The sequence below is a fragment of the Pelatocladus sp. BLCC-F211 genome (assembly GCF_041928655.1).
Classification (GTDB): Bacteria; Cyanobacteriota; Cyanobacteriia; order Cyanobacteriales; family Nostocaceae; genus Pelatocladus.
Window position 1 is genome coordinate 1 of sequence record NZ_JBHFLM010000067.1, and the last position, 88,990, is coordinate 88,990.

Below are 88,990 nucleotides of genomic sequence, written 5' to 3' on the forward strand. Positions count from 1 at the left end.
AGAGTTGTAGCACCTGGCGTTTGAGGAACGTAGACGCGCCCTGCGCGGCTGATCGCAGAGTAACCCAACATTATCAAGGCTTTGTTGGGTTTCGCTTGCGCTCAACCCAACCTACATTTCTTCTTAACTGAACCGTATTGAATTATATTCGCCTTATTGTTTCAAATTTTCTCACGAATGAGTAATGCGAGAATGCGATCGCACTACAGCATTTCAAAATCATTCGTGAACAACAAGAGGCCCAAAAAGAATATTTTCCCTATCTTCTGCAATCAAAAGCAAAATATTACATAATGACAGAAAACTAACCTCCACAAAAGCTCATCCATGTCTCAGGAGATTGCTGTTGAATTTCGCCATGTTACCTTTAGTCGTAACCATCGCCCACTGGTGGCAAATCTGAATTTTAGTATTTCTCAAGGAGAAGCGCTGATATTACTTGGACGTAGTGGAAGCGGTAAAACTACGACGATGAAATTAATCAACCGCTTGTTCACACCCAGCCAAGGCGAAGTGTTATTTAACAACATTCCCACAACCCAGTGGAATGAAATTAAATTGCGGCGCAAGATTGGTTATGTAATTCAAGAAACTGGTTTATTTCCCCATTTTACTGTTGAGCGGAATGTGGGTTTGGTTCCCTCACTAGAAAATTGGAAGCCCAACCAAATCAAAAGCCGTGTTTATGAAATGTTGCATTTGGTGGGTTTAGAACCAGAAATATTTGCTCAAAGGTATCCCCACGAATTGTCAGGAGGACAAAGACAACGAGTTGGTATCGCCAGAGCATTAGCAGCCGATCCACCTGTATTGTTGATGGATGAGCCTTTTGGCGCTCTTGACCCGATTACGCGCTTGGAATTGCAGCGAGAATTTAAACGCTTACAACAGGAATTAGGCAAAACAGTTGTTTTTGTGACTCATGATATTCAAGAAGCTTTTGTTTTGGCATCGAGAATTGGTTTAATGTATGGGGGAGAATTGATAGTGTTGGGAACACCAGAAGAATTTATGCGATCGCCCCACCCTGAAGCTCTTGCTTTTTTGCAATGTCTCAAACCAGCAGCTTGAACTTCAACAAGTTTTTTAATTAAATAGGCCTAAGCTATAGGAAAAATTTCAGACGCGATCGCACAACTACAGGATAAATTTAAAACGCGATCGCTTTTTGATAGAAGTGAATGGCGATGCTGCCAAGCAGCCGCTACGCGATCGCAGAAACTTATTCCCAACGATGGTCGTTGATTACCTTGATAAGATAAAAAAAGTTGAGCCGTTCTCTTAGCCGTACTATTAAGGTATGACCACAATAACCCTGCAATTATCGCCAGAATTAGAGCAAAAACTACGAGAAAGTATTGCACGTCAAGACACCCAAACCATTCGACAGCTATTAGCTGATGCATTTGCACCAACAGTAGAAGTATTACTAGGACAAAAAACAGATACTGAAATTCATAATGATGAATTTGAGATAATTGCTGACCAATTAGCTGACGATTTTGCAGCTTGTGTTGGGTCAGATGCACTTCCATTATCAGATTATGCAGTGAGTCGTGAGGGTATTTACCAGGAGCATCCTTAAACGTGGTGTACCTTATAGATACTAACGTTCTGTTGCGTTTTATTTTTAGAAGCGATCCACGATACCCAGTCGTAAAAACTGCTATACGAAAACTACGAACTGATAAACACACACTATATATCTCATCGCAAAACTGTATCGAATTTTGGAACGTCGCCACAAGACCTATAGCAAGAAATGGTTTTGGCTTGACTCCCACAGATGCAAAACGAATGCTGCAACGGATTGAACGTCTGTTTTCATTATTGCCTGATACACCTGCTGTTTATCCTGAATGGCGTAGGCTTGTGGTTACGTACAGTGTATCAGGTGTGCAAGTGCATGATGCTCGCCTTGTTGCCAGCATGAAAGCCAACGGTGTAACTCATATCTTGACATTTAATACTAGTGATTTCACCCGCTATGCAGTAGAAGGGATTGTAGTAGTTGACCCGGTAACGGTATAGATTTTATTTGCGAGGGTGCGATCGCCAAATTTGAACCTGTCAAACAAGAGGCATCAGTGAGAGGTTAGAGTGATTGCACTTTTGTCAAGAGGGTGCGGGAAAAGGCGATAAATCCAGCTTTGAGACTGGCTTTCGTATGGCTTTGACAACTCCTAAATCTTGATTCTCTTTTGCAGCAAAGTACTTAATCGGGTCATCAGCGTTACCTTTGTCGTAGGCAACACTAAAATGTTGCCCACTTCTTAGAAATTTATTCTGCCGTTACAATACCTTTTCGCTTGAAATTTTAACTCTCAAAAACTTTTTAATAATGATAATCAAATAGAGGGGAAAGGAGGCGAGCGACGCTCGCCTCCTTTCCCCTCCCCCACGCACGATTATCATTTTCAATAAGGCTATTTTGAGTATTTTAACTGATTGACAAAATGCACTTTATTTTAACCTCTCACGGATGCACGCACCCTACAAAACTTTAATTGTGGACGGTGCGTTGCGCTGCGCGACAACACACCCTACAAAACTATTACCCCATCCCCGATCCCCTATTCCCCGTTCTCATAATCACCACCAGAACCATACTTCCAAGCATCAACCCAACGGCGCCAATAATATTTAGAAGTGTTGGGTAAATATTTCTCCCAGGGTTCTAAAATTTGACTTAGCCAAAACAACGCAGAATATACAGCCAAATTTCCGTAATGTACCAGCCAATCTAACAAAGCTGGTAAACCTACATGGGGAATGATTTTAACTACAATCCCAGGATGGGCTAAATTTGTTTTTAACAAGGTTTGCGTTAAGGCTGGAAACTTGACTACATCTTGTAAAAATGGTTTTAAAACCATATCACCTGATTCTTGCATTTGCTGAAATACAGCTGATAGCAATTCGTTAATTTGTTCCGGAGCAATTTTTTGATTAACACCGACACTCATAGCTTTTTGAAATAGCCAAGTCACACTCAAACTCGGTTGATATGGTTGCAATAGTCCTAATGCATTGGCAGATAATTGATCAGTTTGCAGTGCTTCATCAATACCTTGGGTTAATCGCTGTAAATGACGTACCATCGCCCCAAAACCACCAAAACTCAAAGGTGATTGATTTCCACTGCTGTCTCCGACTGGGAGAATGCGACTCCAGGGTGTATGTAGGGGACTTTGGCGATAGGAAGGAAAGAAGCCAAATAGCGCCCTTTGAAATTTTAACTGCGACAATTCCACATTTTGATATTTTGGCATTAAGCGCAGATAGTCTTCAAACAAAGCTTCTAATCCTAGATGTCGTGGATCTGCATCCATATAGGTAAACATGTAAGTAGTTCTACCATCTCTAGCGGGAAAAGCTTCCCAAAAATATTGGCACTGTTTTTGAATCGGTGTAAACGATAAGATTAAATCCCCAGTGTGATTTTCTGGAAAACCTTGAGCGCAACTTCCAACCACTAAGCACACCGCATCTGGTTTTCGCCCTTGTCGCGCTTGTTGGATAATTGGAGAAAAATGTCCCATGGCGTCAAGTAGCAATCTGGCTTTGTATTGATTGTTAACTATGACTCCATCTGGATGAATCACTACTTCTCCAAAAGGCGTGTTTTCAAATAATTTTCCGCCTACAGCCAGAAATCGCTGTTTTAATGTTTCCAGTAAATACACTGGATCTACACCAATATTTAAGACGTTTTCTACCCAAATCTCTACACCATTGTCAAACCCGACTCTAGCTGGATTGTATTCTGTGGCGATCGCTTGTTGTAATTCTGCGTTTGTTAATAAAGATAATTTTAAAAAAACTTCTAGTTCTTGGCGAGAAATATTCCATTCTTGATCTCTTCCCCGCAATATCCCCCGTTCGAGTAACGCCACTCGAAACCCTTGCACAGCTAAGGCGCAACCAATTAAAATCCCTAAAGTGCCACCACAAATCAACACATCCCAATCGACAGCACCCAATTGTTGCTGATTTTCTTTAACTGCTGTTGGTACTGGGACTTTACCTTCTCTGATTGATGTTAAGATGCGATCGCTACGACGCAACCCTCCCAAAACATCGCCTGGTAATTGCGAAAGAATTTCCTCAGTTAAAGACATAGAATTTTATTCCAGCAAAGTTACTGATCTTGATCCTAGCGACTTCATCACACCAACAATATTCCACCAAATGTAGAGACGTAGCAATTCTACGTCTCTACAAAGGATTGTAGGCTGGGGTTCAATCCAAAATCCTGTTCGAGGATGGCTTGTGTATTTTCCATTTCAAATAAAGTTTAACTATTCGGCTTTTTTGTGAAACAATGATTACGGTGTCTTTTGTTATATTTATTGCCAACAAAAGATAGTTAGGTTTTAAGAGTGCATCTTTAAATAACGCAAGCAGATAGTATAGCTGTTGATAAATAGCTAGTAACCTGGTGGCATGAGTGTATGAAAATAGCTTTCATAGTCAACAAATTTCCAGTCTTATCGGAAACATTTATTTTGAATCAGATTACAGGTCTAATTTACCGAGGTCACGAAGTTCATATTTACGGTTATAGACCTAATGATACTACTAAATATCATCCAGACGTAGAAAAATATGACTTGCTAAAATCCACTTTCTATGCTCCGAATCTTCCTCAAAATAAACTCTGGCGGCTACTTAAAGCACTGTGGTTAATCATTACAAATTTTTATAAAGCTCCATTAGTCATACTGCGATCGCTCAACATATTTAAATATCATGAGCGTGCAGCGTCTTTAAGGATCTTATACTCTATTATCCCTTTATTAAATACCGAATCATATGATATCATTCACTCTCAATTTGGTATCCAAGGCAACGAGGGAATGATTTATCGTGAAATCGGGGCGATTCAAGGCAAGTTAATTACCACTTTTCGGGGCTATGATATCAGCTGGTATGTAAAAGAATATGGAGAAAATGTCTACGATCAATTGTTTATCAAAGGGGATTTTTTCCTGGCAAATTGTGAGTTTTTCCGCCAGCGAGCCATTAAATTAGGATGTGATGAAAAAAAGATTATTGTTCACGGTTCGGGAATAGATTGTAGTCGGTTTAGTTTTCGGACACGCCAGCCTCTAGAAGATGGGAAAATCTCTATTGCCACAACTGGTCGGTTGGTTGAAAAAAAAGGAATAGAGTATGGCATTCGTGCCGTTGCGAAAGTTTTAAAAACCTATCCCAACTTGGAATATAATATTGTCGGCGATGGAGCGTTAAAGGAACATTTGCAGCAAGTAATTATCGAACTGGGTGTTGCAGAACAAGTTAAGCTTTTAGGCTGGAAAAATCAACAAGAAATTATTCAAATTATCGATAATACTCATATTTTTATCGCTCCTAGTGTCACAGCTAAAGATGGAAATCAGGATGCACCTGTTAATACCCTCAAAGAAGCAATGGCTATGGGTTTACCAGTGATTGCAACTCGACACGGAGGTATTCCGGAACTAGTGCAAGATGGGATTTCTGGTTTCTTAGTACCAGAACAAAATGCAGATGCGATCGCAGATAAATTAACTTACTTAATTGAGCATCCAGAATTATGGGAAAAAATGGCTAAAGCTGGTCGTGCTTATGTAGAAAAACATTACGATATAAATCACCTCAATGATGAACTAGTCGAAATATATCAGCAAGTCATCATGGATCATCTGCAACCATCTCCGGTCACTCCTCAATCAATGGAAAAAAGGTGATATGGGCTACTAGTCAAAAAAATTTAGAACAGTTACACTGGCTTGTTTTATTCCACACTTAAAAAAGAGCATAATCATGAATAAATCTTTATTATCAGAACCAGAGGTAACGATTGTTGTTGTTCCCCGTGAACGTTTTAGCTATAGCCGTGAATCCTTGGAAAGTATTTACGACAATACAGATTATCCTTTTAAATTAATTTATGTAGATGGTGGTTCACCTGCTGACATCAAAAATTATCTGCAAGCAAAAGCAGCCCAAAAACAGTTTCAATTAATCCGCACTGCTCACTACCTTTCTCCCAACCACGCGAGAAACATCGGTTTACGCCAAGTCAACAGTAAATATGTTGTGTTTATGGATAACGATGTCGCGGTGACACCTGGCTGGTTGCAAGCATTGGTAGACTGTGCAGAAGCCACCAACGCAACTATAGTTAGTCCCCTCGTCTGTCAATACCTACCCCTACATACAGAAGTGCATTGTGCAGGTGGGGAATCTGGAGTCAAGGTCGAAACTAAAGGCGAGACTACCAGACGGCGGATGATTGAGAAAATTTATAAACAGGGACGAAAAGTAGCTGATGTGCGTCCCCAACTGCAACGCCAACCAACCGGATTGGCAGAGTTTCACTGTATGCTCGTACGTAAAGAAATTTTTGATCAAATTGGTCTTTTGGATGAGGGACTGCTGAACACGAAAGAACACGTAGATTTGTGTGTTTTAGTCAGTGAAGCGGGCGGAACAGTTTACTTGGAACCCGCATCTTTAGTAACCTACGTACCAGGCCCGCCCTTAAAATGGACAGACTTACACTTCTACATGCTGCGGTGGAGTGATGCTTGGGAACTAGCCAGCTTGAAGCGTTTACGTGATAAATGGAATCTGACAGAAGATGAGTATTTCCAAAACAAATACAAACGCTTAGGATGGCGGCGAGATATGACAATTGTCAATCCCCTCGTCCGTAAAATTCCTTTGGGACAATTTGGTTCTCGTGTAGTAGGGAAAATTCTCCGAGAAATGGACAAGGCCTTAAACCATTATCTGACCTCTCGCTATGCAAGAAGATACTTGCAAGGACGAAAAAATCAAGTTCCGCCCCCACCCCCACCTACATCTACAACACTGTCATCACAAAGTTAATCAGGGTGTGACCTGGAAAAACAAGGACACAACCTCCATGAGTAAAGAATCTGTGCCTCCTACTAAATCCCTATTAATGCGGCCGCATCGCCGCCAGTTTATAATTGGACCAGAAGTTTTCCCTGTGTATGAAGACTGGCATTGTCGCCAGTTAGACACCGACCGTTGGATTTCCTATTGTCCCGAACTTCGTGCCACTTGGACAAAGGATGCTGACGGAGTTGCTTGGGTAATTCTGGGAGTGGCTGTGGAAACGCTAGAGTTCCAATCAGAACCACTAACAGAGATTTCTCGGACAGCTAGTGAAGACATACCCAAACTCTATACAAGTTGGGCTGGTCGTTGGGTCTTGATTGGTAAGGGCCAGGTACACATGGATGCTTCTGGGCTTCTCGGTTGCTTTTATGGAAGCACCCGCGACGGTCAACCTTGGGTATCGAGTAGTGCAGCTTTACTTAACGATATACTTTTACCAAAGGCTGATTGCCGACAGTTATGTTATCAACAGGGAGTGTCCTGGTTTACACCACCATTTTCTGGGTTTGGGGAAATAAGTCGTCTTTTACCCAGTCAAGTCATTCACCTCAAAGATGGTAGCATTCATCCCCGACCTTTGCTGCCCCCAATCAATCCAGAACTTGACTATGAAGAGGCTTTGGATCTTTTAAGCCAAAGCATGATTACAGCACTGCGACGACTTTATCAACTAGAGAACAGAGTTTGGCTAGGACTTTCGGCTGGTGTTGATTCACGCTTGGTACTAGCAATGGCATCTTGTGGTAATGTCAAAATCACACCCTTTACTCGCATCGCTGCCAGGATGTCAGTAGCCGATCGCATCCTACCAGCCACATTAGCAGACAAACTCGGATATCAGCACATCTTTTTAAAAGGACGCAACAGCAAAGCCAACCGTAAAGAACTCGTCGCCGAACATACCGCAGGTCATGTTTCAGAAGGCGACGCCTTACCTTTTCTTCAAAGTGTGCGAGATTCTTTAGACGGAATTTCTGTGGGTGGTTGGTGCTTTGAAGTGGGTAAAGCCATGTGGCGAAAATGTTTTCCTGATAATATAGATGACATCGAAATCTGCACTCGACAAATTGCCCGCACTTATGGCGAACCATTAAACTCAAGTGCGATCGCAGGTATTTGTGAATGGTTAGAATGGGTGAAACAAAATCCCCAAGAACACATGGATTGGCGAGACAGATTTTACATTGAACAACGCCTCGCTGGTTGGCAAAGTTCCAAAGAACAGTTGTATGACCTTAGTAATATCCAGAGAATTCCCATTGTTAACGCTGCTCGCACCTATGCGTTAATGCTGAGTATCCCCGAAAACCGTCGCCTCAATGCCAAATATCAACTTGATCTGATTTCTCAAGCAGCTCCTCAACTAGCTATGTATCCTTGTAATCCAGGCAATAAATATTTTGGCAGGCTACGGTCAATCATGATCAAATCTTCATACGACCCTCTGTATGTGCCGCAGATCATTGCCAGAAAACTGCGATCGCGATAATCTTTTTTTATTGTTCAGTAGATAAAAATACAATTTTCCCGGATCACAATCTCATGACTGAGAATACCTCAGTCATAAGGTAGTGGAAAACACTTACCTGTGAAGGGAAATATATATATGCAGTGTAGTAGGGTGAAAACTTTGAAGCACAAAACGCGTTCAAAATCTCAGCTACATGAGGTTATTCATACACCCGAAAGTAGTCTGAAACATCCCCTCCGATTATTCCAACAAATGTGGCGAGACTTACTCGCTTCTCGTGAACTTGCTTGGCGACTCATGATCCGCGATATTAGCGCCCAGTACCGTCAATCATTTTTAGGAATAGTCTGGGCCTTTTTACCCCCAATTGTCATGGCAATCAGCTTTACCCTTGCCAATAATGCCCAAGTCATTAATGTCGGGAAAACAGATATACCCTATCCAGCTTACGTCATGTTTAGCACTGCTCTCTGGCAAACATTTGTGGAAGCATTAAATGGCCCAGTACAAGCAGTGACAGTTGCAAAACCGATGTTAGCCAGAGTTAATTTTCCCCGCGAAGCACTAATTTTGGCAAAGCTAGGCGAAGTATTTTTTAATTTTGCCATTAAAGTAATTTTGATAATTGCCTTATTTATCTTCTTTCGTGTTTCTGTAAGTTGGACAGTGATTTTAACGCCAGTCGCATTAATTCACTTAGTTTTACTCGGAACATTCATCGGTATTTTATTAGCTCCTTTCGGAATCTTATATCAAGATGTGTCTAAAGGACTAACTTTAATCACAGGTTTTTGGCTGTTTTTAACACCAGTAGTCTATGAAATTCCTAGTGATGGAATATTTAGATTTTTAGTAAAGCTTAACCCTGTTACTCCTTTATTAGTTACAACTAGAGAGTTAGCAACCACAGGCATAGTATCAGAACCTTTAGGATTTTGGGTAGTTAGTGGCATTACTATTATCGGTTTACTACTCACTTGGATTACATTTCGTCTAGCTATGCCTTTCGTAGTAGAAAGAGTTAGTTCATAATTATGACAGATTTAATCGAACAAAATTTTTCTACCCAGCCTCAAGATGATACTGAAGTCGTCATTTCAGTAGAAAATGTCTCGAAAAAATTTTGTAGAAACTTAAAAAAATCTTTGTTATATGGTGTTCAAGATATTACCACAGAATTGTTTGGTGCCAATAGAAAAAGTAATTCTTTAAGACCAAAAGAATTTTGGGCGCTCAAGGATCTTAGCTTTCAACTCCGTCGGGGAGAAGCCCTAGCATTAATTGGGTCGAATGGAGCTGGTAAAAGTACAATTCTACGTATTATTAGTGGCTTGATTAAACCTGATACTGGCAGAGTTAAAGTTAGAGGTAGAATTGCACCATTAATTGCTTTGGGAGCAGGCTTTAATCCGATTTTGACAGGGCGAGAAAATATTTATGCTAATATGTCAATCTTGGGTCTATCTACAAAAGAAATTGAAGAAAAATTTCAAGATGTCATAGACTTTGCTGAAATTGCCGATGCCATTGATGCACCTGTACAAACTTATAGTTCTGGGATGGCTGCACGACTAGGATTTGCTTGTGCTGTGCATATCGAACCAGATATTTTACTCATTGATGAAGTCTTAGCTGTTGGTGATATCAAGTTTAGAATGAAATGCCATCGCAAACTGGCTAAACTTCGAGAAAATGGCACTGCTTTTATCTTAGTTTCTCATAATCCTCCAGCAATTTTAAATGTCTGTACTTCGGCAGTTTATATATCAAAAGGTAAATTGATTTCTGCTGGCGATATAGATACTGTTGTTCGTAAATATGAAGAAGATTTATGTCTAGCTGGTACAGAAAAATCTACAGGTTACTTGGTTTTACCAGAAAAACCTGAGAGTGAAAGTACAGGTATAGACATTACTTCTGTATATTTTAAAGATGAGCAAGGAAATTTTGTAGAAACACCTATAAGTGGCGCATCTGCTTCTCTGTGTGTGGAATGCAAAGCACATCGGAGAGTAACTAACGCTAATCTCTGTGTCACAATTACAGATATTGGTGGAGAAAACGGTCGCATTTTATATCTCACAGCAGCCAGCGACAATAATTATTTAAAAGTTCTACCGGGCAAAAATGAATTACAAATGTATATGCCTTTTTGTTGCTTGAATCCTGGTGTATACAATGCCAAAGTTTTTATCAAAGAAGGCGCCTACTCCTTTGATGCAGTCGAATCTTTTAGATTTACAGTCAAAGCAAATACGATTACCAATCAATCTTTGTTTTATCAACCCCGACAATGGAAAGTTGTAAACTAAAAACTCATCAATGTGAATTAACGTAAGAATTTTTAAATAAGTTCGTAGTAAGGACTTTAGTCCTTATTGAATCGATGTTATAGCAAAGTTTTTCAATTCAAAATCTCAAATCCAAAAAAGTTTAATTTGGCTTTAAAATAATTACGCTCAATATTCCAAACCATTTTTCAATGTTTGGAATAATTTTTACTTAGTTAATTTTAAGTATTTTTAGATTAAAAATACTAATAATATCTCCTGACTCCGAAAAATACCTTGATTTATATGGTATTAATAATCTATTTATGGTCATTTTACAACACAGAGTCAAACAAAAATGTCAAAACTTGTCTCAGTCATCATTCCTTGTTTTAACGCAGAAAAATGGTTAAAAGAAGCAATTGATAGCTGCCTACAACAAACCTATCCCAATCTCGAAATTCTAGTGATCAATGATGGTTCAACTGATAATTCTTTAGAAATTCTCAAAACCTATGGCAATAGAATTATTTGGAAAAGCTTACCCCATCAAGGTGGAAACCATGTCAGAAATTATGGCTTTCATTTATCAAAAGGAGAGTATATCCAGTACCTAGATGCAGACGACTATATCTTACCTGAAAAAATTGCCAGACAAGTAAATTTTTTAGAAACAACAGGAGCTGATGTTGTTTATGGTGATTGGAGATATAAACATCATTATGCAGATGGAACAAGTTTTTTAGCGCCTATACAAATAGCCCAATCACAAGCTGACATCCTGGAATCTCTACTAGCAAATTGGTGGACTGCTGTCGCCTCATTACTTTACAAAAGAAGCGCAGTCGAAAATAGCAACGGGTGGGATGAAAACTTATTAGCTGCACAAGATCGAGATTTCTTTTTATCAGTTGTTATGAGTGGTGCAAAAGTAGTATATCAACCAGGTTGCTATGCAGTTTATAGAAGATACGGCAATGTGACAGTTTCTACTTATAGTAAATCTCGTTGGGTAGAATGCCAACATTTAGTACTACAGAAGGCACAAAACAGGCTATTACAGTCAAACAAATTGATCCTAAAATATCGTTATGCTTTAGCCTTATCTTACTTTGAATTGGCACGAGAATCATTGAGATTTGACTATTCAATGTACCTGCGATTTCTGGAAAAAACTTTAATCTTATCTCCCGATTTTAAGCATCCAAGTAAACGCATAACATATAATTTAATTCAAAATATTTTGGGATTCCGACACACAGAAAGAATATTCTTATTACTGTTGTCTATCAAAAAACTGATCAAGTCACTTAATCAATTTTTGATTAACACAAAAGAGAAATTCAGTGTAATATCATAATTAACTAGATCGGCACGAATAAAGTTAACTCGTAAGGATCGTCATTCGTCATTTGTCATCAGTTCATGATGGCTAACTCTCGTTCTCATCTCGCATCTAGGAATACAGATGAATAGTTCAAAAGTTGTCGCAATTATTACAGGTGTTTTTTCCATTATTTTAGCGATCGCCTACCTACTCCTCGTACAAATCATCGACTTTCGCGGCGAAATGAAACCCGCTCCCATCAGTGAAGCAGAACAGCCAGTATCGATAGTTACTCCCTTCTATACAAACAGTTGATTGAAAACCAGCCAGTGCGATCGCTAACTATTTATCATCCAAAGTTTCAATCAACAAATCTACTTGCTGTTGTCGCTGTTGCAAAAAACTTTCGCACTCACCTAAATACTCAACAGCCTTAGCAAATTGCTCAAACACATCAGCCAAATCCAACTCACCCGCCTCAATGCGAGCGATAATACCCTCAATTTCAGCAACCTTCGCCTCATAACTCCAAACTTCTATTTCTACAGACTTAGAATTAGAAGAACTACTGCGCTTAACCATGCAAATCTCCGCGTCCTCTGCGTCTTCCTGCTCCCTGATCCCTGCTAAAATCTCCCTGCTTCTTGTCTCCCTTGTCTCCCTTGTCTCCCTTGTCTCCCTTGTCTCCCTTGTCCCCCTTGTCCCCCTTGTCCACGCCACGTGCTACAACGCGGGGGACCCGCGCAACGCAGTGGCTCCCCTTGTCTCCTACTTCCGTCACCCTGACTTTAACCTCACCCCGTCCCAACTGTATCACCAACTCTTGCCCCTTAGCTAACTCAGTCGCATTGCGAACAATCATCCCATTCTCTTGTCTCACCACTGCATAACCACGTTTTAATACAGCTTTCGGGTCAAGAGTTGTCAGCTTCTGTCGTAACATCTCTAAATGCTGAGTTGCTTGTTGTAGTTTACCAGATGTAATTTGCACTAATTTCTGACGTTGCCAAATCAGCATCCGCATCTGTTGCTGTACTTGCTTATCTAAGCGCAAACGCCGCAAACGTTCCCCCAATCCTTGCAGTTGATTTTCAGCTGTTGTTAACTTCCCCTGCACAACCTGCTGTAAACTTATAACTCGCTGTTGATGCTGATTATATAGGTCTTCCAGGGCAGGAACAACTCGTTCAGCCGCCGCAGTCGGAGTATGCACATTCTCATCTGCAACTAAATCCACCAAAGACTCATCCCTTTGATGTCCAATGCCAGTAATGACAGGAATAGCACAATTAGCAACTGCTCGTACCACTCGCTCATCATTAAAACAAGCCAACTCCTCAACCGCACCCCCTCCCCGTGATAAAATTAATACCTCAGCCCGTCCATCACGTTCGACCCGTTCAATTGCCTTGACAATAGACTCTGGTGCTTGCTCACCCTGGACTGTGGCAGGAGAAAATAAAACATGTAAACCTGGATATCTGTGTCTCAAAGTCTTTTGGATATCACCCCAAGCAGCAGCAGTCGGTGAAGTAACAACAGCAATAGTTTGAGGATGAAGTGGAAGCGATTTTTTCCTTTGTGGATCAAACAATCCTTCTGCTTCTAAGCGGTTTCGCAGTTGTTGATAACGCAACGCCTGCAAACCCACACCAGCCGGTAAAGCTTGCCAAACAGAAAGCTGATATTCTCCCCGTGCTGGGTATATTCGGATACTGCCCAAAATAATTAACTGCTCACCCACAGTCGGTCTTTGCATCAGTTTAGGCAATTGCCCATTCCACACCACACATTTAATTGCTGCTCCATGATCGGGATCTTGCAGAGTAAAAAATAAACCACTACGATGATTGTTAGCACTGGAAACTTCTCCAATTACCCAAACTTGCCGCAATTGCTCATCTTGTTCTAGTAGCAAGCGAATGTAATCAGTCAAACCAGCAACGGAGACAGCTGTATCAGGAATCACAAAGTCAGTAAAATCAGCACTCATTATGCTTGTAGACTAAATAGCTAGACGGGAATCAACAAATGTCTTGTAAATAAACGTAAAAATATGCCTATAGTAGCGCTTGACCAGGCGCATAGCTAATACATACTGCATAATAACCAAGATAGAGTAGTTCGCACTATGTAGCGACTAGCCACAGAAAAATGTCAAAATAGTATATCTGTTCTATAAAACTTCCCAAGCAACACTCCCTAAATCCATATATATAGAGGTAGGAATGGCTGTTAATACTGACAATGCTGGCAAGCAAAAAGCGCTCAACATGGTACTCAACCAGATTGAGCGTACTTTTGGCAAAGGAACAATCATGCGCTTGGGCGACGCCACCCGGATGCGGGTAGAAACCATCTCTAGTGGGGCGCTGACTTTAGATTTGGCCTTAGGCGGCGGTTTACCCAAAGGTCGAGTAATTGAAATATATGGTCCAGAAAGTTCTGGGAAAACGACATTAGCACTACACGCCGTTGCAGAAGTGCAAAGAAATGGTGGGATTGCTGCTTATGTTGATGCTGAACACGCCTTAGATCCTACCTACGCCGCAGCTTTAGGTGTAGATACAGAAAACTTATTGGTTTCCCAACCAGATACAGGAGAATCAGCATTAGAAATAGTCGATCAACTCGTTCGTTCAGCAGCAGTAGATATAGTCGTTATTGACTCGGTAGCAGCCCTAGTTCCCCGTGCAGAAATCGAAGGCGATATGGGTGATGCTCACGTTGGTCTTCAGGCAAGATTGATGAGCCAAGCCCTCCGTAAAATTACTGGTAATATTGGTAAATCTGGCTGCACAGTTATTTTCCTCAACCAGTTACGACAAAAAATTGGTATCAGTTACGGAAATCCAGAAACTACAACTGGTGGTAATGCACTTAAATATTACGCTTCGGTACGCTTAGATATCCGCCGGATTCAAACCTTGAAAAAAGGAACTGAGGAATTTGGTAATCGCGTTAAAGTCAAAGTTGCGAAAAATAAAGTTGCGCCACCTTTTAGAATTGCAGAATTCGACATCATTTTTGGTAGAGGTATTTCTACCTTGGGTTGTCTTGTGGATTTGGCAGAAGAAACTGGTGTAATTAACCGTAAGGGAGCATGGTATAGCTACAATGGCGACAATATTTCCCAAGGTCGAGATAACGCCATTAAGTACTTAGAAGAAAAAACAGAATTTGCTGAACAAATTAAGCAGCTAGTCCGGGAAAAACTAGAAAAAGGAGCTGTTGTTTCCGCTAACTCTGTCAGCAAAACAAATGAGGACGAAGACGAAGATATGGATGATGCTTCTGAAGAGGAATAGTATTTGTTGTTTATTGACTAGTTAGTGCTTAGTGAGTTAGTCGTAGAGATGTGCTGTGTTACGTCTCTACGCTTCATACCTGGTAAAATAAATCAAGTTATTTGCTTTGTCTACTGAATTGGAACATCTCGACCCCAAACGATACGGATTAGCGTTTCACACTACAACCCCTGAATTGGGTTTGGCAATTAGTAACTTTGCTGGAGATGCGCGTTTTGCTATCTGGAATTTGGAACGTGAATTATCCAGTTTGATGCATCAATACTTAATCGAATTTATTAAACCCCAAACTTGGGTAGACTTGGGCTTTGTTGCTGTAGCTAAGGGACCAGGTGGTTTTACTGGAACTCGGATTGGGGTGGTTGCTGCTAGGACTTTGGGACAACAGTTAGAAATTCCTGTATTTGCTATCTCCACATTAGCAGCAGTAGCTTTGTCACAAGCAAACAAGAGTGTAATTGCTGTACAAATGCCGGCACAAAGGGGTCAAATTTTTGCTGCTATCTATCAACCTGCACCTGATGGTTTGGGACTCCAAGTGTTGTTACCAGATACTGTATTCACACCAGAAGCATGGCAGAAAAAGTTAGCAACCTGGAATAGTGATTATCAACTAGTTGAAGCCAAATCAGAGTTAGCTGCAACAGTGACAAGCATTTTGCAGCTAGCATATTTGGAATGGCAAGCAGGAAAGCATCTTCATTGGTCAGAAGCACTTCCATTCTACGGACAGCATCCAGTCGAAGTGTAGATAAATATAATTATTTTGAGCGATCGCGCAGAAATACTCTCAGCGATCGCCAAAGCAGATTTTTGAATCAGCAGGAAAAGATAAAAAGCGTCCCCTATTCTTCATTGAGACAGTGATGTTAGATGTATTGCTAAAGTATCTGAAACTATCCCCTATTTTTGATCAACATCACTTTCACTATTTCTGTGGCGATATCACTGGAAATACCTAAAGCTTGGTATAAATCATTCAAAAAGTCTCGCTCTTCCTGAGAAACGACTCCATCAACTAATACTAAATCCGTGGCTACTGCAAAAGCCGCTTCCCGCAAATCATTTGGTAGAGAATCCTTAGCAGCATTAAATAAAACATCAATACCCTCACCCTTTAAAATTCCCAGAAGTTTGTCAAACATCCTAATAATGACATCATGAGAATAACTTCTGAAAAGTCTCATGCGAGACAGCGTAGATGAGATAGCACGCGCCTCCTCTTCAGAGAGATAACCGTCTGAGGCTGTTGCTGCCAGAGTAATGGCGGCAAATGCTTCTGCTGGAGTGAATGCGTCTTGAACTTGGCTCTGTGCGCCGGACATTTTGTCGAATAAACCCATTGTAATTTGCTCCTTTGCTCTGGTCTTAGTCTCTGTATAATTACCGAGTATTTTTCATATTTTAGGTAATTAATGAAACTCTGTGAGACTCTTGACCTTAGTGTTCCCAGGATTTTTGTCTAGTGAACACAGCACTCAATGGTTTTCGACAATAAGTTACATTTTTTGCTTGCAATTAGCGGAATTGCCTGGGAGAGATTTGGCGATCGCCTGTTTTTTCTATTGTTTCAATTACTGCCAAACCAATACCAGAACCTGCAATCAGCAGACCTACCGATATCAAAAAGGCATTTACAAGCATGTGGAGGGCTTCATCAAACAAAATGTAGGTGGTCATAGCTTTGCTCTCTTTAACTCTGTTGTGCTAGTACTATTTGTTTCTTCACAGCTTGATGGCTGATTTTCGCTTTTTTAATTTACCAGCATTTGCATCTTAACAAAACTTTAGGTCTTTAGCGAGATACCTAGCTATTTTTCTTTTGAAAGATTTGAATAAATTTAGCTAATCTTTTTGTGAAGCTACATGCTTACCAGTAAGTAAATTTACAAAATACACCTTTCACTTTTACGTAATATATTTTTCTAATTACTTAGTGCTTTAAACTACTGTAGCAAAGAGTAATAAATATGAGCTTGGTTGCTAAGATTAAGAATCGCGAAGCCCAGATTTCCGACTTATTTCAGAAGTTGGGGATCTTATCTCTACAGCAAGTAAATAAGTGATATTAACACCTGAAATTGTAAATTTGAGTTTTTTATAAGACATGGTAAAGATGAAAAATTTAATATTTGATGATTATTTCATTTAGAAAGAGCATATATTTTTTTACTTTTTAAATAAATAAAGTCTACAAACATATTTGTTGGTACTGAAATTCTCTACAAAAACTCATGTAGATGCAAAGTACCTTAGTGCAAGTAGCCAACGGGGAATTCCGGCTGTTCCCTCTTAAGGCTATATCAGGCAAATACGTTACAAGCTTCTGGTATAGTCTACTACAGTGACGCCACACTGCCTCGTTGTGAATCTCTTTACTATAGGTAAGGAGAGCGTCAAACTAGATAAGCTAACTTTGTCTGCTGAACTAGACTTAAATTTGTATATCGTTTGTGTAGTACCAGGTTTATGAATTCTCAAATTATTGAAAATACAAGCAAAAAAGCATTTTTATTAGAAGTTGGTACAGAAGAATTACCTGCAAGCTTTTTGAGTAGTGCGATCGCACAGTGGAAATCGCTGATTCCTCAAAGTCTCCGAGAAAATAGTCTCAACAGTGAATCTGTAGAAATTTACGGTACTCCGCGACGTTTAGCAGTATTGATTAAAGGTTTACCATCCCAGCAAGCCGACAGGGAAGAAGAAATTAAAGGCCCACCCGCCCAAACTGCTTTTAAAGACGGAAAACCCACCCCAGCAGCACAAGGTTTTGCCAAAAAGCAAGGTGTGGAACTTGATGCTTTTGAAATTCGCAGCACAGATAAAGGTGATTTTGTGTTTGTACGCAAGCTGATTCCCGGTCGTCAGGTAGCGGAAATCTTAACAGAACTTGTCCCTCAGTGGATTTTGGCTTTAGAAGGTAAACGGTTGATGCGCTGGGGTGATGGGGATTTGCGGTTTTCTCGTCCGATCCGTTGGTTGGTGAGTTTGTTAGATGATGCGATACTGCCCATAGAATTGGTGAATGGTTCTGAGACGATTAAAAGCGATCGCATCTCTCAAGCTCATCGAGTTTTACATCCCCAACCAGTTACAATCCCCCAAGCTATCGATTATGTAGCTGTAATGCGTCTAGCTTCGGTTATTGTGAATGTCGAGGAACGGAAAAATATTATCGTTGAAGAAGTCACAAAATCTGCTAATAAGTTAAATGGTTCTGTAGAAATTTACCCAGAACTATTAGAAGAAGTTACAAATCTAGTCGAATGGCCTTCAGCAGTAATTGGTGAATTTGAAAGCGATTTTTTAAATTTGCCTACAGAAGTAATTACTACTGTAATGGTGCATCACCAGCGTTATTTTCCGATATTTAAAGATAGCAATCAGCAAAAATTACTGCCCTATTTTATCACTATTTCCAATGGCGATACAGCAAAATCAAATATTATTGCTGTTGGGAATGCGAGAGTGATTCGCGCTCGTTTAGCTGATGGTAAATTCTTCTATGATGCTGACTTAAAAAATCCGTTAGATAGTTTTTTACCCCAGTTAGCAAAAGTTACTTTTCAAGAAGACTTAGGTTCACTGCTAGATAAAGTCGGACGAGTTTCTCAAATTGCTGCACAAATCGCTGAACAATTGCAATTAAATCCACAGCAAAGTCATCATGTCCACCGTGCTGCATTATTATGCAAAGCTGATTTAGTCAGCCAAATGGTCTATGAATTTCCAGAGTTGCAGGGAAACATGGGACAAAAATATGCTTTAGCAAGTGGAGAAGGAGAAGCGGTTGCAACAGCAATTTTTGAACATTATTTGCCTCGTGGTGCAGATGATATTCTACCACAAACAATTACAGGTCAAGTTGTAGGTTTAGCAGATAGATTAGATACTTTAGTCGGTATCTTTGGTTTAGGGATGATTCCCACAGGTTCTTCTGATCCTTTTGCCTTACGACGCGCTGCAAATGCAGTTGTAAACATCACATGGGCAACAGATTTAGGGATTAATTTACAACAGTTATTGGAGCAAATCGCTACAGATTTTGTTGCCAAACATAACAAGAATAAACAAGAATTAGTTGCGACTTTGCAAGAATTTTTCTTACAACGCATTCGGACACTGTTGCAAGAAGAAAAACAAATAGATTATGACTTGGTGAATGCTGTGTTGGGCGAAAATGACCCAGAATATACCCAAAGAGCATTACAGGATTTATTAGATGTGCGCGATCGCGCCTTATTTTTGCAAAAAATCCGCAAAGATGGCACCTTAGACAAAATCTACGAAACCGTCAACCGTTCTACCCGTTTAGCAGCGCAAGGTGATTTAGATACCAAGCAGCTTGATCCGACAACTATAATTCAGCCAGAACTATTCCAAAAGTCTTGTGAAACAGCACTTTACCATGCCTTAGTAGAATTAGTTCCCCAAACTCAAGCCGCACAAAATTCGCGTAATTACCAACTGTTGGTAGCAGGATTAGAAAAAATTGCTCCCACCGTGAGTAACTTTTTTGATGGACCGGAAAGTGTTTTGGTAATAGATCCAGACCCCAATATTAAGCGCAATCGATTAAATTTGCTGGGTTTGCTGCGTAACCACGCGCGCGTGTTAGCAGATTTTGGCGCAGTTGTAAAAAATTTGTAGCTAAAGTCTATAAAAATATTGTGTAAATTGTGCCAAGAAACGTTAGGATAAGGTGTGCTTAACCAGGGAATTCTGCTACAGTCTATGCCCAAAGCCCATGTAATTGGATTAGGAAAGTCCGGTATTGCGGCGGCGAGATTGTTGAAGCGGGACGGTTGGGAGGTGGTGTTAAGCGATCGCAACACCTCCTCTAACCTCCGTACGCAACAACAAGAACTCCTTGCCGAACAAATCACTGTTGAACTAGGGTATTCTCTGGATTTAACTCAAGCAGATTTACCCCAGCTAATAGTTGTGAGTCCCGGTGTTCCTTGGGATATCCCCGTACTAGTCCAAGCACGGGATTTGGGTATAGAAACCATCGGCGAGATGGAACTAGCATGGCGGTATTTAACATCTATACCTTGGGTGGCGATTACTGGTACTAACGGTAAGACTACTACTACTTCTTTAATTGCAAGCATTTTCCAAACAGCAGGGTTACATGCTCCGGCTTGCGGTAACATTGGCTATGCTGCTTGTGAAGTTGCTCTCTCTTTTGGAGAAAGACAAGGGAGAGGGGAGACGCAGGGACGCGGTGAGGAAGAAGCTACTGTAATCCAAAATCCAAAATCTATAGACGCTTCTGCGGCTACCTACGGAAGACAGGGAGTGTCGAAGCGCAGGGTAATCCAAAATTCCCTTGATTGGGTGATTGCAGAGATTAGCAGTTACCAAATAGAATCTTCTTCTACCTTGAAACCACGTATCGGTGTCTGGACTACTTTTACTCCCGATCACCTCAGTCGCCATAAAACATTAGAGAATTATTACAATATTAAAGCTAGTCTGTTGCGTCAGAGTGAGATTCAAATTTTTAATGGTGATGACGCATACTTGCGTAAAGTTGGTTTGAGTGATTGGCCTGATGCCTATTGGACAAGTGTGCAAGGTAAAGATTTCTTGATTGGCGAAAAAGGCTTTTACATTCAAGATGGCTTGGTTTTCCAGACGCATCATGATAGTTCGGGACAAGATACAGCGATTGTGAAAGTATCTGCGTTGCGGATGGTAGGAGAACACAATCTGCAAAATCTACTTATGGCTGTGGCTGCGGCGCGATTAGCTGGAATTGATAACGATGCTATATCTCGTGCCATTAGCGAGTTTCCTGGTGTTCCCCATCGCCTAGAACACATTTGTACTTGGGAAGGTATTGATTTTATCAACGATAGCAAGGCTACTAATTACGATGCTGCCGAGGTTGGGTTAGCATCGGTGTCAAGTCCTGTAATCTTAATAGCTGGTGGTGAAGCTAAAGCTGGTGATGATACTGCTTGGATGGCAAAAATTAAAACCAAAGCTGCTGCTGTTTTACTAATTGGTGATGCTGCGAATACTTTTGCTCAACGTTTGCAAGAAGTGGGATACACCAATTACGAAATTGTGGAAACCATGGATAAAGCTGTTAGCAGATCAGCAGAATTAGCTAAACAACATCAAGCATCTGTAGTTTTACTGTCGCCTGCGTGTGCAAGTTTTGATCAGTATCCTAATTTTGAAGTGCGAGGTGAGCATTTTCGGCAGTTGTGTTGGGAGTGGGTGGCAAATTATTAAGTTAATACTACGATTGCATTCTCTACAATCTCTGTAATTCCAACGCAGAGGAACACAGAGTCAGCGCAGAGGGACGCAGAGTTTTGGGGAATTAGTAACGTTTATGAGGCTGTTCTCCTCGTTGTCTAAAGCTGTTGTTAAAATCTGCTTGATAAATGTGTTTGGCGTCGATACACAAGGTATTATTGTTTAACTTCCTTGCCTGGGGTGCGATCGCCTAATTTTTGCCTATTTTCTGTCCTAGCAAACTATGGACTTATTGTGTCTGAATTAACAAAAGCCACTATCAACACCAATTCTCTACAATTTTCTTAAACTGGATTTGCAAGACACTCACCAATGCTCAAAACAAAGACAATGAAAACATCTGGAAAATTCGACTTTGAGGACGATAAGTTTAACGCACCGCCTTCTCAAGTCCTCCCTTGGTGTCAGATGATTAATCCTCGGTATAGCCAAGATCATATTCAGTCTTATGGTTTAGCAATCAAGCTGGATAATGCCCATGCTGTGGGGTTTCAGCCGGATGAAAATTGGCAACAAATGGAACACGAATTTAGCTCCGGTTCTGAAACAGTATATATCACTACTACCCCACGCTTAGTAGTTGTGCGACGCGGGCCATTGTCCGTCAAAGACCGAGAAACTGGTGTCAAACTAGGTACACTAAGAGATAATTATGACGCTTTTTTAGCAGATAAACTTAAATTTAAAACTTTTACACGGTATCTAATTTTTGTAGTCGGAGAAAATAAACAATTTTTGCATGAATTCCCACTACAACTTACTTTGAATGGCGCAGCCGGAGCAAGTTTTAGTAAATCCTATTGTGAATATCAACAAGGCAGAATTACAGGTGGATTTCTCGCGGAATTGGAAAAAACCTATGCTGCTTACCGCAAGTTACCTTTAACACCAAAAGGGCCATTATTTCACGCTCACGGCATTTTTTGCCCAATTATTGACTCAGAAGAAAGAGGTATTGAACCAAATACAGTTTTGGTTGCTTCTACTGTGGATTATAAACATCCCACGGTTTCAACTTTAACCCAATATCTCATAGCTTCTGATTCTCCAGAATCGGAGATAATTATCAAAAATTACGAAGAATATAAGGAGTTTGGCAAAGAACCTATTAAAGCAGAACCACCGAAGATGGTAGCGGCGGGGGTTTCTAATTCCTATATTTATCCTGATGAGGATGATTTTGGTTATCCACCCTATTAAATTGGGAAAATGGTTCAAGGAAAAGGTTAAAGGGATGTAGATGTACATGAAAATATGAATATTTTTACACTGCTACACCCCTACACCCTTTTTTGAAGTTAACGTAAAATAAATATATTTTATGTGATGAGAGTTAGTGATGATCTATTGCTTGATAAAAAACAGGAATTAGGATTTTTTGGCATTTTTGACTTGATTTTTCCCAGTTTTTATCAAAAAAATCTAAAAAATATTTGTGAGTTTTAATTATTCTTTTAACGTAATATTTTTAGGGGCAAGAAATAAAAGTAACAATTGATTAGCTAAGAACAATTTTAGAAAAATTTAGATATCATTAATACTAATAAAATCAAATATAAATTAACTATTACTGAATTTTATAGATGTCAATGATTACACAAGGTTCTTACTCAGATACAATACTGGTAGTCGATGATTCTCCTGATAACGTATTTTTGATCAAAACCATATTGGAAGAAGAAGGCTATACAGTTAGCACAGCAGAAAATGGTATTTCTGCATTGGCGAAAATTGCTGAGGCTACTTTCGACTTAGTATTATTGGATCTGATGATGCCAGGGATGGATGGTTATGAAGTAACTAAGAGGATCAGAGAAAATAAGAGTTTACCGTTTATCCCGATTTTACTGATAACAGCTCACGATTCACCCAATGTCGCCCAAGGTTTAGATTTGGGTGCTGATGACTTTATCCGTAAACCTGTGACAGTGGATGAGTTGTTAGCAAGAGTGCGATCGCTTCTGCGGTTGAAGCATAGTATTGATGAACGAGATGAAATCGCCCGCCAAAGAGAAGATTTCGTCTCTCGTCTCACCCACGACTTACGCACACCTCTGGTTGCAGCAGAACGGATGCTAACACTACTTTCGGAAGGTGCTTTGGGAAGTTTATCAGCACCGATGCAGGAAGTGATCACGATCATGGGACGTAGCAACACCAATTTGCTAGCGATGGTGAATACTTTACTAGAAGTGTACCGTTTTGAGGCGGGTCGTAAAACCCTAGCGTTTCAGCCGATTGAATTGGGACAATTACTCAAAGAAGTTGCAGGTGAACTAACTCCTTTAGCCGAAGCAAAGCAACTAGCACTCTTATTGGATTTTGATGAAGAGTCTAGTAAAAGTAAAGTTATTGGCGATCGCTTAGAATTACATCGCCTCTTCACCAACTTGATCGGTAATGCGATCAAATTCACTGATCAAGGTTCTGTTACCATCACTCTTGTACCGTATACCACCGATGGCGACAATATAACTATCAAAATAGTAGATACAGGTTCTGGTATTCCTGTTGAAGAACAAGCAACTTTATTTGAACGATTTCGCCAAGGAAGTCATAAGCGTTCTGGTAGTGGTTTGGGACTGTATCTTTCTCGACGAATTGTGGAAGCACACAAAGGAAGTATCGAAGTAAGTTCAGAGGTTGGAAAAGGTAGTATATTTACTGTGAAGTTGCCTTTAACAGTGAACAGTTAACAGTGTAGACGCGTCAGCGGCTTGCCGCAGGCTACAGTTATCACTTAATCCCCATAAATATATTTTTTGAGAGATAAAATGATTTCGGAAGCGTCAATTATTGATATTCTTAATCAACAGCGAGATTTTTTTCAAACAGGCGAAACTCAATCTTTATCTTTTCGGATTTCTCAACTCAAACTTTTACAGCAATTAATTAAAGAAAACGAAACAGCAATTTGTCAAGCTTTAAAAGCAGATTTAAATAAACCAGAATTTGAAGCTTGTTTTTCGGAAATATTATTAGTATTCAAAGAATTAGAATTTTGTATCAAAAATCTGAAGAATTGGATTAAACCTCAAAAAACAAGAATTCTCTGGCAATTACTTCCGGCTTCAACAAAAATTTATCCAGAACCATTAGGAGTCGTTCTAATTATTGGTACTTGGAACTATCCTTTCCAGTTAGTTATTGCACCATTAATTGGAGCGATCGCAGCTGGAAATTGTACTATTATCAAACCATCAGAAATTGCTCCGAATACATCTAGTTTGATTGCCAAGTTGATAAGTAAGTATTTTCAACCAGAATACATCAAAGTTATAGAGGGAGGTGTGGAAACAAGTCAAAAATTATTGGCGGAAAAGTTCGATCACATATTTTTCACTGGTGGTACTGCTGTGGCAAAAATTGTTATGGCAGCCGCAGCCAAACACCTGACACCTGTTACCTTAGAATTGGGTGGCAAAAATCCTTGTATTGTTGATACAGATATTCATGTTCAGCATACTGCTAGACGTATTACTTGGGGAAAATTTTTTAATAATGGGCAAACTTGTCTAGCACCAGATTATTTATTAGTAAATAGCAAGATTAAAGAAAAATTATTAGCTGAAATTAAAAAATGTATTCAAGAATTTTATAGTGATAACCCTGCTATTAGTTCTGACTATGGCAGAATTATTAATCAAAAGCAATTTGATCGAATTACAAATCTTTTAAATAGCAGTAAAATTATTTTTGGCGGAGAAACAAACCGAGAACAACTTTATATTGCTCCAACATTAGTAGAGAATATTTCTTTTGCAGAACCCATCATGCAAGAGGAAATTTTTGGCCCTATTTTATCAATCATCGAATACACTGATATATCAGAAGCGATCGCTCTCATCAATTCTCAGCCCAAACCTTTAGCTTTATACCTATTTTCTCACAATAAAAATCTCCAACAAAGAGTTTTACAGACAACCTCATCTGGTGCAGTGTGTCTGAATGAAACAGTCATGCATATCGGTGTCTCATCTTTACCATTTGGTGGTGTAGGTGATAGCGGTATCGGCAGTTATCACGGTAAATTTAGTTTTGATACCTTTTCTCACTATAAAAGCGTATTATCCAATCCCTTCTGGCTAGATTTAAAATGGCGATACGCTCCCTATACAAAGGGCAAATTATCTTTTTTAAAACGAATGCTTGGATATTACTAAATAAATTATGAATTATGAAATTTTTATCATTCATAATTCATAACTCATAACTCATAATTTTTACAAACTACTATAACGCTCCTCTGCCCAAGGTTCGCCCCGGTGATGATAACCGTTGCGTTCCCAGAAACCCATTTCTTCACGTCGGAGAAACTCTAAACCATTGATCCACTTCGCACTTTTCCAAGCATAAAGGTGAGGAACTACCAATCGCATCGGACCCCCGTGTTCTGCGGGTAACGGTTCACCAAATAATTTAAAAGCGAAGAAATTTTCTTCTTTGAGAAAATCTTCAAGAGAAATATTGGTAGTATAACCACCGTAGCAATGTTCCATCACATGGACTGCTTTCGGGTCAACTTCAATTTGCTTCATGAAGTCCGTTACCTTGATTCCAGTCCACTTAACATCGAGTTTAGACCAACGGGTTACACAGTGGAAATCAGCAGTAAATTCATGCTGAGGTAACGACATCAAGTCTGACCAAGTAAAAGTCTTGGGTGTCACCAAACCCCATACCCGAAATTCCCATTCATCTGTGCTGACTTGAGGAGTAGCACCATAAGTTAAGACAGGAAAACCCTTAGTCAAATATTGACCGGGTGGAACGCGATCGCCTTCTTCCTGCGTCGGTTTTTGAAAAAACTTTCTTACCATAGTCACCAGAATAATAGGTCTTCTGAAGACACTTTAGTTTTTATATAAGTACTTGGTAATCGGTCATAGGTAATGGGTAATAGGTAATGTATTTTCTCAATTACCAATTACCAATTACCAATTAGCAGTTTTACGATTCCTCTTCTTCCTCTTCTTCAGCAGATGGATAGACAAAAGTAGAACGTCCAGTCAAAATCGACTTACCAAGGGAGAGAGCTTTTTGTGCTTCTAGACCAGCTTTACGTCTCCAGGTAGCTCGACGCTTGTCACGTTTGGATTTAGATGTTTTCTTCTTTGGAACAGCCATATTAGCGGATAACGCAATTTTTGACAACCTTATTATTCTAAATCATCAAGGGGTTTTTGGTGGTTGGTCAATAGTCATTCGTCAATGGTCAATGGTCAACAAATTAAAAGTTCTTAATTTTGACTTTTGACTTACCCTACCCTGCGGGAACGACTTTGTCGAACGGGAAGCCGCTTGCGCGTCTATGACTTTTGACTTGTTTTGTCCCCGATCCCCTACTTAGCAGTTTGATTAGTAGTTGCAGTGGGGCTTGTGGAATTCTCGCCAAAATATAGAAGTGATCGCGCGGCTTTAAAATATTTTGCCCAACGTCGTGGATCGGGACGATTACGCCACTGGGGACGAGTCACTGCTAATTCTAAAACTGGTGCGATCGCTCCGTTGTTTTGTACGGAGATAAATATGGATACATCTGTTACTAAAATATCTTGATCAAAGCTACGTTGAGCCGCCGCTCTTGCAGCGGCTTCTGCTCTTTGCAGTAGGGTTTCGTAGTTTTCTTCTGGTAAGCGATCAATAGATAAGTCCACTCTGGCGGTGTAAGCTCGCACAATCTGAGGTGCGATCGCGCTCGTTGCTAGCCAAATAGGAGTTGCAGTACCCAGTAAAACTACTGCGTGGGCTATCCGGATTCTCTTGGCAATTAATGGCATAAGTTGAATAAGTCTTTGAAAAAAAATCTTATTTTCAAAGAAAATTCTGCATGATGACTGATGACTGTAACTCCTCATGACCTGTATACTCCTCATTATGAAAATTTTCTGTGATTCCAAAATCAGTAATTTCGCTTATAAGCAAGTAACAAAAATGATGTTTAATTTTCTCTCTAAATGGAGATTCATCCAAATTTGAAATTAGGAATTAGGAATTTGAACTCCCAACTCCCTAGAACTCAAACTCTTATGGAAGAGGGTAGCAAACTCCAAACTCTTAGTTAACAATTCCGAAACCTTTCGGTAACTAAAACGATAAAACAATAGGTTAGCTTTGTTTTTTCAGCAAAGCCAACCGCGATTTTAAGTAAGCAAAAAATAACCGGCAGAAAGTGCGATGGCAAATAACTGGGCGATCGCTATTGGCGTAAATCAATATCAATTCTTTCAACCGTTAGGATGTGCTCAAGCAGATGCCGAGGCATTCAAAGATTTTTTGGTAATAGAAGCAGGTTTTTTACAACAACAGTGTCTACTTATGACAGACACTTCACCGCCTCTAGGTGATAGACTGACTTATCCTACAAAGGAAAATATCCTGCTTTTATTAGAAGATTTAGCAGCGGCATGTTGGCAACCCCAAGACAGACTGTGGTTTTTCTTTAGTGGCTATGGCATCAATCACAATGGCCAAGATTACCTGATGCCTATTGAAGGCAAATCCGCTCAGATTGAAGAAACTGGCATAGAGTTGCGAACATTGATGCAAAGTCTGCAAAATGCTGGCCTTGATACAGTAGTACTGCTTGATATTAACCGTGCTTATGCAACTCAAGCAAATACTCTCATTGGTCAAGAGGCAATTGAACTAGCGCAAGAATTACAAATTCCCACTATTATTTCTTGCCAACCAGAACAATTTTCTCACGAAAGTACCGAACTCGGTCATGGATTTTTTACAGCAGCAGTCTTAGAAGCTTTGCGCTCTGGCAATGGTAACACCTTGGAGGATCTCGAAAGATACTTGAGCCTCCGGACTCCAGAACTCTGTCAACACTACTGGCGTCCAACGCAAAATCCTGTTACCATCATTCCCTCCAGAAAGCAAGGAATATTACCAGGATCACAAACAAATCATCGCATCACAAATACAAGCGCGATCAACTCTCAAGAAATCTTAGCCGCTTCCCTGCCATCATCTTCGCTGCATTCGCATTCTCATCAATTAGCAACAAATGCGATCGCTTGGAATGGAGTCGGACATGGTTCTCAAACCAGCCTTTACAGTAGCGCAGAAGAAAATTCCAACTCACCACCGACAAACTACTCACAAGCAAAACAGACAGCGACAGCCAGCACCTCTATTTGGAAACCACTACTGTGGTGGGGTGTAAGTGCAATCATGGTTGTTGGCTTGCTTGTAGTGGTTTTTCTTCGCAATCAAGCAGGTTTTAGAACTGTAGAGATTTCTCCAACTACAACCAAGACTACCAATGATGACAGTGAAACAGAAATTTTGCCTGTATTACCAGATAGCACCGGGAGTACCAAGATTATCAAGACTTTACCAAGTGTTCCAATCCCTCTACAAAACAATCAAGTACAAAGCAATCAAATCAAAAACAATCAAGTACAAAACAATCAAGTAGCAGTATTGACTTTTCCTACCTCTGAGTTAGCCAAGCGTAAGCAAGCGCTGTCAGACTTAGAAAAAATGTCACTCGAAGCAAATCAAGCCAGCGATCTCAGCTTGGCGATCGCTAAAGCCAAAAAAATCAAACCCGGCGATTCACGTTACGAACAAGCACAAACAAATATTCAAATTTGGAATGGCATGATCTTAGATTTAGCCAAAAATCGTGCTAAACAGAGAAAGTATGCCAAAGCTATAGCTGCTGCTGAATTAATTGGTCAAGATCAGCCAAATTATCTGCTAGCACAAGCAGCAATTAAACAGTGGCGCCAACAAGCCAAGCAATATGTTGCCAATCAAACCCTTTTAGATGCTGCTAACGGTTTAATTCAGCCAGGACAAGCTTCTACTTATAACCGTGCGATCGAAGTTGCTAAAAAAGTTTCACCAGGTGAACCAGGTTCCGATCAAGCCGGAAAATTTATAAATAAGTGGAGCGAAACTATTTTGGAACTGGCTAAACGCCGCGCCTCTAGAGGAGAAACTAAATCAGCAATTGGAACAGCTGTTCTCATTCCAGAAGGAACATCAGCCTATAACAAAGCTCAACAAGCCATCCAAAAATGGCAAAATGGCAAATTGCAGAAGTAAGGGATTGGGGATCGGGGATCGGGGACAAGGGAGACTTATCAGTTATCAGTTATCAGTTATCAAATTAAACTGCTCACTGTTAACTGTTAACTGTTAACTGTTAACTGATTCATGCCCCATGCCCAATCCCCGATCCCCGATCCCTGATCCCCGATCTCTCAACAATACTGGGAAACATCTTCGCCGCATTCATCGGCTAAGTAACACAGCGCTCGGAAACGCAAGCTCACGACTTCTTCGTATAGGGGGTTGAGCTTGCACATGGGTGGTATGTGAAATAAGGTTCGACCAAATAACTTGACATCACGCTCAAATGGACATTGAGCAGGAATGATATGACACAAGCGGTGTGCTAATTGGCGATCGCTAACTTTAACGTGGTCTAGCCACCGACGTAGAGGCTTGAGAAAATCAAAATTAGGCTTGGAAACTTGGTGGTTTAGCTGGATAGGACTGGTATGACTGGCTTCAGTTGGATTTAGCGATACCCAGCTAGCGAAAAAAATCTTTTTTGTGGTATTGTTGAATACCTTCATGATCTATTCCTCTTTTTCCTTGAGGGTCTTCACCACTTCGATGAAGTTATACAATGTAACAATCGTGTTTCCCGGAAAATTCTTGTTTCAACAGAGATACTGTCTAGTATTTGAGTGGCCACTTTGAGCAGAACTTTCTTTTTAACTACGTCAAGTTAATCGCAATTTCCCCAGGATCGGAAGTGTGATTGTATTATTTTCTTAATAACTTGACATAGTTAAAATTTTCATAAAGTCATCTGTCTAAAGACAGATATTACTGTAACATCTACGAACTTTTTTTGCAGAAAATTCATAAAATATTTTTCCAAGGATTTTGGTAAATTTAAATACTCCGCACCAAGGAATCGCTTTATTTGTTAGCAACTTAAAATGCTTTGCACCCGGAGTTAATAGAGGTACAAGTCTTTTGGTCGCTGCTTTTCGCTTCTTTGCCCCTGACTTTAATAATTTCGCCTTCCTAATTCAGAGTCAGGAATTAGGATTACCAGTCAAAGATGTTACCACATATCCATCAATTTGCCACTTATATTTTTTTAGGATTGACCTATCTGGGGTTAGCATTGGGCTACCTACCTGGTTTACGCATGAATCGGGCTGCGATCGCCTTGGTGGGTTCAGCCTTTTTAATTGCTTTGGGTGTACTAAGTTTGGAGGAGGCTTGGCAAGCAATTGATCCCACCACGATTGTGTTCTTATTGAGCATGATGGTAGTAAACGCTAACTTATCCTACGCAGGATTTTTCCCTCAAGCATTGTCACTGCTTTTACATTTCACCCGCAGTCCTTTGGGGATCTTGATCGCCTTAACTTTTGGTAGTGGTATTCTTTCCGCCTTTTTTTTGAATGATACATTGGCGCTAATTTTTACACCACTCACTTTGAGCCTAACTCAAGCTTTGAGATTGCATCCCATACCCTATTTGTTGGCGATCGCAGGCGCAACTAATATTGGTTCTGTCGCCACTTTGAGCGGTAATCCTCAAAACATCTTGATTGGCTCCTTTTCAGGCATCCATTATCTGGATTTTATGCGGGCGATGGCTCCAATTGCTGTAGCAGGGTTAGCAATTCAAGTAATTCTACTGTGTTTACTTTACCCAAATGTACGCTCGATTGTGCCTTGCGAACACTTATCTACAAAGAAAAAGCGCCTCTTTAAACCTTTATTTTACAAAACCTTAATAATAACCACCGGATTGTTAATTGCTTTTGCTGCTGGTTTACCTTTAGCAGAGTCGGCTTTAGTTGCTGCTAGCTTATTACTGATCACCAGGCGAGTCAAACCCCAGCGTGTTCTTAACAAAGTCGATTGGAACTTACTGGTGATGTTCTCTGGACTATTTATTTTGAGTAAAGCGACTCAAAAACTGAATTTACTCCAACCTTTTACTTATGCAATCAACTCTGCTGCTGGTTTGTTGGGTGTAACAGCGATTTTGTCGAACTTAATTTCTAATGTGCCGGCGGTACTGCTGTTGCATCCTCTGATTCCTAAAGATGATACCCAGTCTTGGCTATTGCTCGCAGCAGCGTCAACTTTAGCAGGTAATTTGACTTTATTTGGTTCAGTCGCAAACTTGATTGTCGTAGAAGCAGCGGTGGAGTTGGGTTACAAGCTAACTTTTTGGGAGCATTTACGCTTTGGTGTGCCAGTGACGGTGTTAACTTTGCTTTTGGTTTTTGTGTGGATTCATTAAATATATTCAGTTAGCAAAGAAACTAGAAAAAGCTATTAAATTAGCCAACCACGTTGAAGTCCTTGTTCTATACCACCTGTCCAATCTGTAGTCAAATGCTCTCGGACTGTAGAAAATAGATGCCAAACTACCTCAGCATCAATTGGATTCTTGACATAATTATCAAGGTATCTATATTCTCTGTCAGTATTTTTTTGTTTTCGTAATATGTAAATTTGATCAACTTTGTATTTTCGCAAATTAACTGCATCGGAAAGCTTGAGCCACTCCATGACAACTATGTAAAGTCCGTTTGGATTTCGAGCCTTCAATTCTTCAGCTGCTCTAGATGAGCCTTCTAACATAGTCTTATCAAGATAAGTTTTACATTCTATAGCAACTACAGGTATATCAAAGAAATGTACTTCAGCTTTACCAGCCTTCAAAATTCCACTGATGTTGGATAAGCTATCAGCAGGTAATAGCACTCCACTTTCAATTAAGTTGCTTTGATTTGTGTCTAGTTTATTGACAGTTTCAGAAGCATCTTCTATTAATTCATTAACAGAAAGTTCTCTGTTTTGTTCTACATCTGAGTCTTCAGTTTGTATTTGAGACAACCCAGATTTGCTTGTTTGTAATGAAGCAGAAATTGTTACTCCTATAACAAAATCATGATCTTTCCTTTCGATTTTTGCATGAGGTGTCTCTAACATTTTGGGATAACTGGGAGCTGCAAAAAAAATATCCTTGAACGTATGAGATTTTCCGATCAGCGCTCTCTCACCAAAATCACTAACTATATCCTTAAACAAATAATATAAAAACTCTTCTAAAGCACTGGAATGTAAGTTCGACCTAGAATCAAATTTTTCAGCATAATGCTTTTGGTCGATAAAATCTTTGTAATTCTCGAAAAGAGCTACACGTTGTTTCACGATATCTTTATCAGTCTCAGATGAATTGACACCTGGACCGCATAAATCCATGTTTTGTTTATGCCAATGATTGTATTCGTGACGAATTTGAGCTAAGTATTGCTTACTGTCACCATCCTGATATTTTTTTCTGTGACTTTCCTTAGCACTAATATTTGCTCCGTGAACTAACATAATTTATCTTGTAAGTTTTCACAAAATTATCAGCTATTGCTTTTCCTAACAATGGCGGTACAGCATTACCAATTTGATTATATTGACAAAGATGTTTTTCTTCCGTTCGACCTTCTCTCTGAAGTAATTTATGACTCACAACAGTCGGCTTACCTTTAAATACAAACCAATCTGGAAAAGATTGAATTCTTGCACCTTCTCTTGCAGTAAAATTTCTATTTTTATAGGGATGTACAAAATTTGCATAAAAAGATGCAGGAATAGTATGACATGGTTTGTGAGGATGTAATCTTCTACTATTTTGGTCATAAACTTGTTCAGATATAACCCCATTACCATTTCTTTTATAGGGTTTTAAATGTTTAGGAATATCAGAAAGTGAGTCTCCCCAAGACATTAGTTCAAAACGTTCTATAGTTCGTTTTGAATGTTTCATGGCTACATGATTATAGACTTTTTGAGAATTAATTCTACATTGGTATTGGTAATCATTAGTAGGTTCTTTATCATATTCCATTTCCTCACAACCTTCTCTAGCGTCGATCTCAGGTAAATCTGAAATCGCTTCCCATAATGTAGGACATCGCTTGAGCTTATAGTCAAAAATTTGTAATTGTTCAGTATCTGTAAAATAATGAGTAGGTTCTGGGAAAGGTTTTATAAGCTTGATACGGGAAGCAATCACAAATAGTCTGCGCCTGATTTGTGGTATTCCATATTTAATAGATTCTAGAATATCGATGTATACGTGATATCCTAATTCTTCTAACTCTGCTTTTATAATTTCAATCACTGGTTCTCCTGATAGTGTCTTAGCACTTATCAGACCAGGTACATTCTCCATAATTAATAACTCTGGTTTGAATATTCTTCCTATTCTTAAAAATTCTTGGAATAGAGAGTTTCGAGGGTCTTTTGGATCACCTGCATTTTTTCTACAAATCGAATATCCTTGGCAAGGTGGTCCACCTAAAATAACATTGGGTAAATTATCTTTAAATGCATTTATTAGGTACTCATCTGAGAACTTTTGTATATCTCCTACCAAGACCTTTGCATTTTTGTGATTGTATGCAAATGTTTCCGCAGCCCATTTGTCTTCTTCTATTGCTCCAATAATGGAATTTCCTGCTAACTGGAAACCTAGACTAAAGCCACCAGCACCAGCAAATACATCGAGTACTTTTAGCAATTAAATCTCTCCTTAATTCAAGAAAAACTTAATTTGTATAACATATTTTTATTATCAAAATTGTTTAGCTATATTACCTGTTAATTAGCTAGTAGTAAAAGAATTTGTCTAAAATAAACAATCAGGGGTAGGTAGCAGTGCTACGCAACCCCTGCAAGAGCGGGAGAACCGCCCACAGCTAATTTTGAATTGCTAATTCTCTACGATGCTACCTGAGCAGCTGTACGAGTCCGCCGTCTTCGACCATCAGCAACTTTGACGGGTGGTTCATCAGGAATTTGCATCAATAATGTCAGTGATGGTTGACATTGCAATTCGCGACGAATGGAACGCGCTAGTTCTCGTTCTAATACTTCTTGCAATCCACCCCAATCTACTTCTGGTTTATCACTTTCAAATCCTTGGGCAAATTCTGGCCAACGCACGCTGAGGATTTCTTCGATTCGCTGTTGTACCCATTTTTGCAGAAGCGATCGCTCGATACTTGTGACTACACCCCGCAGGTGAATTTCTGGTTTCGCCATCAGTTTACCAGTCCAATCAATTGCTGCGGCAATGGTAACAATACCTTCTTCTGCCATTTTCTGTCGTTCTTGCAAAACTTTGGCGCTGACCATACCAGAACTGGAAGTATCTACTAGTTCCAAGCCAGATGGAACTTTTCCTGCTACACGAATTGATTCTTCTGTCAACTCTACGATATCGCCATTCTGGATAATCACCATATTCTCGGCTGGAACACCTGCATTCCGAGCTGTTTCCGAGTGTTTCACCAACATCCGATGTTCACCGTGAACAGGTAAGAAGAACTTAGGACGAGTTAAGGCCAGCATGAGTTTCTGGTCTTCTTGACAGCCATGACCGGAAACGTGAATTCCTTTATCCCGACCATAGATGACGTTTGCGCCTTGCATCATCAATTTATCGATGACATTAACAACGGCGATCGTATTACCAGGAATCGGGTTAGCAGAAAAGACAACTGTGTCCCCTTGGCGAATTTTTATATGGGGATGTTCTTTTCTGGCAATACGTGTCATGGCTGACATCGGCTCACCTTGAGAACCAGTTGTCAAAATTAGCACGCTTTCATCTGGAAGATTCCGGATGGCATTCAAGGGCTTGAATACATCATCATTACACTTGATATACCCAAGATTGCGAGCATGGGCAATCAAATTCAGCATCGAACGTCCCACAACTGTGACAACACGGTTATGCTTCTGTGCTAACTGCAAAATCATGTTGATGCGGTGGACACTAGAAGCAAAGGTTGTCACAAACAGTCGGCCTGGAGCTTGGGAAAAAACTCGATCCAAATTGGGATAAACTGCGCGTTCTGAAGGGGTAAATCCGGGGATTTCAGAGTTAGTCGAATCACTCATCAAACACAGAACGCCTTTTTCCCCATGTTCGGCTAAACGCTGGATATCAAAACGTTCGCCATCTACGGGTGTATGGTCAAATTTAAAGTCTCCTGTGTGGATCAGGACACCGAGGGGGGTATGGATGGCGACGGTGAAACTGTCAGCAATGGAGTGGGTGTTACGAATATATTCGACAAAGAAATGTTTCCCAATTCGTACGACATCGCGGGGAAGGACGCTTCTTAATTCTGTGCGATCGCGCACTCCTGCTTCTTCTAATTTACCCTCTAGCATTGCCATCGCTAGGCGAGGGCCATAGATCACAGGAATTTCAAATTGTTTCAAATGAAAGGCAATACCCCCGATATGGTCTTCATGACCATGGGTAACAATCATGCCTTTAATTTTATGGCGATTTTCCCGCACATAAGTCATGTCTGGCAAAACAATATTGACTCCATGCATTCCATCTGTGGGAAACGCCAACCCTGCATCTAAGAGGATAATTTCATCTTCGTACTCAAAAACACAAGTGTTTTTGCCAATTTCATGCAAGCCACCCAAGGGAATTATTTTGAGGGCGGAATTAGTTTCGTTTTTAGTCATTTTCTCCTGAGATTGTTCTTTGATCGTTAAAATATGAGGATTTATCGCTCTTTTAAGACAGTTAAAAATAAGTAGATCGGCGCAAATTAAAGTTAACTGGTTAAGGTCGTCATTTGTTCGACTCTACGAGAAGCCGTTAAAGCTTCTATGTCATTGGTAAGGACTTGGTGCGTGTTTTCTGTTCGTAACTCGCGTCGTCATTCTATTTACATTCATCTACTTATCTGTCTATTAAAAATTCAGCTATAAGGTAGTTCTGTGTGACAGAAAGAAATTTAAGTATTCAGCGAAAAAAATTAAAATTGTTAGTGAATACAAATTTTTCCTGCAACATACATGCCTTTTGCTTTCTTATAATCCTGTTTTTATGAGCTTTTTTATTGTTTCGATATATTTGATAAAACTAACTTTACACCAAAGGTATTATTTGTAATTTTTCTTTCGTAGCATAGGCTTTGTACCTGCTACATTGTCAAAATTACTGAGAATTTTTATTGGATTCTTTTCAACGTATCTTTAGAGTGTGAAAGTAGCTGAGATGAGATTTCACTTTGATTTAGATCAAACTAAGTTCTTTCATCACAAATTCCAAGGTTTGAGTAACTTTTGCATCAGCTTCGCACAAAGGCGGACGCGTTGAACCAACTTCCCAGCCTTGAAGTTGTAATGCTTTTTTGACTGGAATGGGATTTGTGGTTACAAACAAAGCTTTAAATATAGGAAAAAGCCGCAGATGAATGTCGATAGCGACTTGATTTTGACCCGAATTAAAGGCTTGAATCATCTGTTGTAGGTCGTTGCCTACAAGATGAGAAGCAACACTAACTACACCTTTACCCCCGACTGCTAACAATGGCAAGGTTAAAGAATCATCTCCAGAGTAAATCTGGAATTCTTTTGGTGTCAAGCGACGAATTTCACTCACTTGATCTAAGTTTCCGCTTGCTTCTTTGATACCAATAATGTTATCGATTTGAGCTAATCGAGCAACTGTTTCAGCACTGAGGTTTTGACCAGTACGACCCGGTACGTTATATAACAAAATAGGTAAGTCACCAGAAGCTTGTGCTATGGCTTGAAAGTGTTGGTAAAGTCCCTCTTGCGGTGGTTTGTTGTAATATGGAACAACTTGTAAAGCACCGTGTACTCCTATTCTAGCTGCTTTTTGAGTAGCGGCGATCGCTTCTTTGGTGGAATTGGAACCACATCCCGCCATCACCAGTGCTTTTCCTGCTACTGCTTCCAATACAACGGAAAATAGCTGATATTCCTCCTCCCAACTTAACGCCGGAGATTCTCCAGTCGTGCCACACACCACCAATGTATCAGTACCGTTATTTGCTAGATGATCTGCTAGTTTTGCTGCTACATCATAGCTGACACTACCGTCTTCCTTAAACGGCGTAATCATTGCGGTTAAAACTCTACCGAAATCTACCACCCTTTTCTACTCCTGATTTTTTGTTTTTTGTGTTTTGGTGGTTCTTTATTGTAATAACCTATTTGCAAATTACTTTCAAGGGTAAACTCTTGGTTGTTGGTTGTTGTTTGAGAGATATTTCCCGATTACCAATTACCGATTACCAATTACCCATTAACCAATGAAAGAGTTGGTTTGAGTAAACTTTTTTCTACTAACAAATCCGCAATTTGTACGGCATTCAATGCCGCACCTTTGCGGATTTGATCACCACATAACCACAGTTCTAAACCGCAAGGATGGGAAATATCCTGACGAATTCTGCCCACTAAAACTTCATCACGACCTGTGGCTTCAAATGGCATGGGAAAGTAATTTTTCTGCCAATCTTCTACCAATTTCACACCAGGAGATTTACTTAAAATTTCTCTGGCTTCATCTGGGTTAAACGGAGTTTCAAATTCTAGATTAAGCGCTTCTGAGTGAGCGCGCAGTACGGGAACCCGTACACAAGTAGCAGTAATTCTGATATTTTGATCTGCAAAAATTTTCCGTGTTTCGTTGACCATTTTCATTTCTTCTTCGCAGTACCCCAAATCATTCAAAGGGGAATTATGCGTGAATAAATTAAAAGCCAAAGGATAAGGAAATACTTCCGCGGTTGGTTGTTTGCCTTCTAAAATAGCACTAGTCTGAGTTTGGACTTCTGCCATTGCTTTTGCACCCGCACCACTGGCAGATTGATAGGTGGCTGCGACAATGCGTTTGATGGGTTTGATTTTATGCAGAGGCCACACTGCTACTGCCATTAAAATTGTGGTGCAGTTGGGGTTCGCAATAATACCTTTGTGACTGGCTGCTGCTTGGGGATTCACCTCTGGAACAACTAAAGGTACTTCCTCATTCATGCGAAAGGCGCTGGAATTATCTATGACGACAGCACCTTTTTCTGTGGCTATCGGCGCCCAAGTTTTTGAGGTTGAACCTCCCGCACTTGCTAGTACTATATCGACATTTTCAAAGGCGCGATCGCTGACTGGCTCTACTAATAAATTTTCTCCTTTGAACGGTAGTTTTTGCCCTGCGCTACGTTCTGATGCCAATAATTTTAATTTTGAAACTGGAAAATTGCGACTTTCTAATAATTCCAATAACTCCCTGCCGACAGCACCTGTCGCGCCCAAAATAGCTACACAATAGGAATTAGACAAACTAGCTTCCTCCTTAAGGTTTCTTCTGGAATTTTTTCTGAATCAATTTAAAATTGATAATTTACGCATATATAAATTACACAACAGACTCTAAATAGCTTTACGAATTTTAATACTTTACCTTTATTTAATCTTTATTTCTTAATTTAATACATTTATTTTTTACTGTTACAAAAGTTGTATTGTTATTTACAACAATTAATAACTATTATTTTTTTAACACATTTGTATCATAGATTGAAAATTATACAACAAACTGTCATTTTAGTGGTAGTCATTTGATTATGACTCATTTTTAATTAAAGAAATGAATTTGAAGTAATTCTAACTGCTTGGTATTTTACGCTGTCAACGATATCCACTTAACTAAATCAAAAACAAAGCCAGTCCCAGTGGCAAATGTACTATGCTCCAAATGCATAAATATCAACTGCGTAGACGGTAAAGTCAAGCCACCATCCTGCTTTGAGATAGATGCTTGCACAGCGCCGTGGGGATGGAAAATGAGGTCAGGAGTAATTTACTCTCATCAAATCACTAATTTCCAATATCCAACCCCCTTTTTCATATTTCCTGGTGTACGCAGTTCACTAACAACAACCGATTGAGAACCAGGATACCATGCTGCTAGTTATGTTGGTTAAAACTCTTGGTTAAGTATTAGTATTAGCTTTTATTGGCTTTTAGTATATAGAGGCATAGATACATACTCTCAACGAGTGATAGTCCTAACTGATCGGGGATGGGACTCCCCCACCGCCCCGCCATTTATCTGACGCTGCTCTATCAGGTCAGGCGTGAGGCTTCTGTCGGATTAAACTAATTTGCGCTAAAGTGTCAAGAGCTTTCGCATTAGCAGTAAACTGGATCTCTGTTCATCAACACAGGTTCAATTTCAAGCTGACAAAGCCTTGTGGGTAAATTTCCTCCCAATTTAGGAAAAACCCATCATACGAGAAGTGTGACGTCTGTGTGTAGAAGCAAGAAGTAAAAAAATATTAGCAGAAAGCAAATAGAGACAAAGCATGAAAGTTACCCAGGAAAAACTCCCCTCCAGTCAAATCGGTCTGGAAATAGAGATTACACCAGAAAAAACCAAGCAAACCTACGAACAAGTTATCCAAAACCTCAGCCGTTCTGCCAACATTCCTGGGTTTCGTAAAGGTAAGGTGCCACGGCAGATACTGCTACAGCGCCTGGGTACAACTCGAATCAAGGCAGCAGCGCTAGAAGAACTTATTCAAGATGGCATTACAGAAGCAGTTAAACAAGAAGATATCCAGGCGATCGGGCAACCACAATTACGTTCATCGTTTGATGACTTGATTAATAATTATGAACCTGGTAAGCCCTTGACTTTTTCGGCTACTGTTGATGTACCCCCAGAAGTCAACTTGACTCAGTACACTGATTTGGAAATCAAAGCAGAAGAAATCAAGTACGACCCCGACAAAGTAGATCAAGTCCTAGAAAATGAACGCCAACAAATGGCAACATTGATTCCTGTAGAAGGACGCCCAGCACAACTGGGGGATATTGCCGTAGTTGACTTTAAAGGCGTGATCGCCAAAGCTGAAGGTGATGACGAAGCAGCCGAACCAGAACCGATACCTGGCGGCGAAGCAACTGATTTTCAGGTAGAGTTACAGGAAGATAAATTTATTCCTGGTTTTGTCACAGGCATCCTGGGAATGAACCCCACAGAAACCAAAGAAATTTCTGCGACTTTTCCCGATCCGTATGCCAATGAAGATTTAGCCGGGAAACCAGCTATTTTCACCGTCACTCTCAAAGAAATAAAAGAAAAAGAACTGCCAGAGTTGAATGATGACTTCGCCAAAGACGTCAGCGAACACGAGACTTTGGCTGAATTACGGGCTTCCTTGGAAGAGAAATTCCAAAAAGAAGCCGAACAAAAAACCAAAGGTAATAAGCAGGAAGCCTTGTTGAAGGAACTGCTTAAGCATGTAGAAATTGACTTGCCAGAAACAATGATTGAGCGGGAAGTCGATAACATGCTCACACAAACAGCCATGCGGCTTGCACAACAAGGGTTAGATGTCAAGAGATTTTTTACCGCCGATATCATTCCGCAATTACGTCAGCGTTCTCGTGATGAAGCGATCGAACGTCTCCAACGCACCCTAGCCCTCGAAGAAATCGGCAAACGCGAGTCTATCGAAGTTACCAATGAAGAGGTCGCCACTAGAATCAAAGGACTCTCTGAACAGTTATCTGAGCAAGATTATGATCCAGACAGACTGCAAGAGTATGTCAAAGACGAGCTGCTGACCGAAAAAACTATTGACTGGCTGCTGGAACATGCAAAAGTTGAACTTGTACCTGAAGGTTCTTTGAGTGCAGAAGAATCTCCAACAGAAGAAACAGCCGAAACAGACGAAAGTGAAGAACAAATCACCATAGATGCTGAAGCCACAGCAGTCACAGAGGAAGCCTCAACAGAAGCAGAATAAATTTAGGGATTAGGGATCGGGGATCGGGAATCGGGGATCGGGAATCGGGGATTATTGGGAATTAGGAGTAGGGATGGTTCATAAAATTCAACAATCAACCCCTATCCCTTATCCCCTATCCCCTATCCCCTATCCCCTATCCCTTATCCCTTATCCCCTATCCCTCATCCCCTATCCCTCATCCCCTATCTTCTCTCACCTAGATTTATGCTGTATTCACACGAGAAGAAATTATATGAGGCATAATGGTTAACACATACCTAAAATAAAAAACCATTCGCTCATCACAGGCAGCATATGCTGTCTTACCCACTGTTACTGTTACATTTAAAGTCAAACATTTGTCTGTATGCTTGTATCGCAGTCGGGAAATTACCCAATCAGCAGTTTGAGTCCATTTGAAATTCGCGCCCAAAACGGTCCGAGTAACATCGTACCGATGGTGGTAGAGCAATCTGGCATGGGAGAACGAGCCTTTGATATCTACTCCCGCCTACTGCGAGAACGAATTATTTTTTTGGGAACGCCAATAGACGATACGATCGCTAACTCGATTGTTGCTCAGTTGTTGTTCCTAGACGCCGAAGATTCTGAAAAAGATATTCAGCTATACATAAATTCTCCTGGCGGCTCGGTATATGCTGGCATGGCAATATATGATACAATCCAGCAAATTCGTCCTGATGTTGTGACCATTTGTTTTGGATTAGCCGCAAGCATGGGAGCATTTTTACTAGCAGCTGGAACTGCGGGTAAACGTATGTCTTTACCTGATTCGCGGATTATGATTCACCAACCTCTTGGTGGTGCTCAAGGTCAAGCAATTGACATAGAAATTCAAGCCAGGGAAATTCTTTACATTAAAGCAAAGTTGAATCAGTTACTGTCACACCATACTGGTCAAGGATTAGAAAGAATAGAAGCCGATACTGAACGGGACTTTTTCATGTCGGCTGAAGAGGCCAAAAATTATGGATTGATCGATCAGGTCATCACCAGGCAAAATCTTCCCGCAGCAGGGGAAAACGTCACCATTCTGAAATAAGAGGCTGGTATGTCTAAGTACGACTCCCATTTAAAATGTTCGTTTTGCGGCAAGTCTCAGGAGCAGGTGCGTAAATTAATCGCTGGACCGGGAGTCTATATCTGCGATGAATGCGTTGACTTGTGTAATGAGATCCTAGACGAGGAGTTGCTCGACACAAATAGCGCGACGTCTCAACCAACACAAAAGTCAGAAGATACTCAAAAACGCCGTGTCCGCTCCTCCAATCTCTCGTTAAATCAAATCCCCAAACCGCGAGAGATTAAAAATTATCTAGACGAACATGTGATCGGGCAAGACGAAGCCAAAAAAGTACTATCAGTCGCCGTTTACAATCACTATAAGCGACTGGCGATCATTCAGTCCAAAAACAATGGCAAAAGTGGAACCGATGATCCTGTTGAGCTACAGAAGTCCAATATTCTGTTGATTGGCCCTACTGGTTGTGGCAAAACTCTGCTAGCTCAGACTTTGGCCAAAATTCTGGATGTGCCGTTTGCTGTTGCTGACGCGACTACCCTGACAGAAGCAGGATATGTGGGCGAAGATGTAGAAAATATTTTGTTGCGACTGCTGCAAGTAGCAGATTTGGATGTCGAAGAAGCGCAACGGGGAATTATCTATATTGACGAAATCGATAAAATTGCTCGCAAGAGTGAAAACCCATCGATTACAAGGGATGTGTCTGGTGAAGGTGTACAGCAAGCTTTGCTGAAAATGCTTGAAGGAACAGTTGCTAATGTACCTCCCCAAGGTGGACGCAAGCATCCTTATCAAGACTGCATCCAGATTGACACCAGTAATATTTTGTTCATCTGCGGCGGTGCTTTTGTTGGCTTAGAAAAGGTTGTAGATCAGAGAACTGGTAAAAAGTCAATAGGCTTTGTGCAACCAGGAGAAGGTCAAACAAAAGAAAAACGTGCAGCAGATACTTTGCGGTATTTGGAACCGGATGACTTAGTCAAATTTGGCATGATTCCAGAATTTATTGGACGTGTGCCAATGGTAGCAGTGGTAGATCCACTAGATGAAGAAGCGTTGATGGCAATCTTGACTCAACCACGTAGTGCGTTAGTCAAGCAGTACCAGAAACTACTGAAAATGGACAACGTTCAGCTGGACTTTAAAGCAGAAGCTTTGCGAGCGATCGCTCAAGAAGCTTACCGCCGTAAAACTGGTGCAAGGGCGCTGCGGGGTATTGTTGAAGAACTAATGCTCGATGTCATGTATGAGTTACCGTCTCGTAAGGACGTGACTCGCTGCACTGTCACGCGGGAAATGGTAGAGAAGCGTTCCACTGCCGAACTATTAGTACATCCTTCTTCCCTACCCAAGCCAGAATCAGCATAAACTAAAAGTCAGGGGACACGGCGACAAGGTGACATAGGGACAGAATATTCTAACCCTCTCCATCTCCCAATCTCCCCACTTCCCCCTACTCCTCACCACCTCCTCGTGGAGATGACTTACATTAATATCCGTGGCGTAGAGCATTATTATGAGTGGATACGAGAACCATCCACTATTTCTCAACCTAAACCAGTGATGGTTTTTGTGCATGGTTGGGCTGGTTCTGGTAGGTACTGGCAAAGTACTGCCGCAGCTTTGCTTGAACAATTCGATTGTCTGCTTTATGATTTACGCGGGTTCGGGCGTTCCCGTGGTAAGCCGACTGTTGTCACTAAAGCTAGTGAAGCCGTTGTTGAGTCCGATTCACCGCCAGAAGAATCACAAGCAGTTACAGAATTAACTTACGAATTAGAAGAATACGCGGATGATTTAGCAGCGTTGTTAGATTCGTTACAGGTTCAACGCGCTTATATCCAGGCTCATTCGATGGGCGCTTCCATCGGTACTCTATTTCTCAATCGCTATCCAGAACGAGTGGAAAAAGCAATTCTTACGTGTAGTGGTATTTTTGAGTACGATGAGAAAGCGTTCACAGCCTTTCATAAATTCGGTGGCTACATTGTCAAATTTCGTCCTCAATGGTTGGGAAAAATACCGTTGGTAGACAGGATGTTTATAGCGCGATTTTTGCATCGCCCCATACCAGCACCAGAAAGGCGGGCTTTTTTACAAGATTTTCTCGTTGCTGATTATGATACAGCTTTAGGCACAATTTTTACTTCTGTAAGTAAAGCTGCTGCTGAATTAATGCCGCAGGAATTTAGTAAGATAACTGTACCGACGCTGCTAGTGTCAGGAGAATATGACAAAATTATTCCTGCTGAGATGGGACGTCAAGCAGCAAAACTGAATCAAGCAGTTGAACATGTGATCATTCCCAAGACAGCCCATTTCCCGATGTTGGAAGATGCACCAACTTACTTAAAAAAGGTGCAAGAATTTTTGTCAATGGTCAATGGTTAAGACTCTCATCATATAAAAATACGACTGCTTTTCCAAGCTTTTCAAAGTAAGCGATCGCTCTGTTGTTACGAGGGTTAAAATAAACATTAGAGGCTGCTCAAGAGACTATAATCTTTTAGAGATTTAATGGTCAATGGTCAATGGTCATTTATCATTTGCTATCAACCACTAACCACTAACCACTAATTAACTTAAACCCAATTCTCTTTTGAGCAAATTAATCGATGTAGTACCAATATAATTTTCACCACAAATCAATTTAGGTGGACGAATAATGTCTTCAGCAAGATTGTGTAAGCTTGTTTGGACGGTGGAAAAACTTGCTTTATCAGTGCAAAAAATCACCTGCGCCCGCTTCACCATCGCCTGAACTTTATAAGTATCTTTTGGTTGTGAAGTCATCACAAGTATTTCATCCCCCCGCAAACCATGAAGAATAACTTCTGCACTTCGCAGCCAACCAGAACTTAGGCTGACTATACCAAGACAGCTGTCTTTTGGTAGGTTTTTAAACAGGTTGAACTCGTTAGCGTAGTCTTGGATATCTAAAGGAATCACTCGCACTGCTTTCGGAGCAGCAATTACCTCTACTTCTCCGATAAAATACCGACTGGTGACAACTGTAGCAGAGGAGGTTTTTTCAAGTACAACAGGCAATTCTTCCATTGTGACTAGCTGTACTGGCATTTTAAGGCTTTGTTCTAATTCATACACCATCAGTTCTCCAGCACCAATGTCACCAGCAGGAACCGCTACCAACACCCGCGCACTACAACGCAAGCGCCAGTCAATTTCCGCGAGAAATATTTCTCGTGCTTGGTTGAGTGAACAGCCGTGAGACAGCAACTCATCAAGTGCTTGTTGGACAACCTTGTATGCTTGGGGATTTTCTTTGAGAATTGGTGATTGCAGCTTGCTACCACCTTCATGACCTTGGGCGCGGACGTAAATACCTGAACCAGCAAGACTTTCTACTAGTCCGTCATCTTCGAGTTGGCGATAAACCTTGCTAATGGTATTACGGTGTAGCCCGGTTTGCATAGCCAGCGCCCGTGTACTCGGTAACTTGTACCCAGGGGGATATTGCCGAGATGCGATCGCAAATCTGATTTGATTAAACAGCTGATTTGATGCAGGAATTTCACTGTCTGGCTGAATACGGAACTGAATCATCACCAAGCCTCCAAAGGTGCTGGTATAAAAAGGTAGAAGGCTACAACACTTATATAGTTTTTACCCTGTTTTACTGCATAGTAATTTTTACCACGCTGCATTAGTAGCATTTTGTAGCCAGCTACAAATTTTACTTTGTTAAATATTCTATTTATAGATTCAAATTATTCGAGGGAAATTTATAGTACATTCATTGCCAGTAGTTAATAATTTGATTTGGGATAGTTTAGAGATACTTACATAGGTATATCTTATCTATAGATATATCTAAATAATACATAGTACTGGTAAAAATTGTTATGGTACGAGCAATTGACACCGCAAAAGTTAACCTCTCGCAAGCTGATTTCGAGATAGCTGCTTACATAGCCCAGCCTCAAGAACCAGGCTGTTATCCTGGAGTTATAGTCTTGCAAGAAATTTTTGGAGTGAACTCGCATATCCGCGATGTTACAGAACGTATTGCTCGTGAAGGTTATGTGGCGATCGCTCCTGCACTGTTTGAACGTGTCGCCCCTGGTTTTGAAACTGGTTACACACCAGCAGATATAGAAGTGGGTAAAGTCTACGCTTGGGAACAAAGCCAAGCATCAGAATTACTCAGCGATATTCAAAAAGCGATCGACTACCTCAAAACTCTACCACAAATAAAACAAGATGGTTTCGGTTGTATAGGTTTCTGCTTTGGTGGCCATGTTGCCTATCTTGCTGCTACTCTCCCAGATATCAAAGCTACTGCTTCTTTCTACGGCGCACGGATTGCTAACGCCACACCAGGAGGTGGCGATGCTACTATCACTCATACAAAAGATATTCCAGGAACTCTCTACGCTTTCTTTGGTATGGAAGACGCCAGTATTCCTGCTGAACAGGTAAACCAAATTGAAGCAGAGTTAGAAAAATATAAAATTCCCCATCGCGTGTTTCGCTACGATGGAGCTGATCACGGATTTTTCTGTGACCAACGTGCCAGCTATAATCCAATAGCTGCGGCTGATGCTTGGGAACAGGTAAAACAACTGTTTGCACAGCAGCTACAACAATAGTCAAGGTCGAGGGTAAATGGTCAAGGGTCAATGGTCAAGGGTCATTAAAAACTCTGGACTGTTGACTATGGACTCTGGACTATTGACTATGGACTATTGACTAATTAACAATTTGTCTGCACAAGTCATGAATTCTGAAACTAAACTTTCTCAAAAAGCCAATTCATCTTTTTCAATGGACGATTTTGCTAAAGCACTGGAAAAACACGATTACCAGTTTCAAAAAGGACAGGTAGTACATGGAAAAGTGTTCCAGTTAGACCCCGATGGCGCTTATGTAGACATCGGTGGTAAATCGTCTGCCTTTATTCCCCGTGAAGAGGCTGCTTTGAGAAATGTAACAGATTTGTCTGAGGTACTGCCACTCAATGAGGAATTAGAATTTTTAATCATTCGCGATCAAGACGCAGAAGGTCAAGTCACACTTTCGCGCCGACAATTAGAAATTAAACATATTTGGGGACGATTAGCCCACATGCGGGATAATTCCCAGACTGTAGAAGTCCGGGTATTCAATGTCAATAAAGGCGGTGTGACTGTTGATATTCTAGGATTACGGGGATTTATTCCGCGATCGCACCTGCTCGAACGTGATAATTTAGAATCCCTCAAAGGACAAACTCTGACTGTTAGTTTTTTAGAAATAGATCGCAATAATAAAAAACTTATACTTTCCCAGCGTTTGGCAACTCGTTCTGCTAGCTTCAGTACCTTTGAGCTAGGTCAGTTAGTAGAAGGGAAAATTAGTGGTATCAGACCCTTTGGTGTATTCGTAGATATAGATGGCGTTAGCGCTTTACTTCACATCAAGCAGATCACTCAGAAATTTATTGACAATCTGGAAAAAGTATTCCAAGTTGGTCAGTCAATCAAAGCCGTAATTATTGACTTAGATGAAGGAAAAAATCGGGTTGCTCTTTCCACTAGAGTCTTAGAAAACTTCCCTGGGGAAATGCTAGAAAACATGGACGAAGTCATGGCAAGTGCTGAAGCACGTGCAGAAAGAGCCAGGAAAAAAATTACTGAATAATTTTCATTAGTGGTTAGCATTAGTCCTTTCAAGGTGGATAGAAAAAGAACGATTATCTAAGTTAAGAAGATATATTTCCTCTTTGTGTCTTTGTGCCTACTGCAAGTAGCCGTTAGCGCGTCTATGTGGTGAAAAAGTAATTTTTTTCAACACCCTTCGGGTTCGCCACCTTGCCAAGTTCCCTCCGGGACGCTACGCGAACGTGACGGGAACCGCCAAGACGGCAAGTGGACTCACCAAGACACTAAGACACCAAGAAATTTTCATTCTCCAGATTGACACCTTGAAAGAGCTGATGATTAGGGGTTAGTGGTTAGTGGTTGTTTTTTAACTAACAAATTTTTTTGTAGTATTTCCCAGCTTTCTTCATTAAATGCAAATTTAATTGACTCTACTAAATTGCTCCAACTTTTCAACGTAGGCTCGCAAGGGGCTTGCGAAGCTTCACCTACAAAAAACTTTGCCCACCATTTAGGTGCTTGCTTTCTGTATTCAGGGTTGAAATTTTTGCGCCAACGCCTGCGCCATTTGGCTGTTTCTGCTTGGGTTGGTGGCCGAACTCCCAAAATTGGCGGAAAATCTGCATAACTCACAAACTTACTCACACCCTTGCCATGGACGTAAACCATGTAGCGCCAGCATTCTACAACATAAATATTCTCTGGCTTGATATTCAACATCAAGCAAACAGCTTCCTCGGTAACAAATCTGGCTAATGGGTTGATGGTTAACGACTTGTGGACGATTTTTGACTCACGGATGACAATCGCTTTTGGTGTGGGTAATGATAACATAATAGACAAATCCTTTTGAGATGGATACATCCAAATCCCTTGGCGGATAACTTGTGACGGATGGTGTATCCGTTTGAAGAAGAGATTTAATTTAATGCAAAAGCGATCGCCCTTCAGTTTCCTACGCCGGGGGGAGATCGTTTTTTAGTTTAAAGTGTAATAATTAAACGATATAATCTCATCGTTTGTCAAGATAAAAAATGGGGCTGATTAGGCTACGGATTAGGGAATTTGCATGTGAAAAAGGTTGGACGCTCAAGGATGTCTCTGACTATTCGGGAGTAGCCTATAGTTCAGTGAGAGCCTACGCGCGATCGCCAGGGCTAGCAATGGTAGATTTTACCTCAATTTTGAAAATGGCGCGTGCATTGGATGTGATGATTGAAGACTTAGTTGAAGTAGTAGAAGAGTAGGAAAGGTTTACTATACAACAGAACTGGTATTAGATGCGATCGCGGATTTTTTCTTTAATATTCAGCATTCGGTTAATGGGGCTGTTACTTTCAGCCCTAGCTTTGTGGGTATTTGCTCAAATCGCCGACGAAGTTCTAGAACAAGAAACTCAAAGGTTCGACCAAAGCATTTTACTAGCAATTAGGCAGATGCATACACCCATTGGCGATCACATTATGCTGGGTATCACTTTTTTGGGTGAACCAGTATTTTTGCTGCTGATTTGTTTGGGAATAGCAATCAGATTACTGTATTATCGCCATCGTTCGCAAGCAACTACTTTGGGTATTGCCGCAGTTGGTGCGATCGGCTTAAATTATTTAATAAAAGTGCTATTTGGTAGAGCGCGCCCGCAACTGTGGAATCGTATCGTTGACGTCGGTCAATACAGCTTTCCTAGCGGTCATGCGATGATTTCATTAGTAATTTATGGTTTCATTGGCTATCTAATCGCAAAGCGATATCCTCGTTGGCGAGCATGGATTTTTACAGTCACCATTATCCTAATTATAGCAATTGGTTTTAGTCGGCTTTATCTTGGCGTACACTGGCCGACTGATGTCATAGCTGGTTATGCTGCGGGTGTTGTCTGGTTGATGACTTGTATATTGAGTTTGGAAATGTGGCGACTATACAGGACGTCGGGTAGACGTTCAACATCAAATGAGTAAAGTCAGCAACTGATAAATTCTCTTTTGTGAAAGCTTGAGTTTTCTTATCATCTGTCACGATCTTCTCTAATCATGGCACGATACTACAAGCCTGGGTTGAGGTGGGGAAAGAGGAGCGATCACGTTTTGTTGGTGAGTGCGATCGCTTTGTCACCTCTACCACCCACTTATGTCTCAATCATTCTCTTCTGATTCCTCTGGTAGAGATTTCAGTGGTGTTTTTTGTAAAACCCAATCAATATACAGTACGAGAATCTGCATTTTCAGAAAATTGTTAGCACTTCTGATATGGGCTTCACTCAGCACCCATTTACAAAACTTTTCCAACAGTATTCCAACAACGACTTCAACTGACTTGTTTACAACCAGAGGTATTAGTGTTTCTAGCATTGCGATTTCCTCAATAGCTTGACTGAGTTCAATGTCGCAATTTTCTTTTGTAGCTATTTATCTGACTTGCCTTGACTTAGCCTGATTTACATTGAGTTAACTCCACATTTTGATAAAAACTTTGGCTACACTGGCTTATAAGTAATTTTGGGAGTAGTAAATGTCTATACCAGAGGACTTTCTAAAACAACTAGATCAATACACCGAATTATCAAATAGAGAAAAGGAAGTCTTTCTGGAGATATTTGCTCGTGGTAAAAGTCGAGTGCATGTAACTCAAGAACTAAACATTTCTGAAAGTAACCTTAGTACTTGTCTTACAGGGATTTACAAAAAATTTTGCATCACTGGTCATGGGCCTGTTAAAGAAAGCCGCTTGCGGGAGTATCTGAGCAAAAGATACTCACAGCAAGAACCCTCTGGTCATTTAATTACAGATGATGTAGACGATTCAATTGATACCTTAGTGCAAGAAACCCGCAAACAAATCAAACCCTACATCAAAGAAAAGTGCGGAACCATGCGGGTATTAGATATGCCTAAGCCCATTAACTTAACAGGAAGACAAGGTATTTACACGAATGTCAATATTCTGGAGGAAATAACAGGACGAAGACGACTTAAAATTGCGGAACTAATACAGAACTGCGACCATGATAACTTTGAGCGGATTGGACTTAGCCAGATAAAACAGAAGCGAGTATCAGGATTAGAGGCTGTGCAGCGTCATAGTAAGCTGATGGTATTAGGCAAACCAGGAGCAGGAAAAACCACTTTTTTAAAATATCTAGCAATGCAGTGTATTGAGGGGAAGTTTCAAGCAAACAGAGTTCCCTTGTTTATCACCTTAAAAGATTTTGCAGAAGCACCTAAACAACCAGAGATTTTGGAATTTATTGTTCAACAATTATCAAGCTATGGGGTAATTCATACCAGCGTGATAGTAGAGAAATTGTTGAGACAGGGTAAGGTATTAGTATTGCTGGATGGCTTGGATGAAGTACGAGAGGAAGATACCAAGCGTGTATTACGACAAATTCGGGAATTTTCTGACCTGTTTTATACCAATCAGTTTGTAATTACCTGTCGCATTGCTGCCAAAGAATACACATTTGAAAGTTTCACAGAAGTGGAAATGGCAGATTTTGACGAAAAACAAATAGCCATTTTTGCTCAAAACTGGTTTCAGTTAACTGATCCAATTAAAGGTAAAAGATTCATTCAAAAACTGAAGCAAAACAAACCAATCCAAGAACTAGCAAGTAGTCCTTTACTGTTGACATTACTGTGTTTGGTGTTTGGAGATAATGGAGATTTCCCAGCAAACCGTTCTGAACTTTATCAAGAGGGATTAGATGTATTGCTGAAAAAATGGGATGCCAAACGCAATATTGAAAGGGATCAAGTATATAAAAATCTATCGTTGCAGCGCAAGGAAGACTTGCTAAGTCAAATAGGCTTAACTACCTTTGAGCAGAAAGACTATTTCTTTAAGCAAAAATCAGTGCAGGAATACATTGCTAACTTTATTCGCAACTTACGCAATGCTGACACAGATCCAGAAGCCTTGAGACTAGATAGTGAAGCCGTTTTAAAGTCTATTGAAGCACAGCACGGGTTATTAGTAGAAAGAGCAAAAGGTATCTATTCCTTTTCTCACCTGACGTTTCACGAATATTTTGCTGCCAGAGAAATAGTTACCAACTCTGCCTGGGAAACTTTGCTAGAGCGTATTACGGAGATACGTTGGCGGGAAGTATTTTTGCTCACAGCAGGGATGATGCGAAAAGCAGATGATTTGATGCAGTTGATGAAGCGTAAAATTGATGGACTAATCAGCACGGATGAACAATTACAAAATTTGATGAGGTGGGTAGCTAAAAAAGCTTCTTTAGCTACAGTGCCATATCAGCCAGCAGAAGTTAGAGGTGTCTACTTAAGTTTGGTAAATAATCTTATTGTGGGTAGGCATTCAAACTTTAAAAAATTTAAAGACCTTCTTCGTCTTCTAGCCTTCGATCTAGCTCTTACTGGTACTTCAAACAGCGATTTTTATAAAGCTTGCGATCCAGGGATTAGTGGAATAGGTACTCTAGCCTTAAGTCTTGAAGTAGCTATCTTTTTTGAAGAAAAAAAAATTTGTGCAGCTAGACAAAGCCTAGATACCATCTATCCTCATGACTTTGATTCAAATCTTGATTTTGCTTTAGAACGTAATCCAAGCCCTGATTTACAGATTTTACTTGACAATCTCAAAAATCAATGTCCACCTCCACCAAGTGACAACAAAGCGTTTAAGCGCTGGTTGATAAATGATGGTCAAGTTTGGACTGAACAGCTTAGATCCGTCATGATTGAGCATTGCAATATTGGACATGACTGGCAGTTAAACGAAGCACAAAAAAAGCTATTAGAACAGTATTACTATGCCAATAAGTTACTAATGGACTGCCTAAATAGTGATTGTTATGTAAGCCGGGAAGTTAGGCAAGAAATTGAAAATAATTTGTTGTTACCAAGTAAAAATTAAACAATTAGTAGAAGCTGATAAGACAGCTAAAAGCAGATAAATGATACAAAACATAGTTAATTTCTACCTGTGAAAAAAGACATTTGCGATCGCACGTTTACTTTCTCAATTCGCATAGTCAAATTGTGCCAGTTTCTTGATGACAAACCAGGGGTAGCGCGAACTCTTGCTCAACAATTGTTAAGGTCAGGAACATCTATTGGAGCTAATGTAGAAGAAGCGCAAGCTGCACAAAGTAAAGCAGATTTTATTGGCAAAATGATGATTGCGCTTAAAGAATCACGTGAAACTCGGTATTGGCTAAAATTACTCGTTGCATCCGAAATAGTATCCCAAGAAAGAATTAGCCAACTCCAAACTGAAACCGAAGAACTCACACGTATTCTTGGTGCAATCATAGTCTCCACCAAAGACTCCAAGTAGGGACATTCTCCCAATTTTTAATTTTTAATTTTTAATTTTTAATTGTTAAGCGGAGAGGGTGGGATTCGAACCCACGGATGCTTTCACATCACTCGATTTCAAGTCGAGCGCATTCGACCACTCTGCCACCTCTCCAAAAAAAGCTGCCGAAGTGTATTCGTCAGCCGTCAGCTAAAAAAGCTGACCAGTAAATAATTATAACTCAAATTCATGCAGTTTGCACTACTGAACGGGATTTTTCATACAAAATTTCCTCAGAAGCTACTTTATAGCCGTTGCCAACCCAGACACTAGAGGCTTGGGAAACTACACCATCTTCCAGCAGAACTATGGAGAAATTTCGCAGTTTTTGACCGTTACTATCCACGATTCTCGGTACACTCGCCGCATTTAAGTAAACTGTTCCCTCTGGACTAGTAAACACCCGCTTTCGCAACACTTTCTTCGTATGTCGTAACGTCTGGTGCATATGACCAAATGTCACCAAGGGAACGGTTTTACCAGCAGTGAGAGTTAGAGATATCGCCTCAGCTAAATCAGGATCGCCAAAATCACCGCCAATAGGGTGCCAATCTTTACCACAGGGGTCTTCGGGGCGATCGCCTAAGCCAGAAGGGCCATTGTGACCCAAAAAAATAATTGTCTCATAAGCAGCCTTTTTGACTGCGGCAAAAATCCGGACGGCGGACTCATCCAGATCCTTTACACCATACCGTTCTTTGCAGATGTCAGCAAATCGCCACTCCGGCCCACCCCAAGTAAAGGGACGTCCTCCCACCACTGTTAAGTTAAAAGCAGGAATATCCAGTTTCCCATAACCAACATGGGCTGCACCTAATAAATCTAGCTGTTCCTGCACCCAATCTTCTTGAGAACGGTCGTAGGGACACTTTTTTCGTCCCCATTCTGTAGCAGTGTACCATGCATCGTGGTTTCCCATCACTGCTGCCTTGGGAATATCAAGGGATGCGATCGCTCTTACCACTTCTACCGACTCGTTACCAAAGTCTCCGACAAACAGCACTAAGTCAACACCAAGATGCTTGAGTGCATCACCATCCTCCACTTCCCATTGATCGTGAACATCTCCAACTACAGCGATTTTCAATGTTTTTAAATTAGTTGTCTGACTGGTCATGCCACTTTCCTTGCCATATGCTTCCAGCATAGGCAATCCATAACGATTTTGTCATAACTCCCAAAATTGTCTTATGATTTCAACTGATAATTGTACAGACGCGATTAATCGCGTCTCTTCACACCATCATTATCAATTGCACTATAAACGTCATCGGGTGCGAGTCCTAGCCAAGGATCGGAACTGGGAGTTAAAAACAGTTCGGCGTAAACTTTTTCATTCAATGCGGCTAAATTACTAGTTTGATTACCCTGCACAAACCATTGATGAATTTGTCTGTGTAGCATATATTCATTTCTGACTGTATCGAGAGCGATCGCAGTTTCAAAGTTACTCACGAGTCTCGATAAACCGTCTTTTTGAGTATGAGCAGACTGAAACTTTTTCGCCCGAATTAAAGCAATACTGTTTTGATCAAGTTTGGCATCACTTGTATAAAGTTGGGCGAATCGATTCCAAGTAGCTTGATCAGTAATTTCGGAAGGATTATTTTGTCCTGGTTGGAGTGTGTTCAGCATAGGGGTTTCCACTCTCATTTTAGTTACTGCTAGTGATCCTGCAACAGTAGCGTTGGGAATTTGACTAGAATTACTGGGAAGTTCTACTAATCTTGGTGCTGACTGGATACCCAACTTTGATAAATCTGCTGTCCATTGGGTTTGGATAGCGTTGAGGCGATCGCGATGGTATTTTTGTAAAAAAGCTTCCTGTTGTGATTTGCCAAGTTTGCTGTATTGTTTTGTCGCCACTTCCGCCTGTTGGAGTTGACGCAGAAAAGCTTTCGGCCCGTACAATCCTGGAATAGCATCTATTGGACGACCAGAACTATCCAAAATGTAATGAATACTATTACCTGTAATTGTGCGTTCTAACTTCCGTCCATCACCAAAATCAATCGTCACCTTCGGTACAGGACGGACTGATTGCCAGTGTAAGATAAAGTCTTCTCTTAGTTTTTGAGATATTTCTGCATTCGGATATAGTGCAACTCGAAAAAATCGACTGTTCGCGCAACTCAGATCCGTATCTAAATTACCCAGCAACCGCAGAGATAAGATTGGTTTACCGCTAGCTTTAGCAGCTGCTTTTGCTTGCTCTAAGTCAGTATACCAATATAATTTCGAGGCGTAACAATCTCGTTGTTGGCAGAGTTTATCTAAAGCTTGGCGAATTTGTGGAGAAGAGTTTAATTCATTGGCGTGAGATTTGAGAAATGCTTCCAAACCCTTTGGCCCTTGTTGTCGCAGTACAGCGACTTCTTGAGATAATTTAGAGGTTTTTGATATGGGAGTTTGAGAATAAGTTGGTTGTGAAAGACTAACGCTAACCAGAATTAACGCAAATGGAATTTTTAAAGTAGTCAATTTCATATAACAACCTACCAGAGATAGATTTATGAGGTTAAATAGTAAGAATTGATAGCTTCTAATTTAGTTTCTATTACTTAATATTAATTTATTAAGTGATAAGCCTAACTCTGTTAAAGTATCAGACTTGAAATGAATTTTTCTTGGTGTCTTAGTGTCTTGGTGGTGAAAAAGATAATCTTTGAAACACGAAGACACTAAGACACAAAGAATTTAAATTCTAAAAGCAATTTGTCAGCTATAGGATTCCTATTTGATTTTTGAACAAAACTCAGTACACATCTAGCTTCCTTTTTTTTCTTTCTTTCCCTATTGCCTATTGCCTATTGCCTATTGCCTGCCTCCACGAGTAAATTCATTAATCAAATCGGATTGCTATATAAGACTTCAACAATTCCTGCATTTGCTTGACACTCACCAACGTATTCGCGCACAAAATACCAGACGCAGCTACCGCAGGGACACCAATTCCTGGCATAGTGCTATCACCTACACGATACAAACCCTGTATGGGTGTGTGGGTTCCCGGAAACATACCCTTACCTGCGGCGATCGCAGGGCCGTAGGTTCCCTGATATCTTCGTAAATAATTAGCATGAGTTAGGGGTGTACCGATAAGTTCCAACACTACACGCTCCCTAATATCCGGGATAATTTTCTCTAAGGCGCGATACAAAGTTTCTGCTTTTTCCTGTCTCTTGTGTTCATACCCATCATCGCGTTCCCATCCGGTATAAGGTTCTAGGGTGTAAGCGTGGACTACATGGTGTCCTTCAGGCGCAAGTTTTGCATCCCACACGCTGGGAATTGATACCATACAGGTATTTCCTGGTGTGGTGATATCTTGATTTGCGTCGTGAACTACTACGTGATGTCCTGTTAAATTTTCTAAGCCATCAGCACGGATACCTAAGTGTAAATGCATAAAGCTTTCAACAGTTGGTGTAGCTAAAGCTGCTTGGCGTTCAGATGCAGGTAAATCATCAGGATGTAATAGCTGAGTGTAGGTATCCCAAATACTAGCATTAGAAATTACTATAGGCGCTTGCAGGATAGATTGCGATCGCAACCGTACACCTACAACTTTCCCCGATTCCACCAAAATTTGCTCAACATGAGATCCCAACAGCAACTTAGTACCCCAGCGTTCTAACCCCCGCACCAAAGCGTTAACAATCGCTCCACTACCACCCACAGGATACTCAACACCAGCACGGGTACGCTCACCTAACATAAAAGCTACTTCGGGGGCAATTGTTCCATGTGCTTTTAAACCCGATAATAAAAAACATTCCAGGTCAATCAACCGTCTGACCCAAGGATCTTTTACCGTAGCATCCATCACACTACCTACAGAAGCCTGGACAAGGGGCAAATTAGGTAGCATTTTTAACAAAGACGGTAAATGACGCCCCAGCAGCAGAGGGAGTAATTGCCAATCTGCTCTCAGCACCAGAGCCGGAATGCCTTTCATCGCATCATACAAAGGCAAGAGGCGGCGTTCAAACTGTTCTAATTCCTTTGCACCAACAGGAGTAATTTTCGCTACTTCATCACGATAGCGATCGCCATCGCTATAAACTGCCAAAGTACCTTCGGGAAAATGGTAATGTCCTAGTGGGTCGTAGCGTATGGCTGTAACAGATTCACCGATCGCATCTAGAACTTGTTTCAGAGGATTCAAACTCTGGATGTCGGTTAAACCACAGTAAAATGAAGGGCCAGAATCAAACTCAAATCCCCGACGTCTAAAATTATGAGCAGCACCACCAGCAATTGTGTGACTTTCGCAGACAATTACGCGTTTACCGTAACGCGCAAGTAAGCCCGCAGCACACAACCCACCAATACCGCTACCTATGACGATGACATCATATTTGTCCTTTGTCATTTGTCATTTGTCCTTAGTCTCTTGTCTAATACTAATAACAAATGACTATTGTACAGACGCGATTAATCGCATCTCTAATGACCAATGACTAATGACGAACCATTAATCGAACTAAAAGGTGTTTCTAAATCCTTTGGTGACAATAAGGTATTAGATAACATGGATTTGACCATTTACCGGGGAGAAGCATTAGGCATAATTGGACCTAGTGGTACTGGTAAATCAACAATTCTACGTATAATTGCGGGTTTGATTGCTCCTGATGCTGGAGAAATTATTGTCCAAGGTGTGCGCCGAGAAGGATTAATTGAAGATGCAGCCGATCAAATTGGGATTGGTATGGTATTTCAACAGGCGGCATTATTTGATTCACTGACAGTCGATGAAAATGTCGGGTTTTTTCTCTATCAAAACTCAAAACTACCGCGATCGCGAGTTCGTGAACTAGTCGAGGAAAAATTAGATATGGTTGGTTTACCAGGAATTAGCGATCGCTATCCTGCGGAACTATCCGGAGGGATGCGAAAACGGGTAAGTTTTGCTCGTGCAATTATGTCTAACCCGGAAAATACCAAAGAAGGATCAGAGGTTTTACTATACGATGAACCTACGGCTGGACTCGACCCCATTGCTTCAACAGTGATAGAAGATTTAATCCGACAGTTGCGATCCACACAAGGAGTCTGTAGCACCTACGCAATTGTCACTCACCAAGAAAGCACCATCCGCAGAACAGCTGATAGGATAATATTTCTCTATCACGGTACAGTACAGTGGCAAGGTGCAGTCAGTGAACTAGACCACACAGATAATCCTTTAATCAGACAATTTATGAGTGGAAGTATATCTGGACCAATTCAAGTAGCAGGATGAGGGAGTAAACAATTAAAAATTAAAAATTAAAAATTAGGAAGAGGCAGAAGCAGATACGGAGGATGGAGTGAATAACTAATGACCAATAACAACCAACAAACCACAACCTAATCTAAAATCTAAAAATCTGAGTGGGAGGATAAAAAAATGCGATCGCGCACTTTTCGAGAAGGTTCTGTGGGTTTACTACTCCTCGTTGGAGTGGGTGTGTTTGGAATAATTATCCTCTGGTTAACAAGATTTACGGCTGCTGCGAGTTCATACAAGGCTTTTGTTGAATTTGCCAATGCTGGTGGGATGCAAAAAGGGGCTGTTGTTCGCTTTCGTGGTGTCAAAGTCGGCAATATTTCTGCAATCAGACCAAGACCGAACAATGTAGAAGTAGAAATCGAAATTGCCAATCCTAACCTGATTATCCCTCGTGATGTCAAAGTAGAAGCTAATCAATCGGGTCTGATTAACGAAAGCATAGTTGACATTACACCTAAATCACCATTACCAAGTGGTACGATTGCTAAACCATTAGATAAAGATTGTGATCCGAGTCTCATCATTTGTAATCGTTCACGCTTAAAAGGTCAAATTGGCATTAGTTTGGATGAGTTAATTCGTAGCAGTACTGTTTTTGCCAATCTTTATACTCAACCTCAAATCTACGATAATCTCAACAATACATTAGTAAATGCTTCAAAAGCGGCTGCTCAAGTTGTTGTTCTTAGCCGTGATCTTTCCAACTTAACAAAAAGTACGCAAAACCAAATAAGTGGTTTGTCAACTGCGACAAATTCAGTGGCAAATGCAGCCGATAAAATCACCGCATCTGCGACTCAAACAACTAGTCAATTTAGTAATACAGCAAAGGATCTCAGCCTCACCGCAAATCAAGCAAGTCAACTGCTCAAAAATCTGGATACGCTGCTCACAAGTAATCGTTCTTCACTAGTTGGGACTTTAAATAATATTACGGCAACTACAACTGAACTCAGAACTACAGTTAGTAGCCTATCACCAACTATCAATCGCTTGACACAAGGAGAGGTAATTCAAAACTTAGAAACACTCTCTGCAAACGCAGCACAAGCTTCAGCTAATTTGCGAGATGCTAGCCAAGCGCTTAACAATCCTAATAATATTTTGGTGTTGCAACAAACTCTAGATTCTGCCAGAGTAACATTTGAAAACGTCGAAAAAATCACATCTGATTTAGATGAATTGACTGGTGATCCAAATTTTCGAGAAAATGTCAGAAACCTGGTAAATGGTTTAGGTAAATTACTGTCTTCTACTCAACAAATAGAGCAACAAATTGAAGTCGCATCTACACTCGATGCAGTCAAAACCGCCGTCAAAAATCCCAACGCAACAACATTAGCAGCAAACAAAAAGCAGCCAACAAATAAAGATCAACCAAAAATTGAGTTTAATCTTTCACCTACAACACTGATGAGTGCAAGTAAAGAAATTCAACCAACAGCAATTGAGTTTACTACCTCAGAATCTCAAGAAAAGCTATTGCAGAAATTACGTGAATATAGTAAGCAGCGACAGCAGTAAAGATATGGAGAAATAGGTAAATAAGGAAAAATAAAATCGCCCGTAATATGTTTAATTTATAGGATTATATTGTGCGGGCGTACAAACACAATTTTAAATTTATTCGGTATTATTTATATTAGGTGATTGTACATATTTTGAGCTACAGAATCACCCAAGTTGTTAGTTGTGAGTTACGATTATGAGCAATAAAAATTTTTTACTAAAACTTATGCTACGCATGTTCAGATGAAATTAACATAAAACATTATGTAAAAAAGTTGTAGAAATTGAATTTGGAATAAACTGTAATCTTCACTTTCCTCTTTGTGTTTGATTCCACTTTTAGCATTGCTCGTTTTTGAGCAAGAGTGTAAGATTATAAACTATCGCTTTTAAGTATTAACCCTTGTTAATAAGCATGTACTCTCTAAATAAAAGTCTCACTGTATTACTAACCTTACTTACTACCACTTCAGTAAACTTAATCACAAATATATCTTTACCTGTTACAGCTTCAACAGACTCTGCGGTTCCAAATTCATCTTCTCAAGTAGATACAAAACAAACATCACCATCACTTCCAGCCCAGAGTAGAGTAGAAAAGGCGAAAAAACTTTTTAATCAAGGGTATCAACAGTATCAGCAAAATCGATACTCTGAAGCTGAGAAATCACTGTGGGCTGCACTTGAAACATTAAATGGTGGTTCTCGAATGCAAGGTTTTCAAGCACCTCGGACACGTAAAAGAGGGACATCTATTTCTATTTTTGGGTTAAAACTGTTTGAATCTTTTAGTACTACTTCAGTTGCAACAGGTTACACTCATGTATCTATCCCTTTAGATGAAGCATATGTAAGGATTATAAATAATCTTAGTCAGGGGAAAGATCCCACAAGCACTGCCTATGATGTAGGAATAGAGCAAATGGAAAGATTAGTAGAGTGTATTTCTGGGAAACCTGAATTATCCTGTGATGAAATAGTTAAGGGGGGAAATCGAACGACTACTAATAATGTGTCTCAGAATGTAATAAATAGTGTTGAGGATGGGCATCAAGTAGAAATAGAGATTCTCCGACTTCTTCAACGAACACTAATAGCTCAGAATCGAGAGGATAAAACAAACGAGGCATTACTAGTTGCACAACAAAGTCGTAATCTTGAATTGTTCAGAACTGTCCCTGCTGTTCTTTATGCTTTAAATAACGAGGTCTTGCAAGGTAAAACATCTGATAATAATCTCCCTAAATTAGTCACTCCAAGAAACCTCTCAATCAAAGATATCAAAAAAATCTCCATCAGAGAAAATTCTACGCTTGTTTACTACTCTATAGTTTCTCAAGAAGAAATTTTTGTCTGGGTAATTCAACCAACTGGAAAAATAGGTTTTAAGAAAATTAACTTATCTTCTATAAAGACATCACTAGAAGAAACCACAAGAAATGCTCTTCGGATTGCCTCTTCATATGTAGATAGAGGACAACAAGGTAAAGCTCTGATTCAAGCTATTCGTGATTTAAGATTACGGACTAATAACACGGATGTAAATAGTTTACTTCAACAGTTAACTGTAAGTGAAACTGAGCAAAAACAAAATCTCCAGCAACTGTATCAAATTTTGATTGAGCCGATTAAAGAACTGCTACCAACAGACCCAACAAAGCATGTAGTTATTATTCCGCAAGGACCTCTTTTGCTAGTACCTTTTTCTGCTTTACAAGATGCTTCAGGGCAGTATTTAATCGAAAAACATACCATTCGCATTGCTCCAAATCTTCAGAGTCTTCTTCAAAAACGTTCTTCATTACAAAAATTTCCTAGAGGTGATGAAATGCTTGTAGTAGGTAATCCTACTAATCAAGGTATATCCGAATTACCAGGAGCGGAACAAGAAGCAAAAGCGATAGCCAGATTATCAGGCAGTTTTCCTCTGATTGGAAATCAAGCTCATACAGGAGCAATTTCACAACGAATATTTAATGCAAAGATTCTTCATTTCGCTACACATGGGATTCTAGACATACAAAATTCATCTTCATCAAACGACGTAATACTGTTAATAACTTCATCGAAAAATTATACTCAAGTTACTCGAATGGTAGGAACTCCTAGTCCTTATAAAGAAAATCATAGATTGTGGTACAGCATTTGGTTTGATAAAGACAAAAATACAACACGACATGTTATTAGAACAAATGGCTCATTACCAGGTGCTATTGTATTGACAAACTATTTATTTACTTCTCAAGAAATCCTCAATTTGAAGCTAAAAGCTGATTTAGTTGTCTTAAGTGCCTGTAATACAGCACAAGGAATACCAGGAGATAGCATTGTCCTTGGACTACCGCTTTCGCTCGGTCTAGCAGGAGTTCCACGTGTGGTTGTATCCTTGTGGGCAGTGCCTGATGCTCCTACTCAAAAATTAATGTTTGAATTTTATTCCACAATGCGGAGACAGAGTCAAGAGGGTAAAGACATTGACGAAGCTCAAGCATTACGTGAAGCAATGCTCAAAGTGAAAAATATGGAGCAATATCACGATCCCATCAATTGGGCTGGATTTACGTTAATGGATGTGTCATATCGTGCAAAAAATTAAGAAAATTTCTTTACACATTACCTGAACTAATTTTCATAGCTGATTTTAGCTCTTCCCAATTGCTTTGGACTTTGGTCGTAACAGGGTGATCTGGCCCCAACAATGGCTTTAAAATTTCTAGCGCATTTATGTAGAGCGGTTCTGCTTCTTGATATCGATTCTGAGAATAGTAAAACTTGGCTAAATTGTTCAGGCTGATTGCAACATCAAAATGAGTTTCTCCTAATAATTGCTTTCTCATTTCCAAAACTTGCTTGTAGAGAATTTCAGCTTCCTTAATATTACCTAGATCCTCAGAAAGAGATGCAATATTATTAAGTACAGTAGCTACATCTGGATGAACTTCTCCAAAGATATGTTTTTGTATCTCTAAAGCCTTTGTAAATAAAGGTTTTGCTTCCTCGTATTTTCGTTGTATAGCATAAATTTCAGCTAGATTATTTAAAGCAATAGCCACATCATAGTGCTTCTCTCCCAAAAGTTCTTGAGAAAGTTGTAATGACTGCTGATACTTATTTTCGGCTTCTTCGTAGCGTTCTTGGGAATGATAGCAAGATGCTAAATTGTTAAGACTAGTAGCAACACGAGGATGTTTTGTACCGAGCAGACGTTTTCTCATCTCTAAAGCTTGTAAAAATAGTTTTTCTGCTTTTTGATAACGTCCTTGAGTATCGTAAAGTAACGCTAGATTATTGAGACTATCTGTTACATCGATATGTTCTTCTCCCAAGCACTTACGTCTCATATCTAAAGCTTGATTATATAAAGTTTCTGCTTCAGCGTATTTTCCCTGAGCCGTGGAGAGTAGAGCTAGATTATTGAGGCTATCAGCTACATCAGCATGTTCTTTTCCAAAAAGTTTACGTCTCATTTCCAACACTTTCTGGTGTAAAGGTTCTGCTTCTGTGTAGCGTCCTTGAGTGTAGTAAATTGAACCCAAATTACTGAGAATCGTAGCCAAATAAGGATGCTCAGTAGCAAATCGCTTTTCTACTGTAACCCGACACTGTTCGTAGAACTTCTCCGCCTGACTATAAAATCCTTGTCCTTCGTAAAATCGACCTAAACCAGTGAAAAGTACGGCTAGATCCTCATCACAGAGATATACAGTTAGATTTTTAGCTACCTCTGCGACATGAGGCATGGCAAGAGAAATAACGGTTATTAACTTGAGAGTAGGATCTTCAGGAATTTCCTGGGCAACAGTTACCATTACCTGGCAAAAAGAGTGCTTGAGTTCCTCTGCTTGATTTAACTCTATCAGTTGGTATTGGAAAAATTCCCTTAGCAGGGGATGCATTTGGTAAACTCCCTTTGCTTGGCGTTGCAACAAATGCAAAGTCAGCAAACTATCATCCCGAATTTCCTCTAATTCTTCTGCATCGACTTCCGGTAAACACAATTTCACCAATTCCCAAGGGATGGGTGCAGAAGCAAATAAGCTGAGTAAACAACCCAGTTGCTTATCATCATCTGCTAACTCTTTCCAACTCAATTCAAACGCTGCAAATACACTCTTGTGTACTGCCGTCATATCCTCATCTTTTTTATGCTTCTTTAGGGCAGATTCTTCCAGACGCTTATTTTCTAGCTTCTGCCACATATCCGCTAAAGATAAATCTTGCTTGCGTACCAAATACCGCCCAACTAATTCCAACCCCAAGGGTAAATATCCAAGCCATGCACAGAGGGATTCTGCCTGTGATAACTCTTCATTTACTCGTTCATCACCAATCAGTGAACGCAATAAATCTAAGGCTGCATCTGGTTGTAATACATCTAAAGGTAACTGTTTGATAGATGCACCAAAACTTTGACGGCTTGTTAGCAACACTTTAAACCGGGATGCTGATGGTAGATAGGGCTTGATTTGTGAATATTCACTGACATCATCCAACACCAATAACACCTCTCCCTCATGCCAGCGTAGCCAACAATGGTTTAATTGTTCAGATAAATCAAGGTCTTGAGGTGGGTTTAAACCCAAATGGCGAGCAAATTGAACTATTTGTGAACCGACATTTTCACTTTTGACACCACACCAACAAATGCCACCAGCATAACTTGCTTGGTGTTGTATAGCGTATTGCAGCGCTAATTCCGTTTTTCCTACTCCCCCCATCCCAGAAATAGCTGCAATTACTACCTGCTGGTTGTGCTGCAAGAATTGGTGCAATTGAGCAAGTTCTTTTTCTCGCCCAACAAATTTTTTTGCCCCAGTTGGAGGCAATTTTTGCCGTATACCTGATGGTTTTGGAGTGTCGGGGGATGTGCTAACAATTAGTTTGTCAATAATGAATTGACTATCTTTACCATAAATGCCTATCTTTTCTGTCAGTTTTCCAGAGTCTTCTGGCATAATGAATTACTTTGGCTAAACCACAAAGAGGACAAGGAAAAGGGGAAGAATATTAAACGTTAAAGTTTGTAATATTTACCGTACCACCTTGAATTACCATGCCTATCTTTTCTGCTAGCTTGCCGAAATTCTGGACTGTTGCAGGTTGAGATTTGACAGCATCTGCCACATTTTCTACTGCTTGGGCAATTTCTGGATCTTCCTTTGCCGCTTCTTCAACTTTTGCTGTTGCTTCTAGATAGGCTTGTCCATAATCTAGAGGTTTTTGCTGTGCTTGTTCAATCGCACTTGCAGTATCAGGTTTTTTACGCCTTAGCAGCACTAATAACTCTCCACCCTTCTCTAATGCCTTTTCTCCCAAGATTTCGCCAGTTTTTTCAAAAGCTTTCGTAATCACCAAAGTAGCGATCGCTGCGACTGTCAGTGTTGTTGGTTCCATAAGTTAACAATAAAAAACCCAGATCCTACTACTTGTCACTTTATGCACCCAAGGCACAATCATAGTTTAATTATTTGAAAGCAAGCAGACACAGCAATATTACATACATTTACAATAAATAAAAAATTACACAATTGACCAATGACCATTGACTAATTCCAATCTTGCTCATCTTTTTTAGAGCGGCTTTTATAAATTCCACCAACGGCGTGAATGGCGCGAGTCTTGTCAAATAGCTCCGCTTCGGTTAGACCCCACTGTTGTAGTATTTTATCCAAGTCGCTTTGAATGTCCCTTGCACCGGGAAAGCCGTGATAACGAACTCGCAATCTCGCTAATTCTGCCAAGTTATACTCTGTCGCCTCACCAACTAGTAAACTTTCCACAATCGAGCGATCGCGATTATATAAAGGATGTTGTTGATCTTTGTTCATAAATATTTAGTTTAGTTGTCATTGGTCATTGGTCAAGGGTAGAGACGCGATTCATCGCGTCTCTACAATAGTCAATTGTTATTCTCCCTATCTCCCTTGTCCTTAATCCCCGATCCCCAATCCCCGATCTCTTAACAGACGGCTACCCTACCTAAAATCTTACGGCTCTCCTCACTGCCGTTAAACTTAAAATAAAGATACATTGTCTTTAAGAAAAGTAGACAAAAGTTCAGGTGAGGGTGAAATTGACTTTACCCGAAGCCCAAGCAGCAAGGGAGCAAAACCCGCTATGTTTGAACATTTCACTTCCGAAGCTATTAAAGTAGTTATGCTCGCTCAGGAGGAAGCCCGAAGACTGGGTCACAACTTCGTAGGAACTGAACAAATTCTCCTGGGTTTGCTGGGAGAAGGAAATGGGGTTGCTGCCAAAGTGCTGACTGAATTGGGCGTTACTCTCAAAGAAGCACGTCGCGAAGTCGAAAGAATTATTGGTCGGGGTTCTGGCTACTTACCACCAGAAATTCCTTTTACCCCGAAAGTAAAAACCTTATTCGAGCAATCATTTAAAGAAGCTCGTAGCTTAGGACATAACTATATTGGTACTGAACACTTACTGTTAGGATTAACTGAGGCAGGGGAAGGAGTTGCTGCCAAGGTACTACAAAATTTGGGGGTTGACCTCAACAATATCCGCAGCACAGTTATTCGTATATTAGGTGAAGTTACACCCACAACTGTAGGTGCTAATACTAGTCCTAGACGAACTCAAAATTTGAGTTTAGAAGAATTTGGGAGAAATCTGACCAAATTAGCACAAGAAGGTAAGCTCGACCCTGTTGTTGGTCGTGATCAAGAAATTGAGCGTGCTATCCAGATTCTTGGTCGTCGCACGAAAAACAACCCGGTATTGATTGGTGAACCGGGAGTTGGTAAAACTGCGATCGCAGAAGGTTTAGCACAACGCATTCACAACCAAGATGTCCCCGATATTTTGCAAGACAAGCAAGTTATCAGTCTTGATATGGGGTCAGTGGTAGCAGGTACTCGCTTCCGTGGGGACTTTGAAGAACGCTTGAAGAAAATCATGGATGAAATCCGCACTGCGGGTAATATTGTCCTGGTGATCGATGAGATTCACACCCTTGTTGGTGCTGGTGGTGTAGAAGGTGGTATGGATGCTGCTAATATCCTCAAACCCGCATTGGCTAGAGGTGAACTTCAGTGCATTGGTGCAACTACCCTTGATGAGTATCGTCAGCATATCGAACGCGATGCTGCACTAGAGCGTCGTTTCCAACCGATTATGGTTGGTGAACCTTCGGTAGAAGAAACAATTCAGATTCTCCAAGGCTTGCGTTCAGTATACGAACAACACCATAGAGTAGAAATTACTGACCAAGCATTGGTTGCAGCTGCTAATTTATCTGATCGTTATATTAGCGATCGCTTCTTGCCAGATAAAGCTATCGATTTGATTGATGAAGCCGGTAGCCGTGTGCGTCTGCGGAGTTCGATGGTTTCTGACAATCGCGAAATTAAGCGCCAATTGACTGCTGTCAGTAAAATTAAAGACGAAGCCGTCAGAACACAAGATTTTGACAAAGCTGGAGAATTACGCGATCGCGAGTTGGAACTCGAAGCTCAATTAGCAGATACACAAGCTGATAAATCTGTCAAGTCTCTGGTAGTTGACGAAGAAGATATCGCCCAAATCGTCGCCTCTTGGACTGGCGTACCAGTCAACAAATTGACCGAATCTGAGTCTGAGATGTTGCTGCACTTAGAAGATACCCTGCATCAGCGCCTCATCGGTCAAGAGCAAGCAGTCACAGCTGTATCCCGTGCGATTCGTCGCGCCCGTGTCGGCTTGAAGAATCCCAATCGACCCATTGCTAGCTTTATCTTTTCTGGGCCTACGGGAGTTGGTAAGACTGAATTGGCTAAATCCTTAGCGGCTTACTTCTTCGGTTCTGAAGAAGCTATGATTCGTCTCGATATGTCAGAATTCATGGAACGCCACACCGTCTCCAAACTGATTGGTTCGCCTCCTGGTTATGTTGGCTACGACGAAGGTGGACAATTGACCGAAGCCGTCCGCCGCAGACCATACACAGTGTTGCTATTCGACGAAATCGAAAAAGCGCACCCCGATGTATTCAATATGCTGCTACAAATGTTGGATGACGGTCATCTTACCGATGCTAAAGGTCGCAAAGTAGACTTCAAGAATACTCTGATTATCTTGACTTCTAATATTGGTTCACGAGTCATCGAAAAAGGTGGTGGCGGTTTAGGCTTCCAGTTCAACGAAGACGAAGCTGAAGCAAGTTACAACCGGATTCGTAACTTGGTGAACGAAGAAATGAAGAATTACTTCCGTCCAGAGTTCCTCAACCGTCTGGATGAGATTATTGTCTTCACTCAACTCAAGAAAGAAGAAGTCAAGCAAATCGCTGAGATCATGCTCAAAGAAGTTGCTAGCCGCTTAACTGAAAAAGGTATCACTTTAGAGGTGAGCGATCGCTTCAAAGATCGTGTACTTCAAGAAGGCTACAACCCCAGCTACGGTGCTAGACCGTTACGTCGGGCGATTGTGCGCCTCTTAGAAGATTCTCTCGCAGAAGCATTGTTATCTGGTCAAATTGGTGAAGGTGATACAGCCATTGTCGATGTTGATGATGATGGACAAGTCACAATCAACAAATCAGAAACCAGAGAGTTCATGTTGGCGAATGTAGGCTAATATTTATACATTCACGTTGTTGCGCTAACATTGTTGAAAAAGACTGTCGCTCCTATGTAGCCTAAAGGAGCGATTTTGATAAGCCTCTGGCAACATTGGGTGAAATGGTGATTTTAAAAACCCCTGATAATTACATCGGGGGTTTTTTATTTAAACACCAAGACACTAAGACACTAAGAAGAGACTTGTTTTTTTGGGTTACACCTTAAATGGAGGTGTGATCGCGTCTTAAATTTTCTCTACCGAGTGCGATCGCTTATTTTTCTTATCTCTTGCTTGAATTACTGCAAAGTTGATTCATTGACTAACATCTCTGGTAACTTCTTATCTTCAACAGAATCAATGCTTTCAGGGAAATCAGCAAAACCGTCGATCGCATCTTTAATAAAACCAGCTAAAGGAACAGCAAGCAGTAACCCTAATAATCCGCCAATATAAGTTCCTACCAGCAAAGAGATAATTACCCAAATTGGTCTTAGACCAGTAAAACTACCTAAAATTCGGGGTGCGATCGCTTGATCAATCAATTGATCAAGAATTAGAGATAGAACTAAAACTTTAGCAGCTAACCAAATATTGTGTGGTGCAAGTATTAAAGCAATAATAAAATAACTCACGATATCACCAAAAGGGACTAGGCTCAAAATTGCCACACCCAAACCAAACACTAAACCAAATTTTAGTTTCAGAATTAAATATAAAATCGTTTGTGACACTCCCAGCATTAAAGCTAAAATCACCTGACCAATCAGAAAATTTTGGAAATTATTTTGAAGAGATTGTTGTATCTTTTGGGCTAAATCAAAAGGTATCTTTTTAAATATTCCTTTCCATATTCTTTCACCATCGATTAAAAGATATATTGTTAATACAACTGTGATTAAAGCTTCGGAAATGCTATCAATAGTATCTACAATAATACCAAATAGCTTGTCTCCTGTTTGTTCCAACTCATCTGGTAAATGATTTATAGACTGATTAAATATTTCACTAAAATTAATATTTAGTCTGTGACTGGCTGCCCAACTATTGAGAAATTCAAGTTTTTCTTCAGTAGCATCAATCCATTGAGGAACTGATTTAATCATTTCATTTAATTGTTGTAGAGCAATAGGTAACAAAGTAATACCCAAGCTGACCACAATTACTAAACTTGCAATCAAAACCAATAAAACTGCATATTTACGTTGCATTTTTCTTTGCTCAAGAAGTGCAACAGGGTAGTCCAAAATAAAAGCTAACAAAGTAGCTAAAACTAAAATAGTGACTATGGGTTGAAAATATTGAAAAAATTTAAAAGCTAACCAACCATTAAGAAAAACTAATGGGAAAAGGAGCATCAAAATTAACCATTGCAATAGTTTATTTAGATAAAGCATGATTTTAAATGAGTAATCATAAATGAACTTATACATTTATATATATAGGACTATAGGGCTAGTTTTGCCTCATACTGTTGGCAAATTCTGAAATCTCAAAAATATTCACCAATAGTAGAGACGTTGCACTGCAACGTCTCTACAACCCCAAAATTATGACAAAAATCTTTAACCAAGCATTATATCAGGCTCGCTTGATTACTTATGATTGCCGAAGAACCCCACCCCGGTTTTGTCTAACGCCAAAACTTCCCCGCGTGCGGGGAGGGGATTAAGGGGGTGGGAAGTATAACTAATTATCCGAACTTGATATTACTGGATCACGGCTTTGTGACTAATTTAATCCCCGTTCCCCGTTCCCTGATCCCTGATCCCCGATCCTTAATAACTGTTAAATCTGCTGTAACTGGAATTATCTGCACAGCACAGGCTTTTAATTCTGGTTGTAGAGAATCGGGACAAGATTCAGGATGGGTAAGGGCGTTGGCTTCGGCGTTATCCGCCCACATAGCACCCCAATGCATGGGGACGAAAACTGTACCAGGGGCGATCGCTTTGGTAATTTTGGCTGGGAAGAAAGTTTTGGAACGACGCGATCGCACTTCCACTAATTGGTTATCAGTGATTCCTAACCCAGCAGCATCACGGGGATGAATTTCGATAAACGGTTCAGGGTGCATTTGCCGAGTTTTTTCAATCCGACCAGTACGTGTCAGGGTGTGCCAATGTCCATAAAGTCTACCAGTCGTTAGCACAAAGGGATAATCAGGATCTGGTGGTTCTGCTAGTCCCCGCGAATGATAAGCTCCAAACCTGGCGCGTCCATCGGGGGTGTGAAAGCGTAAATCGGTGTAGAGACGCTTTGATTTTAGATTTTGGATTACCCTGCGGGTAGACACGGAGTGGCTTCCGTAGGTAGCCGCAGAAGCGTCTATAGATTTTGGATTGTTAGATTGTTCGTCGGATGTTTCAATCTCTGAGTGCTGACCAGTTATCTCTAATCCAAAATCGGGATGTGGCCATTGAGTTGGGCCTTGCGATCGCAATTGTTCATGACTTAACCCTGTCATCTCGCAGGGGCGATCGCGAGTTAGTTGGATAAACTCTGCAAATACCTCAGCAGAGTTAGCAAAAGCAAATTCACCGACAAAACCTAACCTGCGTCCAACTTCGGCGAAAATTTCCCAATCTGGTTTAGCTTGTCCTGGTGGTCGGCGAAATGCTGGACATAGGGTAACTCGGCGTTCTGAATTGGTCATGACGCCTGTTTTCTCACTCCATTGGGCAGCAGGTAGAAGAACATGAGCGTAAGTAGCAGTTTCTGTGGGATAATAGGCGTCTTGGTAAATAGTGAAAGGCGATCGCATCAACGCTGCTTTTGTACGTTCCAAATCTGGCATACTCACCGCCGGATTAGTCGCAGCGATCCACAGCAAGCCGACATTCCCATCTTCCAAGCCAGTAATCATGTCCCAAGCTGTCAAACCAGGATTGGGTGAAATTTGTCCCCGCTTTAATCCCCAAACTTCTTCAACTTCAGCGCGGTGTTGAGGATTTTTCACCAAGCGATAACCAGGTAACAAATGCGCCAATCCTCCAGCTTCTCTACCTCCCATGGCGTTGGGCTGACCTGTGAGGGAGAATGGTCCAGCCCCTGGTTTACCAATCTGTCCGGTCATCAAGTGCAGATTAATAATAGTTCTGACCTTGGCTGTCCCTTCTGAAGACTGATTTACACCCATTGACCACATAGACAACACACGTTGTGATTGACCCCAGTACCTAGCTGCTGTCTCCAAATCTTTAATGTCTATTCCGCAGCGGTCAGCTACTATTTCTGGAGAATAATGGCGGATTACCTCAGCATAGGCGGGGAAGTTGCTGGTACAGTCGTCAATAAAGCTGACATCAATATGGTTCCAACGCATCAACAAGTGAGCAATTCCATTCAACAAGTCGATATCTGTACCAGGACGAATTGCTAAATGTAAGTCAGCTACTTCTGCGGTGGGTGTACGACGGGGATCAACCACAATCATTTTGACCTTGCGGTTTTTTTTGTGGTATTTCTCCAATCTGTTAAAAATTATCGGGTGACACTCTGCTGTGTTAGTACCAATTAAGAATGCACAATCAGTTAACTCCAAATCGTCATAGCAGCAGGGAGGCCCATCCGCACCAAAGCTTTGGATATAACCAGCTACAGCACTAGACATACACAAGCGAGAGTTCGCATCAAAATTATTGCTACCCAAGCATCCTTTCAACAACTTCTGGGCTATGTAATAATCTTCGGTTTGAAACTGACCAGAACCGTACATGCATATGGCTTGTGGTCCTTGAGTGAAACGCACAGTTTGAATGCGTTTGGTGATCAGATCAAAAGCTTCATCCCAACTCACACGCCGGAATTTTTGATCTAGGGAGTCGCGTACCATCGGATAATGTAGTCTGTTTTTATCCAAAGATTCAGCAATGGTTGCACCTTTGACACAAACCATTCCTTGACTTGATGGATGGGTTTTATCACCCCGTACTCGCCAAATTGGGTTCCCTTGACTATCGCGATAAGTTGCTTTACCTGGTTGGGCTGGGGGTGAAACTTCTAAACCACAGCCAACACCACAGTAAGGACAGAGTGTTTTAGTAACTTCAGTCATAGTTTTATCAGGCGAACATCGATGCACACTGATGCACAGCGATAGATTATTTGTGTGAATTTAGTTTTATATAGATGTGGTTTTTTCTAACAAGAATGAAGATGTGCCTAATCATCTTAGACTTAGCTCAAAAAATAAAAAAATCAACCGCCAAGAGCGCCAAGAAACAAGAGATATTATCAGGTATAACTGCTTGAAATCATGAAATTAAGTTAGATTTAATTACATTTAATGAGCGCTTTAGCGCTCACTACTAACTGGAGAAAATTTGAGTTTTGAATTTTATTCTTCTGCGATTATGGCAGAGCTTTGAGTTGTCTTTTCTGGTAATTCGCCTTCATAAGCACTAGCAAAAGAATCCTTGGGTTCTTTGAGGAAGAAGGCACACATAAAAGCGCAAATCATGGCGGCTATTCCCATTGTGGAAAATAAGGTGGAGGCGTCGGTTAAGCTAAAAATTGTTAGATAAACAACTCCACCAAAATTACCGTAAGCTCCGACGTTACCTGCAATCTGTCCTGTGGCTTCTTTTTTAATTAGAGGTACGATACCGTAGGTTGCGCCACACCCAGCTTGAGCAAAATAAGCAGCAAACATAGTGACAGCGATCGCTAAAGGTAAAGGCCAGCTACTGTTAATAAAATGTGCCATCAAATAGCCAACACTAATACCAACACTAATAATCGTCATTGTCCATTTACGAGAGCCAAATTTATCAGAAATTAAGCCACCGCTAGGACGAGAAATTAAGTTTAAAAATGGGTAGGTAGCAGCAATCATCCCAGCCACTACATGCTCCAAACCAAAGGTTTTTTCAAAGAAGGCAGGTAGCATAGAAACGGCAGCAAGTTCAGAGCCAAAATTAGTAATGTAAGTGAACTCTAATAATGCTACTTGTCTAAACTGATAACGTTCTGAAGCAGCATAGGTTTTCTTACCAATTAAAAGTTCTTTATTTACCTGCCAAGCTTTGTAGGTTTGGTAAACAAACAATCCTGCTAATACCAACCAAACCAAATACATTTGGCTCAGAGTTAAAAAATGAATATTCTTTTGTTCCAAGCGCCAAGCTAATAAACCCAAGGCAAAAATTAAACCAAAATTGGAGATAATCATTGCCCAAAAGCTTTTAACACTGGTTACTTCTAAAGCACCATTTTTCTTAGGACGTTTATAAACTTTACCAACAGGCGTATCTTTCACACTATTGAAATAAATTAGACCGTAAATTGCAGCAATGATACCTGTCAAAGCGATCGCAAATCGCCAATTGGAAGCGCCACCAGTCATCAAGCTGGCAGCTACTGCAATTGTTGGTAAAGTAAATTCTGCCCCAAAAGCCCCAAAGTTACCCCATCCACCATAAATACCTTGGGCAATACCAATTTCTTTGGGGGGAAACCATTCTGCCACCATGCGGATACCCACCACAAACCCAGCCCCGACAATCCCCATCAATAAACGACTAATGACTAGATGGTGAAAATTTTGTGATAGCGCAGTCGCGAGACAGGGAACAGAAGCAAAGATCAGTAGTAATGAATACGTAATTCTAGGGCCAAAGCGATCCAGCAGCATACCAATGATGATCCGCGCCGGAATTGTCAAAGCAAGGTTACAAATGCCTAAAGTTTTGATTTGTTCTGGTGTCAGATTTAACTGTTTACCAATAGTTGTCGCAAAGGGAGCAAAGTTAAACCAGCATACAAAAGTCAGAAAGAAAGCAAACCAAGTTAAATGTAAGATGCGGTAGCGACCATTAAATGAAAATAATCCTTTCAGCATAAGATGTTAGTGATTGCTGGTTAGTGGTTAGTTGTTGGTTGTTGGGCATGAATCAGTTAACAGTTAACAGTTTCATTTGATAACTGATAAGTCTCCCTTATCTCCGATCCCCAATCCCCGTACTCTACAAGAAGCCGCTTACGCGTCTACGCGAAGCGTCTCCTCTGGAGAATCCCCGATCCCTATTCCTCAGAATGAGCGCAGCGACGATAGAGAAAATCTAGGGCGTAATTCCGCAAGTTATAGTATTCCGGGTCTTCCATGATGCGACGACGATTGCGGGGACGGGCAAAAGGAATATTGAGGACTTCACCAATCTTGGCAGCAGGGCCGTTAGTCATCATTACTAGCCTGTCTGCTAAAAACAACGCTTCGTCAATGTCATGAGTAATCATCAGGACTGTGACTTGATGTTCACGCCAGATTTGCAGTAGTTCTTCTTGCAATTCTTCTCTGGTGATCGCATCTAAAGCCCCAAAGGGTTCGTCCAAAATCAAAACTTGGGGACGGATAGAAAGGGCGCGGGCGATCGCAACTCGCTGCTTCATTCCACCAGAAATTTGACTGGGTTTCTTATCAGCAGCCTCTGTCAATCCCACCATCGCCAAATGTTCTTTGACAATCGCTCGTTTTTCTGCCTGTGTTTTACGAGGAAATACTGTATCTACAGCTAAATATATGTTCTCAAAAACACTCAACCAAGGTAGTAGACAGTAATTCTGAAATACCATCATTCTGTCTGGGCCTGGTTCAGTAATCGCTTGGTTTTGTAGTAGAACTACACCATCAGTGGGTGTATTAAAACCAGAAACCATATTCAGCAGTGTTGACTTACCACAGCCAGAGTGACCGATAATACAAACAAATTCACCTTCACGAACTTTGAGATTAACTCCATCTAATACGGTGTAAGGCCCATCAGCAGTTGGATAAATTTTGTTTACATCTTCAATGACAAGAAAGTTTTCTGCTTTTTGAGTTTGCAGTTGATTGATTTGAACTTCGCTGCTATTTCCGTTTAGTGTTCGCATGATGACTATTGTTTGTTGGTTGGTTTAATCAACTAATGACGAATGACGAATGACAAATGACAAATGACTAAATAAATACTTCCTCAATACGGATCTGACGTTTAATTTCCATGCTTTCGAGGTACTCAATCGGCTTTGAAGGGTTAAAAAGTTTACCATCAAATAAATGGATGGGGTCGTCTTCTCCGATATCGAGTAAACCTAAGTCACGGGCTGCTGCACCGAATATATCTGTACGACAAACTCGTTCAATCACTTCTACCCAGTTTTTGGGAAAAGGTACTAAACCCCAACGTGCCATTTGAGTAACCATCCACAACAATTCGGTGCGGTTGGGATAGTTGGTTTGATTGAGATAAAACTGGTTGTATCCTGTTAATTCTTGGGGTTGTGTACCATCACCGCGATCGTAAGGATCGATAAAACCAGGACGGACGTGGACAGGATCAATATCAAGGTACTGAGGACGACAAATTAATGCCAAAATCTCTTCACGATTGCGGAAATCATCGCAGTATTTGCAGGCTTCTAACAGTGCTTTGACCAAAGCCAGGTAAGTTTCTGGGTACTTCTGCGCCCAATCTTCCCGTACTCCTAGCACTTTTTTCGGCTGTCCTGACCAAATTTCGAGAGCTGTAGCAGCAACAAAACCCACATCTTCATGTACAGCCAGATGATTCCAAGGTTCTCCAGCACAGTAGCCGTCAATTTTTCCGGCTTTGAGTTGGGAAACCATTTGCATTGGTGGTATGACTGTGAGGCTGACGTCTCTGTCAGGATCTATACCACCAGCCGCTAGCCAGTAACGCAGAACCAAGTTCTGCATTGAGGTTGGATGCACAATTCCCAAAGTGAGAATATGGTCGGGAGAGGCGTTAATTGCATTTTTTAAGTCAGCTAGAGTTCTGACACCTTCGCTGTACAATCTTTTGCTTAAGGTGATGGCGTTAGCATTGCGGGAGAGATTTAGGGCGTTGACTACGGGAATTGGTGTTTTCCCACCGGCGCCCAAAGTGAGAGCGAGGGGCATTCCAGCGACCATCTGAGCGGCGTCAAATCTCCCAGTTGCAACACCTGCGGCTATTTCTTGCCAATCTGCTCCACGGTTGAGAGTAATTTCTTCTAATCCGTAATCAGCAAAAAAGCCTTTTTCTTTTGCCACGATTAAAGGTGCAGCATCAGTTAAAGGCAGAAATCCAATCTCTAAATTGACTTTTTCTAAACCATTGCGGGAAATGATTACTGGTGCTTCAACCTTAGCCTTGCGTTTCTTGGCTTGTTTTTGTTGGTTGAGGAAGTAAATCATCTCGTTTCGCAGATTGTAGTAGCTAGGATGATTGACTACTTCCAAGCGCTGACGGGGACGGGGAATAGGCACTTCTAGGATTTGTCCAATGTGTGCTTCTGGGCCGTTGGTGAGCATGACAACGCGATCGCTCAATAATAATGCTTCATCGACGTCGTGTGTCACCATCACACAGGTAACGTTATGCTCATTACAAATTTTCATCAATTGCTCTTGCAAACCACCCCGTGTGAGTGCATCCAACGCCCCAAAGGGTTCATCTAGCAGTAACAACTTCGGACGGATCGCCAAAGCACGAGCGATCGCAACTCGCTGTTTCATCCCTCCCGATAATTCACTCGGACGTTTTTTCGCCGCCGGACGCAACCCTACCATATCGATGTGCTGATCGACGATGGAAGTGCGATCGCCTCTAGACTTATTTTGATAGACTTCATCGACTGCCAAGGCGATATTTTCCCGCACTGTCAACCAAGGTAGGAGTGAATAATTTTGGAATACCACCATCCGGTCTGGGCCTGGATCTTTCACCTCCCGTCCTTCCAAAGTCACACCACCGACACTAGCTCTATCTAAACCTGCAATGATATTAAGTAAGGTGGACTTACCACAACCAGAATGTCCAATTAGAGAAATAAACTCTCCTTGTCGGATTTTGAGGTCAATATTTTTTAAAGCGATATACTGACCACCATTTGGTAGGCTAAATACACGATCAACGTGGTCAATTTCTACAAAAGTAGTCATTGGTCATTTGTCCTTTGTCGTTGGTCATTTGTCATTTGTCATTGGTCCTTTGTTTTTATTAATGACTAATGACTATTTCTGCTCTTCTGGTACGACTTTGCTGGCGATAAATCCTACTAATCTATCGAGCATTAAACCAACCAAACCAACATAAACTAAAGCCAAAATAATTTCACTTAAATTTGTTTCCGTCGTTGTGTTGTAGGCATCCCAAATAAAAGAACCAATCCCGACACCACCGACTAACATTTCTGCTGCCACAATTGCTAGCCAAGATAAACCAATACCTATTCTCAAGCCTGTAAATATATAAGGAACAGTGGCAGGAAAGACTATTTTCACGAAATACTTTGGCCCTTTGAGCTTTAAAACTCTAGCAACATTAATATAGTCTTGAGGAATTTGTTGTACACCTACAGTAGTGTTAATCAAAATTGGCCAAATAGACGTGATGAAAATCACAAAAATTGCTGAAGGGTTAGCCTGTTGAAATGCTGCCAAAGAAATTGGTAGCCATGCCAATGGAGGTACTGTACGTAATACTTGAAAAATTGGATCTACGGCTGTATGGAGTAATTTATTAACTCCAATTAAGATTCCTAATACAATTCCCACGATTGCTGCTAAAGAAAAACCTAAACCAACTCTTCCCAAACTATTTAGTATTTGCCAGCCTAAACCTTTATCACTTTCACCATTATCAAAAAAGGGATGAATAATAAAAGGGTCCCAAGTTTCCGCAAAAGTTTCTATTGGTCCAGGTAATTTAAAATTAGGGTTTAAACAAAGTATTTGCCAAACAACTAGAAAAATAGCTAAAGCTACGATTGGTGGCACAACTTTTTTAACAATAATTTTAGAAATGTTCTTGCGGGGATTTTTTTTGATAGTACGACTGCCAAGGGTAGCTGCCATTTTTGGTTTCTCCAAGTTGTGTCCAGTTGACTAAAGAAAGGGTGTAACGGTATGAGGGTGCATTCAACTTGGTGTCTTAGTGTCTTGGTGTTTCAAAGATTGTCTTTTTCACCACCCTTCGGGTTCGCCACCTTGCCATCGTGACGGGAACCGCCAAGACGGCAAGTGGACTCACCAAGACACTAAGACACTAAGAAAACTTCATGAGCCAACGATTAGACTTTCTTGATTTTTAAAGCCTGTAAATATGCTTCGGGTTTTTCGGGATCGAACTTGACACCATCAAAGAAAGTCTCAACTCCACGAGAAACGTTAGTTGGAATTTCGGAATCAGCTACACCAATAGCTTTAGCGGCTTTCTTCCACAAATCTTCTTTGTTGACCTGGTCTACAATTTCTTTAACTTTGGTATCTTTTGGCAAATAGCCCCAGCGAATTTCTTCTGTTAAGAACCAAATATCATGACTCTTGTAAGGATAGGAAGCATTATCAGCCCAGAATTTCATCCGGTGTGAGAAATTTTGTTGGGTGCGTCCATCACCGTAGTCAATATTGCCTTTAGATCGTTCGAGAATATCTGCTACAGCGACGTTAAAATATTTGCGATCAGAGCAGATTTTGCACATTTCTTCTTTATTTTCGGCGCGATCGCACCACTGTTGGGCTTCTATAATCGCCATCAATAATGCTTGCGTAGCATTGGGATTTTTATCAACCCAATCTTTTCGCATTGCAAAAGCTTTTTCTGGATGATCTTTCCACAATTCGCCGGTAACAAGGGCTGTGTAACCCAACTTTTGACTCACCAATTGGGCGTTCCAAGGTTCTCCTACACAGAAAGCATCAATAGTACCAACTTTCATATTTGCCACCATTTGTGGTGGTGGTACGGGTTCCAAAGCTACATCTTGATCTGGATTGATTCCATTTGCTGCTAGCCAGTAGCGCATCCACAAATCATGAGTACCACCAGGAAAAGTCATCGCAACTTTCATGGTTTGTTTGTTGGCTTTGGCTTGATTAGCGGTTTCTTTAAGTGCTTTGGTTTGTAAACCAATTTTCAAATCTTTGAATTTATTAGCAACGGATATAGCCTGACCGTTAGTATTTAATCGTGCCAATGTATACATCGGTACTTTATCGTTGATGGTCATCAGATAGGGCATGGGGCTGAGAATGTGGGCGCCATCAATACCACCACCAGCCGAACCGATTTTCAAGTTATCACGGGTGACAGGCCAAGATTTTTGCTTCACCACCTCGACATCGGTCATACCATACTTGGCAAAGAAACCTTTTTCCTTGGCGATAATCAGAGGAGCAGAGTCTGTTAATGGTATAAATCCTAGCTTTGCTTTAGTTGTTTCTACTTTGATAGCACTAGCTGCTGTAGAGACATTAGCTGCTGGGGTTGCGCTTGGTTTATCGCCACCTGTTGTTGCTGACTGAGAACCACCAGAGGAGCAACCATGAACTAGGATAGAAGCCGCCGCCGCAGTACTTGCGGTGAAAATAAATTTTCTTCTAGAGAGATTGGTCATTTGTTATTTGTCCTTTGTCCTCTGTCCTTTTAATGAATTACTAATGCTTCTTGCTTGGGTTTAGCTGCGAAATGTTGAATCAATAATTGTTGCAATACTGGCTGCAAGTCTTCACAGGGGACGCCTTTTTGGATGCAGGTTCCCAACTGTGCGTGTTTACCAACTTTACCGCCCATATAGATATCAACACCTTCCACAGCTTTGCCGTTTTTACGGGCTTTGGTTCCCATCAAGCCGATATCTGCAACTTGGGGTTGTCCACAGGAGTTAGGACAACCAGTCCAATGAATTCGCACTGGACGAGTTAGTTCTAAATCTGCTTCTAAAGCTTTAATTACTGCTTGGGCGCGATTTTTGGTTTCAATCAGGGCAAAGTTGCAAAATTGAGAGCCAGTACAAGAAACGAGCGATCGCGTTAATGGTTTGGGATCAATACTAAATTTTTCTAGCAGTGGTTCTGCTAAAAATAATACCAAACGTGAATCAGGAATATTGGGGATAATCACGTTTTGCTCTAATGTTAATCGGATTTCCCCACTTCCGTACACATCAGCAAGACGTGCAATTTCAAACATGTCCTGGGCTGTCATCCGACCGACAGGAATATGTAACCCTACATAGTTTAATTCAGGTTGCTTTTGTTTGTATACACCAATATGATCACGTTTTTCCCAATCAATTTCGTCTTTAGGTGCTGCTGGTAAAAACGGCTTACCCAAACGCTGTTCGACTTCTGAACGGAATTTCTCTAAACTCCATTCATCAATTAACCACATCAGCCGAGATTTCAGACGGTTGGCACGTGAGCCATGATCACGGAATACTTCTAAGACTGCTCTACATACAGCAACTACATCTGTTGGTGACACCCAAGCATCGAGGGGAATAGCTGCTTCACAGCGTTTAGCAGAGAAAAATCCACCAACGAGGATATTAAAGCCGAAGATCGGGGATTGGGAATCGGGAATTGGGGATCGGGAAGATTCTTGCCCAATTCCCAATCCCTGATCCCTGATCCCCGTTCGCGTAGCGTCTCCTCTGGAGAATCCCTGATCCCCGATCCCTGATCCCCAATCCCCGATCCCTTCCCTAAACGCAGGTACAAAAGCTAAATCATTAATCTCAGCATGAACCGAATTATCCCGTCCGCCAGTGATGGCAATATTAAACTTCCGTGGTAAATTAGTAAACTCTGGGTTGCCTTCTCCTTTGTTGGTAAGCATGTCTTGAATTTGCTGTACCAAATCGCGTGTGTCGAATAACTCATCCGCATCTAATCCAGCCACGGGATCACCGGTGATGTTACGAACGTTGTCCATTCCTGATTGCACACTGGTTAAGCCGACTGTATGAAATTTATTAAAAATTTCTGGTAAATCCTCAATCCGAATGCCCCGTAGTTGTATATTTTGTCTAGTAGTAATGTCAGCACTGCCGTCATCACCATAACGCTGTACAACTTCTGCTAACACTCGCATTTGAGCAGCCGTGAGAATGCCATTTGGCATCCGCATCCGCATCATAAATTTACCTGGAGTGACTGGGCGAAAAAACACACCCACCCACTTGAGGCGATGATCGCGATCAGTTTCGTCCATCGCCTCCCACCCGATAGAGGCAAATTTTTCGATCTCTGACTTGACAGCGAGTCCATCTTTTTCTGCCTTAAATTTCTCGAATCGATTGAGGGTAGTTGTGGTGGTAGTTGCTGCTTCTGTCATGATTAGTTGTTAATCACTAGTCTGTGGATATTGGGCATTGGGCATCGGTCATTGGGTATCAGGAATTGCCCTTACACTAATGACAAAGGACAAATGACAAATAACTAAGATATGTGGTTAGTTGGTCAATTCTTTTTGAGTACTGAATCGCAATTTTGATTCACATGTACTTAGGTTAAAGTTGTAAAAACATAAAAATCGTATACATTGTTACGAAATATTTGCAAGTATGTACAAAATGTATTAAAAACATGCATTTAGTGCATGAAATGTCACCAAAAATAGCCGTAAAGCTTTTAGATACAAGCGATCGCCAGTATTTTTTTGTTAGTGGTTAATTGGTTAGTGCAGCCCTGACTTGCAGTCTGCGCGGATTTTAAACATTTGGGATGCTCTCTCCTTTTTCTTTTACTGTTCACTGATAACTGATAACTGGTAACTGATTCAAGGCGTACTTAGGCTAAATAAAGATTTAAAAAATGAGAGAGAATCAACAAGAACAACTGGAATTAGCACTCTCTGCTTTGCTAATGGGAGATTTTCAGCAACGCTGGGAGATCACCAAGGTATTTAAAAATTTGGGAGCGATCGCGATTCCTCAATTGATAGAGATATTGACAGATGATGAACTCGAAGAAGAATTGCGCTGGTATGCAGCACGAATTTTGGGAGAATTTCAGCATCCAGATGCAATTTCTGCCCTGATAGAATTACTGAAAACCGAAGCAGATGAAGAACTCACAACAATAGCAGTATCAGCACTCGGACAAATGGGTACGCTTGCGATTGCTGCTTTAAGTGAACTTTTGACAGATGATGAAACGCGCTTGTTAGCAGTGCGATCGCTTTCTCTGATTCGCCATCAAGAAGTGATTACACCACTGTTAACTGTAGTAGACGATCCACTTATAGCCGTTCGTGCTACTGCGATTGAAGCCCTGAGCAGCTTTCATGATCAACGTATACCATCAGTACTTCTACAAGCGTTAGATGATATAGCTGCCCCGGTTCGACGAGAAGCTATATTAGGTTTGAGCTTCCGCCCAGAATTACGCGACACATTAGATTTAGTCACAAAATTGCAACCTAGACTCTATGACTTTAATCTGGAAGTCTGTTGTACGGCCGCAGTTGCTTTGTCGCGTATGGATGGTGACAATGCAGCTCAATATTTATTTCAAGTACTGGTGTCACCTCACACACCAGTAAAATTGCAAATCGAAACGATCCATGCTTTAAGCTGGATAGAAACACCTTCTAGCTTGGAATATCTTGGCACAGCGCTGAACCAATTAGAATCAGTGGCATTGTGTCAAGAAATCGTAACAGTTCTGGGAAGAATCAAACAACCACAGTTAACCCCAATAGCAACAGAAATATTATTGGCAATGCTGCGAAAACAGCACCCAGCACTGGAAAATGTAGTAATTAAAGGAGAAATAGCATTATCTTTGGGGCAATTAGGCAGAATAGAAGCTAAAAAAGCTGTCATTGCTCTTGCAGAAGATACTGATGAACGAGTCAGACTACATGCGATCGCAGCGCTGAGGAATCTGGATCTCAAGAGAGAGTCAGGAGTGTGAGGAGTAGGGGACAAGGAGGACAAGGGGAGCCACTGCGTTGCGGAGCCAGTACGTTGCGGGGGTTTCCCCCGTTGTAGTACCTGGCGTCGGGTCCCCCGCGTTGTAGCACGTGGCGTGAACAAGGGGGAATACTTAATTGTCATTTCGATTACTAATACAAAATATAGATGTAACAAAGTCTACTAAAATGTTGCTACAAATACGTTAAGTTAGTTCCACCCATAAATGTAATTCAGGCTACATCCACATGCGACTAGAGCAGTTGCAAGCCTTTCTAGCGATCACGGACACTGGTAGCTTTCAAGGGGCAGCAAGAAAATGTAGTGTTACCCAATCGACTATCAGTCGCCAAATCCAGGCACTGGAAGCAGATTTGGGTTTGGAATTATTTCATAGAACAGGCCAAGCAAAGCTAACTGTGGCTGGTGAACGCTTGCTACCGCGTGCGCGTAAAATTTGCCAAGAGTGGCAAACAGCAACCAATGAGATAGCAGATTTAGTAGCAGGAAAGCAGCCTGAGTTGTGTATAGCAGTAATTCACTCACTGTGTGCTTATTACTTGCCACCAGTATTGCAACAATTTTGTCACGATTATCCCAACGTGCAACTGCGGGTGACATCCTTGGGTAGCGATCGCGCTTTAAAAGTCCTCAAAGATGGGCTAGTAGATATGGCGATTGTGATGAATAATCGCTTTTTAATTGCAGGTAAAGAAATGGTGGTAGAAGTTTTATACGATGAAGCAATAGAAGTCCTGATCGCGGCCAATCATCCACTAGCCCAGTATGAACGCATTCCTTGGTCAGAGTTAATTCGTTATCCACAGGTAGTTTTCAAAGATGGTTATGGAATGCAACGTCTTGTTCAAGATCGGTTTGAACGACTGCAAGCTACACTGCGGGCGGTTTTAGAAGTCAACACTTTAGACGCTTTCCGGGGAGTAGTGCGTCAGGGAGAATTAATCGCTTTGCTGCCTAATTCAGCATTGGTAGAAGCACGTAAAGACCCCACCTTAGCCGTTCGTCCCTTGGCTAGTAATGGTTCTGCTGACAACTCCAATCTGACTCGCCGAGTGGTGATGGTGACAACCCAAGATCGTTTGCAAATTCCTCCTATCCTACATTTTTGGCAGTTAGTGAAGGACAATGTACCACCACAAGTTCCTTTAGAGAAATCGGCTTGTTAAGTACAATTAGTTCAAAGTCCAGAGTCAAGAGTCAAAAGCCAAAATCTTGACACTTGACACTTGACATTTGACACTTGACTACTATGAGCAATACATTTCGGGATTTACTGAAAAAGGTAGGTAGTGGTAATCATACGGGAGAAAATTTGACTCGTGAGGAAGCTGCTACTGCGACTAGGATGATGCTGTTGGGTGAAGCGACACCAGCCCAAATAGGGGCTTTTTTGATTGCCCATCGAATTAAACGTCCGACTGGAGAGGAATTAGCAGGGATGTTAGATGCCTATGATCAACTAGGGCCAAAGCTAGCATCCATATCTTCATCTTCTGTACAAGCAGTTATGGTTTTGGGTATACCCTATGATGGCAGAACCCGCACAGCACCCATTAGCCCAATCACAGCGTTGTTATTAGCTGCTGCTGGACAACCAGTGGTGATACATGGGGGCGATCGCTTACCAACTAAATATGGTTTACCTTTGGTAGAAATTTGGCAGGGTTTGGGGGTAGATTGGACTGGGCTAACCTTGGAAAAAACTCAACAGGTGCTTGAGGAGACGGGTATTGGCTTTGTTTACCAACCTCAGCATTTTCCATTAACGCAAAGTATTTGGGAGTACCGTGATCAAATAGGTAAACGTCCGCCCTTTGCCACTATGGAATTAATTTGGTGTCCTTATGCTGGCAATGCTCACATTGTGTCGGGGTTTGTTCACCCTCCTACAGAAGCGATGTTTCAAGATGCTTTAACTCGGCGAGGAGTAACTAATTTTACAACGATAAAAGGATTAGAAGGTAGTTGTGATTTACCACGCGATCGCACCGCGATTATTGGTTTATTAACACCTACAACCAGCAATCAAATAGAAAGATTGCATTTAGCTCCCCGTGATTACGGCTTTACTACCAAAAATGTACCCTTGGGTACTACTGAAGAACTAGTAGCAGATATGCAAGGTGTATTGAAAGGTATATCTTGTGAACTCATGGAAACAGCTTTATGGAACGGTGGGTTTTACCTGTGGCGTTCTGGTATTTGTTCAGATATGCAATCGGGTATTGCCAAAGCAAAAGAATTACTGACAACTGGCGCAGTAGCAGCAAAACTTCAAGAAGTTACTCAAAGCATTGATAAACTGAAGTCCACAGTCCATAATTCAATGCTACTAACCATTGACCGAATAAGGCAAAAGTGAAAAGTTAAAAGTTAAAAGCCAAAAAAAAGAAAAATGGTCAGTCCCCCTAAATTTATTTATAAGGATTATCTTTTTACTTTTTACTTTTTACTTGACTATTGACCAACATCCAAAATTAACCCTTCACGGGCTATTAGGGCTTCTGGAAAAGCAGATGCAATTTCTATTTGCATCTGATCAAGCCAATCGTCAGAATCGTCTGGGTGATGGAGAGAAAAGACAATTTGCTTAATGTTATGTATACCAGCCAAATCCACAGCTGTTCGCCAATGTAAATTACCAGAGTCAGTTTTGTGGAAGCTCAAAGGAGTGCTGATATTAGTAATCAGCAAATCAACATCTTGAACTAGCTGAATGATGTTTTCTTGCTCAGTAGGGTCAACTTCCTTAGGTAAATCAGTTACATAGGCAACACTATAATTCTGCCAACTGATTTTATAACCTATAGACTTTTGGATTTTATTTATTAGCGCGGTTGTAATCGTGATCTCATCTAGCTTGACTATCTTACCCGGATGAAAATTGTGAAACTGCAACTCAGATTGCATCATTTGTAAAGGGTAAGGAAAGTGTGGTAGCAGCATCTGATCATATAAACATTGCTTGATTGAAGCTCCATTTGAGGCTGCTGTTCCATAGATGTGGAAACTATTTTCAGAAATAAATGCTGGCGCAAAAAATGGAAATCCTTGAATCCTATTTGATTGGGAGTTAGTAAAAAATAAATGAGCTTCTAGTGGCTGTTGTTGTTTTAGCCAACTTTTACCGACTATACGTAAACCAGTTCCTCCATCAAAAACGAGGTGTTTGCTGGCTAACTGCATTTCTACACAGGCGGTATTACCGCCATAACGACTTGTATTGCTACCTGGGGTGGGAATTAAATCCCGTACACCCCAAAATTGCACTACGAATTTTCCCCGGTGGTTCGAGGGCTGAGTAGCTTGCTTCTGAGTTACGTATATCTGGGGTGACGACTGCTCAAAATTTGACATTTTTTTTGCTATTAGGTCTTACTGAGCAGGTCATCGTAGTAGCGAATTTCCAAAACACAATTTTTTTCGTCCACAATGACAACAGTTGGAGAGTAACTTTTTAACTCTTCTGTAGTAAACTGCCCGTAAGCCATTATAATCAAGCGATCGCCTATCATGCCTAGACGTGCTGCTGCACCATTTAGTTCAATCGCCCCAGAATTTTCTGGAGCCGGGATCGCATAAGTAATGAAGCGTTCACCGTTGGCATTGTTTACTACTTGTACCTGCTCATAAGGTAAGATACCAGCTTTCTCCATCAACATGCGATCTATAGTGATACTACCTACATAGTTGAGATTAGCTGCTGTAATTGTACAGTTGTGAATTTTTGCTAAAAGAAGTGTGCGTTGCATTGATTGTAGGGGGTTGGGAATTGGGGATTGAGAAAGGGGGACAAGGGAGACAAGGGGAGCCACTGCGTTGCGGAGCCAGTACGTTGCGGGGGTTTCCCCCGTTGTAGTACCTGGCGTCGGGTTCCCCGCGTTGTAGCACGTGGCGTGGACAAGGGGGACAACTTCTCAGTTATCAGTTATCAGTTATCAGTGATCAAATTAAACTGGTAACTGTTAACTGTTAACTGATTCATGCCCAATCCCCGTACTCTACAAGAAGCCGCTTACGCGTCTACGCGAAGCGTCTCCTCTGGAGAATCCCTGATCCCCTATTCTCTCTAACCTTTACCAGCTTGAATGCATTTTTCCACTAAAGGCATAACTTTATCAACATCATGCCAACCAAGAATTTCTGTCACTTTCTTTTCAAGATTTTTATATGTGCGGAAAAACTCTGCTATTTCCTCTAACCGATGTGGGGCTATGTCTTTGATTGATTTGACGTTAGTATAGCGAGGATCTTTGTCAGGTACACAAAGGATTTTTTCGTCGCGATCGCCACCGTCTATCATTTCCAACATACCAATAGGCCGTGCGGCAATTACACACCCTGGAAAAGTAGGTTCGTCCATGATCACCATGCCATCAAGTGGATCGCCATCATCAGCTAAAGTGTTGGGAACAAAGCCATAGTCATATGGATACTGCACTGATGCGTAAAGTACCCTATCTAAAGCAAAAGCCTGTAGCTCTTTGTCATATTCGTATTTATTTTTACTTCCACCTGTAATTTCAATCAGAACGTTAATTAGACCTGGTTTGGGTTGAGGGGGAATAAGGGATAAGTCCACAACAAAACTCCTGAGATAATAGTAATACACGGGTCAAGCCTTGATTGGCTCCCCGTGTAGAATTTTAGGGCCAAGAGGGACATATCCCAATAGGGAAACATGAGCAAACTTTCAAACGGAACAGGGAACAAGATTTTTTCTATTCCCTGTCCTCTATTTCCTGTTCCCTAAGCCATAGGCGCAGCTTTCCTATAGGGTAACTGTTTGTTGAATGAGCCTTGAGTGAGTGACTTCATGAAGCAACAGCAGAAAGAGTTAAATCTTTTACCAATAACTTAGAGGATGAAATATGCTTTTCCCAGTTCAGCACAGGCATTTCTTGCCAGCAATGACGGCAAAACCAGTATATTTCAGATCCGCGTATATGTAACAAAAGAGGGCTGGAACAGCAAGGACAGTAATTCATAGTTTTTTGAAAAAATTTAGCTTAAATTGTGTTGATTACAAAAAAACAAACTTTTGATTAAGTAAATTGGTGTGAATAAAGGTATATTAGTGAACTCTTGTGCAATACAGGGGATTCTAAAGTATTTGGTATAACTAAAAACTGTTGGGGAAAAATGATAAATTATTCATATTTATTCACACAAGGCAATTTATTGCTATCCACTTACTTAATATCTTGAAAAACACAAAATCATTTGTTTATTTCTCTATAATCATTACCTATTGTAAGAATTAGGTGACTAATATTTAAAATATTTATAAATTATGTGATTTATCTCAAAATTAGAGTGAGTATCTATTTTGGTAAATGTAAAAATAAATAAAATTTGGCTATCTACTATAGAACTCGTATTTGATTTTTGTTGGCGTAGCCTGAACTCTGCGCTTAAAAGCTCAGTAAACTTCTACCTCCCTTATTTCCTGTTCTCTGTTGAGAGTTCCCTGTCAAGAGTCTTTACCAGTAAGTTCATGAATCAAATCGGATTCCTATATTTGTTTTCATGATTTATTCTTCACAAGATCCTCAAATTAATTTTATATGGTTATAAATGTAAGAAGTAAAAATTGCAACGTTCATTGGAATAAGTATAAATAAGGCTGATAAACCACGTCTACTTTGAGAACTGTAGTTTTGTAGGTTGGGTGTAGCGACAGCGAAACCCAACATTATAGTCTGGTTAATGTTGGGTTACACTCCGTTCCACCCAACCTACATAATGTCCTTTTTGAAAAACTCCTCTT

At 40.8% G+C, this 88,990-nt stretch carries 71 protein-coding genes, 1 tRNA gene and 1 pseudogene; 36 read left to right on the forward strand and 37 right to left on the reverse strand.

Annotated features, from left to right (window positions below; genetic code table 11):
• Positions 1 to 327: 327 nt before the first annotated feature.
• Positions 328 to 1,071 (forward strand): ATP-binding cassette domain-containing protein, encoded by a 744-nt coding sequence (locus ACE1AT_RS07690; protein ID WP_374866927.1) that lies wholly within the window; start codon positions 328 to 330, stop codon positions 1,069 to 1,071.
• A 29-nt stretch (positions 1,072 to 1,100) separates the two neighbouring features.
• Here ACE1AT_RS07690 and ACE1AT_RS07695 read toward each other — a convergent pair whose 3' ends face one another.
• Positions 1,101 to 1,310, reverse strand: a complete 210-nt coding sequence (locus ACE1AT_RS07695; RefSeq protein WP_374866929.1) for a hypothetical protein — start codon at positions 1,308 to 1,310, stop codon at positions 1,101 to 1,103.
• Between ACE1AT_RS07695 and ACE1AT_RS07700 the strand changes: the two genes are divergently transcribed.
• Both ACE1AT_RS07700 and ACE1AT_RS07705 read left to right on the forward strand, forming a co-directional pair.
• The gene (locus ACE1AT_RS07700; protein WP_374866931.1) at positions 1,301 to 1,585 is read left to right on the forward strand and encodes a hypothetical protein; all 285 of its coding nucleotides are present in this window, start codon (positions 1,301 to 1,303) and stop codon (positions 1,583 to 1,585) included. The genes ACE1AT_RS07695 and ACE1AT_RS07700 overlap by 10 nt on opposite strands.
• Positions 1,586 to 1,587: 2 nt before the next feature.
• Complete coding sequence (locus ACE1AT_RS07705) at positions 1,588 to 2,031, forward strand: type II toxin-antitoxin system VapC family toxin (RefSeq protein ID WP_374866932.1); 444 nt, start codon at positions 1,588 to 1,590, stop codon at positions 2,029 to 2,031.
• A gap of 96 nt (positions 2,032 to 2,127) precedes the next feature.
• Here ACE1AT_RS07705 and ACE1AT_RS07710 read toward each other — a convergent pair.
• Together ACE1AT_RS07710 and ACE1AT_RS07715 are read right to left on the reverse strand one after the other, a co-directional pair.
• A pseudogene (locus ACE1AT_RS07710) lies at positions 2,128 to 2,262 on the reverse strand (IS4 family transposase); the annotation flags it as partial.
• A 311-nt stretch (positions 2,263 to 2,573) separates the two neighbouring features.
• Entirely contained in the window at positions 2,574 to 4,121 is a 1,548-nt protein-coding gene (locus tag ACE1AT_RS07715) for an FAD-dependent oxidoreductase (RefSeq protein ID WP_374866934.1), read from the reverse strand.
• A 333-nt stretch (positions 4,122 to 4,454) separates the two neighbouring features.
• On the opposite strand from ACE1AT_RS07715, the gene ACE1AT_RS07720 reads away from it, so the two are divergent.
• From ACE1AT_RS07720 to ACE1AT_RS07750, 7 genes are all read left to right on the forward strand, one after another.
• Positions 4,455 to 5,732, forward strand: a complete 1,278-nt coding sequence (locus tag ACE1AT_RS07720) for a glycosyltransferase (protein ID WP_374866936.1) — start codon at positions 4,455 to 4,457, stop codon at positions 5,730 to 5,732.
• 76 nt (positions 5,733 to 5,808) lie between these two features.
• Positions 5,809 to 6,879 (forward strand): glycosyltransferase family 2 protein, encoded by a 1,071-nt coding sequence (locus ACE1AT_RS07725; RefSeq protein ID WP_374866938.1) that lies wholly within the window; start codon positions 5,809 to 5,811, stop codon positions 6,877 to 6,879.
• 37 nt (positions 6,880 to 6,916) lie between these two features.
• Complete coding sequence (locus tag ACE1AT_RS07730; RefSeq protein ID WP_374866940.1) at positions 6,917 to 8,404, forward strand: hypothetical protein; 1,488 nt, start codon at positions 6,917 to 6,919, stop codon at positions 8,402 to 8,404.
• A 117-nt stretch (positions 8,405 to 8,521) separates the two neighbouring features.
• Entirely contained in the window at positions 8,522 to 9,418 is an 897-nt protein-coding gene (locus tag ACE1AT_RS07735; protein ID WP_374866942.1) for an ABC transporter permease, read from the forward strand.
• A 2-nt stretch (positions 9,419 to 9,420) separates the two neighbouring features.
• Positions 9,421 to 10,698: an ABC transporter ATP-binding protein gene (locus tag ACE1AT_RS07740; protein ID WP_374866944.1), complete on the forward strand. Its 1,278-nt coding sequence runs from the start codon at positions 9,421 to 9,423 to the stop codon at positions 10,696 to 10,698.
• A gap of 316 nt (positions 10,699 to 11,014) precedes the next feature.
• Positions 11,015 to 12,016: a glycosyltransferase family 2 protein gene (locus tag ACE1AT_RS07745; RefSeq protein WP_374866946.1), complete on the forward strand. Its 1,002-nt coding sequence runs from the start codon at positions 11,015 to 11,017 to the stop codon at positions 12,014 to 12,016.
• Between the two features lie 108 nt (positions 12,017 to 12,124).
• Positions 12,125 to 12,298, forward strand: coding sequence for a hypothetical protein (locus tag ACE1AT_RS07750; RefSeq protein WP_374866948.1), 174 nt, complete (start codon positions 12,125 to 12,127; stop codon positions 12,296 to 12,298).
• A gap of 27 nt (positions 12,299 to 12,325) precedes the next feature.
• Here ACE1AT_RS07750 and xseB read toward each other — a convergent pair whose 3' ends face one another.
• The gene (gene xseB, locus ACE1AT_RS07755; protein WP_374866950.1) at positions 12,326 to 12,565 is read right to left on the reverse strand and encodes an exodeoxyribonuclease VII small subunit; all 240 of its coding nucleotides are present in this window, start codon (positions 12,563 to 12,565) and stop codon (positions 12,326 to 12,328) included.
• The gene (xseA, locus tag ACE1AT_RS07760) at positions 12,558 to 13,976 is read right to left on the reverse strand and encodes an exodeoxyribonuclease VII large subunit (RefSeq protein ID WP_374866952.1); all 1,419 of its coding nucleotides are present in this window, start codon (positions 13,974 to 13,976) and stop codon (positions 12,558 to 12,560) included. Before xseA ends, xseB begins: the two co-directional genes overlap by 8 nt.
• A gap of 235 nt (positions 13,977 to 14,211) precedes the next feature.
• Here xseA and recA point away from each other — a divergent pair, with 235 nt between their 5' ends.
• The gene (gene recA, locus ACE1AT_RS07765) at positions 14,212 to 15,291 is read left to right on the forward strand and encodes a recombinase RecA (RefSeq protein ID WP_374866954.1); all 1,080 of its coding nucleotides are present in this window, start codon (positions 14,212 to 14,214) and stop codon (positions 15,289 to 15,291) included.
• A gap of 106 nt (positions 15,292 to 15,397) precedes the next feature.
• Complete coding sequence (gene tsaB / locus ACE1AT_RS07770; RefSeq protein ID WP_374866955.1) at positions 15,398 to 16,042, forward strand: tRNA (adenosine(37)-N6)-threonylcarbamoyltransferase complex dimerization subunit type 1 TsaB; 645 nt, start codon at positions 15,398 to 15,400, stop codon at positions 16,040 to 16,042.
• Between the two features lie 145 nt (positions 16,043 to 16,187).
• Here tsaB and ACE1AT_RS07775 read toward each other — a convergent pair whose 3' ends face one another.
• Together ACE1AT_RS07775 and ACE1AT_RS07780 are read right to left on the reverse strand one after the other, a co-directional pair.
• On the reverse strand, positions 16,188 to 16,634 hold the full coding sequence (locus tag ACE1AT_RS07775) for a tellurite resistance TerB family protein (RefSeq protein WP_374866956.1): 447 nt from the start codon (positions 16,632 to 16,634) through the stop codon (positions 16,188 to 16,190).
• A 175-nt stretch (positions 16,635 to 16,809) separates the two neighbouring features.
• The gene (locus tag ACE1AT_RS07780; RefSeq protein WP_374866958.1) at positions 16,810 to 16,971 is read right to left on the reverse strand and encodes a hypothetical protein; all 162 of its coding nucleotides are present in this window, start codon (positions 16,969 to 16,971) and stop codon (positions 16,810 to 16,812) included.
• 789 nt (positions 16,972 to 17,760) lie between these two features.
• On the opposite strand from ACE1AT_RS07780, the gene glyS reads away from it, so the two are divergent.
• From glyS to ACE1AT_RS07805, 5 genes are all read left to right on the forward strand, one after another.
• Positions 17,761 to 19,941 (forward strand): glycine--tRNA ligase subunit beta, encoded by a 2,181-nt coding sequence (gene glyS, locus ACE1AT_RS07785; RefSeq protein ID WP_374866960.1) that lies wholly within the window; start codon positions 17,761 to 17,763, stop codon positions 19,939 to 19,941.
• 84 nt (positions 19,942 to 20,025) lie between these two features.
• The gene (murD, locus tag ACE1AT_RS07790; RefSeq protein WP_374866962.1) at positions 20,026 to 21,537 is read left to right on the forward strand and encodes a UDP-N-acetylmuramoyl-L-alanine--D-glutamate ligase; all 1,512 of its coding nucleotides are present in this window, start codon (positions 20,026 to 20,028) and stop codon (positions 21,535 to 21,537) included.
• A gap of 357 nt (positions 21,538 to 21,894) precedes the next feature.
• Positions 21,895 to 22,764, forward strand: coding sequence for a DUF5895 domain-containing protein (locus ACE1AT_RS07795; protein WP_374866964.1), 870 nt, complete (start codon positions 21,895 to 21,897; stop codon positions 22,762 to 22,764).
• A gap of 383 nt (positions 22,765 to 23,147) precedes the next feature.
• Positions 23,148 to 24,260, forward strand: coding sequence for a response regulator (locus ACE1AT_RS07800; RefSeq protein ID WP_374866966.1), 1,113 nt, complete (start codon positions 23,148 to 23,150; stop codon positions 24,258 to 24,260).
• Positions 24,261 to 24,338: 78 nt separating this feature from the next.
• Positions 24,339 to 25,727 (forward strand): aldehyde dehydrogenase, encoded by a 1,389-nt coding sequence (locus ACE1AT_RS07805; RefSeq protein WP_374866968.1) that lies wholly within the window; start codon positions 24,339 to 24,341, stop codon positions 25,725 to 25,727.
• A gap of 60 nt (positions 25,728 to 25,787) precedes the next feature.
• Here ACE1AT_RS07805 and ACE1AT_RS07810 read toward each other — a convergent pair whose 3' ends face one another.
• From ACE1AT_RS07810 to ACE1AT_RS07820, 3 genes are all read right to left on the reverse strand, one after another.
• Positions 25,788 to 26,384, reverse strand: coding sequence for a sulfite oxidase-like oxidoreductase (locus tag ACE1AT_RS07810; RefSeq protein WP_374866970.1), 597 nt, complete (start codon positions 26,382 to 26,384; stop codon positions 25,788 to 25,790).
• 130 nt (positions 26,385 to 26,514) lie between these two features.
• On the reverse strand, positions 26,515 to 26,691 hold the full coding sequence (gene rpmF / locus ACE1AT_RS07815) for a 50S ribosomal protein L32 (RefSeq protein WP_016862721.1): 177 nt from the start codon (positions 26,689 to 26,691) through the stop codon (positions 26,515 to 26,517).
• 215 nt (positions 26,692 to 26,906) lie between these two features.
• Positions 26,907 to 27,344 (reverse strand): hypothetical protein, encoded by a 438-nt coding sequence (locus tag ACE1AT_RS07820; protein WP_374866972.1) that lies wholly within the window; start codon positions 27,342 to 27,344, stop codon positions 26,907 to 26,909.
• Between the two features lie 397 nt (positions 27,345 to 27,741).
• On the opposite strand from ACE1AT_RS07820, the gene ACE1AT_RS07825 reads away from it, so the two are divergent.
• Positions 27,742 to 29,628: a caspase domain-containing protein gene (locus ACE1AT_RS07825; protein WP_374866974.1), complete on the forward strand. Its 1,887-nt coding sequence runs from the start codon at positions 27,742 to 27,744 to the stop codon at positions 29,626 to 29,628.
• Positions 29,629 to 29,786: 158 nt separating this feature from the next.
• Here the strand turns inward: ACE1AT_RS07825 and ACE1AT_RS07830 are convergent, their stop codons facing one another.
• Entirely contained in the window at positions 29,787 to 30,164 is a 378-nt protein-coding gene (locus ACE1AT_RS07830; RefSeq protein WP_374866976.1) for a Mo-dependent nitrogenase C-terminal domain-containing protein, read from the reverse strand.
• Positions 30,165 to 30,661: 497 nt separating this feature from the next.
• Between ACE1AT_RS07830 and ACE1AT_RS07835 the strand changes: the two genes are divergently transcribed.
• Positions 30,662 to 31,864: an anion transporter gene (locus ACE1AT_RS07835; RefSeq protein WP_374866978.1), complete on the forward strand. Its 1,203-nt coding sequence runs from the start codon at positions 30,662 to 30,664 to the stop codon at positions 31,862 to 31,864.
• A 35-nt stretch (positions 31,865 to 31,899) separates the two neighbouring features.
• On the opposite strand, the gene ACE1AT_RS07840 is transcribed toward ACE1AT_RS07835, so the two are convergent.
• The 5 genes from ACE1AT_RS07840 to ACE1AT_RS07860 all read right to left on the reverse strand — a co-directional run bounded on the left by ACE1AT_RS07840 (position 31,900) and on the right by ACE1AT_RS07860 (position 38,751).
• On the reverse strand, positions 31,900 to 32,955 hold the full coding sequence (locus tag ACE1AT_RS07840; protein WP_374866980.1) for a Bpu10I family restriction endonuclease: 1,056 nt from the start codon (positions 32,953 to 32,955) through the stop codon (positions 31,900 to 31,902).
• A complete protein-coding gene (locus ACE1AT_RS07845; RefSeq protein WP_374866982.1) occupies positions 32,930 to 34,147 on the reverse strand; it encodes a DNA cytosine methyltransferase in 1,218 nt (405 codons plus the stop codon). Before ACE1AT_RS07845 ends, ACE1AT_RS07840 begins: the two co-directional genes overlap by 26 nt.
• Positions 34,148 to 34,347: 200 nt before the next feature.
• The gene (locus ACE1AT_RS07850) at positions 34,348 to 36,120 is read right to left on the reverse strand and encodes a ribonuclease J (protein WP_374866984.1); all 1,773 of its coding nucleotides are present in this window, start codon (positions 36,118 to 36,120) and stop codon (positions 34,348 to 34,350) included.
• Between the two features lie 556 nt (positions 36,121 to 36,676).
• Positions 36,677 to 37,561, reverse strand: a complete 885-nt coding sequence (dapA, locus tag ACE1AT_RS07855) for a 4-hydroxy-tetrahydrodipicolinate synthase (RefSeq protein ID WP_374866986.1) — start codon at positions 37,559 to 37,561, stop codon at positions 36,677 to 36,679.
• Between the two features lie 146 nt (positions 37,562 to 37,707).
• Positions 37,708 to 38,751, reverse strand: coding sequence for an aspartate-semialdehyde dehydrogenase (locus ACE1AT_RS07860; RefSeq protein ID WP_374866988.1), 1,044 nt, complete (start codon positions 38,749 to 38,751; stop codon positions 37,708 to 37,710).
• Positions 38,752 to 39,776: 1,025 nt separating this feature from the next.
• Between ACE1AT_RS07860 and tig the strand changes: the two genes are divergently transcribed.
• From tig to ACE1AT_RS07880, 4 genes are all read left to right on the forward strand, one after another.
• On the forward strand, positions 39,777 to 41,225 hold the full coding sequence (tig, locus tag ACE1AT_RS07865; RefSeq protein ID WP_374866990.1) for a trigger factor: 1,449 nt from the start codon (positions 39,777 to 39,779) through the stop codon (positions 41,223 to 41,225).
• 349 nt (positions 41,226 to 41,574) lie between these two features.
• The gene (gene clpP / locus ACE1AT_RS07870) at positions 41,575 to 42,270 is read left to right on the forward strand and encodes an ATP-dependent Clp endopeptidase proteolytic subunit ClpP (protein ID WP_374866992.1); all 696 of its coding nucleotides are present in this window, start codon (positions 41,575 to 41,577) and stop codon (positions 42,268 to 42,270) included.
• Positions 42,271 to 42,279: 9 nt separating this feature from the next.
• Positions 42,280 to 43,620, forward strand: coding sequence for an ATP-dependent protease ATP-binding subunit ClpX (gene clpX / locus ACE1AT_RS07875; protein ID WP_374866994.1), 1,341 nt, complete (start codon positions 42,280 to 42,282; stop codon positions 43,618 to 43,620).
• A gap of 111 nt (positions 43,621 to 43,731) precedes the next feature.
• Positions 43,732 to 44,643, forward strand: a complete 912-nt coding sequence (locus ACE1AT_RS07880) for an alpha/beta fold hydrolase (protein WP_374866996.1) — start codon at positions 43,732 to 43,734, stop codon at positions 44,641 to 44,643.
• Positions 44,644 to 44,829: 186 nt separating this feature from the next.
• On the opposite strand, the gene ACE1AT_RS07885 is transcribed toward ACE1AT_RS07880, so the two are convergent.
• Positions 44,830 to 45,816: a GntR family transcriptional regulator gene (locus tag ACE1AT_RS07885; protein ID WP_374866998.1), complete on the reverse strand. Its 987-nt coding sequence runs from the start codon at positions 45,814 to 45,816 to the stop codon at positions 44,830 to 44,832.
• A 299-nt stretch (positions 45,817 to 46,115) separates the two neighbouring features.
• Between ACE1AT_RS07885 and ACE1AT_RS07890 the strand changes: the two genes are divergently transcribed.
• Positions 46,116 to 46,862, forward strand: a complete 747-nt coding sequence (locus ACE1AT_RS07890) for a dienelactone hydrolase family protein (protein WP_374867000.1) — start codon at positions 46,116 to 46,118, stop codon at positions 46,860 to 46,862.
• Between the two features lie 127 nt (positions 46,863 to 46,989).
• Positions 46,990 to 47,892: a S1 RNA-binding domain-containing protein gene (locus ACE1AT_RS07895; protein ID WP_374867002.1), complete on the forward strand. Its 903-nt coding sequence runs from the start codon at positions 46,990 to 46,992 to the stop codon at positions 47,890 to 47,892.
• A gap of 299 nt (positions 47,893 to 48,191) precedes the next feature.
• Here ACE1AT_RS07895 and ACE1AT_RS07900 read toward each other — a convergent pair whose 3' ends face one another.
• Complete coding sequence (locus tag ACE1AT_RS07900; protein ID WP_374867004.1) at positions 48,192 to 48,686, reverse strand: hypothetical protein; 495 nt, start codon at positions 48,684 to 48,686, stop codon at positions 48,192 to 48,194.
• Between the two features lie 200 nt (positions 48,687 to 48,886).
• On the opposite strand from ACE1AT_RS07900, the gene ACE1AT_RS07905 reads away from it, so the two are divergent.
• A complete protein-coding gene (locus ACE1AT_RS07905) occupies positions 48,887 to 49,099 on the forward strand; it encodes a helix-turn-helix domain-containing protein (RefSeq protein ID WP_374867006.1) in 213 nt (70 codons plus the stop codon).
• Between the two features lie 33 nt (positions 49,100 to 49,132).
• Positions 49,133 to 49,810, forward strand: a complete 678-nt coding sequence (locus tag ACE1AT_RS07910) for a phosphatase PAP2 family protein (protein WP_374867008.1) — start codon at positions 49,133 to 49,135, stop codon at positions 49,808 to 49,810.
• A gap of 174 nt (positions 49,811 to 49,984) precedes the next feature.
• Here the strand turns inward: ACE1AT_RS07910 and ACE1AT_RS07915 are convergent, their stop codons facing one another.
• A complete protein-coding gene (locus tag ACE1AT_RS07915; RefSeq protein ID WP_374867010.1) occupies positions 49,985 to 50,200 on the reverse strand; it encodes a hypothetical protein in 216 nt (71 codons plus the stop codon).
• A 160-nt stretch (positions 50,201 to 50,360) separates the two neighbouring features.
• Between ACE1AT_RS07915 and ACE1AT_RS07920 the strand changes: the two genes are divergently transcribed.
• Entirely contained in the window at positions 50,361 to 52,730 is a 2,370-nt protein-coding gene (locus ACE1AT_RS07920; RefSeq protein WP_374867012.1) for an NACHT domain-containing protein, read from the forward strand.
• A 69-nt stretch (positions 52,731 to 52,799) separates the two neighbouring features.
• Positions 52,800 to 53,153, forward strand: coding sequence for a four helix bundle protein (locus ACE1AT_RS07925; protein ID WP_374867014.1), 354 nt, complete (start codon positions 52,800 to 52,802; stop codon positions 53,151 to 53,153).
• Positions 53,154 to 53,203: 50 nt separating this feature from the next.
• Here ACE1AT_RS07925 and ACE1AT_RS07930 read toward each other — a convergent pair.
• From ACE1AT_RS07930 to ACE1AT_RS07945, 4 genes are all read right to left on the reverse strand, one after another.
• A tRNA-Ser gene (locus ACE1AT_RS07930) sits at positions 53,204 to 53,288 on the reverse strand.
• A gap of 73 nt (positions 53,289 to 53,361) precedes the next feature.
• On the reverse strand, positions 53,362 to 54,321 hold the full coding sequence (locus ACE1AT_RS07935) for a TIGR04168 family protein (RefSeq protein ID WP_374867016.1): 960 nt from the start codon (positions 54,319 to 54,321) through the stop codon (positions 53,362 to 53,364).
• Between the two features lie 74 nt (positions 54,322 to 54,395).
• Positions 54,396 to 55,661, reverse strand: coding sequence for a hypothetical protein (locus ACE1AT_RS07940; protein ID WP_374867018.1), 1,266 nt, complete (start codon positions 55,659 to 55,661; stop codon positions 54,396 to 54,398).
• 355 nt (positions 55,662 to 56,016) lie between these two features.
• Positions 56,017 to 57,549, reverse strand: coding sequence for a phytoene desaturase family protein (locus tag ACE1AT_RS07945; RefSeq protein WP_374867020.1), 1,533 nt, complete (start codon positions 57,547 to 57,549; stop codon positions 56,017 to 56,019).
• Between the two features lie 84 nt (positions 57,550 to 57,633).
• On the opposite strand from ACE1AT_RS07945, the gene ACE1AT_RS07950 reads away from it, so the two are divergent.
• From ACE1AT_RS07950 to ACE1AT_RS07960, 3 genes are all read left to right on the forward strand, one after another.
• A complete protein-coding gene (locus ACE1AT_RS07950) occupies positions 57,634 to 58,422 on the forward strand; it encodes an ABC transporter ATP-binding protein (protein WP_374867022.1) in 789 nt (262 codons plus the stop codon).
• A gap of 147 nt (positions 58,423 to 58,569) precedes the next feature.
• On the forward strand, positions 58,570 to 59,976 hold the full coding sequence (locus ACE1AT_RS07955; protein ID WP_374867024.1) for an MlaD family protein: 1,407 nt from the start codon (positions 58,570 to 58,572) through the stop codon (positions 59,974 to 59,976).
• 400 nt (positions 59,977 to 60,376) lie between these two features.
• Entirely contained in the window at positions 60,377 to 62,557 is a 2,181-nt protein-coding gene (locus tag ACE1AT_RS07960) for a CHAT domain-containing protein (RefSeq protein ID WP_374867026.1), read from the forward strand.
• Positions 62,558 to 62,567: 10 nt separating this feature from the next.
• On the opposite strand, the gene ACE1AT_RS07965 is transcribed toward ACE1AT_RS07960, so the two are convergent.
• From ACE1AT_RS07965 to ACE1AT_RS07975, 3 genes are all read right to left on the reverse strand, one after another.
• Complete coding sequence (locus ACE1AT_RS07965; RefSeq protein WP_374867028.1) at positions 62,568 to 64,916, reverse strand: tetratricopeptide repeat protein; 2,349 nt, start codon at positions 64,914 to 64,916, stop codon at positions 62,568 to 62,570.
• A gap of 52 nt (positions 64,917 to 64,968) precedes the next feature.
• Entirely contained in the window at positions 64,969 to 65,355 is a 387-nt protein-coding gene (locus ACE1AT_RS07970; protein ID WP_374867030.1) for a hypothetical protein, read from the reverse strand.
• A 152-nt stretch (positions 65,356 to 65,507) separates the two neighbouring features.
• Positions 65,508 to 65,789 carry a DUF3288 family protein gene (locus ACE1AT_RS07975; RefSeq protein ID WP_374867032.1) on the reverse strand — a complete coding sequence of 94 codons (282 nt, stop codon included), beginning with the start codon at positions 65,787 to 65,789 and terminating at the stop codon, positions 65,508 to 65,510.
• Positions 65,790 to 66,078: 289 nt separating this feature from the next.
• Here ACE1AT_RS07975 and ACE1AT_RS07980 point away from each other — a divergent pair, with 289 nt between their 5' ends.
• On the forward strand, positions 66,079 to 68,532 hold the full coding sequence (locus tag ACE1AT_RS07980; protein WP_374867034.1) for an ATP-dependent Clp protease ATP-binding subunit: 2,454 nt from the start codon (positions 66,079 to 66,081) through the stop codon (positions 68,530 to 68,532).
• 281 nt (positions 68,533 to 68,813) lie between these two features.
• Here the strand turns inward: ACE1AT_RS07980 and ACE1AT_RS07985 are convergent, their stop codons facing one another.
• The 8 genes from ACE1AT_RS07985 to ACE1AT_RS08020 all read right to left on the reverse strand — a co-directional run bounded on the left by ACE1AT_RS07985 (position 68,814) and on the right by ACE1AT_RS08020 (position 81,617).
• Entirely contained in the window at positions 68,814 to 69,911 is a 1,098-nt protein-coding gene (locus ACE1AT_RS07985) for an AI-2E family transporter (protein ID WP_374867036.1), read from the reverse strand.
• Positions 69,912 to 70,231: 320 nt separating this feature from the next.
• A complete protein-coding gene (locus tag ACE1AT_RS07990; RefSeq protein ID WP_374867038.1) occupies positions 70,232 to 72,571 on the reverse strand; it encodes a molybdopterin oxidoreductase family protein in 2,340 nt (779 codons plus the stop codon).
• 282 nt (positions 72,572 to 72,853) lie between these two features.
• Positions 72,854 to 74,356 (reverse strand): NarK family nitrate/nitrite MFS transporter, encoded by a 1,503-nt coding sequence (locus tag ACE1AT_RS07995; RefSeq protein WP_374867040.1) that lies wholly within the window; start codon positions 74,354 to 74,356, stop codon positions 72,854 to 72,856.
• A gap of 182 nt (positions 74,357 to 74,538) precedes the next feature.
• Positions 74,539 to 75,387 carry a nitrate ABC transporter ATP-binding protein gene (locus tag ACE1AT_RS08000; protein ID WP_374867042.1) on the reverse strand — a complete coding sequence of 283 codons (849 nt, stop codon included), beginning with the start codon at positions 75,385 to 75,387 and terminating at the stop codon, positions 74,539 to 74,541.
• Positions 75,388 to 75,454: 67 nt separating this feature from the next.
• Complete coding sequence (locus ACE1AT_RS08005; RefSeq protein ID WP_374867044.1) at positions 75,455 to 77,440, reverse strand: nitrate ABC transporter ATP-binding protein; 1,986 nt, start codon at positions 77,438 to 77,440, stop codon at positions 75,455 to 75,457.
• Positions 77,441 to 77,512: 72 nt separating this feature from the next.
• Positions 77,513 to 78,355 (reverse strand): nitrate ABC transporter permease, encoded by an 843-nt coding sequence (ntrB, locus tag ACE1AT_RS08010; RefSeq protein ID WP_374867046.1) that lies wholly within the window; start codon positions 78,353 to 78,355, stop codon positions 77,513 to 77,515.
• A gap of 215 nt (positions 78,356 to 78,570) precedes the next feature.
• The gene (locus tag ACE1AT_RS08015; protein WP_374867048.1) at positions 78,571 to 79,896 is read right to left on the reverse strand and encodes a CmpA/NrtA family ABC transporter substrate-binding protein; all 1,326 of its coding nucleotides are present in this window, start codon (positions 79,894 to 79,896) and stop codon (positions 78,571 to 78,573) included.
• 29 nt (positions 79,897 to 79,925) lie between these two features.
• A complete protein-coding gene (locus ACE1AT_RS08020) occupies positions 79,926 to 81,617 on the reverse strand; it encodes a ferredoxin--nitrite reductase (protein WP_374867050.1) in 1,692 nt (563 codons plus the stop codon).
• A 479-nt stretch (positions 81,618 to 82,096) separates the two neighbouring features.
• Here ACE1AT_RS08020 and ACE1AT_RS08025 point away from each other — a divergent pair, with 479 nt between their 5' ends.
• The 3 genes from ACE1AT_RS08025 (at position 82,097) to ACE1AT_RS08035 (ending at position 85,582) form a co-directional block, all read left to right on the forward strand.
• On the forward strand, positions 82,097 to 83,200 hold the full coding sequence (locus tag ACE1AT_RS08025) for a HEAT repeat domain-containing protein (RefSeq protein WP_374867053.1): 1,104 nt from the start codon (positions 82,097 to 82,099) through the stop codon (positions 83,198 to 83,200).
• Between the two features lie 247 nt (positions 83,201 to 83,447).
• The gene (locus ACE1AT_RS08030) at positions 83,448 to 84,386 is read left to right on the forward strand and encodes a LysR family transcriptional regulator (protein ID WP_374867056.1); all 939 of its coding nucleotides are present in this window, start codon (positions 83,448 to 83,450) and stop codon (positions 84,384 to 84,386) included.
• Between the two features lie 83 nt (positions 84,387 to 84,469).
• Entirely contained in the window at positions 84,470 to 85,582 is a 1,113-nt protein-coding gene (locus tag ACE1AT_RS08035) for an anthranilate phosphoribosyltransferase family protein (protein WP_374867059.1), read from the forward strand.
• Positions 85,583 to 85,677: 95 nt separating this feature from the next.
• Here the strand turns inward: ACE1AT_RS08035 and ACE1AT_RS08040 are convergent, their stop codons facing one another.
• The 3 genes from ACE1AT_RS08040 to ACE1AT_RS08050 all read right to left on the reverse strand — a co-directional run bounded on the left by ACE1AT_RS08040 (position 85,678) and on the right by ACE1AT_RS08050 (position 87,802).
• Positions 85,678 to 86,577 carry an MBL fold metallo-hydrolase gene (locus ACE1AT_RS08040; RefSeq protein WP_374867061.1) on the reverse strand — a complete coding sequence of 300 codons (900 nt, stop codon included), beginning with the start codon at positions 86,575 to 86,577 and terminating at the stop codon, positions 85,678 to 85,680.
• Between the two features lie 11 nt (positions 86,578 to 86,588).
• Positions 86,589 to 86,972 carry an aspartate 1-decarboxylase gene (gene panD, locus ACE1AT_RS08045; protein ID WP_374867063.1) on the reverse strand — a complete coding sequence of 128 codons (384 nt, stop codon included), beginning with the start codon at positions 86,970 to 86,972 and terminating at the stop codon, positions 86,589 to 86,591.
• A gap of 317 nt (positions 86,973 to 87,289) precedes the next feature.
• Positions 87,290 to 87,802 carry an inorganic diphosphatase gene (locus ACE1AT_RS08050; RefSeq protein ID WP_016861634.1) on the reverse strand — a complete coding sequence of 171 codons (513 nt, stop codon included), beginning with the start codon at positions 87,800 to 87,802 and terminating at the stop codon, positions 87,290 to 87,292.
• Between the last annotated feature and the right edge of the window lie 1,188 nt (positions 87,803 to 88,990).

What these genes read in the sequence shown, in the direction of transcription:
- ACE1AT_RS07690 (WP_374866927.1), top strand. Translation starts at nt 328, where the DNA reads ATGTCTCAGGAGATTGCTGTTGAATTTCGCCATGTTACCTTTAGTCGT.
- ACE1AT_RS07700 (WP_374866931.1), top strand. Translation starts at nt 1,301, where the DNA reads ATGACCACAATAACCCTGCAATTATCGCCAGAATTAGAGCAAAAACTA.
- ACE1AT_RS07715 (WP_374866934.1), bottom strand. Translation starts at nt 4,121, where the DNA reads ATGTCTTTAACTGAGGAAATTCTTTCGCAATTACCAGGCGATGTTTTG.
- ACE1AT_RS07720 (WP_374866936.1), top strand. Translation starts at nt 4,455, where the DNA reads ATGAAAATAGCTTTCATAGTCAACAAATTTCCAGTCTTATCGGAAACA.
- ACE1AT_RS07725 (WP_374866938.1), top strand. Translation starts at nt 5,809, where the DNA reads ATGAATAAATCTTTATTATCAGAACCAGAGGTAACGATTGTTGTTGTT.
- ACE1AT_RS07730 (WP_374866940.1), top strand. Translation starts at nt 6,917, where the DNA reads ATGAGTAAAGAATCTGTGCCTCCTACTAAATCCCTATTAATGCGGCCG.
- ACE1AT_RS07735 (WP_374866942.1), top strand. Translation starts at nt 8,522, where the DNA reads ATGCAGTGTAGTAGGGTGAAAACTTTGAAGCACAAAACGCGTTCAAAA.
- ACE1AT_RS07740 (WP_374866944.1), top strand. Translation starts at nt 9,421, where the DNA reads ATGACAGATTTAATCGAACAAAATTTTTCTACCCAGCCTCAAGATGAT.
- ACE1AT_RS07745 (WP_374866946.1), top strand. Translation starts at nt 11,015, where the DNA reads ATGTCAAAACTTGTCTCAGTCATCATTCCTTGTTTTAACGCAGAAAAA.
- ACE1AT_RS07750 (WP_374866948.1), top strand. Translation starts at nt 12,125, where the DNA reads ATGAATAGTTCAAAAGTTGTCGCAATTATTACAGGTGTTTTTTCCATT.
- xseB (WP_374866950.1), bottom strand. Translation starts at nt 12,565, where the DNA reads ATGGTTAAGCGCAGTAGTTCTTCTAATTCTAAGTCTGTAGAAATAGAA.
- xseA (WP_374866952.1), bottom strand. Translation starts at nt 13,976, where the DNA reads ATGAGTGCTGATTTTACTGACTTTGTGATTCCTGATACAGCTGTCTCC.
- recA (WP_374866954.1), top strand. Translation starts at nt 14,212, where the DNA reads ATGGCTGTTAATACTGACAATGCTGGCAAGCAAAAAGCGCTCAACATG.
- ACE1AT_RS07775 (WP_374866956.1), bottom strand. Translation starts at nt 16,634, where the DNA reads ATGGGTTTATTCGACAAAATGTCCGGCGCACAGAGCCAAGTTCAAGAC.
- ACE1AT_RS07780 (WP_374866958.1), bottom strand. Translation starts at nt 16,971, where the DNA reads ATGACCACCTACATTTTGTTTGATGAAGCCCTCCACATGCTTGTAAAT.
- glyS (WP_374866960.1), top strand. Translation starts at nt 17,761, where the DNA reads ATGAATTCTCAAATTATTGAAAATACAAGCAAAAAAGCATTTTTATTA.
- murD (WP_374866962.1), top strand. Translation starts at nt 20,026, where the DNA reads ATGCCCAAAGCCCATGTAATTGGATTAGGAAAGTCCGGTATTGCGGCG.
- ACE1AT_RS07795 (WP_374866964.1), top strand. Translation starts at nt 21,895, where the DNA reads ATGAAAACATCTGGAAAATTCGACTTTGAGGACGATAAGTTTAACGCA.
- ACE1AT_RS07800 (WP_374866966.1), top strand. Translation starts at nt 23,148, where the DNA reads ATGTCAATGATTACACAAGGTTCTTACTCAGATACAATACTGGTAGTC.
- ACE1AT_RS07805 (WP_374866968.1), top strand. Translation starts at nt 24,339, where the DNA reads ATGATTTCGGAAGCGTCAATTATTGATATTCTTAATCAACAGCGAGAT.
- ACE1AT_RS07810 (WP_374866970.1), bottom strand. Translation starts at nt 26,384, where the DNA reads ATGGTAAGAAAGTTTTTTCAAAAACCGACGCAGGAAGAAGGCGATCGC.
- rpmF (WP_016862721.1), bottom strand. Translation starts at nt 26,691, where the DNA reads ATGGCTGTTCCAAAGAAGAAAACATCTAAATCCAAACGTGACAAGCGT.
- ACE1AT_RS07820 (WP_374866972.1), bottom strand. Translation starts at nt 27,344, where the DNA reads ATGCCATTAATTGCCAAGAGAATCCGGATAGCCCACGCAGTAGTTTTA.
- ACE1AT_RS07825 (WP_374866974.1), top strand. Translation starts at nt 27,742, where the DNA reads ATGGCAAATAACTGGGCGATCGCTATTGGCGTAAATCAATATCAATTC.
- ACE1AT_RS07830 (WP_374866976.1), bottom strand. Translation starts at nt 30,164, where the DNA reads ATGAAGGTATTCAACAATACCACAAAAAAGATTTTTTTCGCTAGCTGG.
- ACE1AT_RS07835 (WP_374866978.1), top strand. Translation starts at nt 30,662, where the DNA reads ATGTTACCACATATCCATCAATTTGCCACTTATATTTTTTTAGGATTG.
- ACE1AT_RS07840 (WP_374866980.1), bottom strand. Translation starts at nt 32,955, where the DNA reads ATGTTAGTTCACGGAGCAAATATTAGTGCTAAGGAAAGTCACAGAAAA.
- ACE1AT_RS07850 (WP_374866984.1), bottom strand. Translation starts at nt 36,120, where the DNA reads ATGACTAAAAACGAAACTAATTCCGCCCTCAAAATAATTCCCTTGGGT.
- tig (WP_374866990.1), top strand. Translation starts at nt 39,777, where the DNA reads ATGAAAGTTACCCAGGAAAAACTCCCCTCCAGTCAAATCGGTCTGGAA.
- clpP (WP_374866992.1), top strand. Translation starts at nt 41,575, where the DNA reads ATGCTTGTATCGCAGTCGGGAAATTACCCAATCAGCAGTTTGAGTCCA.
- clpX (WP_374866994.1), top strand. Translation starts at nt 42,280, where the DNA reads ATGTCTAAGTACGACTCCCATTTAAAATGTTCGTTTTGCGGCAAGTCT.
- ACE1AT_RS07880 (WP_374866996.1), top strand. Translation starts at nt 43,732, where the DNA reads ATGACTTACATTAATATCCGTGGCGTAGAGCATTATTATGAGTGGATA.
- ACE1AT_RS07885 (WP_374866998.1), bottom strand. Translation starts at nt 45,816, where the DNA reads ATGATTCAGTTCCGTATTCAGCCAGACAGTGAAATTCCTGCATCAAAT.
- ACE1AT_RS07890 (WP_374867000.1), top strand. Translation starts at nt 46,116, where the DNA reads ATGGTACGAGCAATTGACACCGCAAAAGTTAACCTCTCGCAAGCTGAT.
- ACE1AT_RS07895 (WP_374867002.1), top strand. Translation starts at nt 46,990, where the DNA reads ATGAATTCTGAAACTAAACTTTCTCAAAAAGCCAATTCATCTTTTTCA.
- ACE1AT_RS07900 (WP_374867004.1), bottom strand. Translation starts at nt 48,686, where the DNA reads ATGTTATCATTACCCACACCAAAAGCGATTGTCATCCGTGAGTCAAAA.
- ACE1AT_RS07905 (WP_374867006.1), top strand. Translation starts at nt 48,887, where the DNA reads ATGGGGCTGATTAGGCTACGGATTAGGGAATTTGCATGTGAAAAAGGT.
- ACE1AT_RS07910 (WP_374867008.1), top strand. Translation starts at nt 49,133, where the DNA reads ATGCGATCGCGGATTTTTTCTTTAATATTCAGCATTCGGTTAATGGGG.
- ACE1AT_RS07915 (WP_374867010.1), bottom strand. Translation starts at nt 50,200, where the DNA reads ATGCTAGAAACACTAATACCTCTGGTTGTAAACAAGTCAGTTGAAGTC.
- ACE1AT_RS07920 (WP_374867012.1), top strand. Translation starts at nt 50,361, where the DNA reads ATGTCTATACCAGAGGACTTTCTAAAACAACTAGATCAATACACCGAA.
- ACE1AT_RS07935 (WP_374867016.1), bottom strand. Translation starts at nt 54,321, where the DNA reads ATGCTGGAAGCATATGGCAAGGAAAGTGGCATGACCAGTCAGACAACT.
- ACE1AT_RS07940 (WP_374867018.1), bottom strand. Translation starts at nt 55,661, where the DNA reads ATGAAATTGACTACTTTAAAAATTCCATTTGCGTTAATTCTGGTTAGC.
- ACE1AT_RS07945 (WP_374867020.1), bottom strand. Translation starts at nt 57,549, where the DNA reads ATGACAAAGGACAAATATGATGTCATCGTCATAGGTAGCGGTATTGGT.
- ACE1AT_RS07950 (WP_374867022.1), top strand. Translation starts at nt 57,634, where the DNA reads ATGACTAATGACGAACCATTAATCGAACTAAAAGGTGTTTCTAAATCC.
- ACE1AT_RS07955 (WP_374867024.1), top strand. Translation starts at nt 58,570, where the DNA reads ATGCGATCGCGCACTTTTCGAGAAGGTTCTGTGGGTTTACTACTCCTC.
- ACE1AT_RS07960 (WP_374867026.1), top strand. Translation starts at nt 60,377, where the DNA reads ATGTACTCTCTAAATAAAAGTCTCACTGTATTACTAACCTTACTTACT.
- ACE1AT_RS07965 (WP_374867028.1), bottom strand. Translation starts at nt 64,916, where the DNA reads ATGCCAGAAGACTCTGGAAAACTGACAGAAAAGATAGGCATTTATGGT.
- ACE1AT_RS07970 (WP_374867030.1), bottom strand. Translation starts at nt 65,355, where the DNA reads ATGGAACCAACAACACTGACAGTCGCAGCGATCGCTACTTTGGTGATT.
- ACE1AT_RS07975 (WP_374867032.1), bottom strand. Translation starts at nt 65,789, where the DNA reads ATGAACAAAGATCAACAACATCCTTTATATAATCGCGATCGCTCGATT.
- ACE1AT_RS07980 (WP_374867034.1), top strand. Translation starts at nt 66,079, where the DNA reads ATGTTTGAACATTTCACTTCCGAAGCTATTAAAGTAGTTATGCTCGCT.
- ACE1AT_RS07985 (WP_374867036.1), bottom strand. Translation starts at nt 69,911, where the DNA reads ATGCTTTATCTAAATAAACTATTGCAATGGTTAATTTTGATGCTCCTT.
- ACE1AT_RS07990 (WP_374867038.1), bottom strand. Translation starts at nt 72,571, where the DNA reads ATGACTGAAGTTACTAAAACACTCTGTCCTTACTGTGGTGTTGGCTGT.
- ACE1AT_RS07995 (WP_374867040.1), bottom strand. Translation starts at nt 74,356, where the DNA reads ATGCTGAAAGGATTATTTTCATTTAATGGTCGCTACCGCATCTTACAT.
- ACE1AT_RS08000 (WP_374867042.1), bottom strand. Translation starts at nt 75,387, where the DNA reads ATGCGAACACTAAACGGAAATAGCAGCGAAGTTCAAATCAATCAACTG.
- ACE1AT_RS08005 (WP_374867044.1), bottom strand. Translation starts at nt 77,440, where the DNA reads ATGACTACTTTTGTAGAAATTGACCACGTTGATCGTGTATTTAGCCTA.
- ntrB (WP_374867046.1), bottom strand. Translation starts at nt 78,355, where the DNA reads ATGGCAGCTACCCTTGGCAGTCGTACTATCAAAAAAAATCCCCGCAAG.
- ACE1AT_RS08015 (WP_374867048.1), bottom strand. Translation starts at nt 79,896, where the DNA reads ATGACCAATCTCTCTAGAAGAAAATTTATTTTCACCGCAAGTACTGCG.
- ACE1AT_RS08020 (WP_374867050.1), bottom strand. Translation starts at nt 81,617, where the DNA reads ATGACAGAAGCAGCAACTACCACCACAACTACCCTCAATCGATTCGAG.
- ACE1AT_RS08025 (WP_374867053.1), top strand. Translation starts at nt 82,097, where the DNA reads ATGAGAGAGAATCAACAAGAACAACTGGAATTAGCACTCTCTGCTTTG.
- ACE1AT_RS08030 (WP_374867056.1), top strand. Translation starts at nt 83,448, where the DNA reads ATGCGACTAGAGCAGTTGCAAGCCTTTCTAGCGATCACGGACACTGGT.
- ACE1AT_RS08035 (WP_374867059.1), top strand. Translation starts at nt 84,470, where the DNA reads ATGAGCAATACATTTCGGGATTTACTGAAAAAGGTAGGTAGTGGTAAT.
- ACE1AT_RS08040 (WP_374867061.1), bottom strand. Translation starts at nt 86,577, where the DNA reads ATGTCAAATTTTGAGCAGTCGTCACCCCAGATATACGTAACTCAGAAG.
- panD (WP_374867063.1), bottom strand. Translation starts at nt 86,972, where the DNA reads ATGCAACGCACACTTCTTTTAGCAAAAATTCACAACTGTACAATTACA.